Raw genomic sequence first — 101,244 nt, 5'->3', positions numbered from 1 at the left:
AAAAGCATGGGGACTGAACGTTAGTCACGGGTTTTGCCACCCCCTAATCTGCCTTGTTCCATGCTTGTGATGCCTGATATTTGAAGATAAATTTATTCAAAAACATTTAACCGTACAAATGTACGACCCCTAAACAGTCAAATCTGCTTATGAAAAAGATATTTCTGACATTGGCACTGGTCCTTGCATGCTTCGCAGGCGCTTCGGCCCAGAAGTTCGCTCTGGTCGACATGGACTACATTCTCTCCAACGTTCCGGCCTACGAGATGGCCAACGAACAGCTCAACCAGATCTCTCAGCGCTGGCAGAAAGAAGTGGAGTCAGTGGCCAGGGAAGCCGAAACTCTCTACAAAAACTACCAGAATGAAATGGTTTTCCTGACCGATGACCAGAAGAAAAAGAAAGAAGAGGCCATCGTGGCCAAGGAGAAGCAGGCGGCTGAACTGCGCCAGAAATATTTCGGCCCTGACGGCGAGCTCTACAAGAAGCGCCAGTCGCTCATGAAGCCGATCCAGGACGATGTCTACAACGCCGTCAAGAAAGTTTCCGAAGAGCGTGGCTACCAGTGTATATTCGACCGCGCCTCGGCAGCCGACATAATCTTTGCCTCTCCGCGCATTGATGTCTCCAACGAGGTTCTTGAAAAGTTAGGTTATTCCAAATAAAATCCCTATCTTTGCAACGTTTCAGTCGCCCCGGCAGGTTAATTTTATTAAAAATTGCTGAATCCGTCAGGCGCCCGTCATCCGAACCGATAAATATAAATTCAACGCACCAATAAAACGATGATTAAAAAATTTTTGCTCGCAATCATGATTGCGCTTCCCATGAGCGTTTTCGCCCAGAAATTCGGCACCGTCAATACCGCAGAGCTCATGGAATCTCTTCCCGAAATGAAGACCGTACAGGAGCAGATGACCGCTGCTTCTAACAAGTATCAGGACGAATTTTCAAAGCTTCAGGAAGAATTCAACAAGAAATATCAGGAATTCAACGCACTTGATGCAAGCACTCCTGAAACCATCAAGGAACGTCGCGTACAGGAAATGCAGGAACTCGATGCCAAGATCCAGAAGTTCCGCGAGACAGCTGACCAGGATCTCCGCCGCCAGCAGCAGCAGCTCATGGCCCCCATCCAGGAAAACGTCATGAAAGCCATCCAGAGCGTAGGCGCCGAAGGCAACTACACCTTCATCTTCGAGAACGGCATGTCGCTCTACACCGGTACCGATGTGACCGACGTCACTCCCCTCGTGAAAGCCCGTCTCGGCATAAAGTAAGCCTCTGTGCAGAAGCTTCTTATTGGATAAATTCATAATCGTCCGTCATGTTCCCCTCACGCAGTATAACCGCAGGGTGCATGGCGGGCGTTAGCCATTAACCCCGGTTTAAAACAATCACACCACATCAGTCATTGCTATGTTTCGAATCAAGCGCATGGACATCTTCATCCTGCAGAGCTTCGTGCCTCTGTTCATGATGACGTTCTGCATCTGTCTGTTCATAGTTCTGATGCAATTCCTGTGGCGCTACATCGACGATCTTGTCGGCAAAGGTCTCGGAGTTGATGTCATTGCCGAACTTTTTTTCTACGCGGCGCTCACCATGATCCCGATGGCGCTGCCGCTTGCCATCCTGCTCGCCTCGCTGATGACTTTCGGCAATCTCGGCGAGCAATTCGAGCTTACAGCCATGAAGGCCTCCGGCATATCGCTTCTGCGCACTATGGCCCCGCTCATCGTCCTGATGGTCATGATAGCCACCGGAGCCTTTTTCTTTCAGAACAACGTGCTTCCTGTGGCCCAGACCAAGATGTGGACCCTCCTTTACTCCATGAGGCAGAAATCGCCCGAACTGGAGATACCTGAAGGCGTTTTCTACGATCAGATTCCCGGCTACAACCTTTTTGTCCAGGAGAAAAACCGCGACACCGGTGTGCTCTACGAGATGATGATCTATGACGTCTCCAAAGGCTTTGAAAACTCATCGATCATTCTGGCTGACTCAGGCAAGATGTCGATCACGCCTGACAAGACCCACCTCTTCCTGCGCCTGTGGAACGGCGAATCGTTTGAAAACATCCGCGATGCCGGCGCCTCAAACATGCGCAATGTCCCCTATCGCCGCGAGTCCTTCAGCCAGAAAGACATCATGCTGAAGTTCGACGCCAATTTCAACCGAATGGACGAGCAGGGCATGCGCAGCCAGTACGTAGGCAAGAACATGACCGAGCTCCAGGCATCTATCGACTCCATGAGCCATCGCGTCGACTCGATCGGCGACATCTACGGCACTGCCCTCCGCGAGTATCCCTACATGGGTCTGCGCCGCTACGACTCTAAGACCGACAACGAGGGCCGCCACTATAAGCTCCGCCGCCCCGACGTGGCGCTCGCCCGGCCCGTGGATGTCGACTCCGTGTTCCGCGGATCATCTTCAGGCGTGCGCATCAACTACCTCTCGCAGGCACTCTCAAAGGCCGAGCGCACTCTGGAGGAATACAAATACAAGAGCCAGACAATGGCCGAAGAACAGAAGCTCATCCGCCGCCATGCCATAGAACTGCAGAAGAAGTTCACCCTCTCGTTTGCCTGCGTGATTTTCTTCTTCATCGGAGCGCCTCTCGGTGCCATCATCCGCAAAGGCGGACTGGGCACACCGCTGGTGATCTCGGTGTTTCTCTTCATCTTCTACTACATCATTGACAACATGGGCTACAAATTTGCCCGCGACGGCAAATGGGAAGTCTGGGAAGGCATGTGGCTGAGTGCCGCCGTGCTCCTGCCCCTTGGCATATTCTTCACCTACAAGGCTGTCAATGACTCAGCCGTATTCAACAAAGATGCCTATCTCAACTTCTTCCGCCGCTTCTTCGGAGTCAGCGAGGTGCGCCATGTGGAGATGAAAGAGCTTGTCATGGCTGAAGTCGATCCCAAGGTGGCCGTCGAACGCCTTGCGGCGCTCAAGGCCGAGACTGCCGCCTATCTCTCTCATAATCCTGAAAAGCAGTCATATGCCGACTACTGGACCCGCGGCTATGACCGTGACAGTCTCCACCGCCTGCGTGACAACATCGAGGCTACTGTGGAATATCTCTCCAACTCGCGTGAGAAGTTAGTGGTGCTCAAACTCATGGACATGCCTATTCTCCGCAGCCTCTGGTTTCAGCAGCCCTCGCGCCGCACCTGGCTGTCGCGCCTGATGATCGTGCTGTTTCCCGCCGGTGTGCCTGTGTGGCTCTACGGACGCAAGACTCAGACCGACCTGCGCGCGGAGCTTGCCACTGTCAACAAAGTGGCCGATGAACTCATTAAACTTATTGACAAGGATTGACGGAGGTTGCTGAAAACGCTCCCGGAATCCGCCTCCCCCCCTCTGATACAATCATAAATTACCTGAAATAAAATCATGGATAATATAAAGTTAGACCGTATAGAAGACGCGATTGCCGACTTCCGCGAAGGCAAGTTCGTGATAGTTGTCGATGATGAGGATCGCGAGAACGAGGGCGATCTGATAATTGCAGCTGAGAAAGTGACCGCTGATCATGTCAATTTCATGATCACCAACGCCCGCGGAGAACTCTGTTCGCCGCTTTCGCTCTCGCGCTGTCGCGAGCTTGGCCTCAGCCGTCAGGTCGAGGACAACACTTCGATGCTCGGAACACCCTTCACCGTGACGGTTGACTTGCTCCCTGGCTGCACCACCGGAGTCTCGGCCCATGACCGCGCCGCGACAATCCGCGCGCTTGCCGATCCGGCTTCCACTCCTGATATGTTCGGCCGTCCGGGCCACGTCCATCCGCTCTATGCCCAGGATGCCGGAGTGCTCCGACGTTCCGGCCATACGGAAGCCGCCATTGACCTTGCGCGCCTTGCCGGCCTGCAGCCAGCGGCCTCGCTGATAGAGATTCTCAATGAAGACGGTACGATGGCCCGCCTGCCTCAGCTGCGCCGCAAGGCCGACGAGTGGGGACTGAAGCTGGTGTCGATCCGTGATCTCATTGCCTATCGCCTGCAGAAAGAATCGCTGGTGGAGGAGGGTGTGGAGGTCGACATGCCTACAGCCTACGGCCATTTCCGTCTGATACCTTTCCGCCAGAAGAGCAACGGACTGGAGCACATCGCGCTCATTAAGGGCGATGTCAGCGGCTCAGATCCGGTGCTTGTCAGAGTTCACTCCTCATGTGCCACAGGCGACATTTTCGGTTCGATGCGCTGCGACTGCGGAGAGCAGCTCCACAAAGCCATGCAGCTTATCGAAAAAGAAGGCCGCGGAGCCATCGTCTATCTCAATCAGGAAGGCCGCGGTATTGGGCTGATGGAAAAAATCAGAGCCTACAAGCTTCAGGAAGAAGGTCTTGACACCGTAGACGCCAATCTCCATCTCGGCCACAAAGCCGACGAGCGCGACTATGGCGTAGGCGCACAGATTCTCCGCAAACTCGGCATAGAGAAAATGCGTCTGATCACCAACAACCCTGTCAAGCGTATCGGCCTGGAAGGCTATGGTCTTGAAGTAGTGGAAAATGTGGGCATAGAGATAGCCCCCAACAGATATAACCTGCGCTACATGCTCACCAAGCAGCAGCGCATGGGCCATGCGCTTCACATGGACGATCCGTCATCGTCGTCGCAGTCGTAATGCACCTGATGGTGGCTTGAATGACATTCGGTCAGCCGGTGGTCTATTATCAGATGCCGGTTGGCCATTCCTGCTATTGTCGACATCTCGTGAGAGACGAGCAGCAGGGTAGTGGAGTGTGAGAGTTCGGCCACAAGATCGTAGATATAATGCTCGAAGCGCTTGTCGACATAGCTCAGAGGCTCGTCAAGCACCAGTACCCGCGGCCTGGCTATGATGGCCCGGCCTAAAAGCGCGCGCTGGAGCTGTCCGCCTGACAGGTTGCCGATGGTCTGCGACGAATGGTTTTCGAGGCCCATCAGCTTTGTGACCTCGCTGACTCTGCGGCGCATCTCCTCCTTGCCGGGCGATTCGGCTATGAGTCCTGAGGCGATGACCTCCTCCACGCTGATAGGGAAGCGGGAGTCTATCATGTTTTTTTGCGGAAGGTAGCCGATCGAAAGATCATCGACGGCTTTTCCGTGGCGGAAGTAGGTAACGGAGCCGCTTGTGGGCTTGAGAAGGCGCAGCAATATGCGCAGCAGGGTTGTCTTGCCGCCGCCGTTGGGGCCTGTGATGGCTATGAAATCTCCGCGGTGCACATCGAAGTTGATGTCTTCAAGTGCAATCTTGTCATCCCATTTTTTGCAGATATCGCGGAGTGATATGATGATTTCCTTTTCCTTGTTTTCCATGACGGGTGTGAAAATTCTGTGAGAATCATGCAGAAAGACTGGGCGGGTGTCAATCGGCTGTAATGGCGTCTGTTATCGCACACATTTCAGCCTCCCAGTCATAGGAGAGCGGATTGATGCTGACCTTGCGCAGGCCGAGCTGGTCACTGAGCACTTCGGCCTGACGGCTGTCAAGATCTTTCTGGTAGAAGAATATGCTGGCCGAATGGCTGTCAGCGTGGTCAATCGTTTTGCGGAGCATGGTCAGGGAACTTTCCTTGTTCTCGGCGTTTCCTGCAGTGATCTGTTCCAGTCCGTAGTCACGGGCGAAATAGCTGAGCGAGGGGTGCCATACCATGAAATGCTCTCCCGCATGTGATGCGAGACGGCTCTCGAAGTCGCGGTCAAGCGAGTCGAGCCGCTGGGCGAAGCGCTCATAGTTGCGACGGTAGTAATCCTTGTTCGAGGGGTCAATCTTTACCATCGCGTCGAGCATGTTTCTTACAATTATTTTTGCATTTTTGACGGAGGTCCAGGTGTGGGGGTCGATTTCCTCATGATGCACTGCGCCGTGACCGTGACCGTGGCTGTGGGTACCGGTCACCGGGACCACCCCCTCCGAGGTGTTGAATATAGGCAGTTCGGGGTCTTCCTGGCGAATCTTGTCGAGAAGCGCGGCCTCGAAACCGATATTGCCCATGCGCAGAAAGCCGATTGACTTGCGGAGATTCATTATATGGGTCAGCGACGGATCGTAGTTTTCCGGATTGGCGCCGTTGGCTATCAGAGTTCTGATGTCTACCTTGTCGCCGGTGATCTGTTCGAGCATATATTTCTGCGGCTCGATGCTGACGGTGACTATCGGGGTCTCGGCGGGAGCAGCCGAGCAGGCGGTCAGGAGCCATATGAGTCCCCCGATCGCAATGGTCAATATTGATATGTTTATTGTGGTTTTCATGAATCCGGATATGTGTACAGTATATTAAACAATCATCCCGCATTTTGGTGCAGAGTATAATATTTTTGCAAATATAAGCATTTTTTAGCAGTTAAAGGGTGCCTGTTAAGAATATTTTTCATTTTTGCCGCTTTTGGCGAATATCAGCCCCAAAGCAGCCATTGTCTGCAAGGCATTTTGAATTGAAAATGGGCCTGAGACAGAGAGGAGTCGGAAATTTTTACTATCTTTGCAACTTCTAAAACAATCTCAAAAAATGGCAACACAAGACGAAGTTTTCAAAAAGATAGTAAGCCATGCCAAAGAATATGGCTTCGTGTTTCAGTCAAGCGAAATTTATGACGGTCTCTCGGCGGTCTATGACTACGGCCAGAACGGCGTTGAGCTCAAGAACAACATCAAGCGCTACTGGTGGGATTCGATGACGCTGCTTCATGAGAATATCGTGGGTATCGACTCCGCTATTTTCATGCACCCGACCATCTGGAAAGCTTCGGGCCATGTGGATGCCTTCAATGACCCCCTGATTGACAACCGCGACTCCAAGAAGCGCTACCGCGCCGATGTGCTCATCGAAGAGCAGATCGCCAAGATCGAAGACAAGATCGAAAAGGAAGTGGCCAAAGCCGCCAAACGTTTCGGCGAGTCATTCGACGCAGACATGTTCCGTCAGACCAACGGCCGTGTGCTTGAATATCAGGCCAAGCGCGACGCTCTCCACGAACGTTTTGCAAAGGCTATGAACGACGGCGATCTTGACGAACTCCGCGCAATCATCATCGACGAGGAGATCGTATGCCCCATCTCAGGGACCAAGAACTGGACAGAGGTGCGTCAGTTCAACCTCATGTTCAAAACCGAAATGGGCTCTACTGCTGACGGCGCAATGACCGTCTACCTGCGTCCGGAGACAGCCCAGGGCATCTTTGTCAACTATCTCAACGTGCAGAAGACCGGCCGCATGCGCATCCCATTCGGTATCGCTCAGATTGGCAAGGCCTTCCGTAACGAGATTGTGGCCCGCCAGTTCATCTTCCGCATGAGAGAGTTCGAACAGATGGAAATGCAGTTTTTCGTGCGCCCCGGCTCGGAAATGGAATGGTTCAAGACCTGGAAAGAATTCCGTCTGCGCTGGCACAAGGCTCTCGGCCTCGGCGATGAAAAATACCGCTACCACGACCACGAAAAGCTGGCCCACTATGCCAACGCCGCCACTGACATCGAATTCCAGATGCCGTTCGGCTTCAAGGAAGTGGAAGGTATCCACTCCCGAACCAACTTCGACCTCTCGCAGCATGAGAAGTTCTCCGGCAAGAAAATCCAGTATTTCGATCCGGAGCTCAATGAAAGCTACACACCCTATGTGATCGAGACCTCTATCGGCGTTGACCGCATGTTTCTCAGCGTGCTCTGCTCAGCCTATGAGGAGCAGGAACTCGAAGGCGGCGACAAGCGAGTGGTGCTCCACCTGCCCGCTCCCCTCGCTCCTGTCAAGTGTGCCGTGATGCCTTTGGTGCGCAAGGACGGTCTGCCTGACAAGGCCCGCGAGATCGTCAACGAACTTAAGTTCGACTTCTCCACCCACTATGAGGAAAAAGACTCGATCGGCAAGCGCTACCGCCGTCAGGATGCCATCGGCACCCCGTTCTGCATTACCGTTGACCACCAGACTCTTGAAGACAACACTGTCACCCTCCGCGAACGTGACTCAATGGAGCAGAAGCGCGTCAGGATTGAAGATCTTCACTCGCTCATCCACTCTCAGGTGTCGCTCAACGCGCTTCTCCGCAAGCTCGCCTGACCAGGAGCTGGCCCAGGCTTGCGAAAACAGATTACACATCCTTTGAAAAAAACAACTCTTTCCCCACTTAATAGATAATGAAAATGAAGTTTCTGAAACATCTGATACTCGCCGTCATGATGATGCCGCTGTTCTCTTCATGCAACTACAACTCGCTTGTAGAGAAAAACCAGCAGGTAGAGCAGTCATGGGCTGAAGTGCAGAACCAGTATCAGCGCCGTTCTGACCTGATTCCCAATCTTGTGGCCACAGTGAAAGGCTATGCCACTCACGAAAGCGAGACCCTTGAGAAGGTGACCCAGGCCCGCGCGGCCGCCACATCGGTCAATATCAATGCCGAGGAACTCAACGAGGAGACTCTCGCCAAGTTTCAGGAGGCACAGAACCAGCTCACAGGCGCGCTGAAATCGCTCCTGGCTGTCAGCGAGGCCTATCCCGATCTGAAAGCTAACGAGAATTTCCGCGATTTGCAGGTGCAGCTTGAAGGCACTGAAAACCGTATAGCGACCGCCCGCGGCCGCTACACCCAGACCGTAGCCGACTACAACACCTCGATAAAGAAGTTTCCCACGAACATCTATGCCGGATGGTTCGGATTCGAACCCCAGCCCCAGTTCAAGGCTGACGACGCCGCCCAGCGTGCTCCGGAAGTGAAATTCTAAGGCATCCTCTGAGGAGGATAGTTTAGAGAACAGGTGTTCTATAATAAAAGTCTAAAAAAAATCTATGCGAAAGCTTTTTCAAACCATAGTGTGCGTATTGCTTACAGGCGCAGCCTTTGTGGCCTGCAACGATGACAACACTTGGGAAGACTATTCCGAATGGCGCGAGGCAAACGTGGCGTTCTATGACGAGCAGCGCTTTGCAATGGGGCCTGACGGAAACATATACCAGACGCTGACTCCGGCATGGAACACTTCGGCCAACGTGCTGATCCGTTACCTCAATGACCGCAGCAAGACAGTAGGCAACCTCTCGCCGATGCTGAACTCGACTGTCGACGTGAAATATATAGGACGTCTCTACAATGACGTGCCTTTTGACTCGTCGTATCTTCAGACAGCGTCATACGGCGACAGCCTTTTCCGCACACAGCCCTCAAGCGTGATCCAGGGATGGACCATCGCACTGCTTGACATGCGTGTGGGCGACAGCGCCCGTGTGGTGATCCCCTACAATCTCGGCTACGGCTCGTCAGGTTCGGGTGTCATACCCCCCTATTCAACTCTGGTGTTTGACATGAAGCTGGTCGACATACCTTTCTTTGAGGTGCGTCCCTGATCACCGGCTCTGAATCATTCACAAATCAGAATCAGCAATGGATTTCAAGTTAGAAGCTACCGCTCCCGGCACGGCCGCCCGCGCCGGTCTGATCACTACTGACCACGGCGAGATCCGCACTCCGATTTTCATGCCCGTAGGGACAGTCGGCAGTGTCAAGGCTGTGCATCAGCGCGAACTGCGCGAGGATGTGAAGGCCCAGATCATTCTCGGCAATACATATCATCTCTATCTGCGCCCCGGCATCGAGATTCTCGAAAAGGCCGGCGGTCTGCACAAGTTCAACGGATGGGACCGCCCGATTCTGACCGACAGCGGCGGTTTTCAGGTGTTTTCGCTCTCGGCCAACAGAAAGCTGACCGAAGAGGGCGCATGGTTCCGCTCTCACATTGACGGATCGAAGCACCTGTTCACTCCGGAAAAGGTGGTAGACATAGAGCGTTCGATCGGTGCCGACATCATGATGGCGCTTGACGAATGCCCTCCGGGCACAGCCGAGCGCTCATATGCCCGCAAGTCACTTGATCTTACCCACCGCTGGCTTGCCCGCGGATGGAAGCGCTACAAGGAAACTGAAGGCAAGTATGGCTACAGCCAGGCTTATTTCCCGATTGTGCAGGGTGTGACATATCCCGATCTGCGCCGCGAGTCGGCTAAGTTCGTGGCCGATCTCGGAGCCGACGGAAATGCCATCGGCGGTCTTGCCGTAGGCGAGCCGGCCGAGGTGATGTATGAGATGATCGAGGTGGTCAATGACATTCTGCCCGCAGACCGTCCGCGTTATCTGATGGGCGTAGGCACTCCGGCCAATATACTTGAGGCGATTGACCGCGGCGTTGATATGATGGACTGCGTGATGCCTACCCGCAACGGTCGCAACGGCATGCTCTTCACCCGCCACGGCATCATGAACATGCGCAACCGCAAGTGGGCCGATGATTTCTCTCCGCTGCAGGAAGACGGTCCGAGCTATGTCGACACAGCCTACACCAAGGCCTATGTGCGCCATCTCTTCATAGCCGATGAGATTCTCGCCATGCAGATAGCCTCGATCCATAACCTTGCGTTCTATCTTTGGCTCGTTGAAGAAGCCCGCCGCCATATCATGGCCGGTGATTTCAGCAGCTGGAAGCGCGAGATGCTTGAGTGTGTGACCCGCAGGCTCTGACCGTGGCCACACTCTGACAGAGTTTTTTCTCAGCCATGTCTGATTTCTTTGAATATCTGAAGTTTTGAAAATACTTGACTGGTATATAATCCGCAAATTTCTCGGTACTTACGTGTTTGCCATTATGCTCATTCTGGCGATCACGGTGATGTTTGACATCAACGAAAAGCTTGATGCCTTCCTGAAAGCGCCCCTGAAAGCCACGGTGTTTGACTATTTTCTGAACTTCCTGCCTTACTTTGCCAATCAGTTCAGTCCGCTATTCACTTTTATCGCGGTGATTTTCTTCACTTCCAAGCTGGCCGACAATTCCGAGATCATAGCCATGCTGTCGACCGGAATGAGCTATAGGCGTCTGCTGAGACCCTATCTTGTGAGTGCGACTGTCATCGCCGCGGCCACATATATGCTGAGCGCCTATATCATCCCTCCGGCCAATGTCAAGCGAATAGAATATACCAACACCTATGTGAAAAACAAGCGTGTGGATTTCGGTTCGAACATACAGCTGCAGGTGGCCAAAGGCGAGATCGCATACATGCAGTCGTTCAACAATTCACAGAAGACGGGCTACAAGTTCTCGCTCGAATCATTCGAGGACAAGAAGCTTGTTTCGCGTCTGACGGCGCAGACCATCAAGTGGGACACGCTCCACAACTGGACCGTGCGTGACTATATGATCCGCGATTTCGACGGCCAGCGCGAGACGATCCGCCGCGGTTCACGTCTGGATACCATAATTCCAATCGAGCCGCGTGACTTCCTGATATCTAAGAATGACCATGAGACCATGACCTCGCCGGCCTTGCGTGAGTACATCTCGCGCCAGAAGGAGAGGGGAGTGGCCAACATAAAGTCATTCGAGATTGAAAACCACAAGCGCTATGCCATGACGGCGGCTGCGTTTATTCTTACCGTCATCGGCATGTCGCTGTCATCGCGCAAGATCAAGGGGGGCATGGGTGTCAATATCGGCATCGGGCTCGTGTTGAGTTTCAGTTATATCCTGTTCATGACAGTGACCTCGACCTTTGCGATCTCAGGCTACACTTCGCCAATGGTGGCAATGTGGATTCCGAATATACTCTATACGATTATCGCTCTTGTATTATATTATAAGGTGTCGCACCAGTAGGAGCTTCGGGGGGCGAGGTTGCTGAGGCGCTCCTTGGAATATGGCTCTTAATCCGGTGTCTGAAAAATCAACCGAGGCTCCACGGTGACTGCTGCCGTGGAGCCTCGGTTGATTTTTTGGTGTGTGGGGGGTGGATCAGAGTCCGTAGGTGAGGGTGGTGAGGTAGCGGAGACGTCCGTTCATTGTATTTGAACCGAAGGAGAGGGTGATGTAACCGTTGTTGCCTCCGAACCATGTGGCTCCGATGGAACCGGGGGTGTTGCTGACCGAGACAGGCATGCCGTAGGTGGCTACAAGTGAATTGTAGACATTGTTGTAGCGGGCAAGGTCGTAGCGTGGAGTTGAATAGTAGAATGACGATGCGTCAAGTCCGTGAGTTCCATAATAGAGGGCTCCATCGGTCCATACGTAGTTCATGGCGCTGACGTTGCGCAGGTAGACGATGTCGTTGGTGTATCCGTCGACGTTGTAGCCTGACGAGAGCAGGTAGTCAAGCGAGATGTTGATGGCACTGCCGAATGTAAGGCCGAGAATGCCGCGGATCACAGGGATGCGTCCGGCCGGTCTCCAGCCGCGAGGCGGCATTGGACGGTGGTGTGGACGGGCCATGACAGGGCGGTAGGGGCGATGGGGTGGCGCTACATGGGGTGGCCGTGGCGCGGGATGGTGGCCGATGCCGGGACGGTGGCCGTTGTTACCGGGACGATGGTTGTTGCCGTTTCCGATGCCGGGACGGTGGCCGTTGTTACCGGGGCGATGGTTGTTGCCGTTTCCGATGCCGGGACGGTGACCGTTGTTACCGGGACGATGGTTGTTGCCGTTTCCGATGCCGGGACGGTGACCGTTGTTACCGGGACGATGGTTGTTGCCGTTTCCGATGCCGGGACGGTGACCGTTGTTACCGGGACGATGGTTGTTGCCGTTTCCGATGTTTGGACGGCCGTTGTTGTCGGGACGATGGTTGTTGCCGCCGTTGGCCGGGGTTATATCAGGGCGTCGGTTGGTGGGGCGTGAGGAGTTCGGGCGAGTATTGTGAGAGGATGAGTGCCCTCCGCGGTTGTTGCTGCTGTTGTTCTTATGGCTTCCTCGCGGAGAAGATGTACGCTCGGTACGGTTTCCGCGACCTTCACGGCTTTCACGGCTGCGGCTCTGGGCTTCCATGCATGGAATGGAGAGAATGATGGCAAGCAGTGCGATTGACAGGGTTTGTAAGATTCTTCTCATGACTGTAAAAAAATAAATGGTGAGAATGTCGCTATATTGAATTAGAACAATCTCACCATTTAAGGTTTAGGCGGCTTATGATAATAAAAGTTAAAGCCGTGGAGGTTTTCGGAATGTTGACTGTCTGAGGGTGGAGACTTAAGCCTCTTTCTCAGGACTTTCGACCACTGGATCAGTTGCAGCAAGCGGGTTCCATCCCTGGGCACGGAGGGGTATTTCGGTGCCGTCGCGGGTGATCATGGCGCAGCCGAGCGAGGGTTTGGTTATATGGCCTATGAGTTTTACGCCCGGCAGTTTCTCGATCTGGTCATGGCAGTGGAGCGGCACGGTGAACAGAAGTTCATAGTCTTCTCCGCCGTTAAGGGCGGCGGTGACGAGATTCATGCCGAGTTCTTCGGCCATGATGGCAGTCTGATAGTCGATGGGGATGCGGTCTTCGTAGATGCGGCATCCGGCGTCGCTCTGCTTGCAGATGTGGAGCAGTTCGGAACTGAGTCCGTCACTGATGTCCATCATTGCGGTGGGCACGATTCCGGCTTTGGCCAGTTCTTCGATGATGTCGCGCCGAGCTTCGGGTTTGAGTTGTCGCTCTACGAGATACTCCTTGCCTTCGAACTGAGGGATGAAGTCCGGGCGGCCTGCAGAGGCGGTTTTTTCGCGTTCAAGGAGCTGGAGGCCCATGTAGGCGGCTCCGAGATCGCCTGAGACGCAGATCAGGTCTGTGTCTTTGGCTCCGGAGCGGCTGACTATTTTGTCGGCCGGAGCTTCTCCGATACAGGTGATCGAGATGACGAGTCCCTGACGCGAAGAGGTGGTGTCGCCACCTATGAGGTCTACGCCGTAGATCCGGCATGCGAGGCGGATTCCGGCAAAGAGCTCTTCAATGTGCTCTACAGTGAAGCGCTTGGATATGCCGAGTGAAACGGTGATCTGACGCGGTGTGCCGTTCATGGCGTAGACGTCAGAAAAGTTTACGATTGCCGATTTGTAGCCGAGGTGTTTCAGGGGCATATAGGTCAGGTCAAAGTGCACGCCCTCAAGCAGGAGGTCGGTGGTGACCAGTATGTCTGTGTCGTGGTTGCGGATCACGGCGCAGTCGTCGCCCACACCCTTGAGGGTAGACGCATTGACGTTTTCCAGATCCTGGGTCAGGCGGTCGATCAGTCCGAATTCGCCGAGTTGTGAAATCTCCATAATTTCTGTCGGCTGGCTGTGTCAGAAACGGTTGACAAGTTCTTTCATGATCTCAAGGCATTTGGGCTGTGCGATGAGAGCTGCTTGCTGCACTTCTTCGTGAGTCGGCACCTGGGTGACGTCTTTTCCGCCGAGGTCGGTGATTACGGAGAGGCCGAATACTCTCATGCCTGCATGGTTTGCCACGATCACTTCAGGTACGGTCGACATGCCAACGCAGTCGCCGCCGATGATGCGGTAGTATTCATATTCGGCGGGAGTCTCGAAGGTGGGGCCTGTCACTCCGACGTAGACGCCGTGCATGAGTCGGATGTTTTTCTCGGCGGCGATGGTGTCGGCGAGCGAGATGAGTTCCTTGTCATAGGCGTTGGTCATGGCCGGGAAGCGGGTGCCGAGTTCGTTGTAGTTTTTGCCTCGGAGGGGATTTTCAGGGAAGAGGTTGATGTGGTCGGTGATGACCATTACGTCGCCGACAACGAATTCCTTGTTCATGCCTCCTGAGGCGTTGCTTACGAATAGGGTGTCGACTCCGAGGGCCTTGAATACGCGCACGGGGAAGGTGACCTGCTTCATGTCATAGCCTTCGTAGTAGTGGAAACGGCCTTGCATGGCGATTACTTTCTTGCCGCCGAGTGTGCCGAAGATGAGGTTGCCGCTGTGGCCTTCGACTGTAGATACGGGGAAGTTGGGGATTTCGGAGTAGGGGATGAACAGTTTGTCGTCCATGTGGTCTACAAGAGCTCCAAGACCTGTGCCGAGTATGATGGCGGTTTTGGGCATATCGGCTACTTTCGAGCGCAGAAAGTCGGCCGTCTGGTTGATTTGTTCTAACATAAGGGGAATGGTATTGATGATTATACTCGATTAACTTTGTTTCTTTTCAGTTGAGTTGCCTGGATGGAAAAAGGGCTCAGGATTTAAACAAACGTGAGTCACGGATGGTTTTCTCTATTCCGGCTGTAAATTCGGTCTCTCCGCGGTCAATGAATTCTACTTTGATGGGTACGTAGAAGATTGACCTTTTGAGGCGGTGGGGAAAATAGGGGTTGTTGAGTATGCGCACGGCATCTTTCTCGGTGGTGACGATGAATTTGTTGTCGGATGGCAGTTCGTCGAAGAGACGGGTGATGTCATCCATGTCAGAGGCCGTGAAATTGTGGTGGTCGGTGAAGCGTTTGAGCTTGACCTTGGCTTTGTGGCGACGGAGGAAGCGGACAAATGGCTTGGGGTTGGCCACTCCGGTGATGACGAGGATCGCCGTGTCGGCTTTCTGGCAGTCAAGGGCCGGGATGTCAGCGGTCTCTTCGGGGAATATGGGCACGAGATGTCCGTAGTTGTAACGCGAGAAGTAGAGTTTCTGGAAGGGGAAGAGCTTTAGGTTCTCTTCGAAAAGCCGGTAGTGCATCGGCTTCATATCGATCGGGCATTTTGTCACTACCACTATGTCGGCCCGGTTGAGAGCGCGGGCCGATTCGCGCAGGCGCCCGTAGGGGAGAATTTTGTCGTTGAATATCGGGCGGTTGTATTCGGTCAGGATGACGGATACCGACGGTTTGACGTAGCGGTGCTGGAAGGCGTCGTCAAGGATAATCATGTTGAGATCGGGGTTGATCTCTCGCATCTGGCGGATGCCTTCTGAGCGTTTTTCGCAGACAGCGACAGTGATGTCCGGGCCGAATTTGCGGTAGATCTGATAGGATTCATCGCCGATGTCCTCAGGGCGTGACTGTGGAGAGGCGAGGACGAAGCCTTTGGTGGCGCGCCGGTAGCCGCGTGAGAGCACACCGATGTTGTATTTCCCCAATAGTGATTCGACTATGTATTCGACGTGGGGAGTCTTTCCGGTGCCTCCCATTGCGAGGTTTCCGACGACTACGATCGGGATGTCAAATTCCTGCTGCTTCAGAACGCCGTAGTCAAACATTTTGTTGCGCACCACCATTCCGATCCCGTAGAGTTTCGAGATCGGATAGAGCAGGAGCATTGATAGAAGTTTGTTGCGGGCCACTGAATAATTGTTTTTTAGAGGTTGTTTCAGAGATTCACTTTTGTGAATTCCATGCGGCACTGGAGCACCGACATGCCTTTGACCTGGCGGATAGCGTCATAGAGTGAGCACATTTCGCCGAGTTCCTGGCGCATGATGGCAGCCTTGATGTCTTCGATTCCGGCTTCAAGGAGCAGGTCATACCATTTGTCTTTGGCCACGGGGTAGGAGTGGACAGTGTATGACTCTACGTTGAGCTGCCTGGCCATTGCCGCCAATGCCGTGTCAAGACCTCCGAGTTCGTCGACCAGGCCGAGTTTCAGGGCTTCGGTTCCGTCCCACACGCGGCCTTCGCCGATTGCCTTGATTGAGTCCTGCGACATGCCGCGGCCTTCGGCGCAACGCGAGGTGAAGAGTTCATAGCCTCTGTTGACATAGGCCTGCATGGAGGTTTTCTGCGCTTCGGTCATCGGTTCAAGGATGGTAGGGAAGTTGCTGTTGGCGTTGGTGGTCACGGTTGATACGCCGATGCCGATCTTGTCATTCACGAGTCCGCTGAAGTCTGGGATCATACCGAAGATACCTATTGATCCGGTGAGAGTGACGGGCTGGGCGAATATGCGGTCGGCTCCGCAGCTGATGTAGTAACCTCCGGAGGCGGCATAGTCAGCCATAGAGACGTAGAAGGGATTGCCGGTCAGCTTCTTGTATTGTTCAAGCGCTTCCCAGATCTGTTCGGATGCGAAGGCGCTTCCTCCGGGCGAGTTCACATACATGATGAGGCCGTCGATGTCGTTGTCTTCAGCAAGTTCAAGGATTTCGGGTACCAGTTCCGAGGCTACGATGCCGTTGCCGCTGTTATCGGTAATCTCGCCTGTGGCATAGAGCACGGCAATGTTGGCGCCTTTGCCGCTGCCCACCTTGCCGGTGTCGGCGACTTTGGCATACTGGGCTGTGGTTATGGTTTTTATGTCTTTTATTTTGTCGCATCCGGTGAGGTCGGCGATCTTGCGGTCGAATTCGTGGCGGTAGAGGAGTCCGTCGACGATTTTGAGGTCTTTATATGTGGAGGCGTCTTTTGTAAACACAAAATCATCGGCCCATTTGTTGACATCGGCAACGGTGACTCCGCGGGCATCGGCGATGGTGGTGCAGATGTCGTTCCAGATGTTTTTGAGGAAGAGTTGCGCCTGTTCGCGAGCCGGGTCGCTCATTTTGTCGAGGAGATAAGGTTCGACGGCGCTTTTGTAGGTGCCGACTTTAACTACCTGCATGTCGACTCCGAGTTTGTCAAGCAGTCTCTTGTAGTAAAGCGATGAAAGGCTGAGGCCGCTGATTTCTACCATTCCGACGGGGTTGATGAAGACACTGTCGGCCACCGATGCCACATAGTAGTCGCCCTGGGTATATGCATCGGCATATGCGTAGATCCATTTCTCAGGGGCATTCTTCTTGAAGTCTTTCAGTGCTTCGATGATGGCGGTAAGCTGAGCGATTCCGGCTGATACGCCGCTGCAGTTCATGACTATGCCTTCAATGCGGTCATCGGAGGCTGCTGCGGTGACTGCTCCGGTGATGTCGGCGAGCACCTGGGCGTTTTTCTCAAGTCCTCCACCGCGGATTGCTTCCCGGATGTCGATTTTCGGGGCACGGTCATAGATGGTTCCTGAGAGATCGACGCAGAGCACGGAGTTGTTGCTGACGTTGACTGTGGTGTTGCCGCCTGACGATGCCATAGCGGCTGCTATGACTATGAAAATGCCGATGACAGCAAGGAAGAGGGAGAACCAGATACCTGCAAGCGCACCGAGAAACGAGATGAGGAAATTCTTCATTTTAGTTAGTTGTGATAGATTGATAGCGCTAAAACTCTACAAAAGTACGACATCACGGCGGCAATAACAAATTTTCGGCTATTTAATTAATGTATATATACCTATATTATAGCGATCTGTTGCATTATGGCTGTCTGTGGCGGGCGAGTCCGGAATATGGGGTGAGACCGGCGGAGGGTGCGTTTATGTGCTTGTTTGTGCACGTTTTGCCTCGTAGGTGCTAAAATTATGTTCTCGCAGATGAATTATTGATACTTTTTTAACAAATAAGTGTCAAAAATAGTCAAATTGAGCATCTTTGTGACATTTTTATGCAATATAATCAAAATAATGTTTATCTTTGTGAGCAAACCTTTAAAAACCTGAATCGGACAAAAGGATTTACCTGCCTTATTGTTATTTCTACATAGAGTCTCGACCATGAACAAGATCATAACCGAAATCACGCCGCTGTCTGAAAAAGATTGCTTCTATCTAATAGACAGATATAAAGACAGATTTACATACCCCATTCATCGCCATGAGGAGTATGAGTTGAACTTTGTTTCAAATTGTGACGGAGCGCGTAGGGTTGTGGGTGATTCCATAGAGAGACTTGGGATGTATGACCTGGTGCTTATCGGCAACGGAATCGAACACGGCTGGGAGCAGCATGAGTGTATGAGTGACAAGATACGTGAGATAACGATACAATTTTCATCTGACCTTTTCGGCTCGTCGTTTCTCGCCAAGACCCAGCTTTCGAGCATCCGCCGGATGCTTGATCTCAGTTCCAACGGCATAGCCTTTACAGTGGAAAGCATCATGAAGGTCTATCATAAACTTGACAATCTGACCAAGATCGAATCAGGTTTTTACCGGATGCTCGAACTGATGTCGATACTCTATGAACTTGCCGAGGGCGGACATTACCGCAAGCTGTCAAGCTCGTCGTTCGCCTCGCTCAAGCCGACGGGCGACAGCCGTAGGGTGCAGAAAGTGCAGGACCATATCAACAAACATTATAAAGAAGACATACGCCTGAACGACCTGGCAGATCTGGTGGGAATGACTCCCACGGCATTCAGCCGCTTTTTCAAGCTGCGCACCGGGCGCTCGATTTCAGACTATGTGATCGACATCCGTCTGGGCCATGCCTCCCGTCAGCTCGTCGACTCGACCACGTCTGTTGCCGAGATCTGTTATGAGTGCGGTTTCAACAACGTCTCTAACTTCAACCGTATATTCAAAAAGAAGAAAGGCAATTCCCCCAAGGTGTTCCGCGAGATCTATCAGCATCACAAGATGCTTGTCTGAGATCCGGCTCCTTGATATAATGATAAATCAAAGCTCCACAAACCATAAAGAATCACTATTCAAGTATGAAAACATTATTTACTACATTTATTTCCGCAGTAGTGCTCTCCGCTCTGGTGGGTTGCGGAGGCACTGCTGCAAAAAGCGAATCGACAGACAATGACAGCACATCGGCATTTGTCAGCCCCCTCCACGTCAGCGGAACGGCTCTTCTGAACCAGGCAGGCGACACTATGGTGCTCAACGGGCCCTCGCTCGGCTGGCACTGCAACTGGGGCCGATTCTACAATGAAGGGACAGTCCGTGCGCTCAAGGAAAACTGGGGTGCCAACATCACCCGTGCGGCTATCGGCGCACATCCCTCAGGCGACTGTGTCAACGGTTATTCCCTCGATTCTGTAAATGCCGTGAACCTTGCCATGAAAGTGATCGATGCGGCCATTGCAAACGATATGTATATCATCTGCGACTGGCATTCGCACAATAACACACTGGAGGACGCAAAGAAATTCTTCACCGTGATCACAGAAAAGTACGGTGACACCCCTAACATACTGTATGAGATCTGGAACGAGCCGCTCGACATCCCCTGGCAGGAAATCAAGAACTATGCCGAGGAGGTGATTCCCGTGATCCGCAAGAACGCCCCCAATGCGGTGGTGATCGTAGGCACTCCCAAATGGGACCAGGACGTGGACATTGCCGCTGAAGATCCGGTCGATGCTCCGAACCTGCTCTATTCGCTCCACTACTACGCCGGGACCCATAAGGACTGGAACCGCGAGAAGGCTCAGAAGGCTCTTGATGCCGGTCTGCCGCTGATCATTTCGGAATGCGGCTCGATGGACCACACCGGCGATGGCCCGATCGACTATGAGTCATGGCAGCAGTGGATGGATTTCGCTGACCGAAACAACATCTCGGTGCTGATGTGGGACATCGCAGACAAGAACGAAACCTGCTCGATGATCTCGGCCTCGGCCTCGGACAACGGTCTGGAGTGGAAAGAAGAAGATCTCAAAGAGTGGGCAAAACTCGCCCGCAAGACCGTCGGCGAGCGCAACAGCCGCTATTCAAAATAAGTAAGGAATATATAAAATCAGACAACTGTCATAAAACACTATGGGCATCTTGAAAAACCGTCTGGCAAGCGCGATTCTTCTTTCGGCATTTGCCGGCAGCGCGCTCGCAGTAGAGCTCCCCGACATCATCAGTGACAACGCCGTATTCCAGCAGAACTCAATGGCGAAACTGTGGGGCTGGACCGATCCGGGCTGCACCGTGACCGTCACTCCCTCATGGAGCGGAGGCAAAGCCTACAAGGCCAAGGCCGACGGCAAGACCGGCCGCTGGGAAGTCAGCGTGGCCACTCCGGCCGCCTCGTTTGCCCCGCAAAGCGTAAGTTTCGACGATGGCAAAGCACCGGCGAAGATCGACAATGTGCTCATAGGCGAAGTCTGGTTCTGCTCCGGACAGTCGAACATGGAGATGCCCCTGCGTGGCTTCTGGTGCCAGCCGGTTGAAGGCGCCGCCCAGGCCATAGCTTATTCAGGCAAATATCCGGGCATCAGAATGGCCACCGTGCCGAAGCGAGGCTCCTACACTCCCGAAGACCGCGTGGAAGGCAAGTGGCAGCTGTCGCGCCCTGAAAACGCCCCTGATTTCTCGGCCCTCGCATACTTTTTTGCCACCTCTCTGACTGATATCCTCGATGTGCCTGTCGGCATCATCAGCTGTGCCTACGGCGGATCTAAGGTGGAGGGCTGGATGCCGAAATGGAAACTCGACGAGTATCCCGACTGGAATGTGGCCAAAGAAAAGGCTCAGCCCGACTCAGTGCTTAAGGAATACGAACGCATCAACGTGATGTACAACGCCATGCTTCACCCCGTGATCGGCTACACGATCAAAGGCTTTCTCTGGAACCAGGGCGAGTCAAACGTAGGCCGCCATAAGGAATATCCCTTTCACCAGCGTGACATGGTCAAGATCTGGCGCGATGAATGGGGCCTCGGAGAGCTGCCATTCTATTTCGTGGAACTTCCGGGCTGGAAATACGGCAACGGCGAGGAAACCGCCGCGGCCCTCTTCCGCGAATGTCAGCACAAAGCCGCCGAGATCACCCCCAACAGCGGCATTGTCTGCACCACAGACCTTATGTATCCCTTCGAACTTGAAGACATCCATGCCCGCCGCAAGCAGGAAATAGGGGAGCGCCTGGCCTTCATGGCCGCAAACCGCACATACGGCATAAAGGGCATACCTTCGACCTATCCCTCGTTCAAAGCTGTCGATCTGCAGGGCGACAAGGCAGTGGTCAGCTTCAACAACGCCGATGCCGGACTAAACCCCAACATGGATCTCCAGGGCTTCGAGGTAGCAGGCGATGACCGCATCTTCTATCCTGCAAAAGCATCGGAAGACTGGAATCTCCACACCGTAACCGTAAGCTCCGACAAGGTCAAAGACATAAAAGCCGTGCGCTACTGCTTCAACAACTTTGCAATCGGAACGCTGAAAGACATGAACGGAATGCCGCTCATCCCCTTCCGTTCCGATGACTGGGACGACGCCCGCCGCGCATGTAACCTTACCGAAAAATAAACCTCTGCAAGAGAACTGTCTCCCCCCTGCAGAAGCGAAAAGATACAAACCGATACAACCTCTAACAATTCCACTGACCCGCAGCCGCTCAGAGGCTGCAAAAATTTAAACCGCATGAAACATTATAGAAGCCTGATGATTTCCGCCCTCCTCTCACTCCTCGGATCTGCATTCTTCTCCTGCTCAGGCGGGACCGGAAACTCATCGGCCTCTGCCGAGGCCGACACCGCATTTGTGACAGTCCGTGACGGACAATTCTACATCGGTGACTCGGCCTACCGCTACGTAGGCACCAACTTCTGGTATGGCGCCATACTTGCCTCGGAAGGACGCGGAGGCAACCGCGAGCGTCTCGCCCGCGAACTCGACAGCCTGCAGCAGCTTGGCGTCAGCAACCTCCGCATCCTTGCCGGCGGCGACGGCCGCGAAGGTCTCGCCTCCCACATAGAACCCGTAATGCAGACAGCGCCCGGAGTCTATAACGACACCCTCCTGCGCGGTCTCGACTACCTCATAGCCGACCTCGAAAAGCGTGGCATGAAAGCCGTCATCTATCTCAACAACGCCTGGGAATGGAGCGGAGGCTTCTCCACCTACCTCGAATGGTCCGGAGCCGGCGAAGCCGTAAACCCCGCCGACGCAGGCTATCCGGCCTACATGGCCTATGCCGCCAACTTCGTGCGCAACGACTCAGCCAAAGCCCTTGCCGCCGCCCACGTGCGCAATATTGTAGGCCGTCAGAACACCGTCACCGGCCGCCCCTACTCGCAGTCACCGGCCATCATGGCCTGGCAGATAGCCAACGAACCGCGCCCCTTCGCCCAGGAAAGCATGCGCCCCTTCGCCGAATGGATCGCCGAGACAGCCGGACTGATCAAAAGCATCGACCCCAACCACCTCGTCTCCATAGGCAGCGAAGGCTCCTGGGGTTGCGAAAACTCCATAGACCTCTGGTCGGAAATCCACTCGGACCCCAACGTAGACTATGCCACCATCCATATCTGGCCCTACAACTGGAGCTGGGTGCGCCCCGAAACACTCACTGACAGCGTCGACACAGCCATAGCCAACACCGACGCTTATATCGCCGCCCACCACCACGCCCTCGCAGCCCTCGCCGGCGGCGACCGCTCGAAACTCAAACCCCTCGTGCTTGAAGAATTCGGCTACCCCCGCGACGGCATGGCCATAACCCCCGGATCGCCCGTCACAGGCCGTGACCGCTATTATAAATATGTGTTCAACGAAGTAGCCGACGGCGGCCGCCTCGCAGGCCTCAACTTCTGGGGCTGGGGAGGCACAGCGCGCCCCGCTCATGAAACCTGGCAGCCCGGCGACGACTACACCGGCGACCCCGCCCAGGAAGCCCAGGGCCTCAACTCGGTCTTCGACACCGACTCCACCACCGTAGCCATCATCCGTAGCATCAACGAACGTCTGTAAATCAGCTTATTGTACATAGTACACAGAATGTTTTTAACGCAGTTTATGTTAAAATAGTATCATATTTTAACGCAAATATCGATTCTTTGCAAAAAAGTGTTAGTAGGTGATAAAAAAGTGTAAGTCGCATCGCCGACTTTGCACTACATTTGCCATATCGTAGTGAAAAGTAAACCACATATAAACGCATTCATTAACTCTAAAACCAATATCTCTTACCTTAAAATTGCAATATGAAAAGTAAAAATTTTGGCCTTAGAGGTCTGCTGACGGCATTGATGCTATGCTTCATGCTCTCCGCCGTCGCCCAGGTCTCAGTTAAAGGTATCGTGCAGGATAAGTCGGGCGAACCGCTTATCGGCGCGACAGTGCAAGAGAAGGGCAACACCGCCAACGGTACCGCCACCGGTATCGACGGCGACTTCGCACTCAAAGTGAAGTCGACAAAGTCCGTTCTCATAGTATCTTACGTGGGAATGAAATCCCAGGAAGTAGCGCTCAACGGGCGCACCGACCTCACCGTCACCCTTGAAGATGACTCAGAACTTCTCGACGAAGTCGTAGTGGTAGGTTACGGTACAATGAAAAAGAGCGACCTCGCCGGCGCGTCAACCTCGCTTGGCGAAAATGCGATCAAAGGCTCTGTCATTACCAATATCGACCAGTCTTTTCAGGGACGTGCTTCCGGTGTATCAGCTGTGACCACATCAGGTGCCCCCGGTTCGTCAAGTTCTATCCGTGTCCGCGGTCAGGCCACCATTAACGCCAACGCAGAGCCACTCTACGTTATTGACGGCGTGATTGTCCAGTCTGCAGGCGGTTCAAGCGGTCACCAGCTGGGTCTTGGAGATGCTCTTGGGAACGGCGATGTCACATCGGTATCTCCTCTTTCCACTATCAACCCCTCAGACATTGTCTCGATGGAAATCCTCAAAGACGCCTCTGCAACCGCCATATATGGTGCACAGGGCGCCAACGGTGTTGTGCTCATCACCACCAAGCGCGGTAAAGCCGGCGAAGCCAAGTTCACATATGACGGCATGGTCGCATGGCAGCGCCAGAACGAGCGTCTCGACATCATGAATCTGCGTGAATACGCTGAATACTTTAATGATTTTGTCGCTGACGGTCAGGCAAAATCAGACCCTTATCTTTCAGATCCTTCACTGCTCGGAAAAGGTACAAACTGGCAGGATGCAATCTTCCGCACCGCACTCCAGCATCAGCATCAGGTCGGTGTACAGGGAGGTACTGAAAAAGTACAGTATTATATTTCCGGATCATTCATGGATCAGGAAGGAACAATCATCGGCTCTGATTTTTCGCGCTATTCATTCCGTGTAAACCTTGACTCTCAGCTGAAATCATGGCTTAAAGTCGGTTTGTCAGCCAACTATGCCAATACCGATGAAAATCTGAAACTTGCAGATTCTGAAAGCGGTATTGTCAACTATTCGCTTACAACCAATCCGGATATACCTATCTATAATATCGACGGAAGCTATGCGACCATTGTGCGCGAAGGTCAGACCAATCCCAATCCCGTAGCAATCGCGATGCTTGATGAAATCAAACTTGGCCGTCAGAAACTCAACGGCAATTTCTTCTTGGAAATTCAGCCTGTAAAGCAACTCGTGTGGCACTCTGAATTTGGCTATGATATCAACTGGGTAAAAGCACAGACTTACAAACCGGTGATCGACCTCGGTTCCTGGAAGCGCGATGAGAACTCTGCGGCGATGTCGCGTAGTAAATATACTTTCTGGCAGGTAAAGAACTACCTTACATGGAGCGACAAGATCAGTCTGCTCAACTATTCGATAATGCTTGGTCAGGAATGTTGGGAATCCAAATATGAGGATACCCGAATCTCCAATACCCGCCTCCCCAATGACCTTGTACATAATCCATATCTCGGAACCGGAACACAAGCCTTTACAAATGGTTACGGTTCAAGCGCTATGGCTTCATTCTTCACCCGCGAGACTCTTAACTGGGACGGCCGCTATATGCTGACTTATACATATCGTTACGATGGATCTTCAAACTTCGGCCCCAACAACCGTTGGGCCGGATTCCACTCAGTAGCCGGTGCATGGCGTTTCAGCAATGAAAAATTCTTCGCCGGTATATCAGACTGGTTCAACAACGGTAAACTCCGTCTTGGCTGGGGTCAGACCGGTAATGCCGGAAATCAGGGTTATCTGTGGGGATCTCCTCTCAGCTCACGCATCATGACCGGTCTTGGAGTCAGCTATCGTCCTACTCAGATCGCCAACCCGAATATCAAATGGGAATCTCAGGAACAGTGGAATATCGGTCTTGATCTTTCCTTCCTGAATAATCGCATTGACCTCATTCTCGACCTCTATACCAAGGAATCCAAGGATATGCTCATGCAGCAGCAGCTTCCGACCTATATGGGAACAAACGGAAACGAATCTTCTCAACTTGGAGCACCTTGGGGCAACTACGGCGACATCCGCAATCAGGGTCTTGAAATCACACTTAATACCCGTCCGGTTGAAACCAAGGATTTTTCATGGGGATCGGATTTTGTGATTTCGTTCAACCGGAATAAACTTGTCAAGATCGACGGCAGTGATGCATCTGTCATCATGGGCTATGGCCAGTGGTCTGATGAAGTAGCCCGCTCGGTAGTAGGCAAATCTCTTTACAATTTCTTCGGTTATGTAACCGACGGAGTATATCGCGATCTTGAAGATATTCAGAACTCTCCGAAGCCTGCCGCCTATCCGACAAACGGAGTTTTCAACAGAAATCAGACCGTATGGCCCGGCGACATCAAGTTCAAGGATATCAGCGGTCCTGAGGGCAGGCCCGATGGCATAATTGATGCTTATGACCGTACTGATATTGGCTCTCCCATGCCTAAATTTACTTTCGGCTGGACAAACACATTCAGATATAAGGATTTCGACCTTTCGATTTTCCTCAACGGCTCATATGGCAACAAGGTGATGAACTATATGTCGAAGAATCTTACAAAAATGACTTCTTCGTGGGGAAATCAGCTGGCTGTTGTCAACGACCGTGCCAAGCTCGTGCCCATTGACCCGACCAAGGTTTATCCTGACGGACAGTATTGGTATGATGATATCACCAATGTTCGCGTGGAAAACTACAAGACTAAAATACCGCGTCTTACAACTGGTAATCCTAACGCAAACGACCGCATCTCCGACCGTTATATAGAAGACGGTTCCTATATCAGAATCAAGAACATTACTTTAGGTTATACTTTCCCATCCAGACTGATTCGCAAAATGAGACTCGAAAACCTGAGAGTCTATTGCAATCTGCAGAATCTTCACACCTTTACCAAATATAAAGGTTATGATCCTGAAATCGGTGCAAGCTCGTCATCTGCCAATGTTTATGGACTTGACAATGGTCGTTATCCTTCGCCGACAGTCTATTCATTCGGCTTAAACGTATCATTCTAACTTCTCAGATTCCAAATCATGAAAATATCAAATTTAAAATATTGCATTCCTGTTGCCTTGATGGGACTCGGCTTCTCTTCATGTGAGGATTTCCTTGACCGTCCGAAAGAAGACGGCTATGTTGTAGACCAGTTCTATCAGAGTGATGAAGAATGTGCCCAGGGTGTCAACTATCTTTATTCTATGCCTTGGAACGACATGCTTCAGCAGCTTTATCATATCACGGAAGACCTTGCCGGCAACTGTCACGAAAGCGGTGACAATGCTCCATTCGTTCTCTTCTCTGTTGATGGAAGCCATGCGAAAATCAGATCCTGCTCGGAAGCCCTTTGGCAGACTAATGCGCACTGCAACACCGTCTACGGACTCCTGAAAGGCGCAAACGCTTCCAGCTATGCCAAGGAACGCGCTATGGGTGAGGCTCTGACCCTGAAAGCACTTGCTTATTTCTATATTGTCAGACTTTGGGGCGATGTGCCTTTGGTTCATGACAACGGTTCGGAAATCGGTGCCGGCATCTCGAATACAAAGCCTAAAGTGGACCGTCAGGATATTTACGAATATATTGTGATGACACTTGAAGAGGCTCTTAGACTCCTTGAGGGCAAAAAATATGAACCCGGTCGCATTGACTATTATTCTGCTGAAGGCCTGTTGGCAAAAGTTCTTCTGACCCGTTCAGGCCTTGGTATGGATGGCAGCCGCAATCAGGATGATCTTGATGCCGCCGCCCGTTATGCAAAAGATGTCATTGACAATTCTGGCCGCAGTCTGCTCTCTAACTATGAGGACAACTTCAAACTTGAATTTAATAAGAATGAGGAAGCCTTGATTACTCTTGCCTGGTATGGTTCGCGCGATCCTTGGACTGCCAACAACTATTTGCAGCAGGAGGTCGGTATGAACGGTTTTGACAGCTACGGACAGTGCTGGGGTGACTGGACAGTTCCTTCTGTCGATCTTCAGGAGGCATTCGGCGTGAGCCCTCTGCGTTCGCCTGAGCAGAACCCCTCTGCCGATACCCGCCGCAAAGCCACTATGATGATGCCTGGTGATGTCTATTCCCAGTTCTGGCGCAATAAAGGCGGTTTTGACTATCTGCGGTTCCTCTATGATGAAGAGTATGCTCCCGGTAAAACATATCAGCTGAACTCCGGAACCGGAGCGAATCAGGTTAAACACCTCTATGGAAACTCGGAGGATCACTATCAGGGCCTCGGCTATTATCCGCAGGAACAGGCCAACGGTCTTGCAACCCATCTGCTCCGTCTTTCGGACATTTATCTCATCTATGCCGAGGCTGTAATAGGCAATAACTCTTCGACTTCCGATGCATCGGCAATTGATGCTTTTTATGCTGTGCGCTCACGCGCCGTCCACGGTGCAATTCGTCCTGCTTCCGTTTCGTTTGATGATGTCTGGAAAGAGCGCCGTCTGGAACTCGCTTTTGAAGGTGACCGTTGGTTTGACTACGTACGTCGCAGCTATTACGATGCCGCAGCTTGCAGCCGTGAGCTTGAAAGCCAGCGCAGATCTACTTATTACGGACTTGATGACCTCTATAAGACATATTATGAAACAGGCCGCTGGGAAGTCACTTCTTCGGTACGCTACGCAGATGAAATGGAACCCAACATTACAGTCGACAAGTCGAAATACACTCTTCCTCTGCCCGAAACCGATATCGTATTCAATCCCTCGCTGATGAAAGATCCGATTCGTGTGGATGTCCGTTCAGAATATTCCTATTAATACCCCCTAACCAGTATATCAAGACATGAAATTAAATAAATATTTATCTTCGATAATCCTGCTGTCTGGAGTCTTGGGCTTCGCCCTCACTTCATGCGAGGATCAGCCTGATAAATTTGAAGCTACGGGTGGAACACCGGTTGTCAAATATGTCCGTATGGCTTCAGTGGAATCGGCTGACTCTCTTATCGAAGCAGCATACATGGAGAGCGTCATCTGTCTTGTCGGTGACAATCTTCGCAGCATCAATGAAATTTATTTCAATGACCAAAAAGCGGTCCTGAACACGAGCTATCTGACAGACCATACCTTTATTGTCGCTATCCCCGGCGGTATTCCTGAGGAAGTGACAAATAAGATCTATATGGTCAACAAGGCCGGAAAGACCACTGAATATGACTTCAAAGTCCTTGTTCCGAAACCGGTAATTACTTCCGTCTCAAATGAGTGGGCAAAACCCGGAGAGGAAATCACAATCTATGGCGACTTCTTCATTGACGATCCTAACGTGCCGTTGTACGCCACTTTCCCCGGCAATGTCAAGGCTGAGGAGGTTTCGAATATTACCAAAAACTCTTTCAACGTCATCGTTCCTGATAATGCTGACCTTGAAGGTTCTATTTCAGTAACATCAATCTATGGAACAGGACAGAGTTCTTTGCACTATCGTGACACTCGTGGCATGCTCTTCGACTGGGACGGTGTCAATGGTCTCGCAATAGGCAACGGTTGGCGTTCGGGCGCAGATGTCCTGCAGACTGGTGCTGTAGATGGAATAGAACCTCTTGACGGCAACTATATCCTTTTCAATAAGGAATCAATGACCAACGCAGATTGGCCTGATGAAGATGCTGTATCGTTCAACTACTGGCCTAATGTGACTGACGGACATCCGGAACTGAGCACAATGCTCGGCGACGATTTTGATCCGACAAACTGGCAGGACTATACTCTTAAGTTTGAAGTCTGCATTCCTTCTTCTAAACCTTGGACCGGTGTCGCTCTGAACTGTATCTTTACTTCTTATGCCGAGGTCAACATGGAGGATAATCCGACCAACTCTTATATCGGCAGTGATGACAATTCGAGAGCTCTCTGGAGCCCCTGGAGCACAACAGGATCTTATGACACCGGTGGCCGTTGGACCACAGTGTCTATCCCGCTCTCAAACTTTGTCTTCACCCGTTATGCGGATACCCCTAAAGTTCCGTTGAGCGCAGAATCATTCTCCGGTCTTACATTTATTGTATATGCCGGCTCGCAGACTTCGGAGCTGACAAGTCAGATCTATATCGCCATTGATAACATCCGCCTTGTTCCGAATAATTAATTCGCTGACTTTAATACACGAATAACAATGAACTTCAAATATAAATTCTCAGCATTGCTAATGGCTGGTGCATTGATGCTGTCAGGTGTCACATTTACATCTTGTGACGATGACAATGACCTCAACACCAACCAATATGTGGGAGGCGTATCTCTTAATGTATTCGGCCCGTGTCCCGTAGCACGTGGAGGCGAACTGCGCTTCCTCGGTTCAGGACTGAAGCAGATTCAGGCAGTCCTGATTCCTGGATCCGGTGAAATAACAGATATAAAGATCATTTCGGACAACGAAATCCGAATTATCGTGCCGCAGGATGCAGAACCTGGACTGGTAACTCTTAAGCATGCCAAAGGTTCCATCACTACCAAAACTCCAATCTCTTTCACTGAACCGATATCTATCGAAAGCATCTCTCCGCTTGAAGCAAGGCCGGGTGATGAGATCACCATTGCAGGAGATTACCTCAATCTTATCCACGAAGTGATATTCAGCAAGGATGTTGCCGTAAGTGAAGATGATTTCCTTGCCCAGTCACGTTCCGAAATCAAACTCGTCGTTCCCGCCGAAGCCCAGTCAGGCAAGATCATTCTCAGCGATGCAGCTGAAGAAATGCCTAACTGGATCTACTCTGACGAAGAATTGACAGTTGTCCTCCCGGCCGTTGAAAAAGTCCTTGACCTCACCGACGTCAAGCCCGGCAACACCGTAACCGTAACCGGTACAGACCTCAGCCTCGCAACCCGCATCGTGATGCCTAACGGCGACGACGTTGAGTTCACCGTCAACGACGAAGGCACCGAACTCACATTCGTCCTCCCCGCCAACGTCTCTGACGGTACCATCCGCATGATCCCCGCATCTGGCGTAGAGGTAGCCGTAGCCACAATCGGTGTCGCAGTGCCTGAGGACGTAGTGGCAGAACCCGCCGCAGACATCTGGGCCGGCGACGTCATCAAACTCAAAGGTCTCAACATGGAGCTGATCACCGACGTGCTCTTCCCCAACGTTGAAGATGCCGTAGCCCCCGAAACACAGTCGGCCACAGAGATCACCCTCGTTGTTCCCGCAGGCGCCCGGTCGGGCAACCTCGTGCTCAACACAGCCTCCGGAGCCACCGTTGAAGTTGAGGTCTCCACCCTCAAGCCTGAGGCCGTAGGCTTCGACCCCGTTCCCGCAGCCCTCGCCGGCACCCTCACCGTCAAGGGACGCAACCTCCAGAACGTAGCCTCGATCACCTTCGCCTCAGCAGCCACTGTAGAAGTGAAGAACCCCACCGCCACTGAATTCTCAGTAATAGTACCCGCCACCCTCGCGGCCGGAGCCAATGACGTGACCCTCACCCTCACCAACGGCGAGACCGTTGAAGTCGGCAGCATAGAACTCTCAGCCCCTGAATGCGCTTATGCGACAGCCCTCCCCGGCGAAGACGTTGAAATCCGCGCAGGCGAGACATTCGTCGTAACTATCGCCAATGCCGACAAACTCACCGGCGTGCAGGTCAACGGCCAGAACGTGCAATACATCCTCAACGGCACATCCCTCATCATCCAGGTGCCCGGATCAGCCGGCAAGAACTCTAACTTCACCCTCCTGTCGTCAAACGGCTCGATCTCATATGACATCGCAGTCATCCCCGCAACTCACGTAGGCATGACAATCTGGTCAGGCATGTGGGAAAACACGGGCTGGGGCGGCAATCAGGATCTCGCCTGGGACGGCTATGACTGGAGCCAGGTGCCCGAAGGCGCAATCCTGACCCTCTACATGACTCCCACCGTAGCCGAAGGCGAATGGTGGTGCGTATCGCTCCGTCACGGCGATGGCTGGGGCAGTCTGCCCGACCCGATCCCCGGCCAGTATGAAAATCCTGAAAACGGAGTCCTCTCAGTAGTCCTTACCAAGGAAGTCCTTGCTGACATCGTTGCCAACGGCGGTCTTATCATCACCGGATCTCAGTTTGTTCTCAACAAGGTAGACATCGAATGGGAAATCTCACTCGAAACCACAATCTGGTCCGGCTCATGGGACTGCGGCGCATGGGGCGGCAACCAGGACCTCGCCTGGGACAACTATGACTGGTCTGCAGTCAAACCCGGTCAGATCCTCCGCTTCTACATGACCCCGACCGTAGCGCCCGGCGAATGGTGGTGCGTCTCAGTCCGTCACGGACAGGGCTGGGGTAACCTCCCGGACGATGTCTACAGCCAGATCGACCAGCCCGAAAACAATCTTCTTGAAGTCACTATGACCCAGGCGATCATTGACGACTTTGTGGCCAACGGCGGTCTCGTCCTCTCAGGTCAGGGCTATATCCTCAACAAAGTAACCATCGAATAATCAACTCCGACTGACAGATCCCCGCCTGCGGACACCGCCGGTGCCCGCAGGCGGGAATTCCAAAATCAGATACTGAAATGAATAAACTTAAATATTACTTCATCGCTGCACTCGTCGGAATGTCGCTCTCAGCCTGTAACGACGATGACAACAGCTACAACATGCTTGACGGCCTCGGAATGGTCAACCGCTCGGTGTCGATAGCCGACGGTGTCACAGTCCGCGCCAACACGCTTGACCGGATCACCCTTGACTACAACAACCTTGTAGGCATCAACCCCGACAAGCCTGTCACCCTCAACGGCCAGACCCTCGCACCGGTGGTTAATCCTGAAAACCGAATGCAGGTGATCATCCCCGTGGCCCTGCAGTCATACACAGACTACACCCTCGTGATTCCCGACGGAGCCTTCCACCGCAGTGACGATCCCAAAGTAATGGCCGAAGGAATGACCATCACCTTCAACACCAACACCGGTGTCAACGTCGCAAACCTCGCGCAGTCGCTCATCAACCCCAACGCAACCCCCGAAGCCAAAAAAGTCTACCAGTTACTCCTTGACAACTATGGCAACAAACAGCTCTCAGGAGCTATGGGTGAAGTAGCATGGGGCACTGCCTTCTGCGACCTCATCAAGAACAACTCAGGCAAATTCCCCGCAATCGTCGGCTTCGACTACATCCACCTCGCATCATCGCCCTCCAACTGGATCGACTACGGCGACATCACCCCCGTGCAGACCGTCTGGGATGCCGGCAGTATCCCCGCAGTCTGCTGGCACTGGAACGTCCCGATGGAAGTCTGGGCCGGTCAGTCTGAAATCGGCAACTGGGGCGCGCTTCGCCTCGACAAAGCCGAAGTGCCTGACGCTATGACATTCTGGCAGAACGCCGGCGACGGCACCTATATCGTGGTCAAGTTCAAGGACGCAGCCGCCGATGCTCAGGGCTCTCTCAAAGACAGTGACTGGGGCGGACTCATGTCATCGACTGAATACTTCGACCTCACCCCCGATCAGATCGCAGCCGGAGAATACCGCGTGCGCCTCAACAGCGAAGCAGCCGAAAAAGTGCGCAATGGCGGACTCATTGTCTCAGGACAGAACTACACCGTCACCGGAGTCTACTTCGAACTCACCTGCCGAGACACCAAAGAAGTCAAAGGCTTCGACGCCTCCAAAGTCCTCACACCCGGCACCCGCGAAAACACAGTAGCCACCGCCGACGTGGCCAAACTCGCAGGCTATCTCAAACTCCTCCAGGATGCCAACATCCCCGTGCTCTTCCGTCCCTTCCACGAAGCCGCTGGAGCATACCAGTGGACATGGTTCTGGTGGGGCAACTCAGGAGTAGAGGTGACCAAAGAACTCTGGATCTGGCTCCATGACACTCTCACCAATGACTATGGCCTCAACAACCTCATCTGGGTATGGACCGCCAACTATAATTATGGCATGGACCTCGCTGACATCGAGACACTCCAGTCGGAATATCCCGGCGACGCCTATGTCGACATAGTCGGCACTGACATCTACAAAGAAGCAATGTCAGACCAGTCAGCCATCTTCAACCTGATCCAGGAAGCCGTCAACGGCAGCAAAATCATCGCGCTTACCGAAACAGGTAATCTTCTCGACCCCGATTCACAGTTTGAAAACAGCGCCCTCTGGAGCTTCTTCATGGGATGGTATGAGCAGGATGCCAACGGCCCCGGTTTCCTCACATGGAACCTCAACGGCGAGTGGAACACCGTGCTCAACAATCCCCTCGTTCTCAACCAGGGCGATTTTAGCCTGAAATAATCCTCTCGGACTTAATCATAGGAAGAGGGTATCAAAAATGGTACTATACGGCAACATTCCGATACCCTCTTCCTCTTTTTATCCATTTCCCGCGAAACCTTTTTTAGTTACCTTTGCAAGTCTTCAGACTGCATACGTGGTTCTGACAAATTGAACCGCTATTATATCGTTTGATCCTGAAGAGCTGCTTAACTAACTAACCATATAAAGAAATGAAATACGGCTATTTCGACGACATTAACCGCGAATATGTGATCACCGAGCCCAAGACCCCCTGGCCCTGGATAAACTACCTCGGAAACAAAGACTTTTTCTCTCTCATCTCAAACACCGCAGGCGGATATTCCTTCTACAAGGACGCTAAATTCCGTCGTATCACACGTTACCGCTACAACGGTGTCCCGATGGATGCCGGCGGTCGATATTTCTACATCAAAGACGGTGACACCGTCTGGAATCCCGGTTGGAAACCGACCAAAACTCCGCTCGACGCCTACGAGTGTCGCCACGGCATGAACTACACTGTCATCAAAGGCGAGAAAAACGGTCTCGAAGCAAAAGCCCTCTTCTTCGTCCCCCTCGAAACACATGCCGAAATCACAAGGCTCACCCTTACCAACAAAACCGACAGCCCCAAGAGCTTCAAACTCTTTTCATTCATAGAATGGTGTCTGTGGAACGCAGCCACCGACATGGAGAACTTCCAGCGAAACTTCTCCACAGGTGAAGTCGAGATCGACGGCTCCACCATCTATCACAAAACCGAATACAAGGAACGCCGCAACCACTACGCGTTCTACAGCGTCAACACCCCCGTCAACGGCTTCGACACCGACCGCGAGACCTTCATCGGACTTTACAACGGCTTCGACGAGCCTGACGCAGTCATCGAAGGCCGCCCGCGCAACTCCGTGGCCCACGGATGGTCGCCCATAGCATCCCACTATCTTGAAATAACCCTCGCCCCCGGAGAGTCGCGCGACCTCATCTTCATGCTCGGCTACATCGAAAATCCCCAGGACGAGAAATGGGAATCAAAAGGAATCATCAACAAAGCTCCCGCCCGCACCATGATGGCCCGCTTCGACACAACCGAAAAAGTCGACAAAGCCTTCGCCGAACTCCGCACATACTGGGACGAACTTCTCGGCCGCTTCTCAGTCCGTTCGGGCGACGAGCGCCTCGACCGCATGGTCAACATCTGGAACCAATACCAGTGCATGATCACCTTCTGCTTCTCCCGCTCCGCATCATTCTTCGAAAGCGGCATAGGCCGAGGCATGGGCTTCCGCGACTCCAATCAGGACCTCGTGGGCTTCGTCCACCAGATCCCCGCACGTGCCCGCGAGCGCATCATCGACATCGCATCAACCCAGTTCCCCGACGGCGGCTGCTACCACCAGTACCAGCCCCTGACCAAGCGAGGCAACAACGACATCGGCGGCGGATTCAACGACGACCCCATGTGGCTCATCTTCGGAACCGTGGCCTACATCAAGGAAACCGGCGACCTATCCATCCTCTCCGAACCGGTCCCATTCGACAATCAGCCAGGATCAGAAGTCTCGCTGATGGATCACCTTAGAGTATCCTTTGATCACGTCATCAACAACCTCGGCCCCCACGGACTCCCGCTCATCGGCCGCGCCGACTGGAACGACTGTCTCAACCTCAACTGCTTCTCCAATGACCCCAACGAGTCATTCCAGACAACTGAAAACCGATCCGAAGGCTCAAAAGCCGAATCGCTCATGATCGCAGGCCAGTTTGTCATCTACGGCCGCGACTACGAAGAACTCTGCCGCCGCATGGGCCTCGACGCCGAAGCAGACCGCGCCCGCACACATGTCAACGCGATGGTCGAAGCCGTCAAAGCCCACGGATGGGACGGCGAATGGTTCCTCCGCGCCTATGACTACTTCGGACGCAAGGTCGGATCTCATGAAAACAAAGAAGGCAAAATCTTCATCGAATCGCAGGGATGGTGCACAATGGCCGGAATCGGACTTGAGGAAGGCATGCTCGAACAGTCGCTCGACTCAGTGAAGAAATATCTCGACTGCGAACACGGCATCGTGCTCAACAACCCCGCCTTCACCGAATACGTCATGGACTACGGCGAAATCTCCACCTATCCCGCAGGCTACAAGGAAAACGCCGGCATCTTCGCCCACAACAACCCCTGGGTCATCATCGGCGAGACCGTCCTCGGCCGCGGCGACCGCGCCTGGGAATACTATCAGAAAATCTGTCCCGCCTATCTCGAAGACAAGAGCGACCTCCACAAGGTGGAACCCTACGTCTACTGCCAGATGACAGCCGGCAAAGACGCCGCCCGCCCCGGAGAAGCCAAAAACTCATGGCTCACAGGCACAGCCGCCTGGAACTGGTATGCCATCACTCAGTTCATTCTCGGCATACGTCCCGGCTATGACGGACTCGTCGTCGATCCCTGCATCCCCGCCTCCTGGGACGGCTATGAAGTCAGCCGCCGCTTCCGTGGCGCAGGCTATCGCATCTCCGTCACCAACCCCGCCCACGTCAGCCGCGGAGTGAAACAGATCATAGTCAACGGCACCCCCGTCCGGGGCAACGTGATACCGCTCTGCCCCGAAGGCTCCGACAACAGCGTCCAAGTCATCCTCGGCTGAAGCATCACGCCCCCCGCACCCCACAGACAATAGAAACTATCTTTATGAAACACTATCTTCTGCCCCTCGCCGCCGCCTGTCTCCTCACAGCCTGCGGCTCCGGCAAAACAAACTCCGAACAGATGCCCGCTGATTCGCTCACGCCCGTCCAGACGCTCACGCCCGTCCAGACGCTCGCAGCCCGCCTCGACTCCGCATCCGCCTCCGGACGCTTCTTCTTCGGCCACCACGACGACACAGCCTACGGCCACCGCTGGGCCTATGCCGCTGACTCCTCCGATGTCAGAAACGTCACCGGCCAGTATCCCGGACTCATGAGCTGGGATCTCGGACTGATCGAACTCGACTCCGCCCGCAACCTCGACGGCGTTCCCTTCGCCTTCATGGCCGAACAGATTGCCGCACAGCACCGCCGCGGAGGCATCAACGCCATCAGCTGGCATCCCGTCAACCCCTCCTCGCGCGGCAACTCCTGGGATGTCTCCACCGCCCCCCTGCGCCAGTTAGCCTCTGACAAGGCTCTCGCCGACACCCTCGACACCTGGATCAGCCGTGCGGCCCGATTCATAGCATCGCTCAAAGACGCTGACGGCAATCCCATTCCGGTGATCTTCCGCCCCTGGCATGAAAACTCCGGCTCATGGTTCTGGTGGGGCAAAGACAGTGCAACTCCTGAGGAATACATCGATTTGTGGAAACGCACCCGCCGGGGCTTCGACGCCGCGGGAGTCGACAACGTTCTCTGGGCCTACTCGCCTGACAAAGACCTCACCCGCGAGGAATACTTCGCCACATATCCCGGCGATGACTACGTCGACATCCTCGGCACCGACATCTACCACTTCGATGGCGAGAATGGTGTGGAACAGTACACCGGACGCATCCGCTCGCAGCTCCCGTTCGTGGTCGACGAAGCCCGCAAGCGCGGCAAGATCGCAGCCTTCACCGAAACCGGACTTGAAGGCCTTGAGATCGCCGACTGGTACACCCGAGTGCTTCTTCCGGCCATCGACAGCATCCCCGTGGCCTACGTCTGCGTCTGGCGCAACGCCATCGAGACCGAGAAACCCAACCATTTCTACGTCCCCTACACAGGCCATCCCGCCGAAGCAGACTTCCGGAAATTCCACTCCACACCCCGACCGATATTCGTTGACTGACCTCTGATGCCACTCTCTCCCGCGGCCACCCGTTCAGTCATACATATAACAAAATCATAAAAACAGTCTCTAAAAGCCTCTAAACAGATGGATCTTTTCAATTATCGTAAAAATCTTGTCCTTGCCCGCTACGAGGAACTCGTCACCCGTCCCAACACCCCGATTCAGGGCAACGGCGTCTACGAGCGCTATGCCAACCCGGTCATCACAGCCGAAATGGTGCCCCCGACATGGAAATACGACTTCAACCCCGCCACCAACCCCTACTTCATGGAGCGCATCGGCTGCAACGCCACTCTCAACTCAGGCGCCATAAAGTGGAACGGCAAATACATCCTCATGGTCCGTGTCGAAGGCAACGACCGCAAGTCATTCTTCGCAGTGGCCGAAAGCCCCAACGGCATCGACAACTTCCGCTTCTGGCCTCACCCCGTCACCATGCCTGACACAGAAGATCCTGCCACCAACGTCTATGACATGCGCCTTACCCACCATGAAGACGGCTGGGTCTACGGCCTCTTCTGCGTAGAGCGTCATGACGACTCATGCCCCGGCGATCTCTCGGCAGCCACAGCAGCCTGCGGCATCGCCCGCACCCGCGACCTCATCAACTGGGAACGCCTCCCGGATCTGAAATGCAAGTCGCAGCAGCGCAACGTAGTGCTCCATCCTGAATTTGTCAATGGAAAATACGCCCTCTATACCCGCCCGCAGGACGGCTTCATCGACACCGGCAGCGGCGGCGGCATCGGCTGGGCGCTCATCGACGACATCACCAATGCCGAAGTAACCGAAGAGACCATCATCGACCGCCGTTACTACCACACCATCAAGGAAACCAAAAACGGCGAAGGCCCGCACCCCATCAAGACCTCCAAAGGCTGGCTCCATCTCGCCCACGGCGTGCGCGGCTGCGCCTCAGGCCTGCGTTATGTCCTCTACCTCTACATGACCTCGCTTGAAGAGCCCTGGAAGAAAATCGCATCGCCCGGCGGCTACTTCATGGCTCCGGTGGGCGGCGAATATATCGGCGACGTGATGAACGTCCTCTTCACCAACGGCTGGATCGCCGACGAAGACGGCAAAGTATTCATCTACTACGCATCGTCTGACACCCGCATGCACGTTGCCACATCGACCATCGACCGCCTTGTGGACTATTGCCTCAACACCCCTGAAGACGGACTTTCCACCTCAGAATCGGTCCGCACTCTCAACCGCCTGATCGACAGCAATCTTGAGATCCTCGGCGAATAAAACCACCTGCGAATTGGCCCGATTGACTGACGATTGGGCCAATTCGCATTAACATTAAGAGCTTGTTTTTTACGTCTTCTTACCTCAAATTCTGATATGGCTCCTTTAAAAGAAAAAATAGGCTACGGCTTCGGTGACATGGCCTCGTCCATGTTCTGGAAAGTCTTCAGCTACTACCTCCCGTTTTTCTATGCCAACGTATTCGGCATAAGCCTCGTAGACACCGGTGTGCTCCTGCTTGTCACCCGCATCTGGGACGCCGTCTCTGACCCCATGATGGGCATCGTCGCCGACCGCACCAAGACCCGCTGGGGCAAATACCGCCCCTACCTGCTGTGGGTGGCCGCCCCCTTCTCAATCTGCGGCATACTCCTGTTCACCACCCCTGACTGGGGCTATGCAGCCAAACTCGTATGGGCCTACGTCACCTACATCCTCATGATGACCGTCTACACCGGCATCAACGTCCCCTATGGAGCCATGCTCGGAGTCATGACCGACGACTCGCAGGAAAAGACCGTCTTCTCATCCTTCCGCATGTTCTTCGCCTACGGAGGCTCCTTCATAGCCCTCTTCGCCTGGGATCCCCTCTGCAAGTTCTTCTCCACCTCGATGGGCATGTCGCTCCAGAGCAGCTGGCAGTTTGCCATGATAGTGATAGCAGCCTGCTGCTTTGTCCTCTTCCTCCTGTGCTTCAACTTCACCCGCGAGCAGCTCACCACCGTCAGCTCGGCCTCACTCGGCAAAGACCTCAAGGCGCTGCTGACCAACAAACCCTGGTGGCTTCTCAACGGAGCCTCGCTCTGCTTCAACCTCTTCAACACCGTGCGCGGTGCCACTGTGGCATTCTTCTTCGCCGACATCATCGGAGGCGAACAGCACATAGCCATCTTCTCACTCTCGCTTCTCTTCTACTCCGGCCTCTTCCTCGGAGTCGGCGAGGTTGCCAACATGGTAGGAGTGGCTCTCGCAGTGCCCGTCACCAACAGATTCGGCAAGAAACCCACCTTCATTCTGGTCGACGCCCTGCTCATCATCTTCAGCGTGATCTTCTTCACCCTCTCGCCTGAGTCAAACGGCGGTCTGCTGATGATGCTCCTGCTCCAGATAGTCATCTCGGTGCTCACAGGCGTGATGGCGCCGCTCGTATGGTCAATGTATGCCGATATCAGCGACTACTCCGAACTGAAAACCCGCTCGGCCTCTACCGGCCTCATCTTCTCCTCGGCCTCTATGGCCCAGAAATTCGGCGGAGCCATCGGCGGCGCGGCAGTCATGTGGCTTCTCAGCGGCTGCGGCTACATCGAACGTACCGATGCCAACCAGGGAATGAGCATAGTCCAGCCCGCAAGCGCCATAGAATGTCTCTGGATGCTCATGACCTTCATCCCTGCTGGAGTTGCCCTCCTCTCCATGCTCATAGTCTGGCTCTATCCGCTCGGCACCAAAGAGATGAAAGATATCGTGGCCCGGCTCAAACTCCAGCGTGAGCAACCTGTTGATGACGATCCCGACCGCTTCGTCGAACCAGTCTGAAACGGCAGATTTTTGAAGTCGCTCTAAGGGATTGTTTTTAAACGACCTCTAACAATCTCTGAACATTCTCTTATACAGAACCCCGTATCAACTCTTCAGAAATGAATCAGGAAACTCTAAAAGTCTTCCGTCAGGAACTGCTTGACAACCTGACCCGCAACATACTCCCTTACTGGCTCGACCGGATGACCGATCCGCGCGGAGGCTTCTACGGACGCCGCGACGGTTCTGACAATCTCGACGCCGACGCTCCCAAGGGCGCCATACTCAATGCCCGCATCCTCTGGTCATTCTCCGCAGCCGCTCTCGCCACCGGAAACCCCGATTATCTCGCGGCGGCCACCCGTGCGCGCAACTACATTGCAGACCGCTTCATTGACCGCGAATTCGGCGGCGCTTTCTGGAGTCTCAACGCCGACGGATCGCCCCTCGACACCAAAAAGCAGTTCTACGCCATCGCCTTCATCATCTACGGTCTCGCGGAATACTATCGCGCCTGCGGTGATGAAGAGTCGCTACGCCTCGCCACAGAGCTTTTCGACGCCATCGAGACCCATTCGCGCGACCGCGTGAAAAACGGCTATATCGAGGCCACCACCCGTGACTGGCAGCCGATAGCCGACATGCGCCTGAGCGACCATGACGCCAACGCCTCCAAGACCATGAACACCCATCTCCACATCCTTGAAGGCTACACCAACCTGCTCCGCGCGCTGAAAGAAAAATGTCCGGCATCGTTGGAGACACGTGTGGCCGATGTAGAGGAAGCCACCGTCAATCTGCTTCAGATCTTCCTTAACCGCATCGAAAATCCCGTCAGCCACCATCTGACTCTCTTCTTTGACGATGACTGGAACATCCAGCCCGGAGCCGAGAGCTACGGACATGACATCGAAGCCTCATGGCTGCTGCTTGAGACAGCCCACGTCATCGGTGACCCGCAGTTGACCGCCAAGACCCTCGACCACACGGCCCATATAGCCCAGGCTGCCCTTCAGGGCCGCTGCGTGGACGGGTCAATGGTCTACGAGCGCCATCCCGCCGGAAACTATGACAACGACAAGCACTGGTGGGTGCAGGCTGAAAACGTCATCGGGCAGCTCTGGCTCGCGCAGTTCCACGGACAGCCCGTGCAGCTCGACCGCGCCCTGCAGTCATGGCGCTACATAGCCGACAATCTTGTGGACCCCGCCGGCGAGTGGCACTGGTCGCGCCGGGCCGACGGTTCAGTCAACACCGCCGATGACAAGGCCGGATTCTGGAAATGTCCCTACCACAATTCACGCATGTGCATCGAAGCCGTCAGATCTCTTGACAGCTTCATAGAGGGATAAGACCCCGTTCCGCTGATGGAAAACTCCATTGGTGGATGATGCCACCCTCCGGCAATAATCACAGCCCTCGCAGCGTTTATTAGAAAGCGCCGCGAGGGTTTTCGCTTTGCTGACAGTCTGACCGTCTGCGTCAGCCGCCACCGTAAAAAACGTGCTCTGCGCCACTCTTCACGAGCCGACGCAGAGCAATCATTATAATCAAAAAGCTAATTCTATTACGTTTTATGTCTTTTTGACTCGACAAAGGCGCTAAGGTTTAATATAAACATTCTGTTTTAACGCTATTTAACACAACGGACTCCATATGGGCAAATCAACTGCAACTCATCTCGAACTCCTTGCTCCGGCCCGCACGGCCGACACCGCAATCGCAGCAGTCACGGCAGGTGCCGATGCGGTCTACATCGGTGCGTCGAGTCACGGTGCCCGCCGGGCCGCGGCCAATTCCGTGGCCGAGATAGGACGGGCTGCAGAATTCGCCCATAGGTTCGGCGCCCGGATCTATGCCACCGTCAACACGATTGTCTATGACGATGAGATCAGATCAGTCGAAAGGCTTGTCGGTGAGCTCTATCGTGCCGGTGTCGATGCCCTTATAGTCCAGGACATGGGCCTTCTGCGCATGGATCTGCCACCCATCGAGCTTCATGCCAGCACCCAGTGCGACATCCGTGATGCCGCCAAGGCCCGTTTTCTGGCCGATGCAGGCTTCTCACGCCTGGTGCTTGCCCGCGAGCTCTCTCTGAAAGAGATAGCCGAAATTCATGCCGCAGTGCCTCAGACTCCGCTCGAAGCTTTCATCCACGGTGCGCTCTGTGTCAGCTACAGCGGCGACTGCCGTGCAAGTTTCGTCACCACCGGCCGCAGCGCCAACCGCGGAGAGTGTGCCCAGATCTGCCGTCTGCCCTTTGACCTTGTCGACGGCTCCGGTCGTCAGCTTGTCAGCGGGCGCCATCTGCTTTCGCTGCGCGATCTGAACCGCTCGTCGGTAATGCCCGAACTGGCCGGGGCCGGAGTCACCTCCTTCAAGATCGAAGGCCGTCTCAAGGACGATGCCTATGTCAAGAATACCGTAGGAGCCTACAGCCGCATTCTCGACCGCCTGGTCAGTGAGAGCGGCGGCCGCTATGTCCGCCAGTCGGCCGGATGTGTCAGCCTCGGTTTCAGTCCCTCGCTCGAAAAGAGTTTCAACCGCGGATTCACCCCCTATTTCCTCACCGGGCGCGCCCCTGCCAAGGGAATGGCCTCAATGGCAAGCCCTAAGGCCATCGGCCAGAAGATAGGCACAGTCACCGCCTGCAATGCAAAATTCATCACCGCACGCCTCGACGCGCCTCTGGCCAACGGTGACGGTCTCGGATTTTTTACCCCTGCAGGAGCTTTTACCGGCTTCAGGCTAAACCGTGCGGATGGCAACCGTCTTTTCCCGGCCTCGCCCCAGACCATTCCGGCTGGCACTGCGCTCTACCGCAACCGCGACAAGAATTTCGACGATCAGATCACCGCGGCCAAGACGCGCCGGACGCTGGCGGTCGACATGTCGCTCCACCTCCGCCTGCCCGACCGCCTGATGCTTGAGATGACTGACGAGCGCGGAGTCTCGGCCTCGGTAGTGGCCACACTCGACTCACCCCTGCAGACCGCCGTCACCCCGCAGGCCGCCCCGCGCCGCAAGATTCTCGACAAGCTCGGCGCCACCGTCTATCGTGCAGGCCGTATAGTAGACCTTGCAGGCGATTATTTCATACCTGCCTCAGCCCTTGCCTCGCTTCGCCGCGACTGCGTGGAGGCTCTGGAGCGCGCCTCACGCATGACCTATTCCTATTCCTACCGGCTCCCTGAGAAGCCTGATGCAGGGCTTCCCCAAGGCTCTGTGCTTACGGTCCATGACAACGTGGCCAACCGCCTTGCCCGCGAGTTCTACAGCGATCACGGAGCATCGGCCATAGGCTCTGCCGTGGAAACCGGCGGAGACAACTCGCAGGCTCCGGTGATGACCACCCGCTATTGCCTGCGGCGCGAGCTCGGAAAGTGTCTCCGCGAACCCTCCGGCAAGGAATGGAAAGGTCCGCTGACCTTGATCAGCGGACCTGTAAGACTCCGGGCCGACTTCGACTGTCAGGCTTGCCGGATGAATCTTTATCACGTAGGAGAGTAAGAGCGGCTCTTTTTCAGCTGTCCATAAATACCAGATAGACGGCTGCTATCAGCAGGCAGAATGCCAGAAAGTGATTCCAGTGGAGCGCCTCGCCCTTGAAAAACACTATGGTGAAAATCGAGAACACCACCAGTGAGATCACCTCCTGCATGACCTTCAGCTGCAGCAGCGAAAACTGGCCGCCGTTGCCGGAGAAACCGTAGCGGTTTGCCGGAACCATGAAAAAATATTCAAACAGAGCGATGCCCCATGAGAGCAGTATCACCAGCATCAGCGGGGTCTGCGAGGTTATGACCTTCATTTCCGACAGTTTCAGCTGTCCGTACCAAGCGAAAGTCATGAAAATGTTGCTTATGACAAGCAAGCCCAATGTAAGCCATCCGTTCATTGTCTCTTAGAAGCTTGTCATGCGGGCCTTTTTGTCAGGAGCCGACAGCAGTTTGTCGAGTTTCCCGGCCGAAATGTAGTCGATGAGTATCTTATAGAGCACTTCATTGCTCTTGGCGAGAGTCACGCCCTTTTTCAGAGGCTCCATATAGTCATTGCCTGCGGCGAGATAGTCGATCGTGGCAAGGCGGTAGCTGCGTTTCGGGTCAATAGGCTTGCCGTCGATGGTCACGCTGTTGACAGCCTTGGTCGAGGGATCATAGACCGCCTTGACATTGCCGCTCACTCCGTTGCCGTCCTGCGCGGCCATGATGCCGAAGTTGTCTATCAGGTCCTGGCCCTTGATCTCGATGACTACTATAGAGTTGTCAAACGGAGCGATGTCAATGATCTCGCCCTGGGTGATGGGGCCGGCGGCAAGTGAGTTGCGGATACCGCCCTTGTTCATGATGGCCAGGTCGACAGGCTTTCCGCAGATTTCCTCTCCGCGGATCTTGACGAAATCGCTCAGCAGATTGAGCATCTCTGTCGACTTGCGTTCGAACTCGAAAGGCGAGTTGCCTATCACCTGCGAGCGCATCGAGTCGACTTTGGCGCGGTATGGGGCCACGATTGATTCGATCTTCGAGCCAACGCGGCTGTCCAGACGGCTGTCAACGGAGATCAGCTTGGCGCTGACCTCCTTGGTGTCAAGGTCAATGTCGATCTCGCCGAGGTTCACACCGCTTGATCCGGTCTGCAGCACACTGATAGTGTCACCGTCGGCATTTGCCACTCTCCAGGCGGGCACTCCGGCGCGCTTGTCGGCCGGGTCAATCACCGTGTGGGAGTGACCGCCGATGACCACGTCGATGTCGCGTGAATTTCTGGCTATGTCAAGGTCGCTGTAGCCGGGCTCGTTGTCATAGCCGATATGGGTCACGGCAATCACCATGTCGGCGCCGTCTTTCTTGAGCCGGGCAGCCTCTTCGTTGGCAGCCTTTATGCCGTCGATGTATTTGACACCGGCGTAGTTCGACTCGGTCACAATTCCAGCCGGATCAAGATTGATGCCGATGAAGCCCACGGTCTTGTCGCCGATCTTTTTCATCATCGAGGGTACAAAAAGGCCTTCGAGCGTCGATCCGCTGAAGTCATAGTTGGTGCTGAGGCGCACGGCGTTGAGCTGTTTCCACTCCTTGGCGAGCTGCTCCATGCCTTTGTCAAACTCGTGGTTGCCGAGAATCTGTATGTCATAGCCCATAGCGTTCATGACCTTGCGCTCCACTTCTCCGCCGAAGAGGGTGTAGTAGAGCGAGCCCTGCACTGCATCGCCGGCATCAATCAGCATCACGTTATCATTGGCACCTCTTACGCTGTCAATCAGCACACTGCGCCGGGCCGCGCCACCGAGGTTGTGGCGGTCGGGGTCGATGGCCGAGTGGGTGTCGTTTGTGTGGAGAATCACAAGCCGGTTGGCCGAATCGTCTTTCTTCGTGCAGCTGCTCACGCCGAAGAGGGCCGCTAAAGCACACGCTATCAGTAATCTGTTGAGTTTCATATGCTATATTGATATAATATCTAAATTACATTACAAACGGCACTTCGCAAAAGTTTCTCACTCCCGCAAAACGCATCGGCAAAATTAGCAAAAATCCTTGAATACCGGAGGCAAGAGGTTGTTTTTAAACGAGCTCTAAAAATCATCATGGCCGGCGAAAGACTTCGGGGCGCTCCGTTGGGGTGCTTACTGTCGGGCCAGACGGCGGCGCAGCCTGTTTGCCGCACGGCGCACCTCCTGCTCGTAAAGGCGGCGTTCGCGGCGGTTTCGCGGTCTGAACGGCTCCGGTTCTTCGTCCTCGGCATCATCGGAGTCAACATCCTGTTCGGCTGCTGCGGGGGCAGACACTGCCGCAACGGCTGCGGGCTCACGGTGTTTTCGGGCGGCATCGGCCACTCTTTCGGCGGCGCGCTGACGTGCACGGCGTGAACGCTGGAGAGCCTTATCAATCTCTATGCGTAGCAGGTTGAAAACCAGAATCGTAGCGGCGTCTGAGCCGCCCGGAGGCAGAGTGCCGTCAGCCATATAACGGTCAATGCAGCCCATAGTCGCCTCCGCGGCATCCTCACGGCCTACACTCCTCAGAGAGTCTCTTACGCGGTCTGTGATAGTGGAATAGAAGTTTTTTGATACCGGACAGAGTGGCTTTCGTGTATGTTTTTTCATAGCGCAGTAAATTTTGACTTTTCGTTTGTATTATTACTGCAAAGATAATCACCACCGTCCCCGTTTTAGTGCGATAATGCGGGAGAGGGCAAAAAACATAGTCCCCCGTTGCTTGCTGGACCATCCGGGCCTCGTCTTGCGGGCACCCGTCATCTGCGGGTCCATTCGGAACGGTAAATCGGTGTCCTGCCGGACACCACATTTGTTTGAATGTATCCCCCCGACACCTGTGCGCAAAGCGCTGCGGTGTCGGGGGCTACGAGTAAACCGGTGTCCTGGCGGACACCCGCTGCCCGCTGCCCGTCCGTCCCCCGCCTTGCCGCCGTCCTCCGTTGCCTGTGTGACCGTCCGTCCCCCGCCTTGCCGCCGTCCTCCGTTGCTTGTGTGACCATCCGGACCCTGCCTGCCGGGTTTGGCGCTGCCTTTGGATCTGTCCAGGTCACGCTGCGCGTGCTGAGACCGGATGGTGATGTCCGTCAGGACATCGGTTTACTCGTAGCCCGTGACACCGCAGCGCACAGCGCGCAGGTGTCACGGGTTTGCGATCCCCTCCAGCATGTGGTGTCCGGACGAGGACACCGATTTACCGCCCCGGATGGAATGCTAATAATTAAAATATTTTGAATTCTTAGATTTAACTTTATGAAATCTTTATAGCTTTTTTCGACCAATTTTAAGCTTTAGTTCAGTCATTATGGAACCCCATAACTCTTTCACAAAATCTAAAAATTGACTCGAAAATATTCTCTAAATCTTAACATAAATCAAAAGTAAACACGACTCTTAAAAGTCGTTGTATCGATCTTGTCAAGGCGATCAATCCTGACGTAACGCTCCGATTATAAAGCTGCCTACTGTATGTCGATCAGTTTGTGGGTCTGAAGGGAGAGGCGCCAGTGGGGGTTGGCGAGGATGTAGCTGACGGTTGCAGCCGTGTTCGAACCGCCGTCGTAGCGAGGTGAGCTGCAGGGCTGTAGGAAATAGTGCATGGCCGGAAGCGAGTTGGCTATGGACTCGACATCCTGACCTTCGTAGACCACTTTGAGTTCGTCGATGTTGCGCAGGCGCACGGCTATCTCACCCCCAGGGCCCTGCTTCGGCGAACAAGTCACCCAGTCAATCCCTTCGGGCAGAGGATTGGTGCCGTTGGTCTCGATCTGTATGAACCAGCCCTCGTCATGGAGCAGATCGACCAGCATCTGATCGAGTTGCAGCGAGGGTTCGCCTCCGGTGATGATTATGTGGCGTGTGGGATATTGCCCGATTGCCTCTACAATCTGCGCGGGACTCATCAGAGTGTGTTCCTCGTGGCGGGTGTCGCAGAAGCCGCATTTCAGATTGCAGCCGCTCATGCGCAGAAACACCGCGGGAGTGCCCGTGAAGTAGCCCTCGCCCTGAAGCGAATAGAAAATCTCGTTTATACGGTAGCTCATAAAAAAGGAGTAGTGGTGGGGGGAGTGTTGGTGGGGGAATGGATTATTCGTCAGTCTCGTAGCTTGCCACGTTGCCCTCGCTTTCCTGCACGTCCACGCGGTAGCAGTGGGGAATCTGCTCGCAGATCCAGCGGGCAATGTTCTCGGCCGTGGGGTTGAAGGGGAGAAGTTCGTTGAAATTGCCGTGGTCGAGATAAGAGGTGATGTGCTCCTTGATGTGGCTGAAATCGGCCACCATACCGTCGGCGTTGAGCTGGCGTGAGCGGCAGTGGACGGTCACAATCCAGTTGTGGCCGTGCAGGCGGCTGCATTTGCTTTCATATGACAGTTCGAGGCGGTGGCAGCCTGCAAGTTCGAATCGCTTGGTGATATAGTACATAAGTAACTCTCTCTCTAATTAAAGAAACTCTGAAATTTTTTTGGGGGGTGTAACTCTTGTTATGAAACACCCTCTTGTTCCTTGGCGCCGCTGACCGGATAGAGGCCCTGCTCGGCGGCCAGGCGCAGCATCAGTTCGCGGGCTTCCCCGTGGTCGTTGTGGATCACGCCGTCAAGCACCGCATTTTTGATGGCACTCTTGATCTGGCCTACTACCGGACCGCCTGAAATGCCGAAAGTCTCCATGATCTCGGTGCCGTCGACCGGCGGCTTGAAGTTGCGGATGTGGTCACGCTCGTTGAGGTCTACCATCTTGCGGCGCACAAGCGCGAAATTGTCGAGAATCCGGCGCACTTTTTCCTGATTCTTGGAGGTGATGTCGGCCTCGCAGAGAGTCATCAGATCTTCAATGTCATCGCCCGCGTCGTGGATCAGACGGCGCACAGCCGAATCCGTGACCTCGTCCTCCACCAGTGCTATGGGGCGCATGTGGAGCTCTACGAGTTTGGCCACATATTTCATCTTTGAATCCTGCGGGAGCCTCATGCGGCGGAAAATGCGCGGCACCATCTTGGCACCGATGAAATTGTGGTTGTGGAAGGTCCAGCCTATTTTTTCGTCCCAGCGCTTGGTGACGGGCTTGGCTATGTCATGCATAAGCGCTCCCCAGCGCAACCACACGTCGTCGCTCTTCTCGGCCACGTTGTCGAGCACGGCCATAGTGTGGTAGAAATTGTCCTTGTGGCCGCGTCCGTTGACCACGTCCACCCCCTTCATGGCGGCCAGCTCGGGGAAGATGATGGCAAGCAGACCTGATTTCAGCAGCAGATCCCAGCCGGTTGACGGGCGGCGGGAGTGCATGATCTTCATCAGCTCGTCGACAATGCGCTCTTTTGAGATGATGCGTATGCGCTCGGCATTGCGGCGTATGGCCTCGAAGGTCTCAGGCAGGATGGTGAAATCGAGCTGAGTGGCGAAGCGGATGGCCCGCATCATGCGCAGAGGATCGTCGCTGAAAGTGACATCGGGATCGAGCGGAGTGCGCAGAATACGGCGCTCCATGTCGGCCAGTCCGTCGAAGAGATCCACGAGCTGCCCGAAGCCGTTGCGGTTGACACACAGAGCCAAAGCGTTGACGGTGAAGTCGCGGCGCGAGAGGTCTTCTTCGAGAGTGCCGTCCTCGACCACCGGCTTGCGCGAGTTGCGGTCATAGCTTTCGCGGCGTGCGCCTACGAATTCGAGTTCCGTGTCGTGGCGCTTGACCTGCGCGGTGCCGAAGTTGCGGAACACGTTGAGGTGTGTGCCCCGGCCGAGGCGCGAGGCCACTATCTCGGCCAGTTCGATGCCGCTGCCCACGGTCACGAAGTCGAAATCCTTTGACGGGCGGTCAAGAAACAGATCGCGCACGCATCCCCCCACGGCATAGCAGGGGCGGCTGATCGAGTCGGCTGCCTCGCCGATGGAGTGGAAGAGCGGGAGGTCGATTTTTTTTACTATATCTTCTAAAGATTGCATTTTCAGGTGTTGGCTGTGGTGAGTGGGAGGGGAGTGTGGCGGCCTGTCGGTCAGACGTCGAAATAGGAAATCTCCTCAGGGGCCGGGGTCAGGCATTCAATGCCATCGTCATTGACGGCATAGGTATTCTCGATGCCTACGGCACCTGTGCCCGGAATCACGAATTTCGGTTCGAGGGCTATCACATTGCCTGCGGCGATGATGTCGCGCGAGCGGGGAGCGATCACCGGAAGCTCGTTGATCTCTATGCCGATGCCGTGGCCTATGAAGCCTGCATGCTGGCGGTGGCCCATGAAGTAGGGGTGCAGGCCGCACTCTCTGACCATCTCCTCGGCCTTGGCATAGAGCGCCTTGGCCTCGGCTCCCGGACGCATCATGGCGCAGAGCTCGCGGTGGATGTCGATTGAACACTGATGGGCCTTGAGAGCCAGCGGATCGACATTGCCAAGGGCGAATACACGGGTCATGTCAGTCATGTAGCCGTCAAAATTGCCGTTCATGTCGACCATCACCGTATTGCCCGGCTTGATGGTGTTGCCGTTGGCACCCACCGGCAGCGAGGGATCCATGCCCTGGCCGCCCATTGCGAAATCGTAGGGCGAGGGGAAGTCGGCATTGTCGCCCACAAGCACGTTGCCCATATAAAGCTCCATCGAGTCTCCACTGATGCGGAACTGGCCGAGGCAACCTTCCAGACGGCTGAGTTTCTCGATCTCCACCTGAAGCTCAAGATCGTTCATGCCCGGCTGATAGAGATGAGGGATGCGGCTGTAGACATGGACATGCTTCACTCCTGAGCGGCGTATCATGTCGATCTCACCGGCAGTCTTCACCGCGCGGGCCTGGCGCATGACCGCAGAGGCGTTTTTAAGCTCGCTCTGCGGAAAGACGCTCTTCAGGCGCATGGCCGTAGAGTAGGGGAGCACATCCAGTTCGAGGCCTATGGCTTCGGGAACGTTCAGCCCCACAGTCTGGCCTATCTCTTCAGGCTTGCGGATATAGACCACACCGTCGCCTTCGAGTTCCACCGGCCGGCGCACAAAATAGATGACCGGACCTTCCAGAGGCAGATAGATGTATCCGGCGTAGACACGTCCGGTCAGATAATATTTGTTGGCATTGTCAGAAATCAGCATGGCCGGAAGCTGATCGGCAGCCATCCGGGCCCTGACCCTGTCAATGCGCATCTGCTGCTCTTCGGGAGTGAGGAGCAGCAGATGGCTGATGTCTATGGGTTTCATTATCGGACTATTCTTCATTGAGCTGGTCGGGAGAGATGCGGATAAGGGTCAGCATCGGCATTCCGTCGGAATCCTTCATGATAGCCTGGTCGGCAGAGGCACCTTCAGTGCATGTGGCCACCTCTTCGAGAGCCACGAGGAATGACTGTTCGGTGGCAATGTCAGGGCAGGTCATGCGGGTGGTGGCGAGATCCTTGAACTCTATGCCGTCGCCCTTGTCGAGGTTGATGACCACGGTGCCGTTGAGAATGTTGCAGCCGGCATTGCCGTGGATTTTGCATTCGTCAATATCGATCACCACCTTGATGGCTGTCGAGGCAGGAACCGGAGTACCCTTGATGGTAGTCACCTGCCATGCGCCGTTGAGGAACGATAGATTGCGCTTGCGCAGAGTCATGAGAGCCGTGCCTGATTCGGAATTGAGCGAGATGGAGTTGTTGTCGATCACACTGTAGGAAGCCACCTGGTTGATAGCCTGGTTGAAAGCGAATTCATAAGGCGCGTCCGGACAAGCTTTGAGCGAGGTGATAAACTCGCCGTTGGGATTGAGCTTCGTGCCTTTGACAATCCATGAACCGTTGAGATAATTGCAGCCGTTGAAGCCGATCACCAGAATGGCGGTCTTCGCTTCAGGGATAGCCTTGAAAGTCACTTCGGGATGATTGTCGCCGTTGACCTTCACCTCCTCGCCGTTGATAGTGGTGACAGACCAGCTTCCGAGCAGAGGCTCGATCAGAGTTTCGGCAGATGCCGGTTTCGGCTGTCCGGTTACGGTAGTAGTCTTTACGTTTGCGTTTTCGCTATCCACGGTAGTGCCGTTTTTTTTGAATACATTGCAGCCTGACATAAGCAAAGTTGCTGAAATGGCGGTTGCTAACAGAGAAACAGATTTCATAATCATATATGTTTTTTTAATTTCGGAAGGACGTTCGGGAACTCCGGCTACAACTTCGGGAGCCCATCGGGTTTTAGAGATTAAACATCCGAAACCCCGACTTTGTGCGCCCTCCGTGAAGAATTGACAACAGTCAGACGCCACCGCGCCTGATCTAACTACACCACAAAAGTAATCAATTTCCCGCACATAGGCAATCTTTCCCCGCCAACGCCCCCGGCCACCGCGATAATTACATAACCCTTTGCAAAAAAAGATCTGTCTGACAAATCCTGGCATCGTTTGCTTTTAAGCGATGATCTGACCGTTTAAAGGATTACGTGGCTATGTTTTGTGCACATTTTTGGGACGGATGTGTTATATTTTGCGATGAAATGTGATTTAATAGAATTATTCTCACTATCTTTGCACTGAATAAATCGACCGATTATGGAACATGACGGCAAGGAACATAACGGCAAGCAGGAGCTGCTCGACAGACGCTATCTGCGCATGGCCCGCATATGGGCCGAGAATTCCTATTGCGAACGGCGGAAAGTCGGGGCGCTGATGGTTAAGGGGCGCACTATTATTTCCGACGGGTTCAACGGAACTCCGGCAGGCTTCGAGAATGTCTGCGAGGACGAGAGCGGTCAGACCAAGACCTATGTGCTCCACGCCGAAGCCAATGCCATCACCAAGGTGGCCCGCTCAAACAACTCTGCCGAGGGTTCGACGCTCTATGTTACCGCTTCTCCCTGTCTGGACTGCGCGAAGCTGATCATCCAGGCCGGAATAAAGAGGGTGGTGTTCAACGAACTCTACCGCATCACCGACGGCATAGATCTGCTGCGCCGTGCAGGGGTGGAATGCTGCCATATATCGGATGCCTGCGAGACTGACGGCGTTTATAGTAATTAGCCGCCTGCTCCACGCCGGCCCATACTTAGAGGCCGTTGTTTTTTTGACAACCTCTTATTGCTATTCGTACATTATTACATTGTCTCTGATAAGATAAAAACATCAAAAAGCTAATTTTTTTGTAAAAACCTTCTATGAACAACCGTCTTAAGAAAACATCCGTCTGGATGCCGCTTGCCATTGCAGTGGCTCTCGTGGCCGGAATGTGGATCGGTAAATCTTTTTTCAATAATTCCGCAAGGTGGAATTCCAGAAGCAAGCTTGACACGATTCTGGAAATAATCGACCGCTCGTATGTCGACGATGTTGACCCCGACAGTCTGCTTGAGGCTTCGTTTGCCGGGTTGCTCTCGCATCTCGACCCCCACTCGGTCTATATCCCCGCCTCGGATCTTCAGAACGTCAACGAGGAGCTGAGCGGCTCGTTTTCAGGCATCGGCATATCGTTCAATCTGCTCAACGACAGCATTAATGTGCTTGAGGTGATTTCCGGCGGACCCTCGGAGAAGGCCGGTCTGCTTGCCGGCGACAAGATTGTGAGCATCAACGACACCATTGTGGCCGGGCAGAAATGGAGCGATGTCAAGGTGCGCTCTTCGCTGCGCGGGCCTAAGGGGAGTGTGGTGAAGCTCGGCATCAAACGCCACACGTCGAAAAAGATTCTTCCTTTCGAGGTGGTCCGCGGCGACATCCCTGTGACCTCTATCGACGCCGCCTATATGATCGCTCCGAAGACCGGCTATGTCAAGATCAATAAATTCGGGTCGAACACCTACAGCGAATTTCTCACCTCGGTTGTCAACCTTATGGCCGACGGGGCCGAGAAGTTTGTAATAGACCTCCGCGGCAACGGCGGCGGCTTCATGGAGCCCGCCGTGCTGATGGCCAATGAATTCCTGCCTGCCGGCTCGCCGATAGTGAGTATGCGCGGAAAGACTGCTCCCGATGACCGCCCTACGTTCAGCGACGGTTCCGGATCGCTGCTCAACACCGAGCTGGTGGTTCTGATCGACGAGGTCTCGGCAAGCGCGAGCGAGATCTTCGCCGGTGCTATCCAGGACAATGACCGCGGACTGGTGATAGGCCGCCGCTCGTTCGGCAAGGGTCTGGTTCAGAATCAGATCGAACTGCCTGACAGCAGTGCCCTGCGTCTGACCATAGCCCGCTACTACACTCCGTCGGGGCGCTGCATCCAGAAGACCTACGCTCCGGGAACGGATTATGACCGCGATATCATCAACCGCTACGAACACGGCGAGTTCTACAGCGCCGATTCCATAAAGCTCGACAAGTCGCTTGCCTTCGAGACCATGCACGGACGCACCGTCTATGGCGGCGGGGGCATCATGCCTGACATTTTCGTCCCGAATGACACTGCCGGCATCACGTCGTATTATCTCAACGTAGTCAATGCCGGTCTGATTCAGAAATATACTTTCGACTATACCGACCGAAACCGCGACAGGCTTGAAAAGTCAGGCGGTGTGGCTGCTCTTCTGCGCATGCTCCCTGACGATGACACTCTGCTTCAGGACTTTGTCAGCTACTCGCAGAAGGCCGGTGTGGCTCCCCGCTGGTACTACATAAACATTTCCCGTGATCTGCTTGTTAATCAACTGAAAGCCATGATAGTCCGTAATGTGCTTGGCGTAGAGGGCTATTTCAAGGTGTTCAACGAACTTGACCCGACGGTTGTCAGCGGAGTCGAGGCTCTCGCCTCCGGCAAGGCGGCTTTTCCGGTCAAGGAGATAAAATAGATTCTCTAAAGCTTCCACCGGGACTATGAAAAAAGATGACATAAGGCGCAATATAAAGGCCCGCAAGACTCTTCTGAGTGAGGAGGAAAAGCAGGCGGCGGCCGAACAGGTGTTCAGCCTGCTCGAACAGACTGCCGAATTCATGCTGTCAGACAGGATTTTGATGTATCATTCGCTTCCTGACGAACTGTCAACGCGGGCGTTTATCAGAAAGTGGTGCGGACGCAAGCATTTCTATGTTCCGCGCGTCAACGGTGTGAATCTTGAGATTCTTCCATACGATGAATCGCGCCTGAGCCTCGGTTCGTTCCATATCGAGGAGCCTACGGGGACTGACACTTCTTCGGTCGATGAGATGGAGATGATCGTGGTCCCGGCTGTGGCCTATGACCGCAGCGGCAACCGTGTGGGCCGCGGCAAGGGTTATTACGACCGCCTTCTCGCCGGAAGCCGTGCCCGCAAAGTGGGTGTGGCCTATGATTTTCAGCTCGTTGATGAGATTGAAGCCGATCCGCATGACGTGCAGGTTGACGTGGTCATCACCCAGAACAATCACATTGTTATCAGGAAATACCGCCACTGATTTTTCCACGGCGCTCCCCCCCTTCCATCTGTCCGCCTCCAAGCCCTCCGGCCAAATGACCGAACGGTGAATGGGAGCGGGTGCTGTCGCGTGGATAAAGGACTGGTAAGGCGCGTTTTATCTTATGGACGTGTGGCGGGCATGTTTTGCAAACAAGGATGTTTGCAAGCCTCTTCGAGGTATTGGGGGTGGTTACACTGTCTTGGAATAGAGGATGTCACGGTCACGTGGTGGAAGTAAATCAGTGTCCTACGGACGCCTGCGGGGATTTTTATTGGCCGTGGAAGCGGATGAGGGCGTCCATCGGGGCTTGGGTGATGCGGCCTATTGTCAGTCCGCAGTCTGCGGCTGCCCGGCGGAGCTGAGGGGCGAAGTGGTGGGCTATGGAGCCGATGAAGTGGACGGGTAGAGCGCGGGCGTTGTCGTAGTCGAGTATGTTCATCCGGAAGAAGCGGGTGAATTCATCTGTGACGAGTCGGCTGATCTCAGGTATGCCGATATGTTCTTTCAGGAAGGGGGCGAATGAGGCGAGATAGGCGGCCGGGCGCTCTCCTCGGTAGACGTTGCGGATGACTTCGGCTTTGTCTGCTTCCGGGTAGCGGTCGGTGAACAGTGAGATGAGGTTTTGCGGCAGGCGGCGTTTGAATATGCCGGTCAGGAGGGCTTTGCCGAGGGAGGCGCCGCTGCCTTCGTCGCCGAGTATGAAGCCCATAGGTGGTGTGTTGGCCGTGATACGGCGGCCGTCATAGAGGCAGGAGTTGGATCCGGTGCCGAGTATGCAGGCTATTCCGGGCTCGGAGCCGCAGAGGGCGCGGGCGGCGGCGAGCATGTCGCTGTCGACGTGGGCTGTCTCTGCCGCAAAGGTAGCTTTCAGCACCGAGCCTACTTCCCGGCAGCGCTCTCCGATGCATCCGGCACCGTAGAAATATATGGTGCTGCAGCCTGTGGCATCGCCAAGGAGTGCGGGGGCGTCTTCGCGTATGATCTCCACGAGGCGGTCGGTGTGAGACTGGGCGGCATTGAATCCGCGGGTGCAGAGGCGCAGGCTGCATCTGGAGTCTTTTCCCAGCAGCGCCCATTCTATTTTGGTGCTTCCGGCATCGGCTATGACTGTCATGATCGGTTTATCGGATACTATATAATTAAGGTGTGATTACTCGTAGAGGCGGTAGATTTCGGCGCGGGCGGTGAAGGCTTCCACGTCTTTGTTCCAGTAGTCGACCATGTCTTTGACCTTGTAGTTTTCCTGGAAGAGTTCGCGGACTTTTGATGATCCGCAGACCATGTCAAACATCTTTATGCGGGCCGGTGTGGCTTTCGAGAATGCTTTCTGGCCGGGATACATGGCGGCGAGTTCCTGCATGATGTAGAACTGGATGAGGGTCAGAGGGGCTGCCGCGGCATCGCGGACATAGATTTCCACTCCGTGGAGGTTTTCGCCTTTGAAGATGGCGTAGAAGGGTTTGTAGTGGATAGGGCGGAACTCAACACCGGGTATCTTCAGTGCTGTCAGGCGGTCAGAAAGTTTCTGGGCGTTGATCCAACCGGCACCGGTGAGTTTGAAGGGGAGGGTATAGCCTACGCCGATCGATACGTAGTCAAGCTCACCCATGATGCCTGTGGCCGGATAGAGCAGGGCTGTTGTCGGGTCGGGGATATGGGGCGAGGGGAGCACCCAGGGCATTCCGGTGTCGGCGAATGTCATGGAGCGGTGCCAGCCTTTCATGGGTATGACTGTCAGGTCGGCTTTCATGCCGCTTTTGAGCAGACCCTCGCCGTTGAGGTAGCGGGCGAGTTCGCCGGGGGTCAGTCCGTAGACGTAGGGGATTGGATACTGGCTGACAAAGGAGAAATTGCCTTGTTCGGCGATGCTGCCTTCCACCTTGTTTCCGCCGAGCGGATTCGGGCGGTCGAGCACCATGAATTTCTTCCCGTTCTGGGCTGCGGCTTCCATAGCAAGCCCCATAGTGGAAATGAAGGTGTAGCTGCGGGTGCCGATGTCCTGGATGTCATAGACGAGCACATCTACGTTCTGAAGCATCTCCGGGGTTGGCTTTTTGGTTTTACCGTGGAGCGAGTAGACGGGCACTCCGGTTTTCGGATCGGTGTCATTGGCCACGTTGGCTCCGGCCACATGGTCGCCTCTGACACCGTGTTCGGGGGCGAAGAGAGCAGTCAGCCTGACGTTGTGGGCTTCGGCAAGGATGTCGATTGTCGATTTGAGCGAATTGTCAACGCCTGTAGGGTTTGTGATGAGGCCCACTCGCATTCCGTCGAGTTCCTCGAAGCCGTTGCGGCGGAGCACCTCGATGCCTGGCAGCACCGCGGGGCTTTCCGGTTTGTGGCCGGTGACTGCCGGGGAGGTAGCAGCAGCTGTGTCTGAGTCCTGAGAGTCAGCTGTGGCGGAAGAATTGGCATTGCCGCAGCCTATGGCTGCTATGGCGAGCAGAAAAGTTGATAGAAGTCCGGTCATTTTCATAATCATATTATAACGCTTCCACCCCGCATACAGGTTTGGTAAAACCGTGGGAATTCATGCGGGAAGCCTGCAAAAATAAGAAGTTTGGAGGAGATATGCAATAAGAGGTGTTTTTAAACGACCTCTAAAAGGTTTTCCGGACACCCTAATTTTCTTTTCGACCGGCTTTCAGAAGATGGCGAATAGTGTTAAATTTGTGACATGAAATTCTTAAAGAAAAAAGTAGACCGGATCATAGATCTGACTTTCTGTCTGGTATTCATGCCGTTGTTGATTGTGCTGAGCCCGGCTTATTACTGGCTCTCCGACTGGCCGGGGTTTACGTGGCTTCTGATTGCCTGTCTCTACGGCGACTATTTCGCGGTGCGTCTGCTCAACATACCCAAGCTTTTTGTGGAACGAAAGTACTGGCTTATCGGTGTGATTCTTGTGGTGCTTGTGATAGGCAACTACATACTGACGCAGTACAGGCTTCCGGAGGTGACGTTCAACGCCGAGTCACTGACGGCTCTTTACAATCAGATACGCAACTACAGCAAGGCAATCGGAGTGTGGATGATGTTCTCGCTGGTGATGGGCTATGCGCTGTCCATGTCGTTTATCCAGGAACTTTACCGGCAGCTGATGATCAAGAAGGAGGTGGAGCTGCAGAGGAACACTGCCGAGCTTGCCGTCTATAAGGCCCAGATCAACCCGCATTTCCTTTTCAATACGCTCAACTCGCTCTACAGTATGCTCATCGGCACATCGGAACGCACAGAGACGGCTTTCGTGAAGTTTATCGAACTGGTCAAATATACCTATACCGGGGTAGACCGCGACACTGTGGCGCTGGGCGAGGAGATACGTTATATCCGTAACTATATCGACCTGCAGTCGTTGCGTCTCAACGGCCATACCAAAGTGAAATGGAGCTGCGATGTGGACGACGAGAGCGCGCGCATCCCGCCGATGATCATGATCACGTTTCTTGAAAATGTGTTCAAATACGGCACTTCGACCCACCGCGACTGCCTGATAGACATAAGCCTCACTCTTAAGGAGGGCTTGCTTGAATTCCACACTGAAAATGATATTCTCAAGCGCGTTGAGGAGTTCAGGACCGAGGCTCCGGTGGGTCTGGAGAACTGCCGTGTGCGGCTTGCCTGCCTTTTCCCGGATGCCTGCGAACTGAAGACCGTGGAGAAGGACGGAAAATTTATTGTTGATCTAAAAATCAGACTCTCATGACAAGTCAAAAGCTCAGATGTGTGGCTATCGACGATGAGCCACTGGCCCTGGATATCATCTCCAAATTCTGTGAACGTTTCGGCGGCATAGAGCTGTCGGCCTATTCCGATCCGGCCGAGGGGATCGAGGTCATTAAGAAGGGTGATTTCGATCTGGCGTTTCTCGATGTGGAGATGGAGGGTATCAACGGCCTGGAAATTGCCGCTGCGGTGCCTCCGGAGGCTTGTTTCATATTCACCACGGCCTATCTCGATTATGCTTTCGACGGGTTCAATCTCAACGCCGTCGACTATCTGCACAAGCCTTTTGCCTATGACCGGTTCAAACTTGCGGTGGAGAAGGCTATAAAGAAGCTTGACTATAACGAGCATGTGCAGGCTGACAAGTGTATAGTGGTCAAGCAGGAATACAATAATGTGTCTATTCCGTTGGCTGACATTGCCTATGTCGAGGCTATGGAGGGCTATTCGAAGATTTTCCGCACTGACGGTTCGTGTACGCTCTCGCGCGTGATACTCAAGACAATAGGAGCGATGCTTCCCCAGAAGAAGTTTCTGAGGATTCACCGCTCGTTTATAGTGGCTGTCGACAAGATCCGGAGTTTCAGCCGTCAGAGCGTCACTCTGGCCAGCGGGCAGACCATTCCGGTGGGGCGCCAGTACAGCGCTCTGCTTGCGGAGCGTCTGCAGAATCAGAAGTAGGATGCCTGATCGGATGGGGCGGGCCGGGCTGCCCCTCAGGTCAGGGGAGTCGGCTGTAGTCTTGGTCGGCTACGGGTTCAAGCCAGATGTTTGATGTGTCGTCGCCCGGAATCTCGAATGCGAGGTGGGCGAACCAAGAATCGGCGGCGGCAGTGTCGTCGGCCCAGACTTCTTTTGCGAGGCGGAATGCTGCCCAGGCTTTTGGCCATCCGGCGTAGAAGGCTATGTGGGTGATGGTTTCTGCGATTTCCGTGCGGCTGATGCTTCATGCTTTGGCTGATGATTTTTGTGCAAAGTTAGGGCAATCGCGTCTTTTGGATGTTACCAATAGGCAGGACCTTTGTACCATTTTTGTAGATTCCGTCGGCGAGATGATAGGACGATGGTAAATCAGTGTCCTCCGGATACTTTTTTTGGGGGGGTGGGTGGTTTTTCCCGTGACGCCTGCGCGCTGTGCGCTGCGGTGTCACGGGCTACGAGTAAATCTGCGTCCTCCGGACGCGCATTGGTTGATTCGGGTTGATTGGGGGGGCGGGTGTCCGTAGGACACCGATTTAGTCGTAGCCCCCGACACCGTGCGCAAAGCGCAAAGGTGTCGGGGGGAAGTGGATATGAGGCAAGAATGTGGTGTCCGTAAGGACACCGGTTTACGGTTCCGGACGGGATATACGTGGGATGTTTGTGGGTTGTGCATGGGTTATGCGTTGGTTGTGCCGAGGCATTGCCGGGGCTTTTTGGCGCGTTTTTGGTGCGTTTTTGGATGAAGTTATTGAAATTTCAGAAATTATAATTAATTTTGTGGCCGCAGACCGTATCGCAGAAGCCCGGTCAAGGGTGATGCGGGAGGGTCGGCGTAAAAGATGGCTTGCCATTCGGCTTGCCGAAAACAGCAGGGCTGACGGCTCTGCAATGACATACTGAAAAGCGTTTACTCGACGCTCTTTCTTGGCTTGTTGAAACTTCGCAACTTTCTTCATGGTATAGTCAGGAATGAGACAACAGTAGATGCCTTGTGGATATGTATATTCCACCGAAGCGGGCGCGAGAGTGCAGGCTGTCGGTGTTGTTACACATATTCTGCGTGAGGCTTCTGCGTTGTCCGTTCTACTATACCAGGCAATGCGAAGGCCTCAACAAGCGGAACGGGCAACAAGTACGGCTCTCACGCTTTTTTGTTTTATAAACCAATCCTGATAGATACCGGAGAGGGGAGCCTGTGGTGTAATGTTTGTTATGACACGACTCAAATCATTCGTGCAATTGCTGATGGTCTGCATTTTGGCAGTCACTACAGGTTGCAGTGGAGATGGACCGGAATCTGCAACTGACAATCTTGCCGGAAATTGGTATGGCACGCGCTGTTATGTAAACAATGGTGCCGTGAAATATCAGAACATAACTCTTCGCCTGAATTCCGACAAGACAGGTTCAATGGAGTATGAAGGACCGGATTCTTTTTCAGTGGCATATTTTACATGGTCGGCAAGCGGTGGACGTCTTGTGTGCAAAGGTGCGTATGCCAGTACTTCAGGCGATCTATCCGGTGACTATCAGATGGAATGCCGGATAGAAAGCGGCAGGCTGATACCGACAGGCCAGTTTTCGACGTTCATTCTGACAAAAGATAATTCCGTTATGACCGATGGTGACGGAAATGAGATTGAAAGTCCTGAAACCCAGTTGTACACCCTTCAGAACACATGGGTGTCAACCGATGGGAAAACTGTCATTACGTTCTATCCTGGCGGGGTGTATGATGAATACGTGCTTGACGCGCCGGGGAGCAACTCATACTCTGAATTCAACACGGGGTCTTACTCGTTTGCTCCTCTCAACAAGACACTGACCATCAAGACGACGTTGTGGAATGTCGTGACTCTGAGTGATAAGAGTCTCGTTCTGCAGAGGGGGACTACAAAGATGGAGTTTCGCATGGGGACGCGTTCGGATATGCCGTCAGTTTCAAATCTGAAGTCTAATCTGACATCGGCTTTTGGCTGGACGGACAAAAACGGTAAATATACATTTCGGTTTTTGGCTGACGGAAGCGTGGTATATTTCGAAAATTCGTTCCGGAAATACGGCTCATGGGGTGACATTTCGTTGTGTGCAAGCGGAACTTTTTCTGTATCAGGATCGTACGTGACCTGCAATTTCACTTCTGTTGACTGGGAGTCAGGAACATCAGGAACAGCAAGCTATTTCCCGGATTGGAAATGCGGCAGTCCGGCTACAAAGGTTTACAAGATGGAGATAACGGCTTCTTCCAGCCTGATGGTCACCATGCCTAATTCCACCATTGTATATTTGTCTAAAATCCAATGAAAACGCTGAAGAATTTATCTTTTTTATATTAACCATTTTTTTTTTAACAAACAAATTATGAAATTTTCAATTAAAAATCAGTTCAAATTTGCAACACTTTTCGTTGTATTGGTATCATGTTTTGCTTTTGCTGCATGCAGTGACAACAAAGACAGTTCAGATGAACCGGGTATTTATGAAGGCAAAACATTTGTGGGCTCCTGGCAGGGATCGGATGGCGATGATACTTTTTTTGTCACACTTTCCGCTGACGGGACCTACACGGATTATCTTGTGGTAGGAGGGCAGAAGGAGTCTAAGGCAAGCGGAAAATATACCGTTACCGGTGATAAACTTTCAGTTCCGTCAAACAGTAACTTTGCGAATGCATGGGGCCAAAGTGTTATAACCATGACTTTCTCAGGCGAAAATAAAATGTTGTGGACAAACAGTCTGATGAATAGCTGGGGTGTATCTTTAACCTTCAACCGTAAATAAACAGGATTATGCGAAATTTGCTATTGACTCTGCTTATAGCGACGACTTTTGCTCTGGTTTCATGCTCTGATTCAAAGAATGATGAGCCTGGCGTAGCCGGAGGCTCAGATGAAAAGTTTGTAGGTACCTGGCGTATTGAAACTGTTGATGACAACGGGCGGCCTGTTGTGACTATCGTTGATCTGAATTCAAACAACAGTGCTTCTGTAACGGCCTATACATGCAAAACCAATCCTTGTGTTATGGACTTCAGGGAAACGGATAACGGAACATGGGAATATTCTCCAGATCTTAACTGGCTTAAAATTAGCTATAAAAGCGTATTTGAGGTTGTGGCTTGGGGAATTCATGAAAACGTGACGTTTAATGGCAGCGATCAGTTTTCCGCGAGAAACGTCGGTATAGAAAAGACGTTTGTCTGGAAACGGTCCTCACCTATGGAGGCTAAACGATTCTCAGGACAGTATGGATATTGGAAGGTAAAAAGCTTTTCCGGTATTTTGAGGAGCAGGAGCTTTATAGGTGTTGATCCTGATACTGATAGATATATATGGAGAAGACTGGACCTCAAAGGCTGAGTATGGAACAGACCATCTAAATTACCAATATCTTTATCTGTCGCAGACTCCGGTTTCAAATGACAATAAATTTGATTCGTTTATGTCAAACTCCTATAATACAGTATATTTTAATCATGATGAACCGATTTCCGCTCTTTCGGGTGGAGATTTCGGATATGATAACCGATGGGAACCAGGAGCTTCATATGGAGGTTTTGAATGGTTCAAGATAAAATCATCTGATGCAAATGTATTGGTCGTTGATTATCAGAGTGGATGGTATTATAAAGATTTGCTTTATTCGAAAACGGAAGGCACGATCACATATGAACGTGTAACCGTCTATTAATAAAAGTATGAGACGTTATATTCGCATGTGTACAATGAAAGTGCACATGCGATAATTCCCGATTCTTAGGGATAACGGTTTAAAATCAGGGCTGATTCTTGCTTTGGCAGGATCAGTCCTGTTTTTTGTTTGTTATCCAGCCTCTCCGAGGCAGGGGCGGGGGTGGCGGGTGTCCGCAGGACACCGATTTAGTCGTAGCCCCCGACACCGTGCGCAAAGCGCAAAGGTGTCGGGGGTAGTGGATGTCAGGCAAGAATGTGTGTCCGTCAGGACACCGGTTTACGGTTCCGGACGGGATGTGCACGTCAATTTGTATGCGTTATGATATGACGATGGTAAATCAGTGTCCTTCGGACACTTTTTTTGGGGGTGTTTTTTCCCCGTGACACCTTTGCGCTGTGCGCTGCGGTGTCATGGGCTACGAGTAAATCTGCGTCCTCCGGACGCGCATTGGTTGATCCGGGTTGATTGGCGGGTCGGATGCGCGCGGGTTGATTCGGGTTGATTGGGGGGTCGGACGCGCGTTGGTTGATTCGGGTTGATCGGCGGGTCGGACGTGCATTGGTTGATTCGGGTTGATTGGCGGGTCGGATGTGCGTGGGATGTGTCGAGGCAATTCGGATGCGGGCGGATTGATTCAGGCTATGCCGGGGGGAGGTTTTGGCGGTAGAGGGGGAGGGTGGGGGATTTGAGGAGTTTTTTGATGGTTTTGCGGTCGAAGCTGTCTGCGAAGTAGTCCCAGAGGGGTTTGATTTTCGATAGAATCTGGGTGTCGCCGCTGAGGGTGCGGGTGTAGTGGTCGAGGATGGCTTCGTGGAGGCGGAGGAGGTGGCTGCGGATGTCGGCGGGGGTCCATTCGCGTCCGGCGGTCCATTCGGCTATGAGGGAGGGGCGGCGCAGGAGGCCGCGGCCGAGCATGATGCCTGAGAGCGTGGGGTAGCGCTGACGCAGGTGGTCGATCTGCTGCGGTGTGGTGATCTCGCCGTTGAAGACGAGGGGGTGGGGGCAGGCGGCGGCGAGGGCTTCGAAGCTGTCGAGATGGAGCTGTCCGCTGTATTGCTGCGAGGCTGTGCGCGGATGGACGGTGAGGTGGCTCAGGGGCATGAGGCTGATGGCCGGCATGAGGCTTTGCCATTCGTCAGGGTCGGTGATGCCGAGGCGCATTTTGACGGAGAAGGTGATGTCAGGGTAGTCTGCGGTCATTATGCCGGCTATCTCCCGGAGCAGGTCGGGCTGCCTGAGGAGTCCGGCTCCGCGGCCTTTGCGGACCTGGGGGACGAAGGGGCAGCCGAGGTTGAGGTCCAGATGGCTGTGGCCGGCGCTGCGGACGGCTGATGTCAGGGTGCGGAATTCGGTGGCGTCGCGGAAAATGATCTGGGGGATGAGCCGGTGGTTGGCGTTGAGGGGCGAGGTGATGTCGCGCAGGTCGCGCGGACGGACGCTACCTTTCTCGATGCGCAGAAATGGTGAGAAGTAGGTCAGAGACTCCCCGCCGCCATAGATTTCGGCATGGAAATGGCGGAAGGGAGCCTCTGTGTAGCCCTGAAGCGGTGCGGCCATCAGCCGGAAGCCGCCGGTTGGGGGTGTTGCAGGCATTGTGTGAGATAGGGGGGCTTGCTTGTGGATCAGAAGCTTTTGAGCCAGGCGCTGAGTTCGTCGAGCACCTGGTCGTGGTAGCTGAAGGAGTTGTGGAAGCCCCATCCGTGGCCGCCGGTGGGGTAGATGTGGAGGGCGGCGGGGATGCCGTTGGCCAGGAGGGCGGTGTAGTAGTTGACGGAGTTGGCCGGGGGGACGGCTCGGTCGTCGCTGCTGAGGATCAGGAAGGCGCGGGGTGTTTCGGCAGTGACTTGTTTTTCGTTTGAGTATTCTGTTTCAAGAGTTTCATCTGCGTCTTTACCGAGGAGGTTGTCATGAGATCCGCGGTGGGTGTAGGCCTTGTCCATTGTGATGACGGGATAGAAGAGTATCTGGAAATCGGGACGTGATTCGGCCGGGGCGTGTGTGGCTACGGTGGATGCGAGGTGGCCGCCGGCCGATGAGCCCATTATGCCGATCTGCGCGGGGTCGAGGTTCCAGACTCCGGCGCTGTCGCGGAGGAGTTTTACTGCGTTGCAGGCGTCGCCGATGGGGAGGCTGCGGTCGCCTTTGGGCATTGTGTAGGCTACGACGGCGTAGGCTATGCCGCGTTCGTTGAAGAATGGTGCCCAGTCATGGCCTTCATGGTTGAGGGCGAGGTGGGAGTAGCCTCCTCCGGGGAGGGCCACTACGGCGCGGCCGGTGGCTTTGGCGGTGTCAGGGAGGTAGACACGCATGTTGGGGGAACTGATTTCGATGACGCGGTTTTCGGCGCTGACGGCTGAGGGGAGTGCGGTGCCGAGCATGATGGCCGAGGCGAGGCCGAGGATATGGGATGAAAGTTTCATGAGCGTGTTAGATATAAATATAAATAGGTGTGGGTTGATCTGTTGCCGGTTGTTATTTGCTTGTGAGGCGGATTTTGAGGTCTTTGTATTCAGGCGAGGATGCGGTGAGGGTTACCGGGCCGGGTGTGGCGGTGGAGCGGAGTATCACGGTGGCGGTGCCGTTGTGGAGGCTGCGGGTGTTGCCGGTTGAGAGTTCGTGGCTGCAGAGGTCGCCGTTGATCACTCCGACTATTTCGGCCGGGCCGTCAACGCTGAATGTCAGCGGGGCTGAGGCTTGCGGGTCGCGGCGCTTGTGACTGTCAATGGCTTCGATGCGTACGTGCTGGAGGTCCATGCCGTCGGCTTTCCATGAGGGGTTGTCGGCGGTGGCGGTGAGGCGGGAGGCGCGTCCGCTTGTCTCGATGCGGTGGATGGTTACGGGGCGGCCCTGCCCGTCGCGGTAGGCTATGGCTTCGAGATAGCCGTGGCTGTAGGGGATGTTTTCCCAGACAATGCGGTTGCGGGTTTTGGGGTCGGCTACGGCATTGCGCTTGCGGCCGAGGCTTTTGCCGTTGAGGCGCAGCTCGACTTCATCGGCGTTGGTGAAGGTGTAGAGCGTCAGGCTGCTTCCGGGGGTGCGGTTCCAGTGGTCGGACAGTTTCTGAGTGCCTACCTGGACGTCGTTCCACATGAGCTGCTCGTCACTGTCGATGACTCCGATGTGGACCACCGGTTCTTCCGGCTTGAAAATGCTTCGCAGGAACCAGGCTATGGGTTTTGGTTCGAGCGAGATGTCGAATATGCCCTGGGTCCAGCCCTTGGCGGGCCATCCGGCCGATTCGCCGAGATAGTCGATCATGCCCCAGTAGGCCAGACCTACCACGCGGTCGAGGTCCATTTCGTAGAAATTCGGGCCCATGCCGGATGTGTTGGCCTCGCTCTGGTAGAAAATCATTCCTGGAAATCGGCGGCTGTCGCCGGGGAAATACATATATCTGTAATTATAAGAGGCGATGTCGGTGGCCAGGGCCAGAGGGGCGGGGAGGGAGTCGGTGTTGACGTCGCGGTAGCGGGGGTGCATGGCCACGGTCAGGGGGCGGGTGGTGTCGTAGCGCTTGAGGAGGGTTTTCTGCAGGCGGTAGGGTGTAACGCCCCAGTCGGCAAAGGGGAGGTTCCAGAGCATCTGGAGCTCGTTGCCGAGACTCCACATGATTACCGAGGGGTGGTTGCGGTCACGTCTGACCCATTCGGGCAGGTCGACGGGCCATTGTTCCATCCATTCCTTGCGGCCTCCGGCGTTCTGGCGCGTCCATTTGTCATAAAGTTCATCGACTACAAGGATGCCGTAGCGGTCGCAGAGGTCCATGAACTGTTTGCTGTAGGGGTTGTGGGAGCAGCGGATGTGGTTGAAACCGAAGTCTTTGAGTATTCTGATGCGTTTCTCGATCGCTGCCGGGTAGGCTGCGGCTCCGAGGGCACCGAGCGTGTGGTGGTTGGCGATGCCTTTGAGGAGCAGTTTTTTGCCGTTGAGACGGAAGCCGAAGTCGGGGGAGTATTCGATGCTGCGGATGCCGAATGTCTCGGATATGCGGTCGGCCACTTTTCCGTCGGGGGCGAAGAGGGTGAGGCTGAGTGTATAGAGGTGAGGCGAGTCGCAGTCCCACAGACGCGGGGAGGCTATGCGCAGGCTGTCGACGCGGTATTCGTTGGTGCGCTGACGGCGGTTGAAGGGGAGTGTCAGGGTGCGTGAGCTGACTGTCTGTCCGTCGGCATCGGTGATCTCTGCGAGCACACGGATTTCCTTGTAGTTCTTGATGGCGTTGGTGAGTTCGGCGTCGATGACCACTGATGCACTGCTGTCGCTGACATCGGGGGTGGTGATGCGGAGGGGATGGCGTGTGAAATGCAGCCTGGGATCGGTGACTATCAGATTGACGTTGCGGTAGAGGCCGCCGCCGGTGTACCAGCGGGAGTTTTCGGGTTTGCCGGTATCGGCTCGCACGGCCACAATGTTGTCGCCGTCGAAGTCGATGAGCGAAGTGATGTCGGTCTCGAATCCGAGATAGCCGTAGTCTGTGCCGCCTACACGCGAGCCGTTGAAGTAGACATCGCCGGTGAGCATTATGCCTTCGAAGTCAAGCAGGACTCTGCGGCCTTTCCATGCGGGGTCGGCCTTGAAGGTCTTGCGATACCATCCGGCGCCCATTTCCTTGAAGGCGCGGGCGCTGAGGCGGCTGCGGGTGTTGGCGGCCGAGTTGGTCATGTCGGCTTTCTCGTCGGCCGCGGGCGCTACCCAGGGCTGTGAGATCTGGAAGTCGTGCGGAAGGCTGACGGGAGTCCACCGGCTGTCGTTGAAAGAGCGGTCGGGCGCTCCGCAGGTGTCTCCGGCATGGAATTTCCATCCGAAGTTGAAGTTTTCGACCGTCCGGCCTGAGTCCGCGGCAAATACGGGGGTGGTCAGGGTGAATGCAAGGAGGGCCGAAAGAAGTTTATGTTTCATGGCAAGTTACTGAATGTGATGTTTGTGCAGCCTCATGTGGAGCCTAGGGTTTCGAGAGCGTAAAGTTACACAAAAAATCACAAACTCACAGCCTCCGGCCATCGGCAATGGAGCCGCGTCCTGAGGAGAGGTGCCCTGCCGGAAGCCACCTCAATCTTTCTGCCGGGTCAGTTCGATTGCTTCCTTGTCGGTGGCCATGAATCTTCTGTTTCTTGGAGTGCTGGCATCATTCCTGTGTTATATATTGTGGACCAGCGAGGTCAAGGTGCTTGAGCCTGAAAAGGCATCGAACTATATTTACTTCAATCCGCTGGTGACCATAATCGCGTCGTCGGTTATATTGGGCGAGCCTATAACGCTGTGGATGCTTGCCGGGGGACTGGCGATCGTTGGCGGTGTGTATCTTACTGCCAGATAGGTGATTTGCGGCTGCCGTAGAGCGTCTTCAGGCGGCAATGAAAGGTGTGGTTGAGAGTGTCCGAAACAGTAAAACAGTAAAATCTGATATTTTGTTAAAAATAGAGCAAAAAAGTTTTGTCATATCAAAAAAACTTTCTACCTTTGTACCCGCAAAAGCGTTGCAACACTATATAAAATCATGGCGAGATAGCTCAGTTGGTTAGAGCGTCGGATTCATAACCCGGAGGTCCCGAGTTCAATTCTCGGTCTCGCTACAGAAAATCGGTCGGAACATCAAGTGATGTTCCGACCGATTTTTGGTTCTGCCGCGTGGAGGCCGGAATGTTTTGGCGCTGATTTTTTGCGGTAGCTGCAAAAAAAGAATGAGTAATGATGGCCGAAGCCAAACAATTACTCATTCTCCTCTCTCCTCAGCGGTATGGACGGGACTCGAACCCGCGACCCCCTGCGTGACAGGCAGGTATTCTAACCAGCTGAACTACCACACCAAGTTGAGTCTTGCTTTACGGAGGCTTTCGTTTCGCTCAACATTGCCGTTATTTCCGTTTTGCGAGTGCAAAGTTAAGCGCATTTTTAATTCTGTGCAAATATTTTTGAAAAAAAATGATGAAAAATAGTGGTTGAGTGATTTTTGTTCTGATATGGATCTAAAATTCGTTTATTTGACGGTGCTTTTTAGGTCGAGATAGTGCTTTCGAAGTGGTGCGGGAAGTTTTTCTATGGCATAGCGCAGCATTGTCCGTGGCATGACGGCGGCATGGCGGTCCAGGAATTGGAGGAGCAATGGTTCGTTTCCGCGTTTGCCCATTTCGCGAAGCATCCATCCGGTTGCCTTGTGGATCAGGTCGTGGGTGTGGGTGAGATAGCGCGTGGCGATCGAGACGGTGGGCAGGGTTATGCCGTTTTTGAGCAGTGTAAATGTGGATACTATGGCTATGCGCTGTTCCCATAGGTTTTCGGAGTGGCTGAGGGTTTCGAGCAGGTCTGGCTGGCCGCTTTGGCAGACGTATTCACCCAGAATTTTTGGGGCCGAGAGGTCGACGAGATCCCAGTTGTTGATTCCGGAGGTGTGTGAGAGATAGAAGTCGATTATCTCACGGCGTGCCGACGGGTCTTTGCGGTTTCGGCGATAGCGCTCAACGAGAACAAGGAGTGCCGACAGACGGTGGTCATGGACGGGGGAGGAGAGCATGGCTTCAACGGCTTCCAGCGGGGCGTCAGACATGAGGCGTGATACTTTCCGGATTGCCGGGACGGTGTTGCCCAGAAAGATGTCACCTTCGCCGTATTGTCCGGGACCGGTTTTGAAGAAGCGTTGCAGGATTTCGCGTTTGCCGGGTGTGATGTCAGAGGCGAGGGCTTCTTTCCAAGTGTCGATAAATTCGGTGATATTCATGGGGATGTGGATAATCAGTTTGTGTTAGCGTCATGCAAAAGTACAAAAGTAGCTCATGAAAATCAAGCTTTTGTTGGAAGAGCCTGATTTTCCGAGCTACTTTCAGAAATTGTTTTTATGAGAGATTATGAGCTGTTCGGTATATATGTATGCTGTGTCCGGGGTAATTTCATCGGCCACCGGGTTTCATGGCGCCGGTCAGACGGCTGCTGAAGAAGTTCCAGATGATTTCGGCAGTCGGCAAGTCTTTGTCGGCCCAGGAGTGTTTCCCTCCATGAATTTCATAGAGCACCACCTCGCGGCCAGACGGAGCTCCGGAGTGGACAGTGCGGGTGATCAGTCGCTGCGGATCGCGCATGGAGCAGAGAGAGTCGGTGGTGACTTTCCGGCAGCCGTTATTGCCGGCGATCATGCCGATTGCTTCCGGCACTGCTATGTAGCAGCCCCAGCCTCCGTCATTGGTCAGGTCACCTTCCCAGCGCGAGGTGCGGTCGGCGTTTCCGTGGATCTCAAGGAAATGGACGGGGAGCGACAGTCTGTGGTTCTTGCACAGCCATTCAAAGGCGAGACCGGCTACTGAGGCATAGGCTTTGAAAAGCTCCGGAGCTGTGAAGGCAAGCTGATAGCAGAGGTCGCCGCCGTTTGACATGCCGGCCATGAACACATTGTCGCGGCTGAGCCGGAAGCGAGAGGTGACTTCGTTTATCAGACAGCGGAAAAAGTCGGCTTCGTCCACGCTCATTGACTCCTGCGGCGGATAGCCGACTTTCCAGCCGTCTTTTCCGCGGGAATCCGGAGAGCCGTCCGGGTAGCATACGGCAAATCCGTGGCGTTCGGCTGTGGCGTTCAGATCGTTAAGCCAGCGTCTGGCCGATCCATAGCCGTGGGTGTAGACCACGAGCGGAGCATCCGGGCGCAGGTCTTCAGGAAGATAAATGCTGTAGGTGCGCACGGTGTCGGCATAGGCAAACTCATGCTTTTCCGGCCTGCCGTCACTTGCCGCCGCTGTCGCTGCAAGCCACAGAAGGACGGCGGAAGAGATCAGGCGTGGGAGCAGGCGCATTTTTATCATTTTTGTTTTTTCGCGCGTGATTTCAGCAACGACTGCAGGCGTTCGGGCTCATTGGTGGTAATGAAATCAACACTGTGGTCGATACACCATTTCATGTCGGCTTCGGAGTTTACGGTCCAGACATTGACAAGGAGTCCGAGATCGTGGCATTCCTTGATCCATTCCGGATGCTTTCTGATGACTTTCATGGCATAGTCGATGCCGGTGCCTCCCATATGTTTGATCTGGGCGGGCATGTAGTCGCCGTCGAGATAGTAGACTCCTGTGCCTTTCGGTGCATATTTTATGAAATTTTTGAAGCCGTCGCTTGAGAAGGTTATGTAGTCGACCTTGTCCTGAAGTCCGTATTTCTTTACCAGAGCCAGGATTGCTTTGACGGCAGCTTTTTCGTGTGAGCGGCTGTCGTGGCGCTTCATCTCGCAGACTATGCGTGATGGCAGGTGTGATGCTGTGGCGAGATAGGCTTCGAGAGTCGGGACGTGCTCTCCGTTGGAGAGTTTTTCGGCGAGCACACGTGATGCCGGCGATGATTCTATGTGGACTCCGTTGATATCCGGATCATGGTTGACCACAAGAACGCTGTCTGCCGTCATCCATACATCGAATTCCGATGCATAGCAGTTGATCGAGTCGGCTTTGACTATCGAGCGGATTGAATTCTGGGCCGAGCCTTCGGCTTTCCAGTAGCCGCGGTGTGCGATTACTTTCGGAGTGTCAGCCGCCATGCTGCCGGCCGCCACAAGAAGAGCGGCGGCGGCAAGCAGACGTGAGATTTTCATTTTGTACATTATATATTATACTCAATGGTTACGGGTTTGTTTACAGGAGTGGAGGCAACTCTGACCACCGGGCATCCGGCGGCTTCGTCATATTCAACCTTGGCTTTTTTGCCGTTGACCGTCACCTTGGCACCGTCTTTCAGTCCTGGAAGCTGCAGCCTGTAGGAGCGGCGCATGGTCTGGCCGGGATATGAACCTTCGGCGGGTGCCACTGTCACGCAGGCGCGGTTGCCTTTCTGGGTGTAGCGGAGCGCGGTTGTGGAATAGATGCCCTTCTGATAGTCAAGCGATATGCCGTCATCCTCATAGAGGCTGAACACGTTGTCGGCATCTTTGGCCGCGGGGTAGACGCGCATGACGAGCGTTTCGAGCGCGGCTGTGGCCGGACGCGGAGTGTAGGGCTGCATGGGGAGTATCCATCCGCCTCTCACATAGAGCGGGAATTCCTCAAGAGGCTTTTCGATCTGTGCGGTCTGGCCTCCGTCTTTGCGTTCGTGGGTGAAATAGTCATACCAGACTTCGCCTTTGGGGAACCAGACTTTCTGCGCGGCAGTCTTGTCTGCACCGCTGCCGGGTGTCGAGATAGGAGCAGCAAGCAGGATGTCGCCGAAAGTGAACTGCTGGGGCTGGCTGAACGATTCCTTCTGGTCGCCATAGTCGATGAACATCGAGCGGTTGAGCGGCACCATAGTGTTGTGGGTCTGCCAGACGCTCGAATAGATGTAGGGCATCATTTCGGAACGCATGTGGTACATCTTTCTCATAGCTTTTGTCTCGCGGTCGCCACTGATCCAGGGGCGTCGGTCGAGGCGCTTGTCTTTGGTGGAATGGACACGCAGGGCAGCCGACAGAGCGCCGAACTGAGTCCATCTGACAGTCAGTTCCGGGTTCGGGTCACCGCGGAAACCGCCTATGTCATGTGCCCAGTAGTAGCATCCGCCCTGACCGCTGCAAGCAGTGAGTTTAACCTCGAAGGCGAGAAGCTCCCAGTTGGCCTGGGCATCGCCGGAGAACTGGATGGGGTGACGGTGGTCGCCCCATCCGGCCCATCGGCTGTAACCGGCACCACGTTTGCCGTTGCGCTGCGAATCGCGGTAGTAAAGTTCGTTGATCCAGGCGAGGGTTGTGGAGTGATGGCCGCGCACATGCGGGTAGAGATAGTTCTGCTGCCAGTCAAGCCACCAGAAGTCCACGCCCATGTCTTCGCTCGGGCGGTGGGCATAGTCAAAGAATTTGGCCATATAGTTGCTGTCGGCTGTGTTGAACAGAGGCACGGTTCCGTCAGTGACACCGAGAGCCTTGATGAATGCCGGATAGTGTTCCTCGTGGGGGCGCATGCCGTCATGCGGATGGTCGTTGAGCGAGACTGTCACGCCACGGGCATGGCAGGAGTCGATCAGAGCTTTCGGATCGGGAATGAGTTCGCGGTTCCAGGTGTAGCCGTTCCAGTTTAGATGTCCGTTGTGGCCTGTGCCGACGGTTGCGTCGTTGGTGTGCCATCCCATGTCAAACACAATGTTGTCAAGCGGGAAGTCATTTTTGTCATAGCCGCGGATGATGTCGAGGAATTCATCGGAGGTATAGTCCCAGTAGCGGCAATACCAGACACCGTGTATGTATTTGCGGGTCATCGGCACCTTGCCGCTGATAGCGCCAAGGCTTGAGAGGGCGGCCTTGTAATCGTTGCCGTAGACGAAGCAATACTGATCCTGGATGTGCGATTCGGTGTCGCGCGGGCTGATCCATCCGTTGACGAGCAGGTCGGTGCGTTCGTCGTCGATCATATACCATCCGTCCTTGCTCAGGATTCCGTCATTCATCGGAATTTCCTTGGTGACACGGTCAAGAGTCTCCACCGGACCTCCGAGATTGTTTTTGGGGAGGAAGCGATTGGTGAATTTCTTCTCTTTGCCGTCAAGAGTGTAAAACACGTGGAGATTCGAAGTCGAGAAGGGGAAACCGTCATGCTTATACCAGATTCTCAGAGCCGGAGTGGTGATCTCGTAGCAGTTGTCGCCGAGTTCGCGGACAGAGATGTCAGAGGGCGAGAGCATGCTGCTGCGGTCATAGGCAAAGAGGGTCGGGGCATCAATGAAGCGGGCGTCGGTGGCATATTCCAGGCGCAGGAGCGTCGGGGTGATGATCGAGAGGCGGTTGTTGCCGAACACAAGCGGATTGCTTGCGGCAGTGTCGGCAAAGGCCATTAGCCCTGATGACATCATCAAGGCTAATGAAAGGAATTTTTTTATGGCTTTTCGCATTGTTGGCTGAGGTCAGGGTTAGTTGTTGGTAATGGTCTCTGTGTAGACGTTGCCGAAGCTGTCAGTGGCGCGGAAGCTCACGCTCTGCCAGCCTGGCTGCGGAGTGTAGAGGAACATGTGGTCGTTATTGTTTTCAGGAGCTGATCCGCCGTGGTTTGCGGGGATGACTCCGTCAACAAGACATTTGCGCACATCGGGGTCCCAGCATTTTCCGCCGTTCTGCGAGGGAATTAGTCGGGCGCTCGCCGGCAGAACTGTCCAGGATCCTGCGTCTTCCTTGACTTCGACAGTCCAGTCTTCATGCCAGCAGAAGATGTTGGCAAGGATCTTGTCATAGGGATCTCCTGCATTCTTAGAGGGATTCCATAACACGGCGTCTTCCGGGTGGTAAAGCTTCATCTGGTAGTCGCGGTCACAGCCGTCGCCGATGAAGTATTTGTTGACCAGGGTATTGCCTTTGAAGTCAAGAGCGCCGTAGCCACGTGGCGAGCCATCGTTGCAAAGCGGATACCAGTAGGCTCCCATCACGGCTGCGAAAGTCGTCTCGGTGATGTTTGAGGCTATGGTAGTGGTGTAGTGGTTGTGGCTGTGGCCGGAGAGGATCTGCACTTCCCTGAAGTCCTTGACCAGATCATAGAGAGCCTGGTTGTTGGTGACATGGGTAGAGCTGTTTCGGCGCTTGGTGGGTATGTGGAGGCCGATGATGACGGCTTTGTCCGGATCAACATAGCTGAGATCCTTTTCAAGCCATTCGAGCTGGGCCTCGGTGATGGTGCCCGTGTAGTCGTTACGGCCGTTGACACCACGGTAGAAAACGTCGTCGAGCACTACGAGGTGGCAGTCTCCGATATTAGCGGAGTAGTATGTCGGGCCGAGGGCATCGCGGAAATCCTTATCACTTTCGGTGTCGTTTTTGATTCCTTCGTTGTGATCATGGTTACCTATCACAGAGAAAACCGGCACGGGGATGTTGCGCATCTCTTTCGCATAGGTGTCGAAGTATTCGGGCTTGTTCCAGACTATGTCGCCGAGCGAGATGCCATAGACGTTTGACGGCAGGCTGGAGGCGAATTCGGCCATTCTGGGAATCATTCCCACGAAATCAGTGATGTCTTTTTCGTTGCCGATCTGCGGGTCGGCCATAGTGAAGAGGGTCCATTCTGTTTTCTTTGGGATTGACACCAGACGGAAATCGCGCTGGATGATCGCGGCGTCGGAATAGTCGAGGGTCTTGTAGAACTTCGGGTCGCCGAGCAGGGTGGGGAGCTCGCAGTCGGCAGGCACGGAAATGAACACGTGCTGGCGGCCTGTGGTGTACATCTGGTATTCGCCGTTGGCGTCGGTTGTCATCACATTGATGCCGTCGCTGACAACCACACCCTGGCGGGGCTGTCCGTCAACCGTCACACGGCCCACGAGGTTTTTGCCGAACTGTGCTTTGATGGTAAGGGGATCCGAATCGGCTCCTGGGCGGCGTTCGGCGACAACATCATCGGAGCATGATGCGAGGAGGCTGACTGCCACCATCGCCGAGGCCATATATCTGAAAAGTTTCATAGAGATTGGAAATTAACAGGTGTTTTTTCTGAAAGAGAGAGGAGAATGAAGGCAATTGCAGTGTGATCAATAACCGGGGTTCTGCTTTAGTAGGGGATTTCCAGCCATAGCCTCAGAGGGCAGCGGGAAACGCTTCTTGGTGTCGTCAGTCGGCTTGTGGGCCCACCAGCTTTCTGTGGTGTAGAGGCCGAGGCGGATGAGGTCGGTGCGGCGGCGGCCTTCACCGAGGAATTCAATCTGCCATTCATCGGCCATGCGGTAGACATCAAGGTTTGCTTCGGTCACGGGGTCCGGGTCGTTGCCGTTGGCGAAGTTGCGTTTGCGCACTTCGTTGATGAGCTGAGCGGCACCCTTTTTGTCGCCTGCGCGCCATTTGCATTCGGCAAGCATGTAGTAGACCTCGGTGAAACGCATGCAGGGATAGTCGGGGTTCCAGAGAAGATCCTTATCGTCGATGTTCGGGATGGGCATCTTGACCAGACGCACTCCGGAGACTTCCGAACCGTCCATCATGGTGCTGCTGTTGCCGGTGATATTGACGTAGTCCACAAGGACCACAGGCTTTCCGGCCATGTCTTTCTGGCCTATGGCCACTTCGCCGGTGTAGGGGTTCTTCTGCAGCCCTACGCAGAACATTCCTTCATACTCCTTGTTGCCGTGGTAGACGTAGGGTTTCTTGCGCAGGTCGGCATCGTTGTATTTCTCGTAGCTTTTGCCCAGCTTGTAGTCCATGACCGGGCCGCCTTCTTTCTCGCGTGAGGGAGAAAGGATGAATCCGTTGTAGCGCGAAGCCGGGAATGGGCAGTTGAAGTATTTGTCGGCCTGGTGGTTGTAGAAGTAGCGGTAATACCAGTTGAATTCCATCTTTGAGTTCTGTGAGGGCACATACCAGACGGCTTCTGTCGATTTGTCGTTGTCGAAACAGTGGGGGCCGTACCAGGTATTGTCAATGGCGTAGGGGCCGTATTCGCCTCTGATCAGGTCTTCGCAGATTGCGGCACAATCGGCATAGCGGTCACCTCCTCCGTAGGCTTCGGCGTTGAAGTATAGTTCGGCGAGCATCATTGCGGCTGCTGCTTTCTTGATATAGCCGTCCTGGGCTTCTCCGAGGCTCGATTTCGGGAGTATGGAGGGTATGGCGTTCTTGAAAAGGTCCTCGCAGAATTCAAAAGTCTCCTTGTCGGTAGAGCGGGCGCAGGGAGCGTCGTTGTTGCTGCGGAAAATCGGCAGACCTCCGAAGTAGTCAAGACCGCGCATGTAGTACCATCCGAGGATGGCGTTTAGCTGGTTGATGTGGTCTTTCTTTATTTCGTCAGAGAGGCCGATGGCGTTGTAGTTGACACCAGAGAGGTCTTCTTTGGCTTCGAGAGTACGGGCGATGGCGCTCATGGTTCCGTCCCACACGTTTTTGACATGGCGGTCATCGCCGGTCCAGGTGTGTTCCTGCAGGCGGATGTACTCGCCGTTGTTATAGAAGTCGTTGCCGCGTGTCGGGCAGGTCATCTCGTCGGTGGTCAGTTCCTGGAGATACCAGCGTTCGGCGCCGAGATACCATTTCCAGTGGGTGAAGGGGCGGCAGAGAATGGCGTAGGTGTTCTCCGGACAGGTGATGAATGTGTCAGGGGTCACGCTGGAGTAGAATTTCTCGTCAAGGTCGCAGGAGAAGAGAGTGGCGCCTCCGAGCAGTGCCAGAGCTATATGTTTGAAGTTAAATTTCATAGTTCGTCAGTTTTTTATCTACCAATTTTTAGAATGTCAGCTGGAGACCGAATGTCCAGCGGGTGGTCTGCGGGTACATGTTGGTTGCGTTGCGGACATATTCCACGCCGGGATAGAGGCCGTTGATGCTCACTTCGGGGTTGTAGCCTTTGTATCGTGTCCAGGTGTAGAGATCGCGGGCGGTCACGTAGAAGCGGGCGCGGGTCAGATATTTGTTCCACTTGCCGGTGTCGAGCGTATAGCCAAGCGAGACGGCGTCGATCTTGAGGAAGGAGGCATCGCTCAGGAAGTAGTCAGAGGTGATGCGGGTGTCGTTGATGGCGGCATTGTCGGTGTAGGCTATCTTCAGCACGTTTTCCTGAGAGTTGGTCTGGAGACCGTGGTAGAGGATGATTTCGCTGAACACATCGTAGTCAAGCCATGAGCGCAGATTGATGCCGAGGTCGAAGTTTCGGTAGCGGAAGTTGTTTTCCCATGAGATGATCGCCTTGGGGATCGCATTGCCCACCCAGTGTTTGTTGGCGTCGACGAGGTTGTTGACAGAGCCGTCTTTGGCAGGGACCACATTATTGTCCTTGTCATAGATGAGCCACTTGCCGTTTTCATCGAGACCGGCATATTTGAAGAGCCAGAACTGACCGATTTTGGAGCCGTTGACGAGCTTCTGCTCATAGCCCATTGACGCGGGCATGGCCGAGGGGAGCATAAACGAGTCGCTGTCACCGAGGTTTTTGATCTTTGTGGTGTTGTGGGAGATGCGGGCGGTAGAGGTCCATGTGAACTCGCGGCCCTGGAAGGGCACTCCGGTGATTTCGAATTCCCAGCCTGTGTTGGTGAGGCTGCCGATGTTTTTCATCACGGTGGTGTAGACCATCGGGGGGACGGGGGCGGCTACTTCGAAAAGCATGTCGTCCACGCGGCGGTGATACCAGTCGAATTTGCCGAAGATGCGGTTGTTGAGCACCGAGTAGTCAAGACCGATGTTGAGCTCCTTCTTTTCTTCCCATTTCAGATCGGGGTTGATGTTTTTGGTTGAGCCGTAGCCGGGCTGCCAGATGCCGTTTGTGGGATACATATCGTTTGACTTGTAGGTGCGCACGGTGTAGCCGCTGCCGAAGTCGTTGTTGCCGGTGACGCCGTAGCCCACACGCAGTTTCAGGTCGTTGATCCAGTCGATTCCCTCCATGAAGTTCTCGCGTGAGATGCGCCATCCTCCGGAGACAGACCAGAAGTTGCCCCATCGGTTGTTTTTGCCGAATTTTGACGAGCCTTCGCGGCGGTAGCTCACGGTTGCCATGTATTTGTCGGCGTAAGAGTAGTTTGCTCGGCCGAAGAACGAGAGCAGGCGCTGGCGAGGATTCTTGTTGGAGGCCATTGATGCCTGGCCGTCGCTGAGGTCTGTGCCTGCGCTCATGTCCCAAGGGCCGATGCCGTCAACGGTGAAGTTGGCGTTTGTCATCTCGAAGCTTTCGGTGCCTTCGTTTTCATAGAAACTGTAGCCGGCCACGGCGTCGACGAAGTGTTCGCCGAATTCGCGCATATAGTTGGCATAGGCTTCAAACGATTTGTTGAGTGACTTGCTGAATTCATGGGTAGCCTTGCCGCGTTTGCTTGAAGTGACGCTTTCGCGGTGTTTCTGGTTGTAGTAGAGGTAATACTGATGCTGGCGCATGTCGAGGCCCATTGTGCCCTGCACGGATAGGCCTTTCATAAGATTGATCTTGAGGGTTGCGTCGCCGAGGAACCACTGGTCTTTGGCCGAGTAATCTTTATATTCGATGTCTGCTACGGGATTCCAGGAGTTGCCGCCCATGCCTACGCCGTCAACATTGTAGTCAGAGGGGTTTGAGGGGTCCCACAGAGGTATGGTCGGGTTAAGTTCGATGGCTTTCTGAAATGTGTAGGACCCGTTGCGCTTGTCGCGGTCGGCCTGGCGGAACTGGGCTTTCATGCTGAGTTCGGCAACGCCGTCCCACATGCGGTAGCGGCCGTTGATGCGGCCGGAATAGTCGGTGCGGCCGTCGCCACGCACTATGCCTTGCTGGTCGGAGTACATGAGCGAGGAGTAGAGCTGGAGGTCTTTGGTGCCGCCGGAGATGGTCAGCACATGGCGCTGGCTGAGGGGATTGTCGCGGGTGAGTTCCTTGTACCAGTCGGTGTCATAGCCGTAATCCTGGCCGAGGCCGCGTTCGATGTATTCCTGAGAGGAGAGGAGGTCGAGGTGCTTGCGCACGCTTTCGATCGAGAGCTCACACGAGTAGTTGACCTGGGTCTTGCCTTCTTTGGCCTTCTTTGTTGTCACGAGGATCACACCGGCTGCGGCGCGTGTGCCGTAGATGGCTCCGGCTGATGCGTCTTTGAGCACGTCGATTGACTGGATGTCTTCCTGATTTATGGCGCGGAGGTCACCGCCGGGGATACCGTCGATCACTACCAGCGGGCCCTGGCCGGCGTTGACTGAAGCCACGCCGCGGAGCTGATAGCCGTTAGAGGCGTTGGGCGATGCGCTGCCTGTGGTGGTCAGGCCTGAGATCTTGCCCTGGAGTGCGGTGGCGATAGTGGCTCCGCCGAGACCCGACATCATGTCGTCGGCGCTGATCGAGGTGATGGCCGAGGTCACGCGCTTTTTCTCCATTGTGCCGTAGCCTACGACGACAACCTCGTCGAGCATCTTGTCATCGGAGTCGAGTACTATATTATAATGTGTCTTTCCGGACTGAACCTTGACATCGGCCGGAAGTTTGCCTACATAGGTCACTCTCATTACCTGGCCGGGCTTGGCGTCGAGCGAGAAGTTGCCGTCGATGTCGGCTGCCGCTGCGAGCTTGGTGCCCTGGACTATGATTGTGGCTCCGGTCAGAGGTTCACCGTCGGTGTCGGTCACAGTGCCGGTCACCTGCGCGGCAGCGGTCATGAATGCCGCTGAAATCAGACCGAGGAACAAGGTGCAAAACAATCCCTTGAGATTTCTTGCTGTGTTATGTCTGTGTTTCATTGTTGTCTGTCGTTTTTATTTGGTCTCGATTCGGGTTACTTTAAGATCGTCCATGAACCAGCGGTAGTAAGAGGTCTTTCCGTTGTCGGGATAAGTTGCCACTGACTTGAACCCGTTGTTGATGAACGGAGTCGCGCCGATGATGATCCTGGTATTGGCTGTGGCCCCTTTGACGGTCACTTTCATGTCGGTCCATGTCCAGGGGATGGTTTTGTCGGAGTTGTTGAAAGGTTCGAGTTCCTTGCTCTGTGTGGCGCTCACGCCGTCGACGATTTCGCCCTCGCCTTCGATCACAACTGAGACGGTCATCGGGTCGGTGCCGTTTTTGGCTGCGCGGAAAGTCACGTCGACGTTGGCATAGTGTCCGCCTTCAATGGGAAGGGCATCCTTGATTGCGATTGCTGTCTGTGCGCCTCCTTTGTTGGACTTCAGGTAGCCGTCCATAGCGTAGATGACTTTGGCCGAGGCATTGTAGTCGGTGTATTTCTGATTGAAGAGCGCAAGCACATCGTCAAATCCGTTGGTCTTGAAGTCCCAGGTGTAGATGTTGCGGGCATCGTTGGGGGCTCCGCCGTTGATGTTGCTTACCTGGTCGGCTCCGCCTTTGACCCAGGAGAAATCATCGTTGTAGTAGACGAAACCTACTGCCTTTGAGTCAGGTTCGGGGCGGTCTGAGAGCTGGAGCACAGGGGCGGTGAGCACAAGACCGTGGGCGGTGGTGATTGTGATGTAGTCTTCACGGGCGGCCTCGGTGTTGACTTCTGCTGTCAGAGTGACTTTGGTTTCTCCCGCATCGCCGCTTGACGGGGTTACGGTCAGCCACTGGGGTTTGGCGGTGAGTGTCCATGATTCAATGCAGCCTACGGTCAGCTCGGTGCTGAGGCCGGCGGCGTCAGAGGCGGCGAAAGTCAGTTTGCTTATGGGTTTGCCGTTTTCGCTGACGGAGAAGACTGTGCCGTCCTGGCGCACTGTGGTGTAGCGGGAAAGAGCTCCTGCAGTGACGGTGATCCGGGCCTCGCGTTCGGCTCCGGTCTGATTGAGCGCTGCGGTGAATGAGATTTTTTCCTTACCGGCCTGGCCTGAGGTCTTTGACGGAGTTATCCAGTCGCAGCCGGCAGGCAGTGAGACGGTCCAGTCTGAATTGGTGTCAATGGTGAAGGCAAGAGTCTCGCCTTCGGCGGCATTTCCGAGGGTTGTCACGCTGATTAGTGCGGGCGATACGGCGAGTGTGCCTACCTTCTTGTTCTGGCTTACGGCCAAAAGCTCGGTCTTGTTGCTTCCGGAGAGTTTGATTTCAACGAATCCGGTGCGTGGATCTCCGGTATTCTCATCGGCAGTCACAAAGATCTTGTGACTGCCGCGTGTGCCTGATTCTCTTGAAAGGTGTATCCACTCGTCTTTCTGGCTCACTTTCCAGCTGCCGCTTGTGTTAAGTGTCAGCGAGGGTTCTTCGCCTTTGTCGGTCAGGCCGTCGTATTCAAGAGTGAATTCGCGGTTGTCGGCTTTGAAATAGGCCGGTATCTTCTCGTCATCATCGTTGCAGCCCGTGAGCGCGAGTCCCAGACCTGACGCGAGGGCGAGTGCCGATGCGAAGATGAAATTTTTATGCAGTTTCATGTCTATTGATTATTCGGTTAATTAAGAGGATGTTATCGTTCGATACGTTCAACCTTGAGGTCGTCCATATACCAGCGGAATGTGCCGCTGTTGTTGATGCCGTCCTTGACATAGGTCTGTTCGCCGATGATGATTTTGGTCTTTGAAGATATGCCCCGGATGTTGACGCTGACATCTGACCAGGTGAGTTTGTCGGCTGACATTGCTACCGGGGCGCTGACAATCCGGGTGCCGGCCTGCGAGCCTCCGTCGATCGAGCCTTCGCCTTCGATGGCTACCACGACTGTGGTTTTGTCGGTGTTGTAGCGGGCGCAACGGAAGCTGACTTTGACGTTTGTCGATTTTTCAGCGGCGATGCCGAGGTTGCGGATTGCTATTGCCGTGATGGTGTTGGTCTTGTCAAATTTGATGTAGCCGTTCATCGTATAGACCGTCTTGGCGTTTGAGTTGAGGTCTTCATAGAGAGACTGGAATGTGGGGAGAGAGCTTGTGAAACCGTTGGCCTCATAATTCCAGGTGTAGATATTGCGGGCATCGCCGATGGTCTGGCTGCCGACATCATCGGTGCCGCCCACACACCAGGCAAAATCGTCATTAAAATATATGTGGCCCACCGGCATGTGGTCGTCACGGTCTTCTTCGAGGTTCTGAACCACGGTGATTGTCTCGCTCAGGTTTGATCCGGAGGTGATGGTTAGCAGACCTTTGCGCACGGCTCCGCTTTCATTCTTTTCGGCGAGAATGCTGACATTGACGGCGCCACGGCCTGTAGGTTTGTCGACCGAAAGCCATTCGGCGTCGCTGGTGACATTGTAGCCTTTGTTGGCGGTGATTGTGAGAGTTGCAGTCGCTCCGGATGAGAGGGTGCCGGTTCTGATCAGCTCCACTCGGTTCTGATCGACCTTCAGACGGGGCACTGCGTCTTCCGCGGTGTCGTCAACACCACACGACGAAAATCCGACAAAGCATAGTGCTATCGCCGTGAGCGTTTCAAGGAATGGTTTTTTCATAAGGTTGATTTGGGTTATTTTGTTTTTTGTATTTTATGGTCGGGCATTTTCTCTATGCTGACAATCCGCAGATTTTGTTGTGGCCGGAAAATCCGGCGCAAAAAGGCCGGTTTCGTTTGTCCTGCTTGTCGGAAGTAGATTTTAGGGTTAGATTCAAGTTCGTTTTTGCTGTCGGCTGGAGAGTGCTGGAAGAGGCTTTTTAGTTATTTTGCCTGAGGAACAGTTCACTGGTTTGGTTTTGAATTTTGGTTGAAACGAAAGATTTTAGGTTTCAACTCGCAACAAAAGTATAATATATATGTTAATCTGCAAAATTTTTTTTGCACTTTTTTATCTAAATTTGGCTAAATTACGTAATGGGTTGCAGAAAAACTTCTGTAAGGGTGTGTAAGTTGTTGTTTTCGGGCTGTGTTTCGGGATGGAATGTTGCCTTTCGTTGCGAAAGCGACGTGTGTTGCTATGGCGCTGATGTGTCAGGTCCGGGGTATGAAGAAGGGAGAGTGTGGAGAATGAGCTGATGGTCCGGCGGGCTGCTTCAGAGTCAGATCTGAGAATCTATGCCCGGCGCGGTGTTTTTGATGTCGATGATTTTCAATTCGATACCGAGATCCTCAATGGCCTGACTGATTGTGGGAGGTATGTTCGAGTCGGTGATAATGGTATCTATATCAGTGATATTGGCTATCTTGCTGAAGCCGCGGCGGCGGAATTTCGACGAGTCGGCCAGGACGATGGTCTTCTGTGCCGTGCGCATCATCACCTTGTTCAGGTCTGCTTCGCGTATATCAGTGGTGGTCAGGCCGAAGTCGAGGTCTATGCCGTCTACTCCAATGAACAGTTTACTGCAGCAGAATTCGCTCAGCGGGGCTTCGGCATGTTTCCCTACCACTGAGAGACTGCTGTGGCGCAGGGTGCCTCCGAGCTGGATCACTTCTATGTTTTCGTTGGTGCCGAGATACTCCGACACTTTCAGAGATGCACTTATCACGGTCAGCCGATGTATCGGCTTGATGCAGCGGGCAAAGGCCAGGACTGTGGAGCCTGAGGCTATTATGATCGAATCGTCCTGAGTGATCATCGATGCGGCTTCGCGGCCAATCAGTTCTTTCTCTTTGCGGGCAAGTTTTTCTTTCTCCAGAATGGAGCGGTTGTTGATATACGGGTTGATCAGTACGGCTTTGCCGTGACTTCTATAGAGCTTGTTCGCACTTTCGAGTTCGGTGAGATCTTTTCGGATCGTAACCGCTGATACGTCCAAGAGTAACGACAGGCTCGAAACCGGTATGGATTCATGGCGGATGAGAGTCTCAAGGATCAGGTTATGGCGTTCTTCTTTTGTCATATATATTAAGGTATAAAGAGATATGTATTGTGTCAGAGACAAATGTATTAATTATATTTGAAAATTCACATATAATAAGTTAAAAAACTTTCATGAATACGGACCTCTATCCGGAGGTCTGTTAAAAAACAGCTCTATTTTAACATTTGTCATTGCAAAAATATTTTGTTTTTTAATAAAAGATTCTTACTTTTGTTGCGAAATCAAAAATATTATGTTTCGAAAGTGATTCGAAATTTGATGTAGCTTGAATTCTTCTCCTTCCAAATTAATCCGGTTAAAATCCATATGAACATGAACCATTGCAAAGAGCACTATGACGTAATAGTGATCGGAGCCGGCGCTACCGGTGCCGGAACAGCCCGCGACTGTGCTATGCGCGGTCTTTCTGTATTGCTGGTAGAACGCTTTGACTTTACAGCCGGCGCTACCGGCCGCAACCACGGGCTGCTTCACAGCGGAGCCCGTTATGCCGTCACCGATCAGGAATCGGCCAGCGAGTGCATAAAGGAGAATATGATTCTGCGGCGTATAGCGCGTCACTGTGTGGAAGAAACCGGAGGCCTGTTTGTCACGCTCCCGGAGGATGATCTGGGCTATCAGAAGAAATTTGTGGAATCATGCCTGCAGGCCGGCATCAACGCCGAGGTCATAGATCCGGCCATAGCCATAGCAATGGAGCCTGCGGTCAACAAAGATATAATAGGTGCGGTCAGAGTGCCTGACGGTGCCATCGACCCATTCCGGCTTACTACGGCCAATGTCATGGACGCGCGTAACCACGGAGCGGATATTCTGACATATCATGAGGTCACGGATCTGCTTATGGAGTCGGGGCGTGTCAGCGGAGTGGAGCTGCGCGAACAGCGCACCGGTCAGAAATTCAAGGTCCGCTCCTCGCTTGTGATCAACGCCGGAGGCATATGGGGGCAGCGTATATGCTCGATGGCCGGCATAAAGGTGAACATGTTTCCGGCCAAAGGCGCCCTGCTGATATTCGGCCACAGAGTCAACAACGTGGTCATCAACCGTTGCCGCAAGCCTGCTGATGCGGATATCCTCGTGCCGGGTGACACCATTTCGCTCATCGGCACGACTTCGAGCCGGATTCCGATTGATCAGGTGGACAGAATGGATGTCACAGGCGAAGAGGTAGATGTGCTTCTGCGCGAGGGCATAAAGATTGCCCCCTGTCTGGCCTATACGCGAATTCTCCGCGCCTATGCCGGAGTGAGACCTCTGATAGCGTCTGACGATGATCCGTCGGGCCGCAGCATCAGCCGTGGCATAGTCTGCATGGACCATGCCGTGCGCGACGGAGTCGAAGGCATGATCACTATTTCTGGAGGCAAGCTCATGACCTACCGCCTGATGGCGGAATGGGCCTCCGACATGGCCTGCCGCAAACTTGGAATAGAAGGTCGCTTGTGTCGCACGGCCGAGATCCCACTTCCGGGATCGGAAACTCCGGAGCCGGAGTCCGGAGTCCGAAAGCGCAAATCACATATAATCGAACTGAGCACAGACCAGAAAGCCGCCCAGGGGCGCCACGGCACCATGAGCGCAGAAATAAGCTATAATGCCGATGAGGATGATGCTCTTGTCTGCGAATGCGAACAGGTGTCGGTAGGGGAGATCAAATATGCCATTAAGAAACTCCATGCCGACAGCCTGATCAATCTCCGCCGCCGCACCCGTATGGGCATGGGCACCTGCCAGGGCGGATTGTGTGCCTGCCGAGCGGCTGCCATACTGAGAGACGAGACCGGAAATCCGCCGGCGGCGCTCGAAGACCTCGCAAGTTTCATCAACGAGCGCTGGAAAGGAATGATGCCGGTGGCATGGGGGCAGACTCTTGTCGAGGCCCAGTTCATGGCCTGGCTCTACAGAGGAGTCTGCGGACTTCAGCCTCATGAAGAAGCCTGCGAGTGTGTGACAAACGAAAATGCCGACCGATAAAAAATAATTCCGATGAAATACGATACCATTATAATAGGAGGAGGTCTCAGCGGCCTCATGGCCGGAGTGAAACTCGCACGGTCAGGCAGCAAAGTCGCAATCATATCTTCCGGGCAGAGTGCTCTGCACTTCCATTCCGGCTCTTTCGGGCTGCTTGGACATGCCGATGGCAAGGAGCTGCTTCATCCGCTTGAGGCTATAGGAACTCTGCCCGCCGGACATCCTTATTCCAAGATTGGAGCGGAGTCGATCCCGGCTCTTGCCGATGATGCCAAACAGATCTTTGCGGATGCCGGGCTGACATTCATCGGCGACTCTTCAAAAAATCATTTCCGCCTTACGCCGCTTGGACTGTGTGAGCCTTCCTGGCTTACGATGGATGACTACGCCACATGCGAGAATCCGTCGGAAACCGGATGGCGCAAGGCTACGATCATAAATTTCAAGGGCTTTCTTGATTTCCTTCCCGGTTTTCTTGCCGACGGACTGAAGAAACACAATCTGCCCTGCGATTATGCCGAAATAACGCTTCCGGCCATAGAGCGCCTGCGCAGAAACTCCTCCGAAATGCGCGCTGCGGCTATAGCCAAAGTGCTGAAAGGCCCGGTGCTTGAGATGCTTGCCTCCGAGATCAACCGTGCGGCCGGAAACTCCGATGTGGTATTCATGCCAGCAGTGGTCGGGATTGATTCCGAGCAGCCGGTCAGAGAGTTGCGCTCTATGGTGATACCCAAGTTGCTGTGTGTGCCGGTGTTGCCTATGTCGGTCTGCGGGATGCGCTCGCAGATACGTCTCCGCCGTTATTTCGAACAGCTCGGAGGCACTTATTTCCTTGGCGACAACGTGACCCGCGGTTACATGGAAGGCCCTGCCCTTAAAGAGATAGAAACCGCTAACCTCAGCGGCATGAGCCTGCAGGCCGACAATTTCATTCTCGCTACCGGGAGCTTTTTCAGCCAGGGGCTTGTCGCTGAGCCTGACCGCATCTATGAACCGGTGCTCGGAGCTGATGTCGAGGCTCCGTCAGACCGCAGTCTCTGGTGCGGAAAAAGCATTTTCGACAATCAGCCCTACATGCAGTTCGGGGTGACTACAGACCGTGACTTCCATGTGATGTTCAACGGTGTTCCTGCCGGAAATGTCTATGCTGTGGGTGCTATTCTCGGCGGATCGAACCCGATACGCGAAGGATCGGGTGGAGGGGTCGCCATACTTTCGGCTCTCCAGGTGGCACGAAACATAATTGCAGCCGGCCGGGCAGACAATTCAGAAGCCCAAGCCTAACAGTAAAACCAATTTTTACGATGGAATACCAGATAAAAAATATCAGTCCGAACAATCTCGAACAGTGCATAAAGTGTACGATCTGCACTGTCTACTGCCCGGTGCTCGCCGTCAATCCCGACTATCCGGGGCCGAAGCAGGCCGGGCCTGACGGAGAACGTTACAGACTGAAAAATCCAGAGTTTTATGATGCTGCGTTGAAATATTGTCTCAACTGCAAGCGCTGTGAGGTGGCCTGTCCGTCAAACGTAAAGATCGGTGACATCATCCAGACCGCGCGCATCAGATATGACAAGCGTCAGGTTTCACTGCGTGACCGCATGCTTGCGAGCACCGATTTCATGGGCAAGATGGCGACCTCGATGTCATTCATTGTCAATACGGCTCTCAGGATGCCGCTGACCAAAAGCGTCATGGACTTTACGCTCGGCATCGACCACCACAGAAATTTTCCTACCTACTCTTCAGAGACATTCGAGTCGTGGATGCGCCGCGAGGCTCCTGACCAGTCGAGTTTTCCACGCCGGCTGTCATATTTCCACGGCTGTTTCGTCAACTACAACAATCCGGCGCTCGGCCGCGACTTTGTCAAGCTGATGAATGCCATCGGCTACGGAGTCAGCCTGCTGGAGAAGGAGCGCTGCTGCGGAGTGGCCAAGATCGCCAACAAGATGGTTGACGAAGCCCGGCGCGATGCCCGTCTTAACATCGGGTCGATCCGGAAGGCCGTCAGCCGGGGTCAGCAGGTCATAGCCACCAGCTCGACCTGTGTGTTCACCATTCGTGACGAGTATCCTCACCTGCTCGATGTGGACAATGCCGACGTGCGTGACAGCATCCTGCTTGCCACCGCCTTCCTGAACCGTCTTGTGGATGAAGGACGGGTGAAACTCGTGTTCCGGAAAGACTATCGTCGGCGCATCACCTATCACACCCCCTGTCATATGCAGAAACTCGGATGGGCTATTCATTCCGTGTCGCTGCTCAGGAGCATTCCCGGCCTCACTCTTGTGCCGCTTGAATCGTCGTGTTGCGGAATAGCCGGAACCTATGGATTCAAAAAAGAGAACTACGCCTATTCACAGGCCATAGGGCGAGAGCTCTTTGACCGCATCATTGAAGCGGGTGTCGACCTTGTGGCCACCGATTGCGAGACCTGCAAGATGCAGATCGAGATGAGCACCGGGGTTAAGGTGGAAAATCCGGTGACTATCCTCGCCGAAGCCCTTGACGTGGAAGCGACGATGAAAGCCAACGGTGTGAAATGAAAATATAGCCTCTTAATACCAAATCAGATATGTCGACTGAAAACATTTATGCCGGATGGAAACCGGAAGTGGTCAAGCAGTTCAAGTCATGGCAGATGCGCACCATAGTTGTCTCCATGATCGGCTATGCGATCTATTATTTTGTCAGAAAGAATTTCTCGATCGCCATGCCCGGCCTAACGGCGCAATACGGCATCTCAAACACAAGTTTCGGAATTGTGATCGGTGTCGGATCGCTGATCTACGGCCTTTCGCGTTTTGTCAACGGCTTCATTGTCGACCGTTTCAGCGCCCGCGTCATCATGGCCGTCGGCCTGCTGCTTTGTGCCGCCTCCAACTTCATGTTCGGCTTCGGCGTCAACATCAGCTCTTGGATCACAGGCGTGGACAGCGGACCTGATTTCATCAACATGCTGATCATGCTGATGGCAGTGACCATAGTCCTCAACCAGTATTTCCAGGGAGTGGGCTATCCGCCGTGCGCACGTCTGCTCCCGTCATGGATCCACCCCTCGCAACTGGCCACAAAGATGTCTATCTGGAACACCTCTCACTCTATCGGCGCTGCCGCGGCAGTGGTGGTCTGCGGCTATATCATGGGCACTATGGGTCGTGACCTTAGCGGAAATCCTGAGATAATACAGACCATTGCGGCAAACCTCAATCTCGATCCTTCTGACAGCGAGCATATGAAGACCATTCTCAGCTATGCTTCCCACTGGGATGCCTGGAAATGGTGTTTCTGGCTTCCGGCCTGTCTGGCTGTCTGCGGAGCTTTGTGGCTCTATGTCGGCCTTCGTGACGATCCTCGCTCTGTAGGCCTCCCTGAATTGCCCGGCACCCATACCGGAAAGTCAGATGCCAAGGGCGGCAAGACTCCCTCGCGCGGTAAATTCCTCAAAGCTATGGTGTGGACCAACCGGTGGATATGGACTCTCTGCATAGCCAACATCTTTGTCTATGTGATGCGTATGGGCATTCTCGACTGGGGCCCTAAATTCCTGACCGAAGCGCGCAACATGTCAATCGAGGATGCAGCCTGGTCAGTGGGCGCTTTTGAAATCTTCGCTATAATAGGCACCATTTTCGCCGGATGGGCCACAGACCATATTTTTCATGGCAAGGCCCACCGGATGTGTTTTGTGTGCATGGCTTTAGCTGTTGTCTTCATGGGGATCTTCATTATGTTCCCCGGACTGCCGATAATAGTCTCCACGCTATTCCTTGCTATGGCCGGATTCTTTATCTATGGCCCCCAGGCTCTGATAGGCATAGCCTCTGCCAACCATGCTACTAAAGAGGCTTCGGCTACAGCCAACGGCCTGGCCGGAATATTCGGTTATTTCGGATCTTTCGTCTCTGCAATCGGTATCGGCATCGTGGCCGACCGCTGGGGATGGAACATGGTGTTCTATATAATTATCGCCGTAGGCATTCTCGGAGCGCTGACATTCATCTCAATGTGGATGGCTCCCCGCGATGGCTATGCGCGCAGCAACAGATTTTATGAAGAACAGGAGGCTATTGACGGTCTTCACGAAGGAGAAAGCCATGAAAGCAAATAATGACAGTCTGATTGCCGGATGCGCCACCTGGATCTCGCCGCTTGACCGCGAGCGCCTGATGGAGGCATGCCGCAAGGTGCGCCATGTGGCTCTTGACATGGACGGCACCATCTATATGGGCGCCACGCTCTTCCCCTTCACACGTCCGTTTCTTGAAATGCTCGAAGCCAACGGCATAGGATATTCGTTTCTGACCAACAATCCTACCCGCAGCATCGCCGACTATCTCGTCAAACTCGAACGGCTCGGAATCAAGACCGGACCGGAGAAAATGTACACCACGGCAGTCGCCACCATTGACTATCTCAAAGCCAATATGCCCGGCGTCAGAAAGATCTTCGCACTCGGCACCCCCAGTATGCTTGCCGAGTTTGAGGCCGCAGGCTTCGAGATCGCCCCGGTGGAGACCGGAGTGCTGCCTGAAGCCCTGGTGGTGGCCTTTGATACCACTCTGGAATATCCGCGCCTCTGTCATGCCGCATGGCTCGCCTCGCAAGGCGTTCCCTATATAGCCACGAATCCTGACCGAGTCTGCCCCACAGATCAACCGACAGTGCTTGTGGACTGCGGCTCGCTTTGCAGCGCGATCGAATATGCCACCGGGAGGCTGCCGGATATTGTGATCGGGAAGCCCAACCCCGACATGCTTTCAGGCATACGTCACCGTTACGGCTTTGCCGCCGACGAGATTGCCATGTGTGGCGACCGCATCTACACAGATGTGGCTATGGCCCGTAACGCCGGAGCGCTCGGAGTGCTGGTGCTTTCAGGCGAGACAACACTTGAAACTGCGCTTGCATCCGATCCTATGCCCGACATTACGGCAAAAAGCATTCTCGAATTCGGCGAACTTCTGCTCGAATCCAGAAATAGTCTCTAAGTAACACTTGTAATTAAACAATCTCTTAACATCTGCCATATGAAACACAGAATGATAGGGCGCGTCTCACTCGCTGCTGTCCTGCTTGCAGGACTTCCGTGGAGCGCATATGCCAAAGTGCTGAAACTTGACACTCCGTCGACCTCAATGGTGCTTGATGCCGAAAAAGGGAAAAATCTGAAATTTCTCTATTACGGCGGCCGTATCTCCGACTCTGACGCTGACAATCTCAGGGCGGCCGGATGCCCCGTGGCCGACGCATATCCCGCCTATGGGCTTGACACTACACGTGAAGCAGCTCTGAGTGCGGTTCATGCCGATGGAAACATGACGCTTGATCTTAAAGTGGAAAGTACGTCGGCCCGCAGGGACGGCGACTCGGAAATCACAACCGTGAAGCTTCGGGATTCCCATTATCCTTTCACTGTCAGTGTCAACTATCGTACATATCCGGCTGAAGATGTCATCGAGACATGGACCGAAATTTCTCATCAGGAGAAAGGCATTGTGACCCTCGACCGTTTCGCTTCAGGATGTCTGCCTGTGCGCTATGGCGATGTCTGGCTCTCGCAACTCTACGGAAGCTGGGGCAATGAAAGCCGGGTTGACTGCTCGCGCCTGACACACGGAATGCGTGTGATCAAAAACCGCGACGGTGTGCGCAACTCCCATACTGCCCACGGCGAGCTGATGCTTTCGCTTGACGGAAAGCCGCGTGAGAATGACGGCCGCGTCATCGGGGCCGCCCTTTGCTACAGCGGAAACTACAAGCTGGTAATTGACACTGACGAGACTGATTATCATCGTTTTTTCGCCGGCATTAATGAGGACAATTCGGAGTATCATCTGAAGAAAGACGAGGTGTTCGTAACCCCGCCGCTGGCCTTTACTTACAGCAACGAGGGCATGAGCGGAGTGAGCCGCCATTTCCACCGCTGGGGCCGTAACCACAGGATTGCCCACGGCAATGAACTCCGCAAGATCTTGCTAAACAGCTGGGAAGGTGTCTATTTCGATGTCGAAGAAACCGGGATGGAAAATATGATGGCTGATATAGCTTCGATGGGAGGCGAACTCTTCGTCATGGACGATGGCTGGTTTGGCGTGAAGCATCCGCGCGACAACGCCACGCAGGGCCTCGGCGACTGGATTGTTGACACCCGCAAGCTGCCCCACGGAATACAGGGGTTGATTGATGCGGCCAAAAGCAAGGGCATAAAGTTCGGCATATGGATAGAGCCTGAGATGACTAACTCCAAAAGCGAACTTTATGAGAAGCATCCCGAATACGTGATCAAGCCCGGCCACCGCGATCACGTCTATGGACGCGGTGGCACCCAGCTTGTGCTTGACCTCTCAAACCCTAAGGTTCAGGATCTGGTGTTTGAGGTAGTCGACACTCTGATGACGAAATATCCTGAAATCGACTATATCAAATGGGACGCCAACATGTCGGTCCGCAGCCACGGTTCGCAATATCTTTCAGCCGATAATCAGAGCCATCTCTACATAGACTATCACAAAGGTCTGGCCAAAGTGCTTGACCGCATCCGCGCCAAGTATCCCGACCTGACCATACAGGCATGTGCAAGCGGTGGCGGTCGTGCAAACTACGGTGTGCTCCCCTGGTTTGACGAATTCTGGGTTAGCGACAACACCGATGCCCTTCAGAGAGTCTACATGCAGTGGGGTGCTTCCTACTTTTTCCCTGCCGTTGCTATGGCTTCGCATATCAGTGCCACTCCCAACCATCAGACTTATCGCTCTATGCCGCTGAAATACCGCATTGACGTGGCTATGAGCGGGCGCCTGGGCATGGAGATACAGCCGCGCGACATGTCAGAGGCTGAAAGGGAGCAGTGTCGAAAGGCGATAGCCGAGTACAAGGAGATACGTCCTGTTGTGCAGCAGGGTGATATCTATCGCCTGCAGTCGCCTTACGAGGGCCTTGGTGTGGCCTCTCTTCTGTATGCCACTCCTGAAAAAGACAAGGCCGTCTATTTCTGGTGGAAGACCGAGGCATTCCGCAATCAGCAGCTTCCGCGCGTGAAGATGGCCGGCCTGGATCCCGACCGGAATTATAAGGTGCGCGAGATAAACCGTATAGACAATAAACCGCTCCGATATGAAGGCAAAACTTTTTCCGGCCGTTATCTGATGGACAATGGCTTGGAAATGCCGGTAGGCTATAATGTCGACAAGGACAAACGCACCGAATGGGGTTCGAGAGTCCTGCTGCTGACAGCCGAATGACCGGTGTCACAGAATAGAAAAGTGGATTAGAGTAATAGATATAGAGAAACGGGGTCTTTAACGGCCTCTAAATGACAAGTCCGGCTGCGAAATCGCTTCGCGCCGGACTTTAGTGTGTTCAAATCAATACCTTAAAATTGTTTCCGTATGTGTGTGTTTAAACCAATCTTATTTACCTTTATTTAACCTTGTTTGGAAACAGCTATAGTTGAAACATGAAACTTAATCTCTACAAAATAGTTTTTTATTATGATGACGTTTGGACTTTGAGCCCTGCATTCATCAGGTCAGTCGTCGTCGCGCGCCTTAGCGGTAGTCGGCAAACTGGGTCTGGAGTTTCTTGCGAGCGAAGAAGATGCGGCTCTTGATGGTGCCGAGGGGGAGGTTCATCTTTTCAGCGATCTCATTGTATTTGTAACCGGCCACGTGCATCGAGAAGGGGATGCGGTATTCATCGGGGAAAGCGTTGATCGCATCTGTGATCTCGTTTGCTCCGAATGATCCTTCGGGGGTTTCTAAACCTGAATCCTGCGAGAGGTTCAGGTGATAGAGATCTTCAGTCTGGTCAATGACAGTTGCCGAGCGTGCTACGCGACGATAGTTGTTGATAAAAATATTGCGCATGATGGTGAAAACCCAGCCTTTGAAGTTGGTGTTGTCAACATACTTGCTTTCGTTGTCAAGGGCCTTCAGGGTGGTGTCCTGCAGCAGGTCATAAGCGTTGTCACGGTTGGATGTGAGCATGTACGCAAAGTTGAGAAGGTTGCTCTGAAGGCTCATAAGCTTGTTCTGAAATTCCTGAGTTCCCATAATTGAAGCGTTTTTATTGAGGTTATGGAGAGTTGTTAATTTCGATTGCTTGTCGGTGCTTGTTTTTGTTTGACAGTTCAAAATTACAGCCTTGGGACGGAATATTCAGAAATTTAATGTAAAAATATGTTAATTTAATGACAAAGTTGTTACAATTTTAAGTAATATGCTGGTTTGTAGTGTGTTATTTATGAATAATAAAAATTACAAAAATGTTACAATGTTATGCGGATTGTAACAATAATCGTGCGCATGTGTATAAGGCGTCTTTCTTAGAGGCCACAAATTTAATAAATATATATTATATATAAGGCTTCTGCTTCGGAAAATGAACAGCCTCTCTGTGGTGGTCTGAACCAAAAAGGGCGGTAAGCCGTTGGAGAGAATATCGAAAACCTGTTAAAACTATTTCAGCTATGAACTTTTTGTGGTATATAATCATTGGGATTCTGTCCGGTTTTGTTGCCGGCAAGCTTATGCGAGGTGGCGGTTTTGGAGTTGTCGTGAATCTGATAGTTGGCATAATCGGCGGTGTGCTTGGCGGTTGGCTTTTCGGACTGCTTGGCATCACGGCCGTAGGGATCATAGGTAATCTGATAACGTCTGTGGTCGGAGCCATCTTCCTTCTGTGGATTGTCGGGCTTCTGAGCCGGGCTGTTGCAAGGTGACTTGAAAATATTTAGGTTAAAATATTTGAATACCACCGTCCCGGTCCGGTTTTTTGCGGACTGAGACGGTGATATTGTCTGCGGTCTGTTATTTCAGAAGTTGGCTATGGCTGCAGCGGGGCTATGGTGTAGCTGTAGCTATATGACTTGTCTTTCAGTCTGTAAGGCGAGTGCGGTCCGGCTCCCCAGCTGTTGTCTCCGCCGAGTCCGCGTTGGGCGAGGTCTATGTAGAGGAAGACGCGGTCGCGGTGGTGGCGCACGTCTGAATTATGCATCTGGTGCTTTTTCATTCCCGGATCAAGATCTTCGGGGAGCACATCGAGAGCACTGACATTGAGCGGCTCATCGCCGTCTATTCTGATTCCGTAGCCTTCTGTATCGGTCAGTGAGGCCCAGCGGACATCAGATTTGTTGCCGGTTTCCTGCGGGCGGATGTAGGGATAGAACTGGTCTGCGACCTTTCCTTCCCAGATGCCGATGAATGAGGCTGTGTTGCGGTCGGAGTAGTTTTCGCCGGGCCCGCGGCCATACCATCTGAAATTGTCCGTCCCGGCATGGAGGTCCAGTCTCATGCCGAAGCGCATCAGCTCAGGGACCTCATTGTCACCGGCCTGCCATGACGAGGTGACTTTGATGCAACCGTCGGGCTCGATGCGATAGGTGACATGATAGTCTGAGCGGACATCAGGCAGGCGGTAGACTGCTCTGACAGTCGGATTGCCATCTTCTGAGGTCATTTCAAACGATTTTAGACTGCGGTTTTTCGCGGCATAGCGCCAGGCATTGGCTTTGTGGGGCATGCTGTTGCCCCAGTCATTGTCAGTCGGGGCACGCCAGAACGAAGGTTCAGGCCCGGCGGCTATAAGTTCGCGCCCATTGACGCTGTAGCCGCTCAGCATTCCGCTGACGGAGTCGAAGCGGACTGTCACGCCGTTTGCACAGCTGACTGTCCAGCGGCCTTTGTCATTGACTGCCTTTGGGGCTGTGAGGTTAGCGGTTATTTTCAGCTGACGGGGATGGGACGGGTTCAGTGCAAACTGTTCGCGGGCCACTTCATGTGCGGCCGGTATGATTTCATCTCCTTTGCGGGTGTAGGCATAGAGGGAGAGGAAGTATTCGTTGCTGTTGTCAGAATCTATTTTTTTGATAGGCAGGCTGAAAGTTTTTGACTGTCCGGCCGGTACATTGGCCGAGATCATGCCGGAGTCTGTCACTACGCCGTTCATCAGCAGTTCCCAGCGGAGATCATAGTCAAGCAGATTGCGTGTGTGAAAGTGGTTTTCGATCGTGATTTTGCCTGATGCGGGGTCGGTGGAGGAGAAACGTATGTCCTGGTAGACTTTTTTGACTTCGGTCAGTCCGGGGTGGGGCGTGCGGTCAGGCTGTACGAGTCCGTTGATGCAGAAATTTTCATCGTGAGTGTGGGTATAGGCACCGAAATCGCCGCCATAGGCCCAGTAGCTGTCGCCGTTCTCGTCTTTGGTGAGAAGGCCCTGATCCACCCAGTCCCAGATGAAACCGCCCTGCATGTGGTCTGACGAGCGGATTATGTCGAAATATTCCTGGAAGTTACCGGTGCTGTTGCCCATTGCATGAGCGTATTCACACATTATGAACGGTCTGCCGGGATTGTTTCGGGCTGCATATTCTTTCATCTGGTAGATGCCTGGATACATGGGGCAGACTATGTCGGTGTTACGGTCTTCACCCGCCTGTTCGAACTGTACGGGGCGCGAACTGTCGCGCTCCTTTATCCAGTCATATGCTGCATGGAAATTCTCGCCGTTGCCGCATTCGTTGCCGAGCGACCAGATGATAACGCTCGGATGGTTTTTGTCGCGCTCCACAAGGGAGATCTCACGGTCGAGAATCGCAGCCTGCCATTCCGGACGTTTGGCCGGATGACAGTCGTCGATCCGGTCCCAGGGAACCGAGCCCATTGCATGGGCCTCGATGTTGGCTTCATCCACGAGATAGATGCCGTAGCGGTCGCAGAGATCATACCACAGCGGCGACTGGGGATAGTGGCTTGTGCGCACGGCGTTGATATTATGGCGCTTCATCGTGCGGATGTCATCCATCATCGTCTCGCGGTCAACCACATGGCCTTGGGTCTGGTGATGCTCATGGAGATTGACTCCGTGGACTTCAAGCGGCTTGCCGTTGACCGTCAGGCGGCTGTCTTTGATCTCGATTTTGCGGAATCCGGTCTTTGCCGATGTTGACTCGATGACACGGCCTGAGCTGTCAGAAAGTGTGAGCACAAGTGTATAGAGATATGGGTCCTCGCAACTCCAAGTTCTGACTTTGCCTATTTTTGCGGTCAGCGCTTCGGTGGTGGTGGCTGATGCTCCGAGATTCAGCCGCCGGGTGTTTTTGTAGACCCGTTTGCCGGCGGCGTCATAAAGCGAGACTTCAAGGCTGGTAGCGGCAGGTGTCTGAGCATAGTTTTTCAACACAGTCTCAAGTTTCAATTCTCCGTTGGTGTAGCTGCGGTCGAGGTCGGCGTTGGCAAAAAAGTCGAAAATGCGCAGGCTGTCTGTAGAATAGAGGCAGACATCGCGGTCTATGCCTGACAGGCGCCAGAAGTCCTGGTCTTCGAGATATGATCCGTCGGTCCAGCGATAGACTTCGCAGGCAAGCTCGTTTCGTCCTGGTGTGATATATTCGGTGATGTTGAACTCAGCCGGATTTTTGGTGCTCTGCACATAGCCCGCCTTGTGGCCGTTGACCCACACATACATTCCGGCCGTAGAGCCGCCGAAGTGGAGAAACACCTGGCGACCGTCCCAGCCGGAGGGCAGTTCGAACGAACGGCGGTAGCACCCAACAGGGTTGTCGGAGTGGTCGATGAACGGCGGGTTTTTCGGAAACGGATATGTGACGTTGGTATATATAGGTGTACCGTAACCTTCGGTCTCCCAGTTTGAGGGCACCGGAATGCTGTCCCATCCGGCAGTGCTGAATCCGGGGTCATGGAATCCGACAGGCCGCTTGTCAGGAGTCGGAGAGAATCTGAAAGCCCATTTCCCGTTGAGGCTCATGAAAAAAGGTGATGATTCATAGTCGCCGCCCAGAGCCTCAGCCGGAGAGGCATAGGGGAAGGCGGTCGCACGGGCCGGTTCACGGCCGGAGGCAAAGATCTGTGGATTTTCCCAGTCATTGGCAGAGGTAAGAGACCATTGCATGGCACAGAGCATGCAGAAAGTGATGATCAGAATGCGTGGCATAAGAGTGATAGGATTGGTGAAGTCACGTATGTGACGATTGTATGTTAAGTTTCTACAAATGTATGAAAATCATACCGGAATGACAAATTCGATTAAGAAACACCCTCTTAATGTTGGAAGTTTCCTGCATCAGCGTAATTATAAACCTATAAAGTTTTGGGCGACATCACGGCCGTTTTAAACAACCTCTTAGTCGATCTCGCACCTGTTGTAATTCAATATAATGTATGGCAATTCTTTGATATTAATGCGATCTTGTTATGCATATTGCTGTCAATCATTTTGTTAGGAATAATTGACAACATGATTTCAATCAAACTTTTCAACATGCGGTATCTTATAAAATCCTTGCGGATATAGATTGAGACACACCGTCGCGAGACATATTCACCCTCTATCGGTCGTACATTTTCCCGCTGTGCGTCTGTCAGAAATGGAAGGTGCATTTCCGGTATGATTGTGAAGCCTCCGTTTATATCGACAATGCGTATCAGTGTCTCGATGCTTCCAGCCTCATAGATATGACGACCGATACTCCTTGTTTTGCAAAAACTGAATGCGCTCTCGCGCATACATTGTGACTCCTTCATTATCCACATCTTTTCATGCAGCAGATCTGCCGGATTGAATTTAGGCATTTTCAACAGACAATCATTAGCCACATAGACGTGGAACGGCTCGCAATAGAAAGGAATTTCAATAGTTTCCTGAGAGGTATTGCCACTGATTGCGATTCCGATATCAATCTTTCCCAAGCGGAGAGAGTCGATGGTCATATCACCCCTCATCTCGTTGACAGTCAGCCTTACATTTAGATAACGGTCTGTGTATTTTTTGATGAACCACGGCATGAGATAAGGTGCGATGCTGGCCCCGATACCGATTGAAAGCGAACCGGATACTTCGCCTTTCTGCTCCGAGATTGTCTCTGAAATCAACTCGGTCTGACTTAAAATTTTCTCAGCCTGCCTTATCACTGTTTCTCCGGTGGCCGTTGGGCGCACACTCTTGTTGCTACGCTCAAAAAGGCGTACTCCGAGTTCATTCTCCAGCTTTAGGAGAAGCGCGCTGAGTGTAGGCTGCGTTACATCAAGTTCCGCAGCGGCTTTTGCGAAATTGCGGTATCGGTCTATCGCTATTATGTATTTCAGCTGTTGAAGAGTCATGATAGATAAATTCAATGCAAAGATAGCTAAAATCTGTTGTTGCTCTATCATAAAGGCATTAATTTTGTGCCATATTAAAAATGATTATGGCACAGAAAAGATTTCACAGATATTTACCGACCAAAGGCTGGTCGCTTTACTGGATACTGTTGGCTTATCTCGCGATAGGTTATTTCTATCCGGCAATAGGATTGTTGGCGTTGGTATGCATGATAGCTCCTGTGGCATTTTCCGTGAGCCGTGGCCGATGGTGGTGTGGCAACGCTTGTCCTAGAGGTAATATGTACGACCGTCTATTGGCGAAATACTCGCCTCATCGCCCTATTCCACCCTTTGTCCGCACATTCGGCTTCCGTCTGTTTATGGTTCTCTTCATATTTACCGTGTTTGGTGTGCAGATGTATTTCGCATGGGGTGATTGGAATGCCATAGGGCGTGTGTTTTGGAATATCATAGCGATAACCACAGTGGTAGGAGTGACCCTCTCGTTCATCTACGCACCACGGACGTGGTGCTCATTCTGCCCTATGGGAACACTTTCATCATGGGTTGCTCCAAAGAAAGCTCCGTATCCTAAGGCGTTCACCAGCGTCTACGTTGACATCTCTTGCCAAATGAAATGCAAAAGTTGCGCAAGGGTATGTCCCATGCAGATTACACCTTACGATAGTCGCGGCTCAGAGACTGGCTATCTTCACGCCGATTGTATCAAATGCGGCAAATGTGTAGCGTCATGCCCACTCAAAATCATGAAAATCAAACCTCAAAACCAAATAACTGATGATAGGAGTCAACCGAAAACTATGTCCGCATGACCATGTGTGTCCATTGATACGTCTTTGCCCGGTGGGTGCCATTGCACAAGGTCCCGACGGCTATCCAGTCATAGACCACGACAAGTGCATTGAATGTGGAAAATGCGTCCGCTCATGTCCAAAGAAGGCAATGTGGAAAACCCAGGCTCGGATGACCCCTTAGACCAGGTTGAATTGACCCCTTAAGCCAAAATATCACTGACCCTTTTGCCCAATATAAAAATGACCCCTGTCGACGTAATGTCAGCAGGGGATTTTATATGTATCTTTGAATTCCGTTTTGGCCGACGGGGGATATAATTCAAAGAAAACATGAACACAAAATTTAAAAACATTCTCTTATGTCACGCATCGGAGATGGGAATAAAAAGCATCTGCAGTGCTTTTGATATCTCCCGCAACACCGTGCGTCGATATGTGAGAATGTATCAGGACAGCGGTATACCCGCTGAGAAGCTGCCGTCGCTGAGTGATGCGCGGCTACAGGAACTATTTGCCATACCAGGGGCGAGGGAACGTAAACCGTCGGAGCGGCAGGTCAGGCTTGAAGCCCTATTGCCCGATTATGCGGCGCGACTTTCTCGAAAGGGCATGACGGTCAAGAAGTTGTATGAAGAGTATCATACCGGCCATCCCGATGGCTATCTGAAGGCATCTTTCGGGATGAAACTCAGGCAGTTCATGCTGCAGACCAATGCCATCGGGCATGTGGAGCACCGCGCCGGAGACCAGATGTATATCGATTTTGCCGGAGACAGATTGGAAATAGTCGATGAGGCAACAGCCGGGATACGAAAGGTCGAGGTGTTTGTGGCGATACTTCCATGTAGCCACTACACATATTGCGAGGCAG

Annotated in this window: 76 protein-coding genes, 2 tRNA genes and 2 pseudogenes; 45 read left to right on the top strand and 35 right to left on the bottom strand. The window is 53.7% G+C overall.

Annotated features, from left to right (window positions below):
• Window positions 1-149 precede the first annotated feature (149 nt).
• From C5O23_RS05050 to C5O23_RS05035, 4 genes are all read left to right on the top strand, one after another.
• Window positions 150-665, top strand: coding sequence for an OmpH/Skp family outer membrane protein (locus tag C5O23_RS05050; protein ID WP_107031855.1), 516 nt, complete (start codon window positions 150-152; stop codon window positions 663-665).
• A gap of 120 nt (window positions 666-785) precedes the next feature.
• Entirely contained in the window at window positions 786-1,280 is a 495-nt protein-coding gene (locus C5O23_RS05045; RefSeq protein ID WP_107031854.1) for an OmpH/Skp family outer membrane protein, read from the top strand.
• A gap of 139 nt (window positions 1,281-1,419) precedes the next feature.
• Window positions 1,420-3,333: an LptF/LptG family permease gene (locus tag C5O23_RS05040; protein ID WP_107031853.1), complete on the top strand. Its 1,914-nt coding sequence runs from the start codon at window positions 1,420-1,422 to the stop codon at window positions 3,331-3,333.
• A 75-nt stretch (window positions 3,334-3,408) separates the two neighbouring features.
• Window positions 3,409-4,644 (top strand): bifunctional 3,4-dihydroxy-2-butanone-4-phosphate synthase/GTP cyclohydrolase II, encoded by a 1,236-nt coding sequence (locus tag C5O23_RS05035; protein WP_107031852.1) that lies wholly within the window; start codon window positions 3,409-3,411, stop codon window positions 4,642-4,644.
• Here the strand turns inward: C5O23_RS05035 and C5O23_RS05030 are convergent.
• A complete protein-coding gene (locus C5O23_RS05030; RefSeq protein ID WP_107031851.1) occupies window positions 4,608-5,318 on the bottom strand; it encodes a metal ABC transporter ATP-binding protein in 711 nt (236 codons plus the stop codon). The two genes, C5O23_RS05035 and C5O23_RS05030, sit on opposite strands and share 37 nt — an antisense overlap.
• A 49-nt stretch (window positions 5,319-5,367) precedes the next feature.
• Window positions 5,368-6,255 (bottom strand): metal ABC transporter solute-binding protein, Zn/Mn family, encoded by an 888-nt coding sequence (locus C5O23_RS05025; RefSeq protein WP_107031850.1) that lies wholly within the window; start codon window positions 6,253-6,255, stop codon window positions 5,368-5,370.
• Window positions 6,256-6,511: 256 nt separating this feature from the next.
• On the opposite strand from C5O23_RS05025, the gene C5O23_RS05020 reads away from it, so the two are divergent.
• The 5 genes from C5O23_RS05020 (at window position 6,512) to C5O23_RS05000 (ending at window position 11,640) form a co-directional block, all read left to right on the top strand.
• Complete coding sequence (locus C5O23_RS05020; protein WP_107031849.1) at window positions 6,512-8,056, top strand: glycine--tRNA ligase; 1,545 nt, start codon at window positions 6,512-6,514, stop codon at window positions 8,054-8,056.
• A gap of 83 nt (window positions 8,057-8,139) precedes the next feature.
• Window positions 8,140-8,718: a LemA family protein gene (locus C5O23_RS05015; protein ID WP_107031864.1), complete on the top strand. Its 579-nt coding sequence runs from the start codon at window positions 8,140-8,142 to the stop codon at window positions 8,716-8,718.
• A 64-nt stretch (window positions 8,719-8,782) separates the two neighbouring features.
• The gene (locus C5O23_RS05010; protein ID WP_107031848.1) at window positions 8,783-9,337 is read left to right on the top strand and encodes an FKBP-type peptidyl-prolyl cis-trans isomerase; all 555 of its coding nucleotides are present in this window, start codon (window positions 8,783-8,785) and stop codon (window positions 9,335-9,337) included.
• A gap of 37 nt (window positions 9,338-9,374) precedes the next feature.
• Window positions 9,375-10,505 (top strand): tRNA guanosine(34) transglycosylase Tgt, encoded by a 1,131-nt coding sequence (gene tgt, locus C5O23_RS05005; RefSeq protein WP_107031847.1) that lies wholly within the window; start codon window positions 9,375-9,377, stop codon window positions 10,503-10,505.
• Between the two features lie 64 nt (window positions 10,506-10,569).
• A complete protein-coding gene (locus C5O23_RS05000; RefSeq protein WP_369699867.1) occupies window positions 10,570-11,640 on the top strand; it encodes an LptF/LptG family permease in 1,071 nt (356 codons plus the stop codon).
• Between the two features lie 135 nt (window positions 11,641-11,775).
• Here C5O23_RS05000 and C5O23_RS04995 read toward each other — a convergent pair whose 3' ends face one another.
• The 5 genes from C5O23_RS04995 to sppA all read right to left on the bottom strand — a co-directional run bounded on the left by C5O23_RS04995 (window position 11,776) and on the right by sppA (window position 17,880).
• Window positions 11,776-12,864 carry a hypothetical protein gene (locus C5O23_RS04995; protein ID WP_133166506.1) on the bottom strand — a complete coding sequence of 363 codons (1,089 nt, stop codon included), beginning with the start codon at window positions 12,862-12,864 and terminating at the stop codon, window positions 11,776-11,778.
• A gap of 138 nt (window positions 12,865-13,002) precedes the next feature.
• Window positions 13,003-14,058 carry a thiamine-phosphate kinase gene (gene thiL, locus C5O23_RS04990; protein WP_107031844.1) on the bottom strand — a complete coding sequence of 352 codons (1,056 nt, stop codon included), beginning with the start codon at window positions 14,056-14,058 and terminating at the stop codon, window positions 13,003-13,005.
• A gap of 21 nt (window positions 14,059-14,079) precedes the next feature.
• Entirely contained in the window at window positions 14,080-14,892 is an 813-nt protein-coding gene (locus C5O23_RS04985; RefSeq protein ID WP_107031843.1) for a purine-nucleoside phosphorylase, read from the bottom strand.
• 76 nt (window positions 14,893-14,968) lie between these two features.
• Window positions 14,969-16,066 (bottom strand): tetraacyldisaccharide 4'-kinase, encoded by a 1,098-nt coding sequence (gene lpxK / locus C5O23_RS04980; RefSeq protein ID WP_107031842.1) that lies wholly within the window; start codon window positions 16,064-16,066, stop codon window positions 14,969-14,971.
• A 26-nt stretch (window positions 16,067-16,092) separates the two neighbouring features.
• Window positions 16,093-17,880 (bottom strand): signal peptide peptidase SppA, encoded by a 1,788-nt coding sequence (sppA, locus tag C5O23_RS04975; RefSeq protein ID WP_107031841.1) that lies wholly within the window; start codon window positions 17,878-17,880, stop codon window positions 16,093-16,095.
• 420 nt (window positions 17,881-18,300) lie between these two features.
• Here sppA and C5O23_RS04965 point away from each other — a divergent pair, with 420 nt between their 5' ends.
• From C5O23_RS04965 to C5O23_RS04895, 15 genes are all read left to right on the top strand, one after another.
• On the top strand, window positions 18,301-19,176 hold the full coding sequence (locus C5O23_RS04965; RefSeq protein ID WP_107031839.1) for an AraC family transcriptional regulator: 876 nt from the start codon (window positions 18,301-18,303) through the stop codon (window positions 19,174-19,176).
• A gap of 65 nt (window positions 19,177-19,241) precedes the next feature.
• Window positions 19,242-20,258: a glycoside hydrolase family 5 protein gene (locus C5O23_RS04960; RefSeq protein WP_107031838.1), complete on the top strand. Its 1,017-nt coding sequence runs from the start codon at window positions 19,242-19,244 to the stop codon at window positions 20,256-20,258.
• A 40-nt stretch (window positions 20,259-20,298) separates the two neighbouring features.
• Window positions 20,299-21,780, top strand: a complete 1,482-nt coding sequence (locus C5O23_RS04955; RefSeq protein ID WP_107031837.1) for a sialate O-acetylesterase — start codon at window positions 20,299-20,301, stop codon at window positions 21,778-21,780.
• Between the two features lie 114 nt (window positions 21,781-21,894).
• Complete coding sequence (locus tag C5O23_RS04950) at window positions 21,895-23,223, top strand: glycoside hydrolase 5 family protein (protein WP_107031836.1); 1,329 nt, start codon at window positions 21,895-21,897, stop codon at window positions 23,221-23,223.
• A 290-nt stretch (window positions 23,224-23,513) separates the two neighbouring features.
• Window positions 23,514-26,690, top strand: coding sequence for a SusC/RagA family TonB-linked outer membrane protein (locus C5O23_RS04945; protein WP_240597679.1), 3,177 nt, complete (start codon window positions 23,514-23,516; stop codon window positions 26,688-26,690).
• A gap of 18 nt (window positions 26,691-26,708) precedes the next feature.
• The gene (locus C5O23_RS04940) at window positions 26,709-28,442 is read left to right on the top strand and encodes a RagB/SusD family nutrient uptake outer membrane protein (RefSeq protein WP_107031834.1); all 1,734 of its coding nucleotides are present in this window, start codon (window positions 26,709-26,711) and stop codon (window positions 28,440-28,442) included.
• A 25-nt stretch (window positions 28,443-28,467) separates the two neighbouring features.
• Window positions 28,468-29,772: a glycan-binding surface protein gene (locus tag C5O23_RS04935; RefSeq protein WP_107031833.1), complete on the top strand. Its 1,305-nt coding sequence runs from the start codon at window positions 28,468-28,470 to the stop codon at window positions 29,770-29,772.
• A gap of 27 nt (window positions 29,773-29,799) precedes the next feature.
• The gene (locus C5O23_RS04930; RefSeq protein ID WP_133166505.1) at window positions 29,800-32,109 is read left to right on the top strand and encodes a hypothetical protein; all 2,310 of its coding nucleotides are present in this window, start codon (window positions 29,800-29,802) and stop codon (window positions 32,107-32,109) included.
• A gap of 77 nt (window positions 32,110-32,186) precedes the next feature.
• Window positions 32,187-33,911, top strand: coding sequence for a glycosyl hydrolase (locus C5O23_RS04925; RefSeq protein WP_107031831.1), 1,725 nt, complete (start codon window positions 32,187-32,189; stop codon window positions 33,909-33,911).
• A gap of 212 nt (window positions 33,912-34,123) precedes the next feature.
• Window positions 34,124-36,562, top strand: coding sequence for a GH36-type glycosyl hydrolase domain-containing protein (locus C5O23_RS04920; protein WP_107031830.1), 2,439 nt, complete (start codon window positions 34,124-34,126; stop codon window positions 36,560-36,562).
• Window positions 36,563-36,606: 44 nt separating this feature from the next.
• Window positions 36,607-37,722, top strand: coding sequence for a glycoside hydrolase family 26 protein (locus C5O23_RS04915; protein WP_107031829.1), 1,116 nt, complete (start codon window positions 36,607-36,609; stop codon window positions 37,720-37,722).
• 87 nt (window positions 37,723-37,809) lie between these two features.
• Window positions 37,810-38,979: a glycoside hydrolase family 130 protein gene (locus C5O23_RS04910; protein WP_107031828.1), complete on the top strand. Its 1,170-nt coding sequence runs from the start codon at window positions 37,810-37,812 to the stop codon at window positions 38,977-38,979.
• Window positions 38,980-39,075: 96 nt separating this feature from the next.
• Window positions 39,076-40,515: an MFS transporter gene (locus tag C5O23_RS04905; protein ID WP_107031827.1), complete on the top strand. Its 1,440-nt coding sequence runs from the start codon at window positions 39,076-39,078 to the stop codon at window positions 40,513-40,515.
• 101 nt (window positions 40,516-40,616) lie between these two features.
• Window positions 40,617-41,849, top strand: a complete 1,233-nt coding sequence (locus tag C5O23_RS04900) for an AGE family epimerase/isomerase (protein WP_107031826.1) — start codon at window positions 40,617-40,619, stop codon at window positions 41,847-41,849.
• A 304-nt stretch (window positions 41,850-42,153) separates the two neighbouring features.
• On the top strand, window positions 42,154-44,007 hold the full coding sequence (locus tag C5O23_RS04895; RefSeq protein ID WP_107031825.1) for a peptidase U32 family protein: 1,854 nt from the start codon (window positions 42,154-42,156) through the stop codon (window positions 44,005-44,007).
• Between the two features lie 13 nt (window positions 44,008-44,020).
• On the opposite strand, the gene C5O23_RS04890 is transcribed toward C5O23_RS04895, so the two are convergent.
• The 8 genes from C5O23_RS04890 to C5O23_RS04850 all read right to left on the bottom strand — a co-directional run bounded on the left by C5O23_RS04890 (window position 44,021) and on the right by C5O23_RS04850 (window position 52,062).
• The gene (locus C5O23_RS04890; protein ID WP_107031824.1) at window positions 44,021-44,395 is read right to left on the bottom strand and encodes a DMT family protein; all 375 of its coding nucleotides are present in this window, start codon (window positions 44,393-44,395) and stop codon (window positions 44,021-44,023) included.
• A 6-nt stretch (window positions 44,396-44,401) separates the two neighbouring features.
• Complete coding sequence (locus tag C5O23_RS04885) at window positions 44,402-45,934, bottom strand: bifunctional metallophosphatase/5'-nucleotidase (RefSeq protein ID WP_107031823.1); 1,533 nt, start codon at window positions 45,932-45,934, stop codon at window positions 44,402-44,404.
• 186 nt (window positions 45,935-46,120) lie between these two features.
• Window positions 46,121-46,600, bottom strand: coding sequence for a hypothetical protein (locus C5O23_RS04880; RefSeq protein ID WP_107031822.1), 480 nt, complete (start codon window positions 46,598-46,600; stop codon window positions 46,121-46,123).
• A gap of 851 nt (window positions 46,601-47,451) precedes the next feature.
• On the bottom strand, window positions 47,452-48,033 hold the full coding sequence (locus C5O23_RS04870) for a 7-carboxy-7-deazaguanine synthase QueE (RefSeq protein WP_107031820.1): 582 nt from the start codon (window positions 48,031-48,033) through the stop codon (window positions 47,452-47,454).
• 43 nt (window positions 48,034-48,076) lie between these two features.
• Complete coding sequence (locus tag C5O23_RS04865) at window positions 48,077-48,412, bottom strand: 6-carboxytetrahydropterin synthase (protein ID WP_107031819.1); 336 nt, start codon at window positions 48,410-48,412, stop codon at window positions 48,077-48,079.
• Window positions 48,413-48,471: 59 nt separating this feature from the next.
• The gene (locus C5O23_RS04860; RefSeq protein ID WP_205743424.1) at window positions 48,472-49,926 is read right to left on the bottom strand and encodes a CCA tRNA nucleotidyltransferase; all 1,455 of its coding nucleotides are present in this window, start codon (window positions 49,924-49,926) and stop codon (window positions 48,472-48,474) included.
• A 50-nt stretch (window positions 49,927-49,976) separates the two neighbouring features.
• On the bottom strand, window positions 49,977-51,167 hold the full coding sequence (locus tag C5O23_RS04855) for a M24 family metallopeptidase (protein ID WP_107031817.1): 1,191 nt from the start codon (window positions 51,165-51,167) through the stop codon (window positions 49,977-49,979).
• A 7-nt stretch (window positions 51,168-51,174) separates the two neighbouring features.
• Complete coding sequence (locus C5O23_RS04850; RefSeq protein WP_160631765.1) at window positions 51,175-52,062, bottom strand: META domain-containing protein; 888 nt, start codon at window positions 52,060-52,062, stop codon at window positions 51,175-51,177.
• Window positions 52,063-52,491: 429 nt separating this feature from the next.
• On the opposite strand from C5O23_RS04850, the gene C5O23_RS04845 reads away from it, so the two are divergent.
• The 3 genes from C5O23_RS04845 to C5O23_RS04835 all read left to right on the top strand — a co-directional run bounded on the left by C5O23_RS04845 (window position 52,492) and on the right by C5O23_RS04835 (window position 55,302).
• Complete coding sequence (locus tag C5O23_RS04845) at window positions 52,492-52,962, top strand: deoxycytidylate deaminase (RefSeq protein ID WP_107031815.1); 471 nt, start codon at window positions 52,492-52,494, stop codon at window positions 52,960-52,962.
• A 134-nt stretch (window positions 52,963-53,096) separates the two neighbouring features.
• On the top strand, window positions 53,097-54,719 hold the full coding sequence (locus C5O23_RS04840) for a S41 family peptidase (protein ID WP_240597674.1): 1,623 nt from the start codon (window positions 53,097-53,099) through the stop codon (window positions 54,717-54,719).
• 25 nt (window positions 54,720-54,744) lie between these two features.
• Entirely contained in the window at window positions 54,745-55,302 is a 558-nt protein-coding gene (locus C5O23_RS04835; RefSeq protein ID WP_107031814.1) for a 5-formyltetrahydrofolate cyclo-ligase, read from the top strand.
• 271 nt (window positions 55,303-55,573) lie between these two features.
• On the opposite strand, the gene C5O23_RS04830 is transcribed toward C5O23_RS04835, so the two are convergent.
• Both C5O23_RS04830 and C5O23_RS04825 read right to left on the bottom strand, forming a co-directional pair.
• The gene (locus tag C5O23_RS04830; protein ID WP_107031813.1) at window positions 55,574-56,419 is read right to left on the bottom strand and encodes an ATPase; all 846 of its coding nucleotides are present in this window, start codon (window positions 56,417-56,419) and stop codon (window positions 55,574-55,576) included.
• A gap of 36 nt (window positions 56,420-56,455) precedes the next feature.
• A complete protein-coding gene (locus tag C5O23_RS04825; protein ID WP_107031862.1) occupies window positions 56,456-57,775 on the bottom strand; it encodes an exo-beta-N-acetylmuramidase NamZ family protein in 1,320 nt (439 codons plus the stop codon).
• 207 nt (window positions 57,776-57,982) lie between these two features.
• Here C5O23_RS04825 and C5O23_RS04820 point away from each other — a divergent pair, with 207 nt between their 5' ends.
• Together C5O23_RS04820 and C5O23_RS04815 are read left to right on the top strand one after the other, a co-directional pair.
• On the top strand, window positions 57,983-59,011 hold the full coding sequence (locus tag C5O23_RS04820) for a sensor histidine kinase (protein ID WP_107031812.1): 1,029 nt from the start codon (window positions 57,983-57,985) through the stop codon (window positions 59,009-59,011).
• Window positions 59,008-59,712: a LytR/AlgR family response regulator transcription factor gene (locus C5O23_RS04815; protein WP_107031811.1), complete on the top strand. Its 705-nt coding sequence runs from the start codon at window positions 59,008-59,010 to the stop codon at window positions 59,710-59,712. The genes C5O23_RS04820 and C5O23_RS04815 overlap by 4 nt, the downstream gene beginning before the upstream one ends.
• A 40-nt stretch (window positions 59,713-59,752) precedes the next feature.
• Here the strand turns inward: C5O23_RS04815 and C5O23_RS04810 are convergent.
• Window positions 59,753-59,974, bottom strand: a pseudogene (locus C5O23_RS04810) (carboxymuconolactone decarboxylase family protein); the annotation flags it as partial.
• Window positions 59,975-60,945: 971 nt separating this feature from the next.
• Between C5O23_RS04810 and C5O23_RS04800 the strand changes: the two are divergent.
• The 4 genes from C5O23_RS04800 (at window position 60,946) to C5O23_RS04785 (ending at window position 63,423) form a co-directional block, all read left to right on the top strand.
• Window positions 60,946-62,037 (top strand): hypothetical protein, encoded by a 1,092-nt coding sequence (locus tag C5O23_RS04800; protein WP_162496191.1) that lies wholly within the window; start codon window positions 60,946-60,948, stop codon window positions 62,035-62,037.
• A 57-nt stretch (window positions 62,038-62,094) separates the two neighbouring features.
• Window positions 62,095-62,514: a hypothetical protein gene (locus C5O23_RS04795; protein ID WP_107031808.1), complete on the top strand. Its 420-nt coding sequence runs from the start codon at window positions 62,095-62,097 to the stop codon at window positions 62,512-62,514.
• A gap of 8 nt (window positions 62,515-62,522) precedes the next feature.
• A complete protein-coding gene (locus C5O23_RS04790) occupies window positions 62,523-63,092 on the top strand; it encodes a hypothetical protein (RefSeq protein ID WP_107031807.1) in 570 nt (189 codons plus the stop codon).
• An 82-nt stretch (window positions 63,093-63,174) separates the two neighbouring features.
• Complete coding sequence (locus C5O23_RS04785) at window positions 63,175-63,423, top strand: hypothetical protein (RefSeq protein WP_107031806.1); 249 nt, start codon at window positions 63,175-63,177, stop codon at window positions 63,421-63,423.
• 642 nt (window positions 63,424-64,065) lie between these two features.
• Here the strand turns inward: C5O23_RS04785 and C5O23_RS04780 are convergent.
• The 3 genes and pseudogenes from C5O23_RS04780 to C5O23_RS04770 form a co-directional block, all read right to left on the bottom strand.
• Window positions 64,066-65,019: a tRNA-dihydrouridine synthase family protein gene (locus tag C5O23_RS04780; RefSeq protein WP_161553551.1), complete on the bottom strand. Its 954-nt coding sequence runs from the start codon at window positions 65,017-65,019 to the stop codon at window positions 64,066-64,068.
• Between the two features lie 32 nt (window positions 65,020-65,051).
• Window positions 65,052-65,804: pseudogene (locus C5O23_RS04775) on the bottom strand (alpha/beta hydrolase); the annotation flags it as partial.
• A 94-nt stretch (window positions 65,805-65,898) separates the two neighbouring features.
• Entirely contained in the window at window positions 65,899-68,325 is a 2,427-nt protein-coding gene (locus C5O23_RS04770; protein ID WP_107031804.1) for a glycoside hydrolase family 2 TIM barrel-domain containing protein, read from the bottom strand.
• A 130-nt stretch (window positions 68,326-68,455) separates the two neighbouring features.
• Here C5O23_RS04770 and C5O23_RS04765 point away from each other — a divergent pair, with 130 nt between their 5' ends.
• The gene (locus C5O23_RS04765; protein ID WP_338030911.1) at window positions 68,456-68,743 is read left to right on the top strand and encodes a DMT family transporter; all 288 of its coding nucleotides are present in this window, start codon (window positions 68,456-68,458) and stop codon (window positions 68,741-68,743) included.
• A gap of 182 nt (window positions 68,744-68,925) precedes the next feature.
• A tRNA-Met gene (locus C5O23_RS04760) sits at window positions 68,926-68,999 on the top strand.
• Window positions 69,000-69,159: 160 nt separating this feature from the next.
• Here C5O23_RS04760 and C5O23_RS04755 read toward each other — a convergent pair.
• From C5O23_RS04755 to C5O23_RS04705, 11 genes are all read right to left on the bottom strand, one after another.
• Window positions 69,160-69,233: transfer RNA gene (locus C5O23_RS04755), tRNA-Asp, on the bottom strand.
• Between the two features lie 170 nt (window positions 69,234-69,403).
• Complete coding sequence (locus tag C5O23_RS04750) at window positions 69,404-70,141, bottom strand: DNA alkylation repair protein (protein ID WP_107031802.1); 738 nt, start codon at window positions 70,139-70,141, stop codon at window positions 69,404-69,406.
• A gap of 169 nt (window positions 70,142-70,310) precedes the next feature.
• Window positions 70,311-71,213, bottom strand: coding sequence for a CE1 family esterase (locus C5O23_RS04745; protein ID WP_107031801.1), 903 nt, complete (start codon window positions 71,211-71,213; stop codon window positions 70,311-70,313).
• Entirely contained in the window at window positions 71,210-71,992 is a 783-nt protein-coding gene (locus C5O23_RS04740) for a glycerophosphodiester phosphodiesterase family protein (RefSeq protein WP_107031860.1), read from the bottom strand. The genes C5O23_RS04745 and C5O23_RS04740 overlap by 4 nt, the downstream gene beginning before the upstream one ends.
• Before the next feature lie 8 nt (window positions 71,993-72,000).
• A complete protein-coding gene (locus C5O23_RS04735; RefSeq protein WP_240597672.1) occupies window positions 72,001-74,253 on the bottom strand; it encodes a glycoside hydrolase family 31 protein in 2,253 nt (750 codons plus the stop codon).
• 18 nt (window positions 74,254-74,271) lie between these two features.
• Window positions 74,272-75,810, bottom strand: a complete 1,539-nt coding sequence (locus tag C5O23_RS04730; RefSeq protein WP_107031799.1) for a calcineurin-like phosphoesterase C-terminal domain-containing protein — start codon at window positions 75,808-75,810, stop codon at window positions 74,272-74,274.
• Between the two features lie 66 nt (window positions 75,811-75,876).
• Window positions 75,877-77,529, bottom strand: coding sequence for a RagB/SusD family nutrient uptake outer membrane protein (locus C5O23_RS04725; RefSeq protein WP_107031798.1), 1,653 nt, complete (start codon window positions 77,527-77,529; stop codon window positions 75,877-75,879).
• A gap of 28 nt (window positions 77,530-77,557) precedes the next feature.
• Entirely contained in the window at window positions 77,558-80,524 is a 2,967-nt protein-coding gene (locus C5O23_RS04720) for a SusC/RagA family TonB-linked outer membrane protein (protein ID WP_107031797.1), read from the bottom strand.
• A 15-nt stretch (window positions 80,525-80,539) separates the two neighbouring features.
• The gene (locus C5O23_RS04715; protein WP_107031796.1) at window positions 80,540-82,141 is read right to left on the bottom strand and encodes a BACON domain-containing protein; all 1,602 of its coding nucleotides are present in this window, start codon (window positions 82,139-82,141) and stop codon (window positions 80,540-80,542) included.
• A gap of 32 nt (window positions 82,142-82,173) precedes the next feature.
• A complete protein-coding gene (locus C5O23_RS04710; RefSeq protein WP_107031795.1) occupies window positions 82,174-83,151 on the bottom strand; it encodes a BACON domain-containing protein in 978 nt (325 codons plus the stop codon).
• Between the two features lie 541 nt (window positions 83,152-83,692).
• Entirely contained in the window at window positions 83,693-84,493 is an 801-nt protein-coding gene (locus C5O23_RS04705) for a DeoR/GlpR family DNA-binding transcription regulator (protein WP_107031794.1), read from the bottom strand.
• 288 nt (window positions 84,494-84,781) lie between these two features.
• Between C5O23_RS04705 and glpA the strand changes: the two genes are divergently transcribed.
• The 6 genes from glpA to C5O23_RS04675 are packed head-to-tail and all read left to right on the top strand — an operon-like array spanning window position 84,782 to window position 93,702.
• Window positions 84,782-86,452 (top strand): anaerobic glycerol-3-phosphate dehydrogenase subunit A, encoded by a 1,671-nt coding sequence (gene glpA, locus C5O23_RS04700; protein WP_304511075.1) that lies wholly within the window; start codon window positions 84,782-84,784, stop codon window positions 86,450-86,452.
• 12 nt (window positions 86,453-86,464) lie between these two features.
• A complete protein-coding gene (glpB, locus tag C5O23_RS04695) occupies window positions 86,465-87,736 on the top strand; it encodes a glycerol-3-phosphate dehydrogenase subunit GlpB (protein WP_107031793.1) in 1,272 nt (423 codons plus the stop codon).
• A 20-nt stretch (window positions 87,737-87,756) separates the two neighbouring features.
• The gene (glpC, locus tag C5O23_RS04690) at window positions 87,757-89,004 is read left to right on the top strand and encodes an anaerobic glycerol-3-phosphate dehydrogenase subunit GlpC (RefSeq protein WP_107031792.1); all 1,248 of its coding nucleotides are present in this window, start codon (window positions 87,757-87,759) and stop codon (window positions 89,002-89,004) included.
• Window positions 89,005-89,033: 29 nt separating this feature from the next.
• Window positions 89,034-90,569, top strand: coding sequence for an MFS transporter (locus C5O23_RS04685; RefSeq protein WP_240597670.1), 1,536 nt, complete (start codon window positions 89,034-89,036; stop codon window positions 90,567-90,569).
• 58 nt (window positions 90,570-90,627) lie between these two features.
• Entirely contained in the window at window positions 90,628-91,449 is an 822-nt protein-coding gene (locus C5O23_RS04680; protein ID WP_107031857.1) for an HAD-IIA family hydrolase, read from the top strand.
• Window positions 91,450-91,488: 39 nt separating this feature from the next.
• Window positions 91,489-93,702 carry an alpha-galactosidase gene (locus C5O23_RS04675; RefSeq protein ID WP_107031791.1) on the top strand — a complete coding sequence of 738 codons (2,214 nt, stop codon included), beginning with the start codon at window positions 91,489-91,491 and terminating at the stop codon, window positions 93,700-93,702.
• 306 nt (window positions 93,703-94,008) lie between these two features.
• On the opposite strand, the gene C5O23_RS04670 is transcribed toward C5O23_RS04675, so the two are convergent.
• On the bottom strand, window positions 94,009-94,512 hold the full coding sequence (locus tag C5O23_RS04670; RefSeq protein WP_107031790.1) for an RNA polymerase sigma factor: 504 nt from the start codon (window positions 94,510-94,512) through the stop codon (window positions 94,009-94,011).
• Between the two features lie 416 nt (window positions 94,513-94,928).
• Here C5O23_RS04670 and C5O23_RS04665 point away from each other — a divergent pair, with 416 nt between their 5' ends.
• Complete coding sequence (locus C5O23_RS04665) at window positions 94,929-95,180, top strand: GlsB/YeaQ/YmgE family stress response membrane protein (RefSeq protein ID WP_107031789.1); 252 nt, start codon at window positions 94,929-94,931, stop codon at window positions 95,178-95,180.
• 104 nt (window positions 95,181-95,284) lie between these two features.
• Here C5O23_RS04665 and lacZ read toward each other — a convergent pair whose 3' ends face one another.
• Window positions 95,285-98,410, bottom strand: coding sequence for a beta-galactosidase, LacZ type (lacZ, locus tag C5O23_RS04660; RefSeq protein WP_107031788.1), 3,126 nt, complete (start codon window positions 98,408-98,410; stop codon window positions 95,285-95,287).
• A 215-nt stretch (window positions 98,411-98,625) separates the two neighbouring features.
• Window positions 98,626-99,576 carry a LysR family transcriptional regulator gene (locus C5O23_RS04655; protein WP_107031856.1) on the bottom strand — a complete coding sequence of 317 codons (951 nt, stop codon included), beginning with the start codon at window positions 99,574-99,576 and terminating at the stop codon, window positions 98,626-98,628.
• 86 nt (window positions 99,577-99,662) lie between these two features.
• Between C5O23_RS04655 and C5O23_RS04650 the strand changes: the two genes are divergently transcribed.
• The 3 genes from C5O23_RS04650 to C5O23_RS04640 form a co-directional block, all read left to right on the top strand.
• Entirely contained in the window at window positions 99,663-100,391 is a 729-nt protein-coding gene (locus tag C5O23_RS04650; protein WP_107031787.1) for a 4Fe-4S binding protein, read from the top strand.
• Window positions 100,357-100,554 (top strand): 4Fe-4S binding protein, encoded by a 198-nt coding sequence (locus C5O23_RS04645; protein ID WP_107031786.1) that lies wholly within the window; start codon window positions 100,357-100,359, stop codon window positions 100,552-100,554. Before C5O23_RS04650 ends, C5O23_RS04645 begins: the two co-directional genes overlap by 35 nt.
• Window positions 100,555-100,703: 149 nt before the next feature.
• Window positions 100,704-101,244 (top strand): helix-turn-helix domain-containing protein (locus C5O23_RS04640; protein WP_338030910.1); only part of this gene is annotated, 541 nt, incomplete at its 3' end.

The organism is Duncaniella muris (assembly GCF_003024805.1).
Lineage (GTDB): Bacteria > Bacteroidota > Bacteroidia > Bacteroidales > Muribaculaceae > Duncaniella > Duncaniella muris.
Note: the sequence above shows the minus strand (reverse complement) of the source record. Positions and strands in the feature narration are given on the sequence as shown.

What these genes read in the sequence shown, in the direction of transcription:
- C5O23_RS05050 (WP_107031855.1), top strand. Translation starts at nt 150, where the DNA reads ATGAAAAAGATATTTCTGACATTGGCACTGGTCCTTGCATGCTTCGCA.
- C5O23_RS05045 (WP_107031854.1), top strand. Translation starts at nt 786, where the DNA reads ATGATTAAAAAATTTTTGCTCGCAATCATGATTGCGCTTCCCATGAGC.
- C5O23_RS05040 (WP_107031853.1), top strand. Translation starts at nt 1,420, where the DNA reads ATGTTTCGAATCAAGCGCATGGACATCTTCATCCTGCAGAGCTTCGTG.
- C5O23_RS05035 (WP_107031852.1), top strand. Translation starts at nt 3,409, where the DNA reads ATGGATAATATAAAGTTAGACCGTATAGAAGACGCGATTGCCGACTTC.
- C5O23_RS05030 (WP_107031851.1), bottom strand. Translation starts at nt 5,318, where the DNA reads ATGGAAAACAAGGAAAAGGAAATCATCATATCACTCCGCGATATCTGC.
- C5O23_RS05025 (WP_107031850.1), bottom strand. Translation starts at nt 6,255, where the DNA reads ATGAAAACCACAATAAACATATCAATATTGACCATTGCGATCGGGGGA.
- C5O23_RS05020 (WP_107031849.1), top strand. Translation starts at nt 6,512, where the DNA reads ATGGCAACACAAGACGAAGTTTTCAAAAAGATAGTAAGCCATGCCAAA.
- C5O23_RS05015 (WP_107031864.1), top strand. Translation starts at nt 8,140, where the DNA reads ATGAAGTTTCTGAAACATCTGATACTCGCCGTCATGATGATGCCGCTG.
- C5O23_RS05010 (WP_107031848.1), top strand. Translation starts at nt 8,783, where the DNA reads ATGCGAAAGCTTTTTCAAACCATAGTGTGCGTATTGCTTACAGGCGCA.
- tgt (WP_107031847.1), top strand. Translation starts at nt 9,375, where the DNA reads ATGGATTTCAAGTTAGAAGCTACCGCTCCCGGCACGGCCGCCCGCGCC.
- C5O23_RS04995 (WP_133166506.1), bottom strand. Translation starts at nt 12,864, where the DNA reads ATGAGAAGAATCTTACAAACCCTGTCAATCGCACTGCTTGCCATCATT.
- thiL (WP_107031844.1), bottom strand. Translation starts at nt 14,058, where the DNA reads ATGGAGATTTCACAACTCGGCGAATTCGGACTGATCGACCGCCTGACC.
- C5O23_RS04985 (WP_107031843.1), bottom strand. Translation starts at nt 14,892, where the DNA reads ATGTTAGAACAAATCAACCAGACGGCCGACTTTCTGCGCTCGAAAGTA.
- sppA (WP_107031841.1), bottom strand. Translation starts at nt 17,880, where the DNA reads ATGAAGAATTTCCTCATCTCGTTTCTCGGTGCGCTTGCAGGTATCTGG.
- C5O23_RS04965 (WP_107031839.1), top strand. Translation starts at nt 18,301, where the DNA reads ATGAACAAGATCATAACCGAAATCACGCCGCTGTCTGAAAAAGATTGC.
- C5O23_RS04960 (WP_107031838.1), top strand. Translation starts at nt 19,242, where the DNA reads ATGAAAACATTATTTACTACATTTATTTCCGCAGTAGTGCTCTCCGCT.
- C5O23_RS04955 (WP_107031837.1), top strand. Translation starts at nt 20,299, where the DNA reads ATGGGCATCTTGAAAAACCGTCTGGCAAGCGCGATTCTTCTTTCGGCA.
- C5O23_RS04950 (WP_107031836.1), top strand. Translation starts at nt 21,895, where the DNA reads ATGAAACATTATAGAAGCCTGATGATTTCCGCCCTCCTCTCACTCCTC.
- C5O23_RS04945 (WP_240597679.1), top strand. Translation starts at nt 23,514, where the DNA reads ATGCTCTCCGCCGTCGCCCAGGTCTCAGTTAAAGGTATCGTGCAGGAT.
- C5O23_RS04940 (WP_107031834.1), top strand. Translation starts at nt 26,709, where the DNA reads ATGAAAATATCAAATTTAAAATATTGCATTCCTGTTGCCTTGATGGGA.
- C5O23_RS04935 (WP_107031833.1), top strand. Translation starts at nt 28,468, where the DNA reads ATGAAATTAAATAAATATTTATCTTCGATAATCCTGCTGTCTGGAGTC.
- C5O23_RS04930 (WP_133166505.1), top strand. Translation starts at nt 29,800, where the DNA reads ATGAACTTCAAATATAAATTCTCAGCATTGCTAATGGCTGGTGCATTG.
- C5O23_RS04925 (WP_107031831.1), top strand. Translation starts at nt 32,187, where the DNA reads ATGAATAAACTTAAATATTACTTCATCGCTGCACTCGTCGGAATGTCG.
- C5O23_RS04920 (WP_107031830.1), top strand. Translation starts at nt 34,124, where the DNA reads ATGAAATACGGCTATTTCGACGACATTAACCGCGAATATGTGATCACC.
- C5O23_RS04915 (WP_107031829.1), top strand. Translation starts at nt 36,607, where the DNA reads ATGAAACACTATCTTCTGCCCCTCGCCGCCGCCTGTCTCCTCACAGCC.
- C5O23_RS04910 (WP_107031828.1), top strand. Translation starts at nt 37,810, where the DNA reads ATGGATCTTTTCAATTATCGTAAAAATCTTGTCCTTGCCCGCTACGAG.
- C5O23_RS04905 (WP_107031827.1), top strand. Translation starts at nt 39,076, where the DNA reads ATGGCTCCTTTAAAAGAAAAAATAGGCTACGGCTTCGGTGACATGGCC.
- C5O23_RS04900 (WP_107031826.1), top strand. Translation starts at nt 40,617, where the DNA reads ATGAATCAGGAAACTCTAAAAGTCTTCCGTCAGGAACTGCTTGACAAC.
- C5O23_RS04895 (WP_107031825.1), top strand. Translation starts at nt 42,154, where the DNA reads ATGGGCAAATCAACTGCAACTCATCTCGAACTCCTTGCTCCGGCCCGC.
- C5O23_RS04890 (WP_107031824.1), bottom strand. Translation starts at nt 44,395, where the DNA reads ATGAACGGATGGCTTACATTGGGCTTGCTTGTCATAAGCAACATTTTC.
- C5O23_RS04885 (WP_107031823.1), bottom strand. Translation starts at nt 45,934, where the DNA reads ATGAAACTCAACAGATTACTGATAGCGTGTGCTTTAGCGGCCCTCTTC.
- C5O23_RS04880 (WP_107031822.1), bottom strand. Translation starts at nt 46,600, where the DNA reads ATGAAAAAACATACACGAAAGCCACTCTGTCCGGTATCAAAAAACTTC.
- C5O23_RS04870 (WP_107031820.1), bottom strand. Translation starts at nt 48,033, where the DNA reads ATGAGCTACCGTATAAACGAGATTTTCTATTCGCTTCAGGGCGAGGGC.
- C5O23_RS04865 (WP_107031819.1), bottom strand. Translation starts at nt 48,412, where the DNA reads ATGTACTATATCACCAAGCGATTCGAACTTGCAGGCTGCCACCGCCTC.
- C5O23_RS04860 (WP_205743424.1), bottom strand. Translation starts at nt 49,926, where the DNA reads ATGCAATCTTTAGAAGATATAGTAAAAAAAATCGACCTCCCGCTCTTC.
- C5O23_RS04855 (WP_107031817.1), bottom strand. Translation starts at nt 51,167, where the DNA reads ATGAAACCCATAGACATCAGCCATCTGCTGCTCCTCACTCCCGAAGAG.
- C5O23_RS04850 (WP_160631765.1), bottom strand. Translation starts at nt 52,062, where the DNA reads ATGAAATCTGTTTCTCTGTTAGCAACCGCCATTTCAGCAACTTTGCTT.
- C5O23_RS04845 (WP_107031815.1), top strand. Translation starts at nt 52,492, where the DNA reads ATGGAACATGACGGCAAGGAACATAACGGCAAGCAGGAGCTGCTCGAC.
- C5O23_RS04840 (WP_240597674.1), top strand. Translation starts at nt 53,097, where the DNA reads ATGAACAACCGTCTTAAGAAAACATCCGTCTGGATGCCGCTTGCCATT.
- C5O23_RS04835 (WP_107031814.1), top strand. Translation starts at nt 54,745, where the DNA reads ATGAAAAAAGATGACATAAGGCGCAATATAAAGGCCCGCAAGACTCTT.
- C5O23_RS04830 (WP_107031813.1), bottom strand. Translation starts at nt 56,419, where the DNA reads ATGACAGTCATAGCCGATGCCGGAAGCACCAAAATAGAATGGGCGCTG.
- C5O23_RS04825 (WP_107031862.1), bottom strand. Translation starts at nt 57,775, where the DNA reads ATGACCGGACTTCTATCAACTTTTCTGCTCGCCATAGCAGCCATAGGC.
- C5O23_RS04820 (WP_107031812.1), top strand. Translation starts at nt 57,983, where the DNA reads ATGAAATTCTTAAAGAAAAAAGTAGACCGGATCATAGATCTGACTTTC.
- C5O23_RS04815 (WP_107031811.1), top strand. Translation starts at nt 59,008, where the DNA reads ATGACAAGTCAAAAGCTCAGATGTGTGGCTATCGACGATGAGCCACTG.
- C5O23_RS04800 (WP_162496191.1), top strand. Translation starts at nt 60,946, where the DNA reads ATGACACGACTCAAATCATTCGTGCAATTGCTGATGGTCTGCATTTTG.
- C5O23_RS04795 (WP_107031808.1), top strand. Translation starts at nt 62,095, where the DNA reads ATGAAATTTTCAATTAAAAATCAGTTCAAATTTGCAACACTTTTCGTT.
- C5O23_RS04790 (WP_107031807.1), top strand. Translation starts at nt 62,523, where the DNA reads ATGCGAAATTTGCTATTGACTCTGCTTATAGCGACGACTTTTGCTCTG.
- C5O23_RS04785 (WP_107031806.1), top strand. Translation starts at nt 63,175, where the DNA reads ATGTCAAACTCCTATAATACAGTATATTTTAATCATGATGAACCGATT.
- C5O23_RS04780 (WP_161553551.1), bottom strand. Translation starts at nt 65,019, where the DNA reads ATGCCTGCAACACCCCCAACCGGCGGCTTCCGGCTGATGGCCGCACCG.
- C5O23_RS04770 (WP_107031804.1), bottom strand. Translation starts at nt 68,325, where the DNA reads ATGAAACATAAACTTCTTTCGGCCCTCCTTGCATTCACCCTGACCACC.
- C5O23_RS04750 (WP_107031802.1), bottom strand. Translation starts at nt 70,141, where the DNA reads ATGAATATCACCGAATTTATCGACACTTGGAAAGAAGCCCTCGCCTCT.
- C5O23_RS04745 (WP_107031801.1), bottom strand. Translation starts at nt 71,213, where the DNA reads ATGATAAAAATGCGCCTGCTCCCACGCCTGATCTCTTCCGCCGTCCTT.
- C5O23_RS04740 (WP_107031860.1), bottom strand. Translation starts at nt 71,992, where the DNA reads ATGAAAATCTCACGTCTGCTTGCCGCCGCCGCTCTTCTTGTGGCGGCC.
- C5O23_RS04735 (WP_240597672.1), bottom strand. Translation starts at nt 74,253, where the DNA reads ATGCGAAAAGCCATAAAAAAATTCCTTTCATTAGCCTTGATGATGTCA.
- C5O23_RS04730 (WP_107031799.1), bottom strand. Translation starts at nt 75,810, where the DNA reads ATGAAACTTTTCAGATATATGGCCTCGGCGATGGTGGCAGTCAGCCTC.
- C5O23_RS04725 (WP_107031798.1), bottom strand. Translation starts at nt 77,529, where the DNA reads ATGAAATTTAACTTCAAACATATAGCTCTGGCACTGCTCGGAGGCGCC.
- C5O23_RS04720 (WP_107031797.1), bottom strand. Translation starts at nt 80,524, where the DNA reads ATGAAACACAGACATAACACAGCAAGAAATCTCAAGGGATTGTTTTGC.
- C5O23_RS04715 (WP_107031796.1), bottom strand. Translation starts at nt 82,141, where the DNA reads ATGAAACTGCATAAAAATTTCATCTTCGCATCGGCACTCGCCCTCGCG.
- C5O23_RS04710 (WP_107031795.1), bottom strand. Translation starts at nt 83,151, where the DNA reads ATGAAAAAACCATTCCTTGAAACGCTCACGGCGATAGCACTATGCTTT.
- C5O23_RS04705 (WP_107031794.1), bottom strand. Translation starts at nt 84,493, where the DNA reads ATGACAAAAGAAGAACGCCATAACCTGATCCTTGAGACTCTCATCCGC.
- glpA (WP_304511075.1), top strand. Translation starts at nt 84,782, where the DNA reads ATGAACATGAACCATTGCAAAGAGCACTATGACGTAATAGTGATCGGA.
- glpB (WP_107031793.1), top strand. Translation starts at nt 86,465, where the DNA reads ATGAAATACGATACCATTATAATAGGAGGAGGTCTCAGCGGCCTCATG.
- glpC (WP_107031792.1), top strand. Translation starts at nt 87,757, where the DNA reads ATGGAATACCAGATAAAAAATATCAGTCCGAACAATCTCGAACAGTGC.
- C5O23_RS04685 (WP_240597670.1), top strand. Translation starts at nt 89,034, where the DNA reads ATGTCGACTGAAAACATTTATGCCGGATGGAAACCGGAAGTGGTCAAG.
- C5O23_RS04680 (WP_107031857.1), top strand. Translation starts at nt 90,628, where the DNA reads ATGGAGGCATGCCGCAAGGTGCGCCATGTGGCTCTTGACATGGACGGC.
- C5O23_RS04675 (WP_107031791.1), top strand. Translation starts at nt 91,489, where the DNA reads ATGAAACACAGAATGATAGGGCGCGTCTCACTCGCTGCTGTCCTGCTT.
- C5O23_RS04670 (WP_107031790.1), bottom strand. Translation starts at nt 94,512, where the DNA reads ATGGGAACTCAGGAATTTCAGAACAAGCTTATGAGCCTTCAGAGCAAC.
- C5O23_RS04665 (WP_107031789.1), top strand. Translation starts at nt 94,929, where the DNA reads ATGAACTTTTTGTGGTATATAATCATTGGGATTCTGTCCGGTTTTGTT.
- lacZ (WP_107031788.1), bottom strand. Translation starts at nt 98,410, where the DNA reads ATGCCACGCATTCTGATCATCACTTTCTGCATGCTCTGTGCCATGCAA.
- C5O23_RS04655 (WP_107031856.1), bottom strand. Translation starts at nt 99,576, where the DNA reads ATGACTCTTCAACAGCTGAAATACATAATAGCGATAGACCGATACCGC.
- C5O23_RS04650 (WP_107031787.1), top strand. Translation starts at nt 99,663, where the DNA reads ATGGCACAGAAAAGATTTCACAGATATTTACCGACCAAAGGCTGGTCG.
- C5O23_RS04645 (WP_107031786.1), top strand. Translation starts at nt 100,357, where the DNA reads ATGATAGGAGTCAACCGAAAACTATGTCCGCATGACCATGTGTGTCCA.